The sequence below is a fragment of the Pseudomonas sp. DCB_BI genome (assembly GCF_026240995.1).
GTDB lineage: Bacteria > Pseudomonadota > Gammaproteobacteria > Pseudomonadales > Pseudomonadaceae > Aquipseudomonas.
This window is the reverse complement of the sequence record NZ_JAPFCG010000001.1, coordinates 1-114,385: the sequence shown is the minus strand read 5'-3', so window position 1 is coordinate 114,385 and position 114,385 is coordinate 1. Positions and strand designations below refer to the sequence as shown.

Below are 114,385 nucleotides of genomic sequence, written 5' to 3'. Positions count from 1 at the left end.
CTGCTCACCAGCAAGGCCGCGGCGACCTGGAAACGAAATATCTTCAAGCCGCCAGCCGTAGAGCCTGAGCAGCCACCGACGAACGTCAGGTAAAAGAACAGCATGACGGCGAAGCTACCCCAGAGCGTGTAATCACCCAAGGCGACGCCCGTTGTGGTCACCACCGAGGTCACGTTGACCGCGACGATACGAAACGCATCCCACCATGACAGGTCGCTGTGCCAGCACAGCCAGGTTCCGACCGTAAGCCACACGAAGACGAGGAAACCGATGAAGCCGCGGACTTGATGGTCCTTGAGCAGGATGCCCCGATGGCCACGCAGCGTGGCGACATACAGGGTGAAGGGCAAGCTGCCGAGGATCATGATGACCACGGCCACCCAATGCACCCCCGGCTGCACCCAATGCCCCAGCGAGGCATCCGAGGTTGAAAAGCCGCCGGTTGAAATCAGCGACATCGAATGGTTGATGGCCTCGAACGGGGTCATGCCGACAGCCCACAACGCCAATGCCCCCAGCGTCGTCAGGCCCAGGTAGACCAGCAGGATGACCTTGGCCGCCACATGTGAACGCGGCGTTACCTTGTCGGACCAGTCTGATGACTCGGTCTTGAACAGGCGCATGCCGCCTACGCGCAGCAGGGGCAGGATCGCCACAGCCATGCCGATAAAGCCAATGCCCCCCAGCCAATGCAGCAGCGAACGCCAGATCAGCAGCCCTGGCGATGCACTATCCAGCCCAGTCAGCACTGTCGAGCCGGTGGTGGTGATCCCTGACATGGTCTCGAAGAAAGCGTCCGTGTAACTGATGTGCCGAATGAACACCATCGGCAGGGCCGCGAAGGCGCACACGATGACCCAGCTTGCGGTGGTGAGGAAGTACATGTCCCTGGCCCGCAATTGCGGTGTCTCGGGAATGCCCCGCGCCACCATGACCAGGCCGGCGCACAGGACGATCAGGCTCGACCAGACGAATGCCCCCAGGTCGTCGCTGCGGTCATACAGCACCAGTGTCAGCATCGGGATCACCATGCTGACAGCCAACGTGATCAGGAATACACCGATAATAAAAGCGATGAAACGCAATGCCGGAAGCGTCATCGAGTGGGCTCGTCTGGACAAAGGCGGCAGTATTGCGTGCTCTACGGTAATGTCGAGTAAAAAAGTCGTAAAGTCCTGCGCGTTCGGCCGGTCATGCCCAGTAGCGGCCACATGGGCGGTTGGATGGTTTAACTCACGCTAAAAAAGGGTAATGCCAGGTACAGCTTGATCACGATGACATTGATGATATCGATGAAGAACGCTCCTACCATCGGCACTACCAGGAAGGCGATGTGCGATGCGCCGTAGCGCTGGGTCACTGCTTGCATGTTGGCAATCGCCGTGGGCGTTGCACCCAGGCCGAAGCCACAGTGCCCGGCAGCCAACACCGCCGCATCATAGTTGCGCCCCATCACCCGGAATGTGACGAAGATAGCAAACAATGCCATGACCAGCGTTTGCGCGGCCAGCAACACAAAGAACGGCAATGCCAGTGCTGCCAGGTCCCACAGTTTTAGCGACATCAGGGCAATGGCCAGGAACAACGACAAACTGACGTTGCCCAGTACCGAAACTTCCCGTTCGAACACTCGGTAAACGCCGAACGCCGACAGGCCATTGCGCAGCAACACGCCCACGAACAGCACACAAACAAAGGTAGGCAGCTCGAATGCAGTGCCTTTGAGCGCGCTATTGAGTAACGACCCGGCAAGCAAACTGACTGCAATCAGCGCAAGTGTTTCAACAAATGAAAACGAGGTAATCAGCCGCTCTTTGTCTGGGCGCTCGAAGCCTTTGGGCAGTTGCGGTATTTCTTCTTCGGGGCCTGGTGTTTTTACCCGTTTGATCAACAGCCGGGCCACTGGGCCACCGATCAAGCCTCCGAGCACCAGCCCAAAGGTGGCCGAGGCCATCGCCAGTTCGGAGGCCGAGGCCAGGCCGAATTTTTCGCTGAACGTTGCGCCCCAGGCTGCACCGGTACCGTGGCCACCCGACAAGGTGATGGACCCTGCCAGCAGGCCCATGAGCGGGTCGAGCCCCAATGCCGTGGCCAGCCCGATACCCATGCCGTTCTGCACCAGCAGCAGGCCGGTCACTACCAGCAAGAACACGGTCACTACGCGCCCACCCTTTTTCAGGCTGGCAAAATCGGCGCTCAGACCGATGGTGGCAAAAAATGCCAGCATCAAAGGGGTTTGCAGCGAAGTATCAAACTGCACGTGGACATCGAAACTGCGCAACGCCAGCAGTGCAAGGGCGACTACCAGTCCACCGGCAACAGGTTCCGGAATATTGTAGGCGCGCAAGAAACCAATGCGCGCGACCAGGCTGCGTCCCAGTAACAGGACTAAAGAGGCGGCTACAAGTGTCCCGTAAAAATCGAGTTCAAACATCAGGTGCTCTCGTTATATCCAGTAGCGAACCACTCCCCGCCTTGGGGCGGCCAAGTGGGATGACAGGTGGAATTACACGGTCACCATTCTACGAGGCATAGGTGGGAGAGTATCTTTCACAGGCGTAGGAAAAACCTGAATAGCAACTGGGTTGTTTCCACTTCTATCAGGCTTTGCCGGGTATTCCATATTTACGCAGGCGCTGGGCAATAGCGGTATGCGAAGTTTGCAGGCGCCCGGCCAGTTGCCGGGTCGAGGGGTAGCTGGCATATAACCGTTGCAGCAGCTCACGTTCAAAATCGCCAACGGCTTGCTCCAGGCTGGCCACTTCGCCGTCTTGCCCGCGTGCCACCGAGGTGCCGGCGATGTCCAGGTCGCCGATGTCCACCAGGTTGCCCTCGCAGATGGCCGCTGCGCGGAAAATCACGTTCTGCAGTTGGCGCACATTGCCCGGCCACGGGTTGGCCAGCAGTGCCGAATGGGTGGCCGGGGTCAGGCGGCAGGCTGGGCGCTGGATTTGCGTGCAGGCCTGCTGCATGAAGAAGTGCGCCAGCATCAGGATGTCCTGGCCACGGTCGCGCAGGGGCGGTACCTGCAGGTTGAGCACGTTGAGGCGGTAGAACAGGTCTTCACGGAAGCTGCCTTCGGCTACCATGCGCTCCAGGTCGCGATGGGTGGCACTGATGATGCGCACATCCACCTTCACCTCGCGGTCGCCGCCTACCCGGCGGAAGCTGCCGTCACTGAGAAAACGCAGCAGCTTGGCCTGCAGGTATGGCGACATCTCGCCAATTTCATCGAGGAACACCGTGCCCTGGTTGGCCAGCTCCATCAAGCCGGGTTTGCCACCGCGTTGCGCACCGGTGAAGGCACCGGGGGCATAGCCGAACAGCTCGCTCTCGGCCAGGCTCTCGGGCAGTGCGGCGCAGTTCAGGGCCAGGAACGGTGCCGAGTGGCGGCTGCTGATGGCATGACAGGCGCGGGCCACCAGTTCTTTGCCGGTGCCGGTTTCACCGTGCACCAGCAACGGCGCATCCAGTGCTGCCACCCGCAGGGCGCGGGCCTTGAGCGTGCGGATGGCCGGCGACTCGCCGAGCAACGCATCGAAGCCCTCGGCGTGGTCGTGGTGCAGTGCCGACAGGCGCTCACCCATGCGCGAGGGCGGGTACAGCGTCAGCAGGCCACCGGCATTGGTGATCGGCATGGCGTCCAGCAGCAGGCTCTGGCCGTTCAACTGCATCTCGCGCATCGGCAGGTGGAAGTTGTTGTCCAGTAGCGCCTGCAGCAATACCGGGTCGTCGAACAGCTCCCCCACCGAGCGCCCGGCTGACTCGCGGCCGCACAGCTCGATCAGCGCCGGGTTGGCGAGCAGTACCTTGCCAGCGCTGTCCACCGCCAGTACCGGGTCGCTCATGGCGGCCAGCAGGGCATCGAGCTGCAGGTGACGGCGTTGACCGGGAAGGATGTCGACCACGTCCACCGACTGCACGCCATGAACCTCGAACAGCGCGTCGTGCAGTTCTTCCAGGACTGCGGGGCTGAGGGTGGGTGCGTCGATATAGACGTTCGGTGGGACCATCTCCACGGCGTCCAGGTTGAGGTTGCGGGCACCCAGCAGGGCGAGGACTTCCTGGGTGATGCCGACGCGGTCGATAAAGCTGACGTGGATGCGCATGGGGAGGGGCGAGGTTGTGGCCGGGGAGGGCGGTAGTATGCCTCAACATTGCCGGGGCCGCTTTGCGGCCCCGAAACGCTGAACTCACTCCAGATGTTCAGGCTTGATCGAGTCGCCCGACTTCACATCCAGTTTGGCGCGGATATCTTCGAACATCGCGTCGTAGATCTTGTGTGGCGAGCCGAGGGTTTCGAACTTCTTGGGGGGGGGAAGATGAGCCTGGGCCTTGCGGCTCAGCACCATCAAAAAGCTGGGCAGTACCTGATCCTTGGGCAGAAAGAACGTTTCATCGACCGGCTTGGCCTCGATGGTGCCATGCATGCGGAACTGAATTCCTCGGCCTTCCTTGGGGTCCTTCGTCGTCGCCTCGTACTCGATTTTAAGGTTGTAGCTATGGTCCGCGCTATTCAGCGCAGTGCGCTCAATGTGCACGAAACCGGGTTGAAACTGAGCCATGGCGTAATCCTCCCGGAGGGCTAAACGGCGGGCGCCAGGCACCCGCCAACTGCATTCAACGGTAGCTGATCCCAGGCTTGGCGGTAGAAACCCGCGTGCCGGCAGCACCTTTGACAATGCCTTCAATGTTTTCCAGCGAACTGATCACCGCTACCTTGCCGGTCTTGCGGGCGAATTCACTGGCGGCTTGCACCTTCGGCCCCATGGAGCCTGCGGCGAAGCCAAGCCGCTCGAGTTCGTCCGGATGGCCCTGGGCAATAGCTTTTTGCGTGGGCTTGCCCCAGTCAATGTACGCCGCATCGACGTCGGTGGCGATTATCAGAAGGTCGGCTTCCAGCTGTTCGGCCAGCAACGCCGAGCACAAATCCTTGTCGATCACCGCCTCGACACCTTTTAGCTTGCGGTTTTCATCGTACAGGGTGGGGATGCCGCCACCGCCTGCGCAAATCACGATGCTTTGCTTTTCCAGCAGCCACTTGATCGGGCGGATTTCAAAGATGCGCTTGGGTTTCGGGCTAGCCACCACGCGGCGGTATTTGTCGCCATCGGCCTTTACCACCCAGCCTTTCTCTTTGGCCAGGCGCTCGGCCTCATCCTTGCTGTAAACCGGGCCGATGAACTTGGTCGGGTCCTTGAAGGCAGGGTCGTTGGCGTCCACTTCCACCTGGGTCAGCAGGGTGGCGAACGGCACTTCGAAGTCCAGCAGGTTGCCCAGTTCCTGTTCGATCATGTAGCCGATCATGCCTTCGGTTTCGGCACCCAGCACGTCCAGCGGGTAGGCCTCGTCGGGCTTGTAGGACAGCGCCTGAAGTGACAGCAGGCCGACTTGCGGGCCATTGCCGTGGGCGATGACCAGTTCATTGCCTGGGTGAATCTTGGCGATCTGTTCAGTGGCTGTGCGGATATTGGCACGCTGGTTGTCAGCGGTCATGGGCTCGCCGCGACGCAGCAGGGCGTTGCCGCCCAATGCAACAACGATACGCATGGAGAATGTCCTTTAGCAAAGAAGGGAGGCGCTGCTCTTGACTGGGCTCGCCCGCCCCCTGTGGGAGCGGGTTGCCCGGCCTGTCGATTCGGCCTTTACAGGTCAGCCAGGGTCGACACCAGGATCGCCTTGATCGTGTGCATGCGGTTTTCCGCTTGCTCGAAGGCGATGCAGGCCGGCGACTCGAACACGTCGTCGGTTACTTCGATACCGTTGGCCAGGTCCGGATACTGTTCGGCGATCTGCTTACCGACCTTGGTTTCAGAGTTGTGGAACGCCGGCAGGCAGTGCATGAACTTGGTCCGCGGGTTACCGGTGGACTTCATCAGCTCGGCATTCACCTGATAAGGCTTGAGCTGCTTGATGCGCTCACCCCAGGCATCGATCGGCTCACCCATCGATACCCACACGTCGGTATGGACGAAGTCCACACCCTTGACCGCAGCTTTCGGGTCTTCGGTGAGGGTAATGCGCGCACCGCTTTCTTCAGCGTACTGCTTGCAGCGCTCAACCAGATCGTCATGTGGCCACAGCGCCTTGGGCGCCGCAATGCGCACGTCCATGCCCAGCTTGGCGCCAATCAGCAGCAGCGAGTTGCCCATGTTGTTGCGGGCGTCGCCCAGGTAGGCGTAGCTGATGTCATGCAGCGGCTTGTCGCTGTGCTCACGCATGGTCAGCACGTCGGCGATCATCTGGGTGGGGTGGTATTCGTCGGTCAGGCCGTTGAACACCGGTACCCCGGCGAACTTGGCCAGTTCTTCGACGATTTCCTGCTTGAAGCCACGGTACTCGATGGCGTCGTACATGCGCCCGAGCACGCGGGCGGTGTCCTTCATGCTTTCTTTATGGCCGATCTGTGAGGAATTGGGATCGATGTAGGTGACGTTGGCGCCTTGGTCGTAGGCAGCCACTTCGAAGGCGCAGCGGGTACGGGTAGAGGTTTTTTCGAAGATCAGCGCAATGTTGTTGCCCTTCAGGTGCTGCTGCTCGGTACCAGTGTACTTGGCACGCTTGAGGTCGCGGGACAGGTCCAGCAGGTAGCGCAGCTCGCGGGTGGTGTGGTGTTCCAGGCTGAGCAGGTTGCGGTTGTGAATGTTGAACGCCATGATTGCTTCTCCTTGAGTTCGGTAGTGTCCCGGCCTGCGCTTTGTGAGCGCGGCCGGGTGCAATGGTCGTTAGTAATCGATCGGGTCACGCACAATGGGGCAGGTCATGCAGTGGCCGCCGCCACGGCCCCGGCCCAGTTCGCCGGCGCTGATGGTGATGACCTCGATGCCAGCCTTGCGCAGCAACGTATTGGTGTAGGTGTTGCGGTCGTAGCCGATGACCACGCCCGGCTCGATGGCCACCACGTTGTTCCCGTCATCCCACTGTTCGCGTTCGGCGGCGAAGCTGTTGCCACCGGTCTCGACCACGCGCAGCTTGACGCCAAGCTGTTCGCCCACCACGTCGATGAACGACTTGTCGATGCGGCGCACGTCCATGCCGTACGGCTTGCTTTCGTCCGGGCGGATGATGAACGGCACGATCTCTTTCACCACTTCCGGGAAGACCGTGACCAGGTCGCGATCGCAGAAGCTGAACACGGTGTCCAGGTGCATGGCGGCGCGGGACTTCGGCAGGCCGGCAACGATCACCTCCTTGACCGCGCCTTTGGCGAACAGATTCTGCGCCAGCTGGCCGATGGCCTGGCGCGAGGTACGCTCGCCCATGCCGATCAGCACGATGCCATTGCCGATCGGCATCACGTCACCCCCTTCGAGGGTGGCATTGCCGTGGTCCTTGTCCGGGTCGCCGTACCAGACCTGGAAGTCGGCACCGGTGAACTCCTTGTGGAACTTGTAGATGGCGGTGGTCAGCAAGGTTTCCTGGCGGCGCGCCGGCCAGTACATCGGGTTCAGCGTGACGCCGCCGTAGATCCAGCAGGTGGTGTCGCGGGTGAACTGGGTGTTGGGCAGTGGTGGCAGGATGAAGCTGGAATGGCCCAGGTAGTCGTTGTACATCTTGACCACATCGGCACCTTCGCTCTGTGGCAGGTCCTGGCCAGCCACACCGCCGATCAGGAATTCGGCCAGGTGGCGTGGTTCGAGGCCTTCGAGCCAGCTGCGCACTTCGTTGGTCAGGCCCACGCCGACGGTGTCGGGGGTAATCTTGCGGTCGAGGATCCACTTCAGCGCTTCGGGTTGCTGCACGATGTCGGTCAGCAGGTTGTGCATTTCCAGCACATCCACGCCGCGCTCGCGCATCTTGGTGACGAAGTCGAAGTGGTCACGCTTGGCCTGGTCGACCCAGATCACGTCGTCGAACAGCAGTTCGTCACAGTTGCTTGGTGTCAGGCGCTTGTGCGCCAGGCCCGGGGCGCACACCATCACTTTGCGCAGTTTGCCGGCTTCGGAGTGGACACCGTACTTCTGTTTTTCAGCGGACATGGTTTCATTCCTCCAATTGAACGAAGACGTGGGTCAAAGGGTCAGGAAGCCGTCGTAGAGGCCATAAGCTGCCACCAGGGCGCCAATGACCACGGCTGCGAAGATCAGTTTTTCCACGTTGGTGAAGATGGGTTGGCCGACTTCACGCTTGGCCTTGGCGAACAGAATCGCCCCAGGTGCGTAGAGCAGGGCCGAGAGCAGCAGGTATTTCACGCCGCCGGCGTATAGCAGCCAGATGGCGTACAACAGTGCGATGCCACCGATGACCAGGTCTTTCTTGCGTTCGGCCAGGGCCTGTTCGTAGGTTTCGTTGCGCCATGCCAGCAGGAAGGCGTAGGCCGCCGACCACAGGTAGGGCACCAGAATCATCGAGGTGGCGAGGTAGATCAACGACAGATAGGTGCTGTTGGAGAACAGCGTGATCACCAGGAAGATCTGCACCATGGCGTTGGTCAGCCACAGCGCGTTGGCCGGCACCTGGTTGGCGTTCTCGCGGCGCAGGAACTCCGGCATGGTGTGGTCCTTGGCGGCGGCGAACATGATCTCGGCGCACAACAGCACCCACGACAGCAAGGCACCCAGCAGCGAGATGATCAGGCCGACGCTGATCAGCACCGCCCCCCAGTGACCGACCACATGCTCCAGTACGGCGGCCATCGACGGGTTCTGCAGCTTGGCCAGTTCCGGTTGGGTCATGATCCCCAGCGACAGCACGTTGACCAGTACCAGGAACAGCAGCACGGTAACGAAGCCGATCACGGTGGCCTTGCCCACGTCCGAGCGTTTCTCCGCCCGTGACGAGAAGATGCTCGCGCCCTCGATACCGATGAACACCCACACGGTCACCAGCATCATGTTGCGCACCTGGTTCATCACGCTGCCAAGCTCCGGGGTACCTAAGGCCCAGATGTCAGCGGTGAAGATGTCGAGCTTGAAGGCGAACAGGCAGATCAGGGCGAACAGCACCAGCGGTACGACCTTGGCCACGGTGGTGACCAGGTTGATGAACGCCGCTTCCTTGATGCCGCGCAGTACCAGAAAGTGCACTGCCCACAGCAGGATTGACGCCCCAATGATGGCGGCGGGGGTGTTGCCCTCGCCGAAGATCGGGAAGAAGTACCCCAGGGTACTGAACAGCAGCACGAAGTAGCCGACGTTGCCCAGCCAGGCACTGATCCAGTAGCCCCAGGCCGAGGAGAAGCCCATGTAGTCGCCAAAGCCGGCCTTGGCATAGGCGTACACCCCGCCGTCCAGGTCAGGCTTGCGGTTGGCCAGGGTCTGGAACACGAAGGCCAGGGTCAGCATGCCCACTGCAGTGATGGCCCAGCCAATCAGCACAGCGCCAACCCCCGCGCTGGCCGCCATGTTTTGAGGCAGCGAGAAAATCCCGCCACCAATCATCGAGCCGACTACGAGTGCAACTAACGCGCCGAGCTTAAGTTTTCCGGAAGAATCAGACATTTAACAACTCCTGCCAGGAGAAAGTTGACGACAGAATAAATCTGACGCCTTTGCCAGCCACTGACTTATGTCAGTTTATGGCTACGTGAAGTAGGAAAAATCCTTCACGGGGCTCCCGGAGAGTGCCGACAGCTCAAGCTGCAGGCCTTGCGCGCTGGCACCTCCATGTCTTTCTAGAGCAAACGCTCTGTTCAGCCTGCGATGCTTGAAGCTAGTCGCTTTTGCCGCTTTCGCAAATTTTTCACAAGAATTTCGAGTTTTATCAATTTCTTTTCTAGTTGCTGGGTAGCTGCTAGTTTTTACGAAGGCATTGCATAGACAAAGCTGCTATTACCAAGCGGATCCAAGTGTTCAGCTTCAATATAAGTAACATTACTTATACGGCCTGCTGAGGTGTTTCAATCGCATGACAGCGCGCACAACAATGGGGGATGCATGAGCGAACCGGGACAGAAGCTGCGTCTGGGCGCGCTGATCGCATTGGTGGTCGGCTCGATGATCGGCGGCGGGATCTTCTCGTTGCCGCAGAACATGGCGGCGCGTGCCGATGTGGGTGCGGTGCTGATCGGATGGGGTATCACCGCTGTGGGCATGCTGGCGCTGGCGTTCGTGTTCCAGACCCTGGCCAACCGCAAACCCGAGCTGGACTCGGGGGTGTATGCCTACGCCAAGGCCGGCTTTGGCGAGTACATGGGCTTCTCCTCGGCCTGGGGTTACTGGATCAGCGCCTGGCTGGGCAACGTGGGTTATTTCGTACTGCTGTTCAGCACCCTCGGGTTCTACTTCCCGGTATTCGGCGAAGGCAACACGCCAATCGCCATCGGCTGTGCCTCATTGCTACTGTGGGCGGTGCATTTCCTGGTGCTGCGTGGCATCAAGGAGGCGGCGTTCATCAACCAGGTCACCACCGTGGCCAAGGTGGTACCGTTGCTGATTTTCGTGGTCATTGCCGCGTTCGCCTTCCGCACCGATATCTTTACCCGCGATATCTGGGGATTGAGCAACCCTCAGTTCGGCAGCGTGCTGGAGCAGGTCCGCAACATGATGCTGGTGACCGTGTTCGTGTTCATCGGCATCGAGGGCGCCAGTGTCTATTCCGGACGTGCCCAGCTGCGGTCGGACGTCGGCAAGGCCACGGTCATCGGTTTTCTCGGTGTGCTGGCGTTGCTGGTGCTGGTCAACGTGCTGTCGCTCGGGGTGATGACCCAGCCTGAGCTGGCCGGGTTGCAGAACCCTTCACTGGCTTCGGTGCTGGAGCATATCGTTGGCCCGTGGGGCGCCTTGCTGATCAGCATTGGCCTGGCGGTTTCGCTGCTGGGTGCGCTGCTGTCGTGGGCGCTGCTGTGTGCCGAGATTCTCTATGCCACGGCACGCGACAGGACCATGCCGCGCTTTCTGGCCAGGGAAAACGCCAACCATGTGCCGGCCAATGCCCTGTGGCTGACCAACTGCATGATCCAGGGGTTCCTGCTGATCACGCTGTTTTCGGCCGGTACCTACACCGGCCTGATCTACCTGGCGTCGTCGATGATCCTGGTGCCTTACCTGTGGTCGGCCGCCTATGCGGTGCTGCTGGCTGTGCGTGGCGAGAGCTATGCCGGGCAGCCAGGGCTGCGGCGCAAGGACCTGCTGGTCGCGCTGGTCGCCTTGCTGTACGCCATCTGGTTGTTGTACGCCGGGGGGCTCAAGTACCTGCTGCTTTCGGCTTTGCTGTATGCCCCAGGGGTAATTCTGTTCGCCAGGGCCAAGCACGAGCAGGGGCAAACCCTGTTCACGGCCTGGGAAAAACTGATTTTCGCCGCGGTGCTGGTGGGGGCGGCCCTGGCAGCCTATGCCCTGTATTCAGGGTTGCTGAGCTTGTGACGGTGCAGGGCAGGCGTGCTCCGGGCGCGACCAGATCCACAGGTTGCCCAAGGTCATGCCGGCAATCGCCAGGAACACCGGCCAACGGTGCTCCAGAAAGGTCAGCATCAGGCCCGCACACACCAGCATGCTGATGGTGGCGCTGACCTTGGCCCGGCGCTGGATCACCTTGCCATTGCGCCAGTTGTACAGGATCGGCCCGAACAGCCGGTGGTTTTCCAGCCAGGCGGAAAGGCGGGGCGAACTGCGCGTGGCTGCCCAGGCGGCCAGCAGGATGAACTCGGTAGTCGGCAGGCCAGGGATGACGATTGCAACCAGGCCCACCCCCAGGCTCACGTAAGCCAGTATTCCATACAGCAGGCGTGCGAGTTTCGATCGGGCGGGTCGGGTCATGGTCTCACTGCATAAAACGGTGCGGCCACCGGAGGGGTGGCCGGCTATGGCGTATCAAACCAGCGCGGCATCCGCAGCATAGGCGTGCTTGAGCAGCTCGGTGAAGCGTTCGAAGGCGGCCACTGCGCCGCGCTCGGCGGCCGCTTCTTCTTCGGCCGACAACTCCAGCCCATCCAGGATACGGGTGAACTGCTTCCAGCCTTCGGCACGGCCACCGGCCGGCTCGCCCAGGTGACGGGCACCGAAGCTGTCGGACAGTTCCAGCGCTACGGCACGCTTGATCAGAAACGCAGCGCCCAGTTTGGAGCCTTCGGAGACGAAGATCCAGCCCATTGCCTCGCCCAGGCTCGGATTGGCCACTGCGCCGGGCACGGCGGCCGGGACTTCGGTGTCCAGGTCGGCGAGGTCCAGACGGGCCTGTTCGGCCCTGCAGCGCTCGGCCAGGTCGGGGACGATGGCGATCAGTTGCGGGTCGTTGTAAAGCGCCTGCAGCTCTGACTGGAACAGGTATTGGGCGACGACGAAGCGGGCGAAGCTTTCGCGGCTATCGAACGGTGCGTGGGACTTGACCAGGGCATCCAGCTCGGCGTGAGGGGCGTGGGTGATCTGGTTCAGGCGCTGGGAGCGCAGGGCTGGGCGTTCGGTCATGGGGGCAGTCCTTGGAAAGAGGGGCGTCTAGAGACAAGACGAAACAGCGGGGGCGGGACAGTAAAAAAACCGTTATTTGCGTTGCCAGTGCCGGCCCCTTCGCGGGTAAACCCGCTCCCACAGGCTGCATCACTGGCTCGGGGCCTGCGCAGTTCCTGTGGGAGCGGGTTTACCCGCGAACGGGCCGGCACTAGGGAACACATCTATTGGTAGCAGCTGAGGTCAGATGTCCCACACCACATTGATACCGAAGTTGCGCCCCGGCATGCTGAGGCGGTCGATGTTGGCCGGCTGGGTCACAGCGGCTTCACCTTGGCCGTCGTAGCTGCGTACCGAGTCCCACTGCCAGTATTTCTTGTCGGTGAGGTTGTACAGGCCAGCGTTGATCGTCACGTCGTCGGTCACCTTGTAGTAACCGGTCAGGTCCAGCACGCCATAGCCTGGGGTGCGGAACTTGGTGGTCGATCCGTCTGGCGAGTAGAAGGTGCTGTCGTCAACGCGGGTCTTGCGCTTGACCAGCGTCCAGCTCAGCAGGCCGCCGTAATTCTGCTGCTCGTAACCCAGGCCGAATACGCCTTTCAGCGGGTTTACCGTGTTCAGTGGCTCGCCGGTGTCGTCGTTGCGGCCATAGGTGTATGCAATCGAGCCTTGGGTGTACAGGCCTTGAGGTGCACCGAAGTGGTCGAGGTTCAGGCGGCCTTTGACCTCGGCACCCTTGATGGTGGCGTGCTTGATGTTGTTGGCCTGGAAGGTCTGTTCCAGGTTGGCGCTTTGCACGGCGTCTTCGTCGATGAAGTCGCGGTACTTGTTGTAGAACACTGCCACATCGAAGTTGCCGGCGTCGAAGTTGCCGCGCAGGCCGGTTTCGTAGCTTTTGCTCTTTTCCGGTTCCAGGCCTGGGTTGCCTTCTACGCGGTAGCCTTCCTCGAGGTTGACGAATTTCCCGTACATGGACTTTGCAGTCGGGGTGCGGAAGCCTTCGGCGTACTGGCCATACCAGGTGTAGTTGTCGTTGAAGGCATAGGTCAGGCCGAACTTGGGCGAGACACGGTGCCACTTCTTGTCCGAGTCGTCCTGGGAGGTGGGCGCGGTGCCGCTGGATTCCAGGCCACGCAGGAATTCTTCGGTGAATTTCGGCTCCATGCGCGTGTAGTCGTAGCGGGCGCCGGGCATGAAGGTCCAGTTGTTCCAGCGGATTTCATCCTGCACGAACAAGCTGTAGGTGTTCACGGTCGGGTCCGGGAAATCGCTGACCAAGGCCTGGCCGTCTGCTGCGCGTTCTGCGCCGACGGCGGAGCAACCCGAGCCCACGGCCAGGCAGGTGCCGGTGCCGCTGCGCGAACCGGTGATCTTCTCATGCTTGATGGTGGTGCCGTAGGTCAGCAGGTGGTCAGTGGCGCCGATGCTGAAAGCCTTGTCCAGCTGGGCATCGAATACCCATTGGCGGTCCTTGTAGGTGGTGTCGCGGGTGCGCAGCACCTGCCGGCCAGGGGGCGCGTAGACTTCCTCGGTGTGCTGGTCGGTCTTGGCGATCTGGTAGTTCAGGCTCCACTTCACGTGGTCGGCGACCAGCGAATCCAGGCCGAATTCATGGTTGAGGCCAAAGCGCTCACGCGTAATGGTGTCGTTGCCACTGCGCGCCTTGTAGTAGCCCATGCCTCCAAAGCCGGAAATGTACGGCCCGCCTACTGCACTGAGGATGTTCTGGTCGCGGTCATCCTTGTAGCGCTCGTAGGTGAACCCCAAGCGCGCATCGTCTGCGTAGTTCCAGCCCAGCTTGGCCAGCACGTTGGTGGTGCGCACGTCCATCGGGTTGGCTTCGGTACGGGACAGGCCGCTACCACCCTGGCTGCCATGGGTCTCGGTTTCGTGGCCGTTGCGCTGGCTCAGGTGCAGCAGGCCGTCGAAATCACCTTGGCGGCCGGCGACGGTGGCCGAGGTCAGCCAGCTTTCGTCAGCCGAGCTGTAACCGGTCTTGAGGCGTGCGCCAACGTCCTTGCCTGGCTTGATGATGTCGTCCGGGTCGAGTGTGAAGTAGCTCACCGCGCCGCCGATGGCGTTGCTGCCGTACAGGACCGAGGCCGGCCCGCGGAGGATCTCCACACGCTTGACGATCTCCGGGTCCACATAGTTGCGCTGGGTTTGCGCGTAAGGGCCGTAGAAGAAGCTGTCAGGAATGGATACCCCGTCGACCTGAGTGAGGATCCGCTCGCCGTCGATACCGCGGATGTTGTAACCGTTCAGGCCGCTGCGCTGGCCGGTGCCGGCCACCGATACCCCCGGCTCGTAGCGCACCAGGTCCTGGATGTTGTTGACGTTCTGCCGGTCCAGTTGCTCACGGGTCTGCACGCTGACGGTGCTCGGCACCTGGCTCACGTCCTGGGCGCTGCGGGTGGCGCTGACGGTTACCTGTTGCAGGGCGATCACGTTGCTGCCGGTCTGGCGTTCGAGCACCACATTCCCGTTGCTGATTTTGCGAAAGCTCAAGCCGGTACCGTGCAGCAGGCGCTTGAGCGCAGCATCTGGCGACAGCGAACCTTGTACCCCTGGCGAGGCCACGCCGTCGGCCAGCTCGGCACTGAAGCCAACCTGCCAGCCAGTGACCTGGCTAAAGGCGTTGATCGCTGAAACCAGCGGCTGCTGGCCGATGTTGAAGCGGTAATCGCCCATGCGCGGGCTGCTGGCTTGGGCCGGCTCGGCGGCCAGGGCTGGCAGGCTGCACGCGCCGCTGGCAAGCAGGGCCAAGGTCAGGAGCGACAATTGCCCTGTACGGCGGGGAAGGGTGGACGAGCGGGTAGGACCTGTGGACATCGGAAGCGCTCCCAGACGCGCGGACTGTTATAGGTGATGTCTGTTCTCGTTTTCAAACAAGAATCAGTTGCATTGGCTATAACGAGACGGGCGGGGTAGCGCGACCGCGTAAAAATAATTTCCGGGTCAGTTCAGAATGACCAGTGCCGGGTACTCATGCAGTTGTGCCGAGGTGATGTGGGCCAGCGCGCGCAGGGTTTCCAGTGGCTGGTCGAGGCGGTAGTTGCCGGTGACGGCAACGTCCTCCAGCTGCGCATTGCGGTTGATGATCCAGCCTGGATAGTAGCGCCGCACCTCGGCCAGCACTTGGCTCAACGGGCAGTTTTCGAAAACCAGGCGGCCGTCGACCCACGCCAGGTCCTTGTGCATGTCGGGGCGCTGGCGCTGGCCAAAACCCTGCGGGCCTACGCTGATACTGTCGCCGGCACTCAGGCGAATGCGCTGGTCGCGCGCGCCCTGCAGGTCGACATCGCCGCGCTGCACCCGCAGCTGTGCCTCGCCGTCGAGGTAGCGCACGGCAAAGTCGGTGTCGCGTACTTGCGCGCGCAATGGTCCGGCCTCGACTTCCAGCGGCAACAGTGCGCCTTCGGGCACCTGGAAGTACGCCTCGCCTTGTAGCAGGCGGGCTACCTGGCGGCCGTCGCGGCGGTCACTGGCAAACGCCGAATTGGTGTTGAGCAGCACTTTTGCGCCGTCTTCCAACTGCACGCGCTGGCGTTCGCCGACCACGGTCAGGTGGTCGGCCTGCAGGCGTGTAGGCAGGTTGCCGACGGTAAACAGCCCGACCAGCAGCACGGCCGCCGTGGCCAAAGGTTTCCAGTGGCTGCGCAGGCGCCCGCGCCACGAGCGGCGCTGCTGGCGGTGCATCTGTGTGGCCACCTGGTGCAGCGAACTACCGTTCCACAGCGCTTCTGCCTCCACATAGGCCTCGGCATTTTCCGGTGCTGCGCTCAACCATGCCTCGAACGCCAGGGTGTCCTCGGCGTCGGCGCATTGCAGGCGCACCAGCCAGTCCAGCGCCTCGTCCATGGCACGCGCACGGGCACTGGGCCCGGCAGGTGACGGGCGAGGAGCAGGGCTGTCGGTCACGGTGAATCCTTGAGTGGTTTTTTGCGAATGATCAAGGCTAAGGCGGGGTGTGGCAAGGGCTTTGCGTTACCGCCCCGGCCGGCGGTCGGCTCACTTGAGGCGGTCGGCGACCCCCATGCAGATGGCCATGATCAGTTTCAACTCCTTTTGCACCGTGCTTGGCGAAACGTTCAGTTGTTCGGCGATTTCCAGGTAGGTGGCACCATGCAGGCGGCTGAGGATGAAGATGCGCTGCTGGCGCTCGCTCAACTGGTTGAGGCTGACGCTGAGGTGCTTGAGCAACTGTTCGGCATGGGCAGCATCCTCGCTGCTGCTGGTGGGTGCGGCGACGCTGTGCAGGACCTCATCGGGCACGTCGTCGACCAGCATCCGCGCCTGCACCCGGCGCGCGCGCAAGTGGTCGAGCGCCAGGTTGCGTGCGGTCTGGAACACGAATGGCTCGATATGCTCGATAGGCCGCTCGCCCAGGGCGCGAGACACGCGCAGATAGGTTTCCTGCAACAGGTCCTCGGCCGTGCTGGGGTTGCCGACCATGCGCTGCAATGTGCGCAACAGGGTAAGGCGCTGGACAAGGAAGACGGAGTGGAACCGGGACTGACTCACGGGGGGACCTGGCCGACGAAAGGTTAATGATAATGCTTATCATCTATGCCGAAGGTCAAGTGTGGAAATGTTAGGAAAAGGTAAAGATTGTGAGCCTGCAGGCGCTTGGCGGAGGATTTTCTGTGTATCTTGAAATCGAGCGCCGCCCGGGCGGCGCTCGATTTCACAGCTGCCGAAAATGCCTTGTGATGCTCAACCTGCCCTGCACAACGCCAGGCAGTTATCCAGCATCCGGTTGCTGAACCCCCACTCGTTGTCATACCAGGCCAGCACCTTGAGCATGCGCCCATTGGCCCGGGTATGGTTGGCATCGAAGATCGACGACAGCGGGTTGTGGTTGAAGTCGCAGGAAACCAATGGCAAAGCGTTGTAGCCCAATACCCTGGAATGCTTGCTCGCTTCGAGGAACAACTGGTTCACCTGCTCGGCCGTGGCCTCGCGCTTGAGGTTGACGGTGAGGTCCACCAGCGACACGTTGATCACCGGCACCCGCACCGCCATGCCCGTCAGCTTGCCGGCCAGCTCCGGCAGCACCAGGCCTACAGCCTCGGCAGCGCCGGTCTTGCTCGGGATCATCGACTGGGTCGCCGAGCGAGCCCGGTACGGGTCACTGTGGTACACGTCGGTCAGCACCTGGTCGTTGGTGTAGGCATGGATGGTGGTCATCAACCCCTGCTCGATACCGAACTCGCGGTGCAGCACCTGGGCGATCGGTGCAAGGCAGTTAGTCGTGCAGGAAGCGTTGGAAATGACCTGGTGAGAGGCACGCAGAATGTCATGGTTGACCCCGTACACCACGGTGGCATCAACACCTTTGCCCGGCGCCGAGACAATCACCTTGCCCGCGCCGGCAGCCAGGTGGGCAGCGGCCTTGGCGCGCTCGGTGAACAGCCCGGTGCATTCGAACACCACGTCGATCGATTCGGCCTTCCACGGCAGTTCGGCCGGGTTGCGAATGGCGCTGACCGCGATACGGTCACCGTTGACCGTCAGGCTTTCGTGGTCGGCCTCGACCGTGGCGTCGAAGGTGCCGTGTACGCTGTCGTACTTGAGCAGGTGGGCATTCATGGCGCTGTCGCCCAGGTCGTTGATGGCGACGACCTGCAGGTCTTGGCGGTAGCCTTGGGTATACAGTGCGCGCAGGACGTTGCGCCCGATGCGGCCGAATCCATTTATGGCGATGCGTAGGGTCATGGCAGTACCTCTGGCAGTCCGAGTGAAACCTGTGGCACAAAGGAGCTTCACTGAAACGGTTTTGTTGTTGGAATTACAAGATTATTCACTGGCTGATAGAAAACAAGCCTTTTTAGTGGCAGTATTTTGTTTAAACATACAACGAGTGGTTGGGCGATGTGCCTCCGCCGATGCAGCGGGCTCCTTACCTTGAGCCTAGGCCGCAATCGTTTGGAGGGGAAATGCCCGGTAAACCGCCCTTACAATTAGCCTGGAGTCCAGTACATGCATCCGCGCATCCTTGAGGTCACCCAACGGCTGGTCGAACGCAGCCGTGCCACCCGCGAACGCTACCTGCAGCTGATTCGCGGCGCGGCCAGTGACGGCCCCATGCGTGCCAGCCTGCAGTGCGCCAACTTCGCCCATGGCGTGGCCGGTTGCGGCAGCGACGACAAGCAGACCTTGCGCCTGATGAACGCTGCCAACGTGGCCATCGTCTCGGCCTACAACGACATGCTGTCGGCCCACCAGCCGTACCTGCACTTCCCCGAGCAGATCAAGCAGGCCCTGCGCGAGGTCGGCTCGGTCGGCCAGTTCGCCGGTGGCGTGCCGGCCATGTGCGACGGCGTGACCCAGGGCGAGCCGGGCATGGAGCTGGCCATTGCCAGCCGTGAAGTGATCGCCATGTCCACCGCGGTTGCGCTGTCGCACAACATGTTCGACGCCGCGCTGATGCTGGGCATCTGCGACAAGATCGTCCCGGGCCTGATGATGGGCGCGCTGCGCTTCGGCCACCTGCCGACCATCTTCGTCCCGGGCGGGCCGATGGTTTCGGGCATCTCCAACAAGCAGAAGGCCGACGTGCGCCAGCGCTATGCCGAAGGCAAGGCCAGCCGCGAAGAGCTGCTGGAGTCGGAGATGAAGTCCTACCACAGCCCTGGCACCTGCACCTTCTACGGCACCGCCAACACCAACCAGCTGGTGATGGAAGTCATGGGCCTGCACTTGCCGGGCGCTTCGTTCGTCAACCCATACACCCCGCTGCGCGACGCGCTCACCGCCGAGGCCGCGCAACAGGTCACGCGCATGACCAAAGCCAGCGGCAACTTCATGCCGCTGGGCGAAATCGTCGACGAGAAAGCGCTGGTCAACTCCATCGTTGCCCTGCACGCCACCGGTGGTTCGACCAACCATACCCTGCACATCCCGGCGATTGCCCAGGCGGCGGGTATCCAGCTGACCTGGCAGGACATGGCCGACCTGTCCGAAGTGGTGCCGACCCTGTCGCACGTCTACCCCAATGGCAAGGCTGACATCAACCACTTCCAGGCCGCTGGCGGCATGGCCTTCCTGATCCGTGAACTGCTCGATGCCGGGCTGCTGCACGAAGACGTCAACACCGTGGCCGGCCACGGCCTGCGTCGCTACACCCAGGAGCCCTTCCTGGACAACGGCAAGCTGGTGTGGCGCGAAGGCCCGCAGCACAGCCTGGACGAAAGCATCCTGCGCCCGGTGGCGCGGCCATTCTCGGCCGAAGGCGGCCTGCGGGTGATGGAGGGTAACCTCGGCCGTGGCGTGATGAAGGTGTCGGCTGTCGCCGCCGAGCACCAGGTGGTCGAGGCCCCGGCGCGGGTATTCCACGACCAGCAGTCGCTGGCCGATGCGTTCAAGGCCGGCGAGCTGGAGTGTGACTTCGTTGCCGTGGTGCGCTTCCAGGGGCCGCGCTGCAACGGCATGCCTGAGCTGCACAAGCTCACGCCGTTCCTGGGGGTACTGCAGGACCGTGGCTTCAAAGTAGCGCTGGTAACCGACGGGCGCATGTCCGGCGCCTCGGGCAAGATCCCTGCCGCCATCCACGTTTGCCCGGAGGCGTATGACGGCGGCCCGCTGGCACGGGTACGCGATGGTGATATCGTGCGGGTCGATGGTGTCGAAGGCACGTTGCGGGTGATGGTGTCGGCCGAAGAACTGGCCAGCCGCGACCTGCCGCCCGCGCCCCTGGGCAATGACCTGGGCTGCGGCCGTGAGCTGTTCGGCTTCATGCGCATGGCGTTCAGCCCGGCAGAGCAGGGCGCCAGTGCCTTTACTTCGGCCTTGGAGAACCTTAAATGAAGGACCTGCTGGTTGGCGACATCGGCGGCACCAATGCCCGTTTTGCGTTGTGGCGTGACAACCAGCTGCATGAGGTAAAAGTCTTCGCTACTGCGGACTACACCAGCCCGGAGCAGGCCATCGAGGCGTACCTGCAAGGCCAGGGCATCGCCCGTGGTGGCCTGGCGGCGGTGTGCCTGGCAGTGGCCGGGCCGGTCGATGGCGATGAATTCCGCTTCACCAACAACCACTGGCGCCTGAGCCGCAGCGCATTCTGCAAGACCTTGCAGGTCGAGCGGCTGTTGCTGATCAACGATTTCACCGCCATGGCGCTGGGCATGACCCGCCTGCGTGACGGTGAATTCCGCGAGGTGTGCCCTGGGCAAGCCGACCCGTTGCGGCCGGCGCTGGTGATCGGGCCGGGCACCGGCCTGGGTGTGGGCTCGCTGCTGCGCCTGGGCGACAAGCGCTGGCAGGCCTTGCCCGGGGAGGGCGGGCATGTCGACTTGCCGGTGGGCAATGCCCGCGAAGCGGCGATCTACCAGCAGATCCACGGGCAAATTGGCCATGTCAGTGCCGAGACCGTGCTCAGTGGCGGCGGCCTGGTGCGGTTGTACCAGGCACTCTGCGCGCTGGACGGCGACACACCCCGGCACACTTCCCCGGCGCAGATTACCGATGCCGCGCTGGGCGGCGAGCCACGGGCGCTGGCGGTGATCGAGCAGTTCTGCCGGTTCCTTGGGAGAGTGGCCGGTAACAATGTGCTGACCCTGGGCGCGCGAGGCGGGGTCTATATTGTCGGCGGGGTAATCCCGCGGTTTGCCGAGCTGTTCCTGCGCAGCGGGTTTGCCGCGAGCTTTGCCGACAAGGGCTGCATGAGTGGTTATTTTGCCGGGGTGCCGGTGTGGCTGGTCACGGCGGAGTTTTCCGGGTTGCTAGGGGCTGGGGTGGCCCTGCAACAGGCGCTGGATCACGAGTAAGTGAAATGGGGGCGCTGTGCGCTCCATCGCGGCCCCGATAGCAGGCAACAAAGACCTGCATTCAACAAGAGGAAGGACCACCTTGAGCACTGCCGGCAAATCGATCCTGATGGTCGACGACGACCAGGAAATACGCGAACTGCTGCAAACCTACTTGAGTCGCGCCGGCTTCCAGGTGCATGCCGAAGCCGACGGAGCAGGCTTTCGCCGCGCCCTGCAAAGCACCCCCTGCGACTTGGTCATCCTCGATGTCATGCTGCCGGACGAAGACGGCTTCAGCCTGTGCCGCTGGGTGCGCCAACACCCACGCCAGGCCCGCGTGCCGATCATCATGCTCACCGCCAGTTCCGACGAAGCCGACCGGGTCATTGGCCTGGAACTGGGCGCAGACGACTACCTGGGCAAACCGTTCAGCCCGCGCGAACTGCAGGCGCGAATCAAGGCTTTGTTGCGCCGCGCCGAGTTTGGCCAGGCGGCGCCGGGCAGCGCCGTCCTGGCCTTCGACGACTGGCGCCTGGACACGGTCAGCCACCGCCTGTTCCACCGTGATGGCGAGGAGGTGATCCTCTCCGGTGCCGACTTTGCCCTGCTTAAACTGTTCCTCGATCACCCGCAGCAAATCCTCGACCGCGACACCATCGGCAACGCCACCCGTGGTCGCGAGCCGATGCCCCTGGACCGCATCGTCGACATGGCTGTGAGCCGTCTGCGCCAGCGCCTGCGCGATACCGACAAACCTCCCCGGCTGATCCGCACCGTGCGCGGCAGTGGCTACCTGCTGGCGGCGCATGTCTGCTGTGCGCCCTGAGCGGCGCTGGCGCCTGCTGCCGCGCTCCTTGCTGGGGCGCATGCTGCTGCTGACCTTGCTGGTTGTTCTGCTGGCCCAAGGGTTGTCCAGCATTATCTGGGTTTCCCAGTTGCGCGCCAGCCAGCTTCAGGGGCTGCGTGCCAGCGCCAGCAGCCTGGCCCATTCCATGAGTGCCAGCGTCAGTTACTTCCGCTCGTTGCCGGTGGCCTACCGGCCGCTGGTGCTCGACCAATTGCGCAGCATGGGCGGCACGCGTTTCTTCGTGTCGCTCAACGCCACGCCGCTGGACATGCAGGCCCTGCCCGTCACCCCTCGCAAGCAGGCGGTGATCGATGTGTTCCAGCAGGTGCTGCATGAGCGTCTGGGTTCGCAGATGGAAATTTCCGTGGAGTTTGTCGGGCCTGACGACCTGCGCATCTTCAACAGCGGCCTCAAACTCGACGAACTGCCGCGCTCATGGGCGCATTACTCGCTGACCCTGGAACCGCTGAAACCCCCGGTACTGGTCACGCAGATCCGCTTGGGCGAGGGCGAATGGTTGTACATCGCCTCGCTGTTGCCCGAACCGTACACGGGGCTGGAAGCCGAACGCCTGCCCCGCCAGCAGATCGGCTTCATCGTGCTGACCACGGCCATGCTGTTGCTGTTCATCGGCTTGCTGGTGCATTGGCAAAGCTGGCCCCTGAAGCGCCTGGCGCGGGCCGCCCGAGAGATGTCGCTGGGTGCCGATGTGGCGCCGGTGGCTGAAGCTGGCGGCAGTGAAGTGGTCGAGGTGAGCCGGGCATTCAACAGCATGCGCGAGCGTATCAGCCGTTACCTGACCGAACGCAGCCAGCTGTTCAGCGCCATCTCCCATGACCTGCGCACGCCGATCACCCGCCTGCGCCTGCGCGTTGAGCTGCTGGAAGACGAGCGATTGCAGGCCAAGTTCAGCCAGGACCTCGACGAGCTGGAGCTGCTGGTCAAAGGCGCGCTGCAGTGCGTGAAAGACACTGACATTCACGAGAACATCGAGTCGGTCGACCTCAACCAGGTGCTGGAAATTCTGGCCGAGCCTTACCTCAGAGATGGTCGCATCACCCTCGACGGCCGTGCGCAGGCGCCATATCCCGGCAAGCCGCTGGCGCTGCGTCGTTGCATCGGCAACCTGATCGATAACGCCATCAAATACGGCGAGCGGGCGCGGCTGCGCATCATCGACGGTACAGAGGGCTTTGTGTTGCAAGTGGACGACCAGGGGCCGGGGGTGCCGCAGCAACAGTTGGAGCAGGTGTTCGAGCCGCATTTCCGTCTGGCCGGGCAGCAGCAGGGCTATGGGCTGGGGTTGGGAATTGCACGGAACATCGCCCACAGCCATGGGGGCGAGGTGAGCTTGCTGAACCTGCGTGAGGGCGGGTTGCGGGTGACTCTGTATTTGCCGCGTGGCGTGGACTGAGTCTTGCGTTGGTAGCACTGGGCACACCAATGTCACCGCCCGGTGACAATTCCATTTTCCTTCGTGACATCCCGCGCACGCCCGCTGGCTAGAATTCGCAAAAGCCTGGCAAGGATCAAGCTGGCCCATGAACACCCTCAACCTGCCGCCCACCAGCTGGCTCAACGCCCCGGCCCATAACGCCTGGCGCCTGGCCGAAGCACAGCGCCTGCTGGCATTCGCCAAAGCTGCGAAACTGCCTGACGGGTTTGGCAACCTGGATGCCAAAGGCCAGCTCGCTCCCGGGGCCTGCGCCGAAACCATGAATACCGCGCGAATGACCCACTGCTTCGCCCTGGCCCATCTGCAGGGCATTCCCGGCAGCCTGGCCTACGCCGAACACGGTGTGGCCGCCCTGCGTGGGGCCATGCAGGACGCCAGCTACGGTGGCTGGTTCGCCCGCCCCGGCGGCCAGGAAGACAGTGGCAAGGCCGCCTACCTGCATGCCTTCGTCGCCCTCGCCGCCAGCTCTGCAGTGGTGGCCGGTGTAGCCGATGCCAACCTGTTGCTGGCCGATGCAGCCGAGGTGATCGAAACGCACTTCTGGAGCGAAGCCAAGGGTGCCCTTCGAGAGACCTTCTCGCGCGCATGGCAGCTGCCTGAACCGTACCGTGGCGCCAACAGCAACATGCACGCGACCGAGGCATTCCTGGCCCTGGCGGATGTCACCGGCAACAGCCTTTGGCTGCAACGCGCCTTGCGCATTGCTGAGCGCATTATCCATACCCATGCCGCCGCCAACGGTTATCGGGTCATCGAACATTTCGACGCCCATTGGCAGCCGCTGCCGGATTACAACCGCGAGCACCCCGCCGACCACTTCCGGCCCTATGGCACTACGCCCGGGCATGCCATGGAATGGGCGCGGCTACTGTTGCACCTGGAGGCCAGCCTGCAACGGGCCGGGCTGCTCGCCCCGCAGTGGCTTCCAGACAGTGCCTGCAGATTGTTCGATGCCGCCTGTCAGCAGGCCTGGAATGTCGATGGCGCTGCAGGTTTCGTCTACACCCTGGACTGGGCCAATCGCCCGGTGGTGCATGCACGCCTGCACTGGGTGCACGCCGAAGCTTGCGCCGCAGCAGCGGCCTTGTTGCAGCGCACCGGCGAAGCACAGTACGAGCAGTGGTACCGCAACTGCTGGGGCTTTATCGCCAACCATTTCATCGACCCTGTCGTGGGCAGCTGGCACCACGAACTCGATGCCCGCAACCTGCCGGCGGGAAGCATCTGGCCGGGCAAGCCCGACCTCTACCACGCCTACCAGGCACTGCTGCTGCCAGGCTTGCCGCTGGCACCCAGCCTGGCCAGTAATCTGGCCAGCTCCCGCTATGTAACCAGATGATGACATTCACGCATCGCTTCGTTACCTGACGGGGCGGGCACGCTGTTTAGACTCCATGCTACGCAAGCGTTCGACTTGCACGGCATAACAACAAGAAAGGTGCTCCGATGAATTCCACGCTCCGTCTCGCTGCCGCAATCTCTCTGGCCTCTTTACTGCCTTTGGGGGCTTCAGCCGCCGAGTCCAAAGGCAGTGTCGAGGTCGTGCACTGGTGGACCTCTGGTGGTGAAAAGGCAGCGGTCGATGTGCTCAAGGCGCAGGTCGAGAAAGACGGCTTCACCTGGAAGGACGGCGCCGTTGCCGGTGGTGGTGGTGCCACGGCCATGACCGTGCTGAAGAGCCGCGCTGTCGCAGGCAACCCGCCCGGTGTCGCGCAGATCAAAGGCCCCGACATCCAGGACTGGGCAGCCACCGGTTTGCTCGACGCCGATGTGCTCAAGGATGTGGCCAAGGACGAAAAGTGGGACTCGCTGCTCGACAAGAAAGTAGCCGACACCGTGAAGTACGACGGTGACTATGTTGCCGTACCGGTGAACATCCACCGCATCAACTGGCTGTGGATCAACCCCGAGGTGTTCAAGAAAGCCGGCATCGACAAGGCGCCCACCACCCTCGACGAATTCTACGCCGCCGCAGACAAGCTCAAGGCGGCTGGCTTCATCCCGCTGGCTCATGGTGGCCAGCCGTGGCAGGACAGCACCGTGTTTGAAAGCGTGGTGCTGGCGGTGATGGGCGCCGACGGCTACAAGAAGGCCATGGTCGACCTCGACAGCGCAACGCTGACCGGTCCGCAGATGGTCAAGGCGCTGACCGAGCTGAAGAAGGTCGCCACCTACATGGACCCGGACGGCAAGGGCCAGGACTGGAACCTGGAAGCGGCCAAGGTCATCAACGGCAAGGCCGGCATGCAGATCATGGGTGACTGGGCCAAGAGCGAATGGACCCTGGCGAAGAAAACCGCCGGCAAGGACTACCAATGCGTACCGTTCCCCGGTACCGACAAGGCCTTCCTGTACAACATCGACTCCCTGGTGGTGTTCAAGCAGAACAACGCCGGCACCTCTGCCGGGCAGCAGGACATCGCGCGCAAAGTGCTGGGGGAGGACTTCCAGAAGGTCTTCAGCATCAACAAAGGGTCGATCCCGGTGCGTAACGACATGCTCGCCGACATGGGCAAGCACGGTTTCGATGCCTGCGCGCAAACCTCCGCCAAGGACTTCCTTGCCGATGCCAAGACCGGCGGCCTGCAGCCGAGCATGGCGCACAACATGGCCACCACCCTGGCTGTGCAAGGTGCGTTCTTCGATGTGGTAACCAACTACATCAACGACCCCAAGGCCGACCCGGCCGATGCTGCGAAAAAGCTGGCGGCGGCGATCAAGGCTGCCCAGTAACGGCTGTTCGCGGGCAAGCCCGCTCCCACATGGGCCCTGCTCACCACAGTTCCTGGTCATGACGCCGGACCTGTGAGAGCGGGCTTGCCCGCGAAGCGGTGCGTAGCACCGCCACTACCTCGGGATCCGAGACATGACTACGACCACCGCCCAACTGCGGGCCTCACCCCTGGACGCGCTACAGCGCTGGCTACCCAAGCTGGTGCTGGCCCCGAGCATGTTCATCGTGCTGGTGGGCTTCTACGGCTACATCCTCTGGACCTTTGTGCTGTCCTTCACCACCTCGACCTTCCTGCCCACCTACAAATGGGCCGGCCTGGCGCAATACGCCCGGTTGTTCGATAACGATCGCTGGTGGGTCGCCAGCAAGAACCTGATGGTGTTCGGCGGCCTGTTCATCGCCATCAGCCTGGCCATCGGCGTGCTGCTGGCGGTGTTGCTCGACCAGCGCATCCGTCGCGAGGGCTTCATCCGCACCATCTACCTGTACCCCATGGCACTGTCGATGATCGTCACCGGCACGGCCTGGAAGTGGCTGCTCAACCCCGGCATGGGCCTGGACAAGCTGCTGCGCGACTGGGGGTGGGAGGGTTTTCGCCTGGACTGGCTGATCGACCCTGACCGGGTCGTGTACTGCCTGGTGATCGCCGCCGTGTGGCAAGCCTCGGGCTTTATCATGGCGATGTTCCTCGCCGGCCTGCGCGGCGTTGACCAGTCGATCATCCGCGCCGCACAGATCGATGGTGCCAGCCTGCCGCGCATCTACTGGACCGTAGTGCTGCCCAGCCTGCGCCCGGTGTTCTTCAGCGCGCTGATGATCCTTTCGCACATTGCCATCAAGAGCTTCGACCTGGTCGCGGCGATGACCGCTGGCGGCCCGGGCTACTCGTCTGACCTGCCGGCCATGTTCATGTACTCGTTCACCTTCAGCCGCGGCCAGATGGGCATGGGTTCGGCCAGTGCCATCCTCATGCTCGGGGCGATCCTGGCGATCCTCGTGCCTTACCTGTACTCGGAGCTGCGGAGCAAACGCCATGCATAGCCCTGTCGACAAACCGGCTCTCAGCCCCAGCCGTATCGCCATCCATGCCATATTGCTGATCGCCGTACTGGTGTACCTGGTGCCGTTGGTGGTGATGCTGCTGACCAGCTTCAAGACCCCGGAAGACATCAGCAGCGGCAACCTGCTGAGCTGGCCCGCAGTGATCACCGGCATTGGCTGGGTCAAGGCCTGGAGCACGGTCAGCGGCTACTTCTGGAACTCGATCATGATCACCGTGCCAGCGGTGCTGATCTCCACCGCCATCGGCGCGCTGAACGGCTATGTGCTTTCGATGTGGCGCTTCCGTGGCTCACAGCTGTTCTTCGGCTTGCTGCTGTTCGGCTGCTTCCTGCCGTTCCAGACCGTACTGCTGCCGGCCTCGTTTACCCTGGGCAAACTCGGCCTGGCCAGTACCACCAGCGGCCTGGTGCTGGTGCACGTAGTCTATGGGCTGGCCTTCACCACGCTGTTTTTCCGCAACTTCTACGTGAGCATCCCGGATGCGCTGGTCAAGGCTGCACGCCTGGATGGTGCCGGGTTCTTCACCATCTTCCGCTGCATCATCCTGCCGATGTCCACACCCATCATCATGGTCTGCCTGATCTGGCAGTTCACCCAGATCTGGAACGACTTCCTGTTCGGCGTGGTGTTCTCCAGCGGCGACTCACAACCGATCACCGTGGCCCTGAACAACCTGGTCAACACCAGCACCGGGGCCAAGGAATACAACGTCGACATGGCGGCGGCGATGATCGCCGGCCTGCCAACCCTGCTGGTCTACGTGGTGGCAGGTAAATATTTTGTGCGCGGGCTGACGGCCGGCGCGGTCAAGGGGTAAGTCATGGCAACGCTCGAACTGCGCAATGTGAACAAGACCTACGGCAGCGGCCTGCCAGACACCCTCAAGGACATCCAGCTGTCGATCAGGGACGGGGAGTTCCTCATCCTGGTCGGCCCATCGGGGTGCGGCAAGTCGACCTTGATGAACTGCATTGCCGGCCTGGAACAGATTACTGGCGGGGCCATCCTGATCGACGAACAGGATGTCAGCGGCATGAGCCCCAAGGACCGTGACATCGCCATGGTGTTCCAGTCCTACGCGCTGTACCCGACCATGAGCGTGCGCGAGAACATCGAGTTTGGCCTGAAGATCCGCAAGCTGCCCCAGGCCGCCATCGACGAAGAGGTGGCGCGGGTGGCCAAGCTGCTGCAGATCGAGCACCTGCTGGCGCGCAAGCCGGCGCAGTTGTCCGGTGGCCAGCAACAGCGCGTGGCCATGGGCCGGGCACTGGCGCGGCGGCCGAAGATCTACCTGTTCGACGAGCCGTTGTCCAACCTCGACGCCAAGCTGCGGGTCGAGATGCGCACCGAAATGAAACTGATGCACCAGCGCCTGAAGACTACCACCGTGTACGTCACCCACGACCAGATCGAGGCGATGACCCTGGGTGACAAGGTGGCTGTCATGAAAGACGGCATCATTCAGCAGTTTGGTACCCCGCAGCAGATCTACAACGATCCGGCCAACCAGTTTGTCGCCAGCTTCATTGGTTCGCCGCCGATGAACTTCATTCCGGTACGCCTCAAGCAACAGGATGGCCGCTTGCTGGCACTGCTCGACAGTGGGCAGGCGCGCTGCGAGCTGCCCTTGGGGCTGGCCAGCGATGAGCTGGATGGCCGCGAGATCACGCTTGGCATCCGCCCTGAGCAGATTGCCCTGGGCGCCCCCGAGGGCAACGGCTTGCCGGGCATTCGCGCCGAAGTCCAGGTCACCGAGCCCACCGGGCCGGACCTGCTGGTGTTCGTCACCCTCAACCAGACCAAGGTGTGCTGCCGCTTGGCGCCGGATGTTGCCTGCCAAGTCGGTGACAGCCTCAACCTGCAACTGGACCCGGCTCGGGTGCTGCTGTTCGACGCAAACAGCGGCGAGCGGCTGCACCTGGCCAGCACTGCCGCAACCGCAAAGGACAACGTGGCTCATTTCAAAGGCCGCTAACTCGTCTACACCATCAAATAAGAAAAAAGAGGACGTAAAGGGATGGAACAACGCAAACGCATCAGGACATTGGGTTCGCTGGCCTTGCTTGCCATCGTTGGCAGCAGCGGCGCGCAGGCTGCCGAGGCATTCTCCAGCGAGTCGAAATGGATGACCGGCGATTGGGGCGGCACCCGCACCGAGCTGCTGGACAAGGGCTACGACTTCACCCTTGACTACGTTGGTGAGGTGGCCGGCAACCTGCACGGCGGCTACAACGACGACAAGACTGCCCGCTACAGTGACCAGTTCGCGCTTGGCGCCCACCTGGACCTGCAGAAGATCTTTGGCTGGCACGATGCCGAGTTCAAGCTGGCAATCACCGAGCGCAGTGGGCGCAACCTGTCCAATGACCGTATCAGTGACCCGCGTGCCGGGCAGTTCAGCTCGGTTCAGGAAGTGTGGGGCCGCGGCCAGACCTGGCGCCTGACCCAGATGTGGATCAAGCAGAAGTACTTCGACGGCGCGCTGGACGTGAAATTCGGCCGTTTTGGCGAAGGCGAAGACTTCAATAGCTTCCCTTGCGACTTCCAGAACCTGGCCTTCTGCGGCTCGCAGGTGGGCAACTGGGTGGGCGGTATCTGGTACAACTGGCCCGTCAGCCAGTGGGCGCTGCGGGTGAAGTACAACATTACCCCGGAATTCTTCGTCCAGGTTGGCGCCTTCGAGCAGAACCCGTCCAACCTGGAAACCGGCAACGGCTTCAAGCTCAGCGGCAGTGGCACCAAGGGCGCCATCCTGCCGGTAGAAGCGGTGTGGTCACCCAAGGTCAACGGCCTGCCGGGCGAGTACCGCTTGGGCTACTACTACAGCACGGCCAAGGCCGATGATGTGTTCGACGACGTCAACGGCAACCCGCAGGCGCTGACCGGCGAAGCCTTCAAGTCGCACTCCAGCAAGCACGGCTGGTGGGTGGTGGCGCAGCAGCAGGTCACTGCCCACGGCGGCGACGTCAACCGGGGCCTCAGCCTGTTCGCCAACTTCACCGTGCACGACAAGGCCACCAACGTGGTCGACAACTACCAGCAGGTGGGGTTGGTCTACAAAGGGGCCTTCGACGCCCGGCCCAAGGACGACATTGGCTTCGGCGTGGCGCGTATTCATGTGAATGACGACGTGAAGAAACGTGCCGAGCTGCTCAATGCCCAGAGCGGCATCGATGACTATGACAACCCAGGCTTCGTGCCACTGCAGCGCACCGAGTACAACGCCGAGCTCTACTACGGGTTTCATGTCACCAACTGGCTGACCGTACGGCCCAACCTGCAGTACATCAAGAGCCCTGGGGGCGTGGACCAGGTGGACAACGCGCTGGTCGCGGGATTGAAGATTCAGTCGTCATTCTGAGGGCATTTGTTGTAAATTTACGCCAATCCATTTTCGGTTCCCGGCACCCACTGGCCTGCAGTGGTTGTCGGGGATAGGCCGAGACAGCGCTATCTCAAACAACAAGAGCTCTGAACCATGCCCGAACATCCGCTCCATCGCTTCTTTTCCTCGCAGCGGCCGCGGCCGACATTCGAGTGGGAGCGTTACCAGCAGCGCGATGTGCTGATCATCGATCACCCTCGTTGTCAGGCGGTATTCAGCCGCCAGGGCGCGCAGTTGCTGCACTTTCAACCGGCCGGGGAGCGGCCCTGGCTGTGGTGTGCCGAGCAGTGGCCACAAGTGGGCGCGATCCGTGGGGGTGTGCCGGTGTGCTGGCCGTGGTATGGCCGCCATCCTAGCGAAGACCTTTGGCCGGCTCATGGCTGGGCGCGGCTACTGGACTGGAAGCTGGTGGACAGCCGCGAGGACGAAGAGGGGGTGACCCTGAAGTGGCGGCTGGACCTGTGCGACTGGCAAGTCGACCTGCATGCCCGGCTGGGCAGTCGCATGGAGCTGAGCCTGAGCACCGAGCACCAGGACAGCGAACCCTGCCAGCTGAGCCATGCGCTGCTGGCCTACTGGCGTATCAGTGACGTGTCCGAGATAGCGCTATCCGGGCTTGAGGATATCGAAGGTTACGACCGCATCAGCCGCCAGGCCTGCCGTGAAGACGGTGCGCTGAAGCTCAAGGGTGGCTGCCAGAAGGTCTACCCGGGTACGCCCCGGGTGCAGCTGCAGGACCCGGCCTGGCAGCGCGAGCTGTGCATCGATACCGGTGACAGCGACGACACGGTGGTCTGGCACCCCGGCAACCGCCCGTTGATGGGCGTGACCGGGCGTGAATCGCAACGCTTTGTCTGCGTCGAGGCTGCCAGCGGCAGTGGCGAGGGGCTGAGCCTGGCACCGGGGCAGCGTGCACACCTGCGCTTGCAGGCGCACCGGCTCAGTTGAGTTCGTCGTCCTCGATCGGGTAGCGGCTGGCGTTGAGGCTTTCCTTGATCTTGCGCAGGTGCGGCTGGAAGTCCACGCCCCGGCGCAGGGTCATGCCGGTGGCCAGTACATCAAGCACGGTCAACTGGATGATCCGGGAGGTCATTGGCATGTAGATGTCGGTGTCTTCCGGCAGGGGAATGTGCAGGCTCAGGCTGCAGGCGTTGGCCAGCGGGGACCCGGCGGCGGTCAGGCCCAGCACCGAGGCACCGTTTTCGCGGGCCAGGCGCGCCACCTCGACCAGTTCGCGTGTGCGCCCGGTGTAGGAAATGATCACGAACAGGTCACCGGTGTGGGCCACCGAGGCCAGCATGCGTTGCATCAGCACGTCGGCATGGGCCGATACCGCCAGGTTGAAGCGGAAGAACTTGTGCTGCGCGTCGAGGGCCACCGGGGCTGAGGCGCCGAGGCCGAAGAAGTGGATCTGCCGGGCCTGGATCATCATGTCCACGGCACGGCTGACCTGCGCCGGGTCGAGTTGCTGGCAGGCCCCGTCGAGCGAGGCGATGGCGCTGGCGAAGATCTTCTGGGTGTAGGCCGCCGGGTCGTCGTCGGCCTCGACCGCACGGCTGACATAGGCGGCGCCACTGGCCAGGCTCTGCGCCAGTTGCAGCTTGAGTTCCGGGTAGCCGCTGACGCCGAACGAGCGGCAGAAACGGTTGACGGTCGGCTCGCTGACCTTGGCCGCCTGGGCCAGGGCGGCGATGCTGAAACGGGTGGCTTGTTGTGGGTTGAGCAGGATGACTTCGGCGACTTTGCGTTCGGCCTTGTTCAGCTCGTCGAGGCGTCCCTGGATCTGTTCCAGGAGGTTTCGCACGCGGTCCATGGGTGTGTCCTTGGGTCGGGAAGACAGCCGGCTGTGGGAGCAGCAGGCTTTTTGCACGGTCGTCTATCGTACTGTCGGTGCGGTTGACGTACCACTTGTCTGTAACACTTGTGTGTAATGTTGTGGTTTTTACTACATTATCCCTTGAAAACCGTATGTGAAAGCGGTATTCCTAGACCAACTTTAGGAAAGAACCAACATCATGGCTGCGATCAGTGTCGAACCTTGCACCTTTGCCCTGTTTGGCGCCCTCGGCGATCTGGCATTGCGCAAGTTGTTTCCTGCGCTTTACCAGCTTGACCGGGCCAACTTGTTGCACCCGGACACTCGCCTGCTGGCGTTGGCCCGCGAAGCTGGCAGCGCGCAGGCGCATCTGGACCACATTGAAGCCCACTTGCGCCGACATGTGCCCGAAGCCGATATCGAGCCCGCCGCCCTGGGCCGATTCCTCGCCAGGCTGAGCTACCAGCACCTGGACTTCCTGCAGCCCGAGGGATACCAGGCCTTGGCCGAGCAGCTGCCAGACGAACTGCCGCTGATCGCCTATTTCGCCACAGCGGCTGCGGTGTACGGGGCCATCTGTGAAAACCTCGAAAAGGCCGGGCTGGCCGCGCGCACCCGGGTGGTGCTGGAAAAGCCCATCGGTCATGACCTTGAGTCGTCGCGACGGGTCAACGATGCTGTGGCGCGCTTCTTCCCTGAAAGCCGCGTCTACCGCATCGACCACTATCTGGGCAAGGAAACGGTGCAGAACCTGATTGCCCTGCGCTTCGCCAACAGCCTGTTCGAAACCCAGTGGAACCAGAATTCCATCTCCCATGTGGAGATCACCGTCGCCGAAAAGGTCGGTATCGAAGGCCGTTGGGGCTACTTCGACAAGGCTGGCCAATTGCGCGACATGATCCAGAACCACTTGTTGCAGCTGCTGTGCCTGATTGCCATGGACCCGCCCAGCGAGTTGTCTGCCGATGCCATCCGCGACGAGAAGGTCAAGGTGCTCAAGGCACTGGCACCGATCACCGGCGACGGCCTGAGCACTCGTGTGGTGCGTGGCCAGTACATTGCCGGCTACAGCGACGGCAAGCCGGTGCCGGGTTACCTGGAAGAAGACAACGCAAACGCCCAGAGCGACACCGAAACTTTCGTCGCCTTGCGCGCCGACATTCGCAACTGGCGCTGGTCAGGCGTACCGTTCTACCTGCGGACCGGTAAGCGCATGCCGCAAAAGCTGTCGCAGATCGTCATCCACTTCAAGGAAACCCCGCATTACATCTTCGCCCCGGAACAGCGTTTGCAGATCGGTAACAAGCTGATCATCCGCCTGCAACCGGACGAAGGCATTTCTTTGCGGGTGATGACCAAGGAGCAAGGTCTGGACAAGGGCATGCAACTGCGCAGCGGCCCGTTACAGCTGAATTTTTCCGATACCTGGCGCAGTGCGCGGATTCCTGATGCCTACGAGCGCTTGTTGCTCGAAGTGATGCGCGGCAACCAGAACCTGTTCGTGCGCAAGGACGAAATCGAGTATGCCTGGAAGTGGTGCGACCAGTTGATTGCCGGTTGGCGCAACGCAGGTGATGCGCCCAAGCCTTACGCGGCCGGCTCCTGGGGGCCGATGAGCTCGATTGCACTGATAACGCGCGATGGGAGGGCGTGGTATGGGGATATCTGAACTGAAACTGCCGGCAACTGTGAAGGCGCATAGCCTGGCAGATGCCAAGTCACTGGCTGCCACATTGGCACACGACGTGGCCGAGCGCCTGCGTGCGGCCATCGCGGCCAAGGGCCAGGCCTGCGTGGTGCTTTCCGGTGGCCGCAGCCCGGTACCGTTTCTGGAAAAACTGGCCAGCGAAAACCTGGATTGGGCCAACGTCACTGTCAGCCTGGCCGATGAGCGCTGGGTGCCGGTGGAACACGCCGACAGCAATGCCGGCCTGCTGGCCCGCCACCTGCTCAAGGGCGCGGCGGGCAAGGCCCGCTTCGTTGGCCTGTATCAGCAGGCAGATAACCTGGATGCCGCTGCACTCAAGGCCGACCAGGCCTTGGCCGGCCTGCCGCCGATCGACGTGCTGGTGCTGGGCATGGGTGACGATGGTCATACCGCCTCGCTGTTCCCCGGCAGCCCCAACCTGGGCGCTGGCCTGGACCTGGCCAGCCCGCGCCGCTGCCTGCCGTTGCTGGCGCCGAGCGTGCCGCACCAGCGCCTGTCGCTGACCCGTTCGCTGCTGGCCAGTGCTGCCTTTACCGCGCTGTCCGTGCAAGGCCAGGGCAAACTCGCTACCCTGCGCGCCGCGCTGGCTGGCAACGACCTTAACGAAATGCCGATTCGCGCTTTTCTTCACGCCCCCCTGGACATCTACTGGTGCCCATGAGCCAAGGATCCACAGTCATGACCACCCTCGAACGCCCACAGTCCAAGCTCTCGATGGCCGACAAAGCCGCGCGGATCGACGCCATTTGCGAGAAGGCGCGCATCCTGCCGGTGATCACCATCGCCCGTGAGGAAGACATCCTACCGCTGGCCGATGCCTTGGCCGCGGGCGGCATCCGCACTCTGGAAGTTACGTTGCGCTCACAGCATGGCCTGAAGGCCATCCAGGTGCTGCGCGAACAGCGCCCGGAGCTATGCGTCGGCGCCGGTACCGTGCTTGATCGCGGCATGTTCGCTGCCGTTGAAGCTGCGGGTGCGCAATTCGTCGTTACCCCGGGTATTACCCAGGATATTCTCGAAGCCGGTGTAGAAAGCGAGATACCTCTGCTGCCGGGCATCAGCACACCGTCCGAAATCATGATGGGTTACGCGCTGGGCTATCGCCGCTTCAAGCTGTTCCCGGCAGAAATCAGCGGCGGCGTGGCCGCGATCAAGGCCTTTGGCGGCCCGTTCGGCGATATACGCTTTTGCCCGACTGGCGGCGTGAACCCGGCCAATGTACGTAACTACATGGCGTTGCCCAATGTAATGTGCGTGGGCGGCACCTGGATGCTCGACAGCAGCTGGATCAAGAACGGCGACTGGGCGCGCATCGAAGCGTGCAGTGCCGAGGCGATGGCGCTGCTGGACGCCAACTGAATTTGTTGTGTGCTTTACGGCTTATGGGGCGCTTGGTCGGCGCCCTTTTTTTATGGGCCGCGCCTGCGGCTAGCCGGTGCATGAAGCCTTCCCGAGAGACTCGGGCGAAAAAAAACCGCATCCCAGGATGCGGTTTTTTTGTTGGGTAGAACTATCAGGCAGCTTGGGCTTCCTGTTGGCTCAGCGAACGGTTCAGGGCACTGAACAGGGCCTTGAAGCTGGCCGTGGTGATGTTTTCATCGATACCCACACCATGGACAGGGCGACCGCCGGCCACGCGCAGCTCGATGTAGGCTGCTGCCTTGGCGTTGGTGCCAGCGCCAATCGCATGCTCGTTGTAGTCCATGATCTCCACCGCAACCGGCAGGCCGGCTACCAGGGCTTCCAGGGCGCCGTTGCCCTTGCCGCGCCAGTGCAGGGTGGTTTCACCTTCACCGGCAACTTCCACTTCCACGGCACTGTGGCCGTTTTCTTCCTGCAGGCGGTGGCTCACCAGCGCGTACGGCGCGTTCGCCTGGAGGTATTCCTTGTGCAGCAGGCTGTAGATTTGCTGGGCAGTCATTTCCAGGCCCAGACGGTCGGTTTCACCCTGTACCACCTGGCTGAATTCGATCTGCATGCGGCGTGGCAGGCTGATGCCGTATTCCTGCTCGAGCAGGTAGGTGATGCCGCCTTTGCCCGACTGGCTGTTGACGCGGATCACTGCCTCGTAGCTGCGGCCGATGTCGGCCGGGTCGATCGGCAGGTACGGCACTTCCCACAGCTCGCCTTCTTGCTGTTTGGCGAAGCCCTTGCGAATGGCGTCCTGGTGCGAGCCGGAGAACGCGGTGTGAACCAGGTCGCCCACGTACGGGTGACGCGGGTGCACCGGCAGCTGGTTGCACTCTTCGACCACCTTGCGTACCCCGTCGATGTCGGAGAAGTCCAGCAGCGGGTCGATGCCCTGGGTGTAGAGGTTCAGTGCCAGGGTCACCAGGTCGACGTTACCGGTACGCTCGCCGTTGCCGAACAGGCAGCCTTCAGCGCGGTCGGCACCGGCCATGAGGCCCAGTTCGGTGGCAGCGATGCCGGTGCCACGGTCGTTGTGGCAGTGCAGGCTGATGATCACGCTGTCGCGGCGGCTGACATTGCGGCAGAACCACTCGATCTGGTCGGCATAGATGTTCGGCGTCGACACTTCGACCGTGGCCGGCAGGTTGAGGATGATCTTGTGCTCGGGCGTCGGGTTCCACACCTCGATGACCGCGTCGCAGACTTCCTTGGCGAATTCCATTTCGGTAGCGCTGAAGGTTTCTGGCGAGTACTGGAAGGTCCAGTGGGTTTCCGGCTGCTGGGCAGCGTACTTGACGAACAGCTTGGCCGCGTTCACCGCGATGTCCTTCACGCCTTGCTTGTCTTGGTTGAAGACAATGCGGCGGAACGACGGGCTGGTGGCGTTGTACAGGTGGACGATGGCCTTTTTCGCCCCGCGCAGCGACTCGAAAGTACGCGCGATCAGGTCTTCACGCGCCTGGGTGAGCACCTGGATGGTGGTGTCGTCCGGGATGTGGCCGTCCTGGATCAAGGTACGCACGAAGTCGAAGTCGGTTTGCGAGGCGGACGGGAACGACGCTTCGATTTCCTTCACGCCAACCTGCACCAAGGTCTTCCAGAAGCGCAGTTTCTTCTCCGAGTCCATCGGCTCGATCAGCGACTGGTTGCCATCACGCAGGTCGGAACTGCACCAGATAGGGGCAGCGGTGATGGTCTTCGACGGCCAGGTACGATCGGGCAGGTCGATGGTCGGGAAGGCGCGGTACTTCTTCGAAGGGTCTTTGAGCATGGACATGGAAGCAATCCTTTTGTGTGCGGCCGAGATCGGGCCTGCCGAGCAATAACGAGATGAAGAGGCGAGGCGACGCGAATCAGCCTGGTAGTCGGGCGCTGACCAGGCAGAGGCTGCGATGTTGTCGGAGCAGGATGAGGGTGCTGAAGGTTTTCATGCCTTCAAACTTAACCAGTGGGGTGGGGGATGGCAAGCGTTCGGGAAAAATTGAGAGAAATGCTTAAAAAAAGTGATTAGGCGAGATTTTATGGCTTGGATCTGCTGGGCGCTTATTGATGTTTGCGCAGTATTTTTCAATGACGCAACGCGGTTGAACTGCTTTCGACTGTGCTGGCCGCTTCGCGGGCATGCCCGCTCCCACAAGTATTGTGCTGTGTCTGAAGGCTTCGCCGTACCTGTGGGAGCGGGCGCGCCCGCGAAGCAGGCGGCGCAATTTCAGGGCTGGAATGCGCCAATGAAAATCGCTGGATCCACCCGTGCATCGTTCAGGCTGACATTCCAGTGCATGTGCGGTCCGGTAGCCCGCCCGGTCGAGCCCACCCGCCCGACCACCTCGCCACGGCGCAGTTGCTGGCCGACCTGCACATCGATTTTCGACATGTGGCAGAACATGCTGATGAAGCCCTGGCCATGGTCGACAAACACCGTGCGGCCATTGAAAAAGTAGTCACCCACCAGAATCACCTTGCCATTGGCCGGGGTCTTGATCGGCGTACCCGCCGGCACGGCGAAGTCCAGCCCGGCATGCGGGTTGCGCTCTTCGCCATTGAAGAAGCGGCGCACGCCGAACTTGCTCGACAGCGGGCCACTGACCGGCTTGTCGAGGATCAGGTTGCTCGGCAGGTTCGGGCTGAAGCTGCGGTAGGCCTTGATCTGCTCGGCCAGCTCACGGTCGATGCGCTTGAGGTCGGCCGGGTTAGGGTTGACCTGGCGGGTGTTCTTCAAGGTGATGCGCTGTTCAGGGTATTTCTTGCTGCCGACCGAAAAGGGCAGGGTACGCCCGCCTTGGCTCAGCACGGCGGTGCCGGGTTTCTGGGTCAGCGGGATGCCAACGATGGCCAGCCAGTTGTCCTGTTCCTTCACCACCAGCACCGGTTTGCCGTCAAAGCGGGCGCTTGGCGCGCTGGCGGCGGGGCCGAGGTCGATCACCGCCACGCCGCCCGGCACTGGCTTGTTCAACGCGCGGGTGATGTAGCTGGCCTGGGCACCGCCGGCCAGCAGCAACAGAAAAAGGGCGAGCAGGGGCGCGAGCAGGCGGGGCATGTGTCAGTCCAGTAGTGAAAGGGTGACCGGGGTCAGGTGGTTGTCTTCGACCCGCACCAGCAGCTCGCCTTCGTTCAGGCGGGCAGTCAGGCGTTGGCCATTGCGGGTCTGTTCGGCGCTGCGAATGGCCTGGCCTTGTTCATCCAGCAAAATGCTGTAGCCGCGGGCCAAGGTGGCCAGCGGACTGACCACTTGCAGTGTCTGCAACTGGGCCTGGAACCGCTGGCGGCGGTCCTTGAGCACCTCACGCATGGCCCGTGGCAGGCGCTCGGCCAGGCTGTCCAGGCGCTGGTTCAGCAGTTTCAGGTTACGGCCCGGATGCTGCGCGGCCAGGCGGGCGTCCAGGCGTGCCAGGCGTTCGCGGCGCTGGTTGAGGTTGAGCATGAACGCGCGACGCAGGCGCATGTCCAGGTCGTCCAGGCGTTGAGCCTGCTGGCGCAAACGCTCGCCTGGGTGACGCAGCCGGCGGGTGAGTGACTCCAGGCGCAGGCGGTCGTGGGTCAGGCGGTTCTGCATGCGCAACAGCAGGCGCCGTTGCAGGCCATCCAGGCGTTGCCGAAGGCCGCTGTTGTCAGGGGCCAGCAGCTCGGCGGCAGCCGACGGGGTGGGCGCGCGCACGTCAGCCACGAAGTCGCTGATCGACACGTCGGTTTCATGGCCCACGGCGCTGACAATGGGCGTGACGCAGGCGGCCACGGCACGTGCCACGGCTTCCTCGTTGAAACACCAGAGGTCTTCCAGCGAACCACCACCCCGCGCCAGAATCAGCGCATCGAAGCCGAGGCTGTCGGCCAGGCGGATGGCGCGTACGATCTGCGCGATGGCTTCGCGGCCTTGTACCGCCGTTGGGATCAGGTTCAGCTCCACCTGCGGGGCACGGCGGCCGAACACACTGATGATGTCGCGGATCACCGCGCCGGTGGGCGAGGTGATGATGCCGATGCGCTGCGGGTGAGCCGGCAGTGGCTTCTTTCGTTCGGTGCTGAACAGCCCCTCGGCACCGAGCTTTTCCTTCAGGGCCTCGAAAGCCAAGCGCAGCGCGCCATCACCGGCTGGCTCGACAGTGTCGAGAATCAGCTGGTAGTCGCCACGTCCCTCGAACAGCGAAACCTTGCCGCGCACCCGCACCGCCAGGCCGTCTCGCAGCGCCTGGCGTACCCGCGTGGCGTTCTGCCGGAACAACGCGCAACGCACCTGGGCGCCGCTGTCCTTGAGGGTGAAGTACATGTGGCCGGACGCCGGGCGGGCGAGGTTGGAGATTTCGCCTTCCACCCACACGCTGCGGAAAACGTCTTCCAGCAGCACGCGGGCGCGGCCGTTGAGTTGGCTGACGGTAAGGACCTCGCGGTCCAGCCCGAGTCGTTCGAAAGGGTCTTTGATCATGGCAGGCATCATAAATGACATCGGCCCCGGTTGTCTGTCTTGCCCCTACTGTCAGCCTTGACCCAATCCTTGTGGGAGCGGCCTTGCGTCGCGAAAGGGCCGCAACGCGGCCCCGGCACTTCATGCGGCGAAGCTGAAAACCTGGGGCCGCATCGCGGCCCTTTCGCGACGCGAGGCCGCTCCCACAAGACCGCAACCGGTGCCTTCAGCCCTGCATCGTCGCCACGAACTGCCGCACCAGTTGCCCCGCATCACGGCGACAGGCCAGTGCCACTGTGCTCTGGCAATCACCCTCCAGCGCTAAGAAGCTGACTGAAGCCGGGGCAATCTCGCACATGCACCGCGGCAACAACGCCACCCCAAACCCCGCCTGTATCAGCTGCAACTGCGTAGTCTTGCGCGACAGTACCTGCGCCGCCTGCGGGAAGAACCCTGCCCCCATGCACAACGAGGCCGACAGGTAGCTCAAGCCACCGCGATCCCGGTGCGGGATGGAAATGAAGCGTTCTTCCTTCAATTGCTCCAGTTGCACGTGCCGAGTACCCGCCAAGGGGTGCCCAGCGGCGACCGCTAGCAACAAGGGTTCGTCGAACAGTTCATGCAGCACCACGCCTTCATGCTGGCGCAGCACCGGCAAGCGCAACAGGCCGATATCCAGCCGTCCGGCAGCAATGTCTTCCAGTTGTGCCTCCGACGACTGCTGCGCAATCTCCAGCGAAACCCCTGGGTTGTGCTTCAGGTAGTTCCCCAGGCGAGCCAGAAGCCCGCCGGTCAGCGGCACGGTGCTGGAATGGTTCAGGCGCAAGCTGCCTTGCAACCCTTGGCCAATGTCACGGGTAACCCGCTCCGCCTGTGCAAGGTCAGCCAGCAAGCGTCGCGCCCGTTCAAGAAAGGCCTGACCGGCCAGCGTCAGGCGAGGCAGGCGCGCCGTGCGTTCGAACAGCGGCGTGCCCAGTTGCTGCTCCAGCTCCTTGATCTGCCGGCTAAGGGCCGACTGGGCGACGTACAGTCGCTCGGCTGCACTGCTGAAGCTGCCACACTCGGCGATTTCCACGAAGTAACGCAACTGTCGGATCGACGTCATGTCATGCCTTTTCGAGATGGCTTTTGGGATAAAGGCATATTAGTCGGCATGGCTCATGGCTGGCTAACCTTTGCCTGTCTTCCCAGGAACTGCTGCCATGCTTGCCCAACTGTCGTTTTCCGGCCTTGACTGGCTGCCGATCCTGCTCGGCATCGCTGCGGCCTACATCGTCTTCGGCATTGCCGGCTTCGGTACTGCACTCGTGGCGGGGCCGGTGCTGATTCACTTCATGCCGTTGTCACGCATCATCCCGTTGCTGGTGCTGCTGGATTTTGTGGCCGCGTTCGGCAACCTGCTGCCGTCGCGCCGGGATGTGGTACGCAGTGAATTGCTGCGGCTGCTGCCCTTCATGGCCTTGGGTTGTACGTTGGGCGTGGTGTTCCTGCTGCAACTGAAGTCCGACCTGTTGCTGCTGTTGATGGGGGTATTCGTGACTGCCTATGCACTTTACGGGCTGGCAGTGAAAGTGAGGCCAGCCAGCCTGTCCGGCTTCTGGGCGGTGCCAATGGGCACGGCAGGCGGGTTGTTCGGGGCTTTGTTCGGCAGCGGCGGGTTTCTTTATGCCCTTTACCTGAGCGCACGTCTGGAGGTGAAGGAACAGGTACGCGCCACCCAGAGCGCGCTGATCAGCTGCAGTACGATAGTGCGTCTGTCGCTGTTCCTGATCGCCGGTGTCTATGCCGACCAAAGCCTGCTGCTGCTCGCCGCCTGCCTGCTGCCTGTCATGTTCATTGGCCTGTGGGTAGGGCGTCGGTTGACCCACCGGTTATCCCGTGAAGCCTTCGTACGGCTGGTGACCTGGCTGGTGCTGGCCAGCGGCCTGGCGCTGATCGGTCGCTACCTCAGCGCCTGAGCGGTAGAATTGCGCCATTACCGCAGTTTTGCAGGCCAGTCCCGTTCATGAACACCCAGAGCATCATCGTTCCCAAGCTGTCTACCGTGCCGGTGCACGAAGCCCGGGCCCGCGCCATCCTGCGCTGGCTGGTGCGCGAAAAGGTCGTCGAGGAACAGCTGACCACCTGTGGCCGCACCGGCAACCGCATGGGCCATGCCCTGGCGGCAGGGGCGCGCAAAGTGGCCCTGCACCCGGAAAAACTGCCCTTCGGCGAGCCAGTCAACGGCCTGGAAGTGATGCTCAAGCGCTGCATCTATACACCCACCGACGGTTTTCTCGAAGAAGCCGGTTGCCCGGAGTGCCGGCGCGAGGTGGGCGAGCCATTGTTCGAAAGCCTGGAAGAGTGGATGCCGGCGGTGAGCGACAACTTCACCTGCCCGCTGTGCGGCTTCGAAGATGACATCAATGGCTTCATTTACCTGCAGCCATGTGCCTTTTCCAATCTGGGGTTCATCTTCAACAACTGGGGCGAGGCCGGGTTTACCCAGGCCTTTCTCGACAGCTTCGCCGACTGGCTCGACCAGCCGGTGACCGTGGTGCAGGTAAAACTGCCACAAGGCTGACCGAAGGCCCTTATTTTGCATTGAGCGGCGCGCCGTGCATGAGTATAATGGCGCGCTTCCATTTTTCCCGCCCGGGAGCCCCCGCGATGCTGCGTATCAGCCAAGAAGCCCTGACCTTCGACGATATCCTCCTTGTACCTGGCTATTCCGAGGTACTGCCCAATGAAGTCAGTCTCAAGACCCGTTTGACTCGTGGCATCGAGCTGAACATTCCGCTGGTTTCCGCCGCCATGGATACCGTGACCGAAGCGCGCCTGGCCATTGCGATGGCTCAGGAAGGCGGCATCGGCATCATCCACAAGAACATGACCATCGAGCAGCAGGCCGGCGAAGTACGCAAGGTCAAGAAGTTCGAGGCTGGCGTGGTCAAGGACCCGATCACCATCGACGCCGACGCTACCGTGCGCGACTTGTTCGAGCTGACCCGCCTGAACAACATTTCTGGTGTTCCGGTGCTGGCCAACGGCGACCTGGTCGGTATCGTCACTTCCCGTGACGTGCGCTTCGAAAACCGCCTGGACGCCAAGGTTCGCGACGTGATGACGCCAAAAGAGCGCCTGGTCACCGTCCGCGAAGGCGCCGACAAGAACGAAGTCCGCGAACTGCTGCACAAGCACCGCCTGGAAAAAGTCCTGATCGTTGACGACAAGTTCAACCTCAAGGGCATGATGACCGTCAAGGACATCGAAAAGGCCAAGGCCTACCCGCTGGCGAGCAAGGACGACCAAGGCCGCCTGCGCGTTGGCGCTGCCGTCGGCACCGGCAAGGACACCGGCGAGCGCGTTGCTGCCCTGGTGGCGGCTGGCGTTGATGTCGTCGTCGTCGACACTGCCCACGGCCACTCCAAAGGCGTGATCGACCGCGTGCGCTGGGTGAAAGAAACCTACCCGCAAGTGCAGGTGATCGGCGGCAACATCGCCACCGGCGCTGCCGCCAAGGCCCTGGCCGAAGCAGGCGCTGACGCCGTCAAGGTCGGTATCGGCCCAGGCTCTATTTGCACCACCCGTATCGTTGCCGGTGTCGGCGTGCCGCAAATCAGCGCCATCGCCAACGTCGCCGCAGCACTGGAAGGCACTGGCGTGCCACTGATCGCCGACGGCGGCATCCGCTTCTCCGGTGACCTGTCCAAGGCCATCGTTGCCGGTGCTTCCTGCGTGATGATGGGTTCGATGTTCGCCGGTACCGAAGAGGCCCCGGGCGAAGTCGAACTGTTCCAGGGCCGTTCCTACAAGGCCTATCGTGGCATGGGCTCGCTGGGTGCCATGGCACAGGCGCAAGGCTCGTCTGACCGTTACTTCCAGGACTCCTCGGCCGGTGCCGAGAAGCTGGTACCGGAAGGTATCGAAGGTCGCGTTCCCTACAAGGGCGCACTGGCCGCGATCATCCACCAGCTGATGGGCGGCCTGCGTTCGTCCATGGGCTACACCGGCAGCGCAACCATCGAAGAAATGCGCACCAAGCCGGAGTTTGTACGCATCACCGGCGCCGGCATGGCCGAGTCCCACGTGCATGACGTGCAGATCACCAAAGAAGCCCCTAACTACCGCGTAGGCTGAGGCTTCCAGCAACATTTACAAGCGGGGCTGTCACGACAGCCCCGCGTCGTTTCCGATTTCCACTGACGAGATTGAGTCATGGCCCTCGATATTCACGCTCACCGTATCCTGATCCTCGATTTCGGTTCCCAGTACACCCAGCTGATCGCCCGCCGCGTGCGCGAAATCGGCGTTTACTGCGAACTGCACCCGTTCGACATGGCCGATGAAGCGATCCGCGAGTTCAACCCGCGCGGCATCATTCTCGCCGGCGGCCCCGAGTCGGTCCACGAAGCCGATAGCCCGCGCGCCCCTCAGGCCGTGTTCGACCTGAACGTGCCGGTGCTGGGCATCTGCTACGGCATGCAGACCATGGCCGAGCAGATGGGCGGCAAGGTCGAAGGTTCCGACCTGCGTGAATTCGGTTATGCCCGCGTGGACGTGGTCGGCAAGAGCCGCCTGCTCGACGGCATCGAAGACCATGTCGACGACGACGGCGTACTGGGCCTGGACGTGTGGATGAGCCACGGCGACAAGGTCACCCAGATGCCAGGCAACTTCCACGTGCTGGCCAGCACCCCAAGCTGCCCGATCGCCGGCATGTTCGACGACAGCCGCGGCTACTATGGCGTGCAGTTCCACCCGGAAGTGACCCACACCAAGCAGGGCGGTCGCATCCTGTCCCGTTTCGTGCAGGACATCTGCGGCTGTGAAGCCCTGTGGACCCCGTCCAACATCGTCGAAGACGCCATCGCCCAGGTGCGTGAGCAAGTCGGTTCGGCCAACGTCCTGCTGGGCCTGTCCGGCGGCGTCGACAGCTCGGTAGTTGCCGCGCTGCTCCACCGCGCCATTGGCGACCAACTGACCTGCGTATTCGTCGACAACGGCCTGCTGCGCCTGCACGAAGGCGACCAGGTAATGGCCATGTTCAAGGAGAACATGGGCGTCAAGGTCATCCGCGCCGATGCTGAAAAGCAATTCCTCGACAACCTGGAAGGCGAAGCCGACCCGGAGAAGAAGCGCAAGATCATCGGCCGCACCTTCATCGATATCTTCGATGCCGAAGCCAGCAAGCTGGAGAACATCCAGTTCCTTGCCCAGGGCACCATCTACCCTGACGTGATCGAGTCGGCTGGCGCCAAGAGCGGCAAGGCCCACGTGATCAAGTCGCACCACAACGTCGGTGGCCTGCCGGAGGAAATGAACCTCAAGCTGGTCGAGCCGCTGCGTGAACTGTTCAAGGACGAAGTGCGCAAGATCGGCCTGGAGCTGGGCCTGCCGTACGACATGGTCTACCGCCACCCGTTCCCGGGCCCTGGCCTGGGCGTGCGTATCCTGGGTGAAGTGAAGAAGGAATACGCCGACATCCTGCGTCGCGCTGACCACATCTTCATCGAAGAGCTGCGCAAGGCCGACTGGTACCACAAGACCAGCCAGGCATTCGTGGTGTTCCAGCCGGTCAAGTCGGTTGGCGTCGTTGGCGACGGTCGTCGCTACGCCTGGGTTGTCGCCCTGCGTGCCGTCGAGACCGTGGACTTCATGACCGCGCGTTGGGCACACCTGCCATACGAGCTGCTGGAAACCGTCAGCGGCCGTATCATCAACGAAATCGACGGTATCTCGCGCGTTACCTACGACGTGTCGAGCAAGCCGCCGGCCACGATCGAGTGGGAATAAGCTGAGCCACAAGGGCGCCGCAAGGCGCCCTTGTCGTATCTGCGCCTTGCCTGGCTCAAGGGGCAATGTGTTGCATGCCGCGTAATCTCAGTCGGGCATGAAGTTCGGCAAGGTTTTGAAAGCGACGTTCATGAATGGCCGGCCAGTCGGGGCGCTCCACGTAGTAAAACCGCCCATCGCGCTTGATCAGCGTGCGTCGCAAGGTCGAATCCCGGCTGCGGTTGATCAGGTATTCCTGGCCATTGGTACGTTCGATCGCGTATTCGCCAGGCCTTACCAGCAGGCTTTCGAAATCCGGTGATGGCGGGCGGGTGGTCAACACTCCGGCGCGTAGCCGCAGGTCGCTTTGCACATGCCTTACCGTGCCACCTTCGTCCCGGGCATCCACACCGGGGTCTGTGCTGTAAGCGTCAGGTTCGTCGATCGGGCGGTCTTCGACACGCAGTCCGATCGCGCCTTCTGTTTCAGCCAGGCCGGTGACGCCATGGAAGGTGTTGGCGTGGGTGCTGCCGACCAGCGCAATCCATTTTCCCGAGCCGCGCGCAGCTTGGTCTGCCTGGATAATCAAGTGTGCATGGAAGTTCATCATGCGCTGGCGTGCCACATCGGAAACGGGGGTCGCCCACGCCTGGCGGTAACTGGCCATGCAGTCGATGGACTGTATGCGTATGCCGTTTTTCTGCGCGCTGACCAGTACCTGCCGAAAGGTGTAGCGGCCTTCGGCGTCGGTGCGGTGGCCGACATCCTGGCTTTCCACATAGTGATCCAGCTCCTGCGGCATCACGCCTGTGCGGTTGAAGGCATCGATGTCTGCTTGCTGAAAGTCGGTGGTGAAGTGCTCCATGTACAGCGTCTTTACCTTCAGCTTGCGTAGCAGGCGCATGTTGTCGATCAGCAATCGCTTGCTGCCAAGACCACTGTGCGCTTCGCCAATCACCAAGCCGTTACTGTTCTGGTACAGGGTTTTGAAAACGGGTTTGGATGAAGCGTTGGCGGGGATTTCGGGTATCTGTGGACGTGGCGGTGTTTGCACCGTGGTCATGAACGCATCGGCATCGGCCGCCAATTGATCTCGTAGCTGGCGGAATCGGCCGATGGCAGCCTGTCGATCCGGGGCATCGAGGAATACTCGCGTACCTGTAATCTCATCATCGGAAACATCCTTCAGTGAGGCGCGCAGGTCGGCTGGTATTTCATAAGGGGTGCCGGGCATGGGCGGCACGTTTGCGCTTGCTGTCGGGCGGCCCCAGATTTTCAGGCTCGAAAGCATGCCCCCGTTGAGGCCAAGGCGCTCCACCGGGCGCCACTGGCCTGCGGCATCCAGGCGGATCGGCAAGCTTTTGTAAAAAGAGAACGGGTTGTCAGGGGCGACAATGGTCCAGGATTTCAGTTCGGGTACAAAACGCACTTGGTAAGGCATGTCGTCGATCAGTGCGTAAAACTGCCCATCCTGCAGATGGATACCTTCAAGAAACCCAGTGCCAGGTTTGCTGCCAAGCACTACATTCGTCTCGAATGGGCGCAGGGCGTCCCAACTGCCGGTTGGCCGGAAGGGCTGGGGTATCCAGGTTTCAATTGCGTCTGCCACCTCTGAAGCACTTGCCTCATCGGGCTCCCCGCTGTGTTCCTGCGCTGATTCTTCCGCCGGTGCCGGGGGGGGGCCTTCCTCGGTCGCAGCGCCTGCTTCCGCCGCTTCTGCGAAATCAGTAAGGGGCTTGCCGGGTGCACTGAGCAGAAAGGTCGCATTGAACAGTGTCTCGATGGCGGCGAAAATCGCGCCGGTAACACCTGCCTTGCGTTCACGCGTCGTGTGCCCGTGAATCGCCTGGTAAATGTTCAAACCCATGTCAGCAATGCCAGCCCCCACCAGCGCCAACGCCACTGGCCAACTCACTGCCGCCATAGGGCCGAACACCTGCAGGCCTGCCTTCAAGTAGCCGATCCACAATTGTCTGCGCAGGTCTGCGTTGGAACGCAGAGAGAAATGCGCATCATCGATCATTCGCTGGCGGGCTTTGTTGCGCAGCCAGTCGAAGGCATCCTCCTCAATGGCCAGGTCGAGGGTGTTGAGGCCGCTGTAATCATGGTTGCCCCAGCCATGAAACAGCAGGTCGATCAGGTTGTTCAGCCCGACTTTGCCGTCAGCTTCCTCGCGGTCGTCAAGGGAAAAATGTGCCAGGAAACGGGTTCGGTTTTCGACATAGGTGCAATTTGTGAGCACCCACCAGAACAGTGCCTGGTTACTCGGGAAATAATGCAGACCGTCGACATCACCCGGCAGGTAAATCAGCTGGCTGCCGTTGGCCAATTGCAGGCGAAGGATGTCCGTCGCCACATATCCGCCAATGTCGAGCGCGCAGACGCGCGTAGCACCACCCGGTAATACCCTTTGTTGCAGTGCCTCCAGCGACGGCGGCCAGGTTGTCTCGCCCACCAGGGCATCAGCGATATCCTGCGCGTGACGGGCTAGCGCTGATGAGGGGTGTTCTGCGCAAACTTCCAGTAATTTGCTCATGAAGTTGGCTTTGGCCAACGTGCGGAAGTTCTCTGAATGCTCGGCCCAGAAAGACGTCATCCGCGTTTTGAATGCCGTGGCAAAATCAATGCTCCAGAAATAATCCAGAACCTCCTTGGCTTCGAGTCGAACTTCATTGCGCTCGTCATACACGTCTTTGCCTGGCCCATCGCTGTAGAAGCCAACGAGATAACTGAGCACGTCGGCGTTGTCCTGGGCCTGGGCATCGAAGCGGTGCATGACCAATTGGGGCAGAGTCAGGGATTCATAGGGCTGATCCAGGTGTTGCCAACCGTTGAAGGTTCGAGGGCTGCTGACGGCGGTGTGAAAACGGTGCAGGTAGACATTGTCGGGCTCCAGCGCCTTCAGATCATGGCGCTCGAGGAGTTGTTGCGCGACTTCACGCGCCATCTCGCGCATGTCAGGGCAGTCTTCAGTGAGGTGTGCAGCGAGGGTCATCAGCTTTCGCTGGTCGCCGGGGAGGGTGTCGGCAAGCATCACGGTGGTCCAATTGAAGTGAAAGGGTGCCAGTTTCAAACCGCCGTGAGCCAGGGAGGTGGTGCTTATTGCTTGTCAGGTTGCTTCGGGACGCCGGGTTTTCACTTAATATTTCCCATTTGCAGGTGTATCGTATTCGCCCTTCATCGCCAGCCCACTGCTGGCAGCTTGATTGCGCAGAACATGAGGTACCCGCACCGATGTCCTTCACCCGTCGACAAATGCTCAAGGGCCTGACCGGCCTGGTTGTAGTTGGCCTGGGCGCCGGTGGCGCGGCGCGTTACTGGCTGGGCAAGGTCGAAGATGACAATGCTGGGCATGATTACGAGCTGATCGCCGCGCCGCTGGATGTCGAGCTGGTGCCAGGCTTCAAGACCGAGGCCTGGGCCTTCGGGCCGTCGGCACCGGGCACCGAGCTGCGCGTGCGCCAAGGCACTTGGTTGCGGGTGCGCTTCATCAACCACCTGCCGGTGGAAACCACCATTCACTGGCACGGCATCCGCCTGCCGCTGGAAATGGACGGCGTGCCTTATGTGTCGCAATTGCCGGTCAAGCCGGGTGAATACTTCGACTACAAGTTCCGCGTGCCGGATGCAGGCAGCTACTGGTATCACCCGCATGTCAGTAGCTCCGAGGAGCTGGGGCGCGGCCTGGTCGGCCCGCTGATCGTCGAGGAGCGCGAGCCGACCGGCTTCCAGCATGAGCGTACGCTGAGCCTGAAGAACTGGCACGTGGACGAGCAGGGCGCATGGCTGCCTTTCAGCATCCCGCGCGAGGCCGCGCGCAACGGCACTGCCGGGCGGTTGATCACCATCAACGGCCAGGCCGACTCGATCACCGAGCTGCCGACCGGCCAGGTGGTGCGGGTGCGCCTGCTGAACCTGGACAACACCTGGACCTACCGGATCAACCTCAAGGGCAACTGCGAGGCGAAAATCTATGCCCTCGATGGCAACCCGGTGACCCCGCGTACACTGGAAGACGAGTACTGGCTGGGCCCTGGCATGCGCATCTGCCTGGCTATCCGGATACCCAAGGCCGGTGAAGAGATCTCCCTGCGCGACGGTTTCGTGCGCCTGGGCACCCTGCGTTCGGTGGCCAGCACCGAAGCACCGGGCGAGTGGCCGCCGGCCCTGCCACCCAACCCGATCGCCGAGCCAGACCTGGAGAATGCTGAAAAGCTGAACTTCAATTTCGAGTGGGCGGCCAGCGTCTCTGTCACCCCTGATCCGGCCAAACCGTCGAGCATGTGGCAGATCAACGGCCAGGCCTGGGATATTACCGACAAGACCTGCGCCGATCGCCCCATCGCCACGTTGAAGAAAGGCAAGAGCTACATCTTCGAGCTGAAGAACATGACCCAGTACCAGCACCCGATCCACCTGCATGGCATGAGCTTCAAGGTGATTGCCTCGAACCGCCACGACATCAAGGAACCATGGTTCACCGACACCTACCTGCTGGGCAAGAACGAGCGCGCCCAGGTGGCATTGGTGGCGGATAATCCCGGCACCTGGATGTTCCACTGCCACGTCATCGACCACATGGAAACCGGCCTGATGGCCGCGATTGCGGTGGTCTGATGCGCCCGCAAATCATCGATCGCAGCCGCGATCAGGAATTCATGCGTCAGGCCCTGGCCCTGGCTGCCGAGGGCGCAGCGCTGGGCGAGGTGCCGGTGGGGGCGTTACTGGTGCAGCATGGGCAGGTGATCGGGCAGGGTTTCAACCGGCCGATCCTGGACAGCGACCCCAGTGCACATGCCGAGATGGTGGCGATCCGTGCGGCGGCCAGGTCGGCCAGTAATTATCGACTGCCCGGCAGCACCCTGTACGTGACCCTGGAGCCCTGCAGCATGTGCGCGGGGCTGATCGTACATTCGCGGGTGATGCGTGTGGTGTTCGGGGCACTGGAACCCAAGGCGGGGATCGTGCAGAGCCAGGGGCAGTTCTTTGCCCAGGGTTTCCTCAACCACCGGGTAATGGCGGAGGGGGGCGTACTGGCGGAGGAGTGCGGGCGGATCCTTAGCGACTTTTTCAAGGCCCGTCGGGCAAAAGCCTGAAACAGGCATCTTTGCGGGCTTACATCGGCGGGGCCTGATCCGCCGGCTTGTCCTTGTTCACCCCGGGCACATGCAGGTTGCCCTCGGCCACCTGGCCTTCGAGCTGTGGCTGTGTCACCCAGGTGAGGATGTCGTAGTAGCGGCGAATGTTGGCCACGAAGTGCACCGGCTCGCCGCCACGCGCATAACCATACTTGGTCTGCCTATACCACTGTTTCTGTGACAGCCGCGGCAGCATCTTCTTCACGTCCAGCCACTTGTTCGGGTTGAGCTTTTCGCGCTTGGCCAGAGTACGGGCGTCTTCCAGATGGCCGCTGCCGACGTTGTAGGCCGCCAGGGCAAACCAGGTGCGGTCCGGTTCCTGAATGCTGTCGTCGAGCTCCGCCTTGATCTTCATGAAGTACTTGGCACCGCCCTGGATGCTCTGCTTGGGGTCCAGCCGGTTCGACACGCCCATGGCTTGGGCGGTGCGCTGGGTCAGCATCATCAGGCCGCGCACGCCGGTCTTGGAGGTGACTTCCGGCTGCCACATCGATTCCTGGTAGCCGATCGCTGCCAACAGGCGCCAGTCGACCTGTTCAACCTTGGCGTAGCTCTTGAAGTGTTTCTCGTACTTGGGCAGGCGCTGTTGCAGGTGCTGGGCAAAGGTATAGGCACCGACGTAGCCGAGCACGTCGACATGGCCGTAGTAGCGGTCCTTCAGCCGTTGCAGGGTGCCGTTCTTCTGCGCCTTGTCGAGGAATTCGTTGATCTCGTTGAGCAGGCTGTTGTCTTCGCCCGCAGCTACAGCCCAACGCTGGTCACGGGAGTCGCCCACGTCAAAGGCAACCCTTACGTTGGGGAAGTACACCTGGTTCATCGCCAGTTCGTTGGAGTCGACCAGGGTCAGGTCGATCTGCCCTTCGTCGACCATGCGCAGCAAGTCGACCACCTCGACCGCATCGGATTCTTCGTACTCCAGACCCGGGTTCTGCTTTTTCAGCTCGGCCAGCAGGTCGGCATGGCTGCTGCCTTTGAGCACCATGATCTTCTTGCCGACCAGGCCCTTGGCGTTGGTAGGGCGCGGGCGGCCGTTGCGATAGACGACCTGCGGGGTCACTTCCAGATAAGGATGTGAATACTTTACCTGGGCCTTGCGCCGTTCGCTGCTGACCAGGCCGGCGGCGGCCAGCACCGGGCCAGAGGGCTTGCCGAGCGAATCGTAGAGTTCGTCCAGGTTGTCGGCGGTCTCGATCTGCAGCTTTACGCCGAGATCGTCGGCGAAATGCTGCACCAGCTCGTATTCGAAGCCGGTTTCACCGTTTCGGTCCTGGAAGTAGGTGGCTGGGCTGTTGCGGGTGATTACGCGCAGCACGCCGTCCTCCTTCACGCGCTCCAGGGTGCTGGGTTTTTCAACGCAGGCACCGAGCAGCAGAAAGAGTCCGGTTGCGAGGAGCCATTTGGCGCAACGCTGGCGCAAAGCAGTGTGGGCGAACATAGGTTGCAGTATACGCAAAGGACCGGCCCAACCATATCTCGACAACTGTTAGCTTGTCTGGTAGCGCTTGATGTGCTCTGTGGCTTGACTTAAGAGGTTCAGCGTCCGGGAGATCGAGCGCCGCCCGCGCGGCGCATCGCGAGCTACGCTCGCTCCTACGCTTGTTTCGGGCCAGTATCCCTGTGGCAGACGCGCGCGACCGCCTTGTTTGTACGGCGCGATATCGAGTCATGCACCCCAGGCGTTCGCGCGCCAATCCCGCAGAAATAACTGGCCCGAAACGGACGTAGGAGCGAGCGCAGCTCGCGATGCGCCGCGCGGGCGGCGCTCGATCTCTCCGGCGACGAACATCTTGAGTCGAGCATGCGAAATTCTGACCCGAAAGTCCGGTTACGCCGCCCGGCAGCCGTGGCTTAGAGCGGGTGCCGAAAGCCATCGAATTAGGCTAGAATGCACGGCCTCTAAGCACACCCCTTCCTGAGGCTGTCCCGACGATGTTGATCCTGCGCGGCGCTCCTGCCCTTTCTGCCTTTCGCCACGGTAAATTACTCGAGCAACTGAGCCAGAAAGTCCCCGCTGTTACTGGTTTGTATGCCGAATTTGCCCACTTCGCTGATGTTGAAGGCGAGCTGACCGCCGACCAGCAGCAGGTGCTGGGCCGTCTGCTCAAGTACGGCCCGAGCGTGCCGGTACAGGAGCCGACCGGCCGCCTGTTCCTGGTCGTCCCGCGCCTGGGCACCATTTCGCCTTGGGCCAGCAAGGCCAGCGACATCGCCCACAACTGCGGCCTGCAGTCGATCCAGCGCCTGGAGCGCGGTATCGCCTACTACGTGGCCGGCACCCTGAGCGACGCTGACGCCGCCCTGATCGCCGCCGAACTGCACGACCGGATGACCCAGCGGGTGCTCGGCCAGCTGGAGCAGGCCGCTGACTTGTTCAGCCACGCGCAGCCCAAGCCAATGACCTCGGTCGACATTCTGGCCGGCGGCCGTGATGCCCTGGCCAAGGCCAACATCGACCTGGGCCTGGCCCTGGCCGAAGACGAGATCGACTACCTGGTCAATGCCTTCCAGGGCCTCAAGCGCAACCCGAACGACATCGAACTGATGATGTTCGCCCAGGCCAACTCCGAGCACTGCCGCCACAAGATCTTCAACGCCAGTTGGGACATCGACGGCCAGGCTCAGGAAAAGAGCCTGTTCGGCATGATCAAGAACACCTACCAGATGCACAACGAAGGTGTGCTGTCTGCGTACAAGGACAACGCCTCGGTGATCGTCGGCAACGTTGCCGGCCGCTTCTTCCCGAACCCTGAAACCCGCCAGTACGGCGCGGTGCAGGAGCCGGTGCACATCCTGATGAAGGTCGAAACGCACAACCACCCGACCGCCATCGCCCCGTTCTCGGGTGCTTCCACCGGCTCTGGTGGCGAAATCCGCGACGAAGGTGCTACCGGCCGTGGCGCCAAGCCCAAGGCTGGCCTGACCGGCTTTACCGTTTCCAACCTGCGTATCCCGGGCTTCGAACAGCCGTGGGAACAGGCTTACGGCAAGCCAGAGCGCATCGTTGACGCCCTCGATATCATGATCGAAGGCCCGCTGGGCGGTGCTGCGTTCAACAACGAATTCGGTCGCCCGGCGCTGACCGGTTATTTCCGTACCTTCGAGCAGGCCATCGACACCCCGCACGGTGAAGAAGTGCGCGGCTACCACAAGCCGATCATGCTCGCTGGCGGTATGGGCAACATCCGTGAAGACCACGTGCAGAAGGGCGAGATCACGGTCGGCGCCAAGCTGATCGTGCTCGGCGGCCCGGCCATGCTGATCGGCCTGGGCGGCGGTGCCGCTTCGTCGGTGGCGACCGGTGCCAGCTCGGCAGACCTGGACTTCGCTTCGGTACAGCGCGAAAACCCGGAAATGGAGCGCCGTTGCCAGGAGGTCATCGACCGTTGCTGGCAGCTGGGCGACGCCAACCCCATCGCCTTCATCCACGATGTCGGTGCCGGCGGTATCTCCAACGCCTTCCCTGAGCTGGTCAACGACGGTGGCCGTGGTGGCCGCTTCGAGCTGCGCAACGTGCCCAACGACGAGCCGGGCATGGCCCCGCACGAAATCTGGAGCAACGAATCGCAAGAGCGTTACGTGCTGGCCGTCAGCGCGGTCGATTTCGAGCGCTTCAAGGCCATCTGCGAGCGCGAGCGTTGCCCGTTTGCCGTGGTTGGTGAAGCGACTGAAGAACCGCACCTGACCGTAAGCGACAGCCACTTCGGCAACACCCCGGTGGACATGCCGCTGGACGTGCTGTTGGGCAAGCCGCCGCGCATGCACCGTTCGGTTACCCGCGAAGCCGAGTTGGGCGATGATTTCGACCCAAGCCAGCTGGACCTGGACAGCGCCGTCCAGCGCGTGCTGAACCACCCGGCCGTGGCCAGCAAGAGCTTCCTGATCACCATTGGCGACCGCACCATCACCGGCCTGGTTGCCCGCGACCAAATGGTCGGCCCGTGGCAGGTCCCGGTAGCCGACTGCGCCGTTACCGCCACCAGCTTCGACGTCTACACCGGTGAAGCGATGGCCATGGGCGAACGTACTCCGCTGGCACTGCTGGACGCCCCGGCATCCGGGCGCATGGCCATCGGCGAAACCCTGACCAACCTGGCTGCCGCACGCATCGAAAAGCTGTCCGACATCAAATTGTCGGCCAACTGGATGTCCGCTGCCGGCCACCCGGGTGAAGACGCGCGCCTGTACGACACCGTCAAGGCTGTCGGCATGGAGCTGTGCCCGGAACTGGGCATTACCATTCCGGTCGGCAAAGACTCCATGTCGATGAAGACCAAGTGGAGCGAAGAGGGCGTCGAGAAGAGCGTTACCTCGCCGATGTCGCTGATCATCACCGGCTTCGCCCCGGTCACCGACATCCGCCAGACCCTGACCCCGCAACTGCGCATGGACAAGGGCGAGACCGACCTGATCCTGATCGACCTGGGCCGCGGCAAGAACCGCATGGGCGCCTCGATCCTGGCCCAGACCTACGGCAAGATCGCCGCCCAGGCACCGGACGTCGACGACGCCGAAGACCTCAAGGCATTCTTCGCCGTGATTCAGGGCCTGAACGCCGACGGCCACCTGCTGGCCTACCACGACCGTTCCGACGGCGGCCTGATGACCACCGTGCTGGAAATGGCCTTCGCCGGCCACTGTGGCCTCGACCTGCAACTCGACCCGCTGACCGACAGCAAGGGCGAAGTGCCGGCCATCCTCTTCAACGAAGAGCTGGGTGCGGTGATCCAGGTTCGCCAGGATGCTACCCCGGACGTGCTGGCACAGTTCAGCGCTGCTGGCCTGGGTGAAGAATGCGTCGCGGTGATCGGCAAGCCAGTCAACAACGCTGAAGTGACCATCAGCCTGAACGGCGAAGTGCTGTTCGACGATGACCGTCGCATGCTGCAGCGTCAGTGGGCTGAAACCAGCTACCAGATCCAGCGCCTGCGCGACAACGCCGATTGCGCTGACCAGGAATTCGACCTGCTGCTCGAGGAAGACAACCCGGGCCTGTCGGTCAAGCTGGGCTTCGACGTCAACGACGACATCGCCGCACCGTACATCAAGAAGGGCGTGCGCCCGCAAGTGGCCATCCTGCGTGAGCAGGGCGTCAACGGCCAGGTCGAGATGGCTGCTGCCTTCGACCGCGCCGGCTTCGCCGCCATCGACGTGCACATGAGCGATATCCTCGCTGGCCGTGTCGACTTCGAAGCGTTCAAGGGCTTGGTCGCCTGCGGCGGCTTCTCGTACGGTGACGTGCTGGGCGCTGGCGAAGGCTGGGCCAAGTCGGCGCTGTTCAACGCCCGTGCCCGTGACGCCTTCCAGGCCTTCTTCGCGCGTACCGACAGCTTTGCCTTGGGCGTGTGCAACGGTTGCCAGATGATGTCCAACCTGCACGAGCTGATCCCTGGCACCGAGCACTGGCCGCACTTCGTGCGCAACCGCTCGGAGCAATTCGAGGCGCGCGTGGCCATGGTCGAGGTACAGAAGTCCAACTCGATCTTCCTGCAGGGCATGGCCGGTTCGCGCATGCCGATCGCCATCGCCCACGGCGAAGGCCATGCCGAGTTCGCCAGCGAAGAGGCACTGCTGGCCGCTGACGTGTCCGGTTGCGTGGCCCTGCGCTACGTCGACAACCACGGCAAGGTCACCGAAGCCTACCCGGCCAACCCGAACGGCTCGCCCCGTGGCATCACCGGCCTGACCAGCCGTGATGGCCGTGTGACCATCATGATGCCGCACCCAGAGCGTATGTTCCGCGCCGTGCAGAACTCCTGGCGCCCTGACGAGTGGCAGGAAGATGCCGCGCTGATGCGTATGTTCCGCAACGCGCGCGTGTGGGTGAACTAAGGCGTGTACAAGCTCGCCTTCTTCGTTCCCGGCAGCCACCTCGAAGTGGTCAAGGCCGCTGTCTTCGCCGCGGGCGGCGGGCGCATCGGTGACTATGACCACTGCGCCTGGCAAACCCTTGGCCAAGGCCAGTTCCGCCCGTTGGACGGCAGCCAGCCGTTCCTCGGGCAAGCGGGCCAGGTCGAGGTGGTTGAGGAATGGAAGGTGGAGCTGGTGGTGGCTGACGAGCTGATTGTCCAGATCGTCGCGGCGCTCAAGCAGAGCCACCCGTACGAGACGCCAGCCTATGAAGTCTGGCGGCTCGCCGAGTTCTAGAACGCATTACGGCTATTCGCGGGTGAACCCGCTCCCACAGGTACTCCACAGGTCTTGAACCTTGCGAGATCCCTGTGGGAGCGGGTTCACCCGCGAAGGGGCCCTATGATCCAGCCACAATCTCCTTGGTCTGCCCAGGCCGCTTCAACCAGGCGCAAGCCAGCAACCCCACCTCGAACAGCACCCACATCGGCACTGCCAGCATCGTCTGCGAAAACACATCCGGCGGCGTCAGGATCATCCCCACCACAAAGCACCCGACGACCACGTAGGGCCTGCTGCGCCGTAATGTGGCCACATCGGCCAACCCCACCCAGACCACGATGAACGTCGCCACCGGGATCTCGAAGGCCAACCCGAACGCCAGAAACAGCGCCAGGATAAAGTCCAGGTACTGGCTGATATCGGTCATCATCGCGACGCCGTCCGGCGTCACGCTGGCAAAGAAGCCGAACATCATCGGGAACACCAGAAAGAACGCGAAGGCCATGCCGGCATAGAACAGCACGATGCTCGACACCAGCAGCGGCAAGGCAATGCGCCGTTCACGGCGGTACAGCCCCGGCGCCAGAAAGCCCCAGGCCTGGTGCAGCAGCAGCGGCATGGCAACGAACACGGCGCACATCGCGGTCAGCTTGAACGGTGTCAGGAACGGCGAGGTGACGCTGGTGGCGATCATGCTCGCGCCTTCGGGCAAGAAGCGCCGCAGCGGCTCGGAGATGAGCGTGTACAGCGTCTGGGCAAACGGGAACAGGCCGGCGAACACCAATGCCACCAACCCCAGGCAACGCACCAGGCGCTTGCGCAGGTCGCGCAGGTGTTCGGTCAGCGGCATGCGCGCTGCCGGGTCCATGGCAATACTCATGAAGCGTTTTCCTTGGGTACTGCGACAGTGGCTGCATCATTGGCCGGTTCCGTCTTCGGGCGGATGCCCTGGCGGATTTCCTGCTCCAGACGCTGCAACGGGGCACTGTCGAGGTCGGGTAGCTCGATTTCGCGCTCCACCTGCGTGCGCAGCGCGTGCATGGCCCGGCGCGCCTGGCCCAGGCCGCGGCCAAGAGTACGTGCAGCCACGGGCAGGCGTTCGGGGCCTAGTACCAGCAGGGCGACGATGCCGACCACCAGCAGCTCGCTGAAGCCTATTTCGAACATCAGGCCTGACGGTCCGTCTGCGATTGCTGTGCAGCCTGGCCATTCAGTGGGCATGGTTGCTGCAGTTGCGAGTGCCCAGGAGTAGTGGCGTCATTGTCGCCACCCATCGACTTGCGAAACCCCTGGATTGCCTCACCCACATCGCTACCCAAGCCCTTGAGCCGTTTGGTACCAAACAGCAGGAATACGATCAGCAGTACGATCACCAGTTGCCAGATTCCAATGCCACCCATTGCGACCACTCCTGTAAGGCCATGAAAAGGAAGGGCAATCCTGCCGCGCCCAGATGACGTGCAGATGACGACGGGGACATTGCCATTTACCTGCAACATGCCGCGTGTTGACTGGCGTCTTTATTTCGCGAGCGAGGCACGCCCGGATGGTTGGCAAGCAACAGCAGGGCGCGGCCCTGCTGATGGTGATGGTGGTGCTGGCAATGCTGGCAGCGGGCATGGCCTGGCTGGTGGAAGATGGCCGGCGCCAGGTTGATGAAGTGCGCCTGTTGCACCAGCGGGTGCAAACCCGGGCCATGGAGCAAGCCGGCCTGGCCTATGCCGAGCAGGCCCTGCGTGATCCTGCCTGGCGGCTAAGCCCGCTGTTCTGGCAAGCCTTGCGCGGGCAGCCGCTGACTTACGACTTTGGCGCTGGCCAGGCGCAGTTGCGGGTACGCGACCAGCACACCTGCTTCAACGTCAACGCGTTACTGGGTGCCGATGGCGGACGCGCCGAGCGCCAGTTGCGCTACTTGCTGGGCAATGACATGGCGGCCGAACGCCTGGTCGATGCCCTGGCGGACTGGCTCGATGCCGACAGCGATGCCCGCCTGCAAGGCGCCGAGAGCGCCCAGTACCTGCGTCAGCAACCGCCACGGCTGGCGGCCAATCAGCCGATGCTCGAGACCAGTGAGCTGAACCTGTTGCTGGAGCCGGACGCCACCCGCCAGGCGCGTTACCCGATGCTGTGCGCCTTGCCCCAGGTCACTGGTTGGCGTCTTAACGCCAATGCGCTGGGGCTGGAGCACCTTCCGTTGCTGGAAGCGCTGTATGAAGGGCGTTACCCGCGGTCGCTGCTCAGCCGCATCATCAGTGGTCGGCCGGCGTCGGGGTACGTGGATGCGGCCGCATTGCGCCAGGCGCTGGGGGCGGTGGATGACGAAACGTTCGAACGGCTGAGTGAAGGCCTGCTGCTCAACAGCGGGTACTTTCTGCTGCAGTTGTCGTTCGAGGAAGAGGGGCGGGTGATGCGCAGCGAATTCCAGGTGGAGGCGCTGGGGGTGGTGCAATGGCATGCCCGGGTGCCAGCACAGCAAGTGCGAGTGCGTAGCCGGGAGCCGATAGCCTGGTAACGTTCACTGGCTTCTTTGAAGCCAGTGAGATGCCTGTGGGGGGGCTTGCCCGCGAAGGGGCCGGTACAGCCAGCAAAAATTGGCTGACCGGCACTGGATCAAACGGTCCCGATCTCGCCGCCATCAATACGCTGGATCACTACGGTGGAAGCCCGCGGCCGTACCGTAGTCCCCGCCGGAGTGATATCGGTCGCGTTGTCGGTAGACGGCCAGTTCTCCGGGTGCTGAATGTTGACGAACAGCGTCTTGTTGTCCGGGGTAAAGGTAATCCCGGTCACCTCGCAACCATTGGGCCCGACGAAGAAGCGTCGCAGGTCGACCTGGTTCTGTGCGTTCACCGGGACCTGCTTGCCACTGGCATCCACCAGGTCGGTAGGGATCACCGCCAGCAACTGGTCGTTGGTGTAATCGGTCAAGGTGCTTTCGCCGTTGTCGGTCTCGAACCACAGCACGCCGCGGCTATCGAAGCTCATGCCGTCGGGGCTGGCGAACTGGTTCAGCTCGGTCAGGCCGGAGCGGTTGATGTCGGCGGTGCCGGCAGCGTTGGCGCCGAACACGAAGATGTCCCAGGTAAAGCTCAACTGGTCGTCGCTGTCGTGCCAGCGAATGATGTGGCCATGGCGGTTCGGGCCGCGCGGGTTGGCTGCATCGACCTTTTCCGGGGTGCGCGCACTGTTGTTGGTCAGGGTCAGGTACACATCGCCGTTCAGCGGGTTGACCGTGGTCCATTCCGGCCGGTCCATCGGCGTTGCGCCCACGGCATCGCCGGCACCCCGTGTGTTGAGGATGATGCCCGGCAGGTCGCCGTACAGCGCGCCCAGCGTGCTGCCACCCGTGGTGGCGGTGGCCACGTCCAGCAGCAGCCAGACGCCGGTGCCATCGGCGTTGAAGCGGGCCACGTACAGTTTGCCCTGGTCCAGGTACTTGGCACCCGTGGCCAGGCGGTCGGCCGGGTTGGCGTCAGCGGCATCCCATACGGCAGTGGATACCCACTTGTACAGGTACTCATTGTTCGAGTCGTCACCCATGTACCACACCAGCGGCTTGCCAGCGACCGGCAGGCCAGGTGCGCAGCCTTCGTGGCGGAAGCGGCCCAGTGCGGTGCGCTTGGTTGCCAGGGTGCTGCTGTTGTACGGGTCGATCTCGACGATGTAGCCATAGGTGCTGGCTTCGTTGCGGTAGTCGTCGGTGGCGCTGGCGCCTTTCACGGTCACGTCGAAACGGGCGAACTCGTCGGCTACTTCGCTGGCGTCACCGGCAGCGCTTTCCCACTTGTACTGGCCGCTGGAGGTACCCACGCCGATGCGGCGCTGGTCTTCGGGGCGGGTGCCTTTGTTGACGAAGATGCCCGGCCAGTTCTCTTCGCAGGTCAGGTAAGTGCCCCACGGCGTGTAGCCGTTGCCGCAGTTGTTGTTGGTGCCGCGGCAGTGGGTGCCGGCGGTGGAGTACTTGGTCTTGACGTGGTCGGTGCCACGCAGTGGTCCGGTGATTTCCATGCGCGAAGCGGTAGTGAAACGGCGGTTCAGCGGGTCGTTGTCGACCACCTGCCAGCGGCCGTTGATTTTCTGCAGGCGCACCACGCCAGCGCCATGCGCGTTGATTTCCTTGCGCACTTCTTCGACCGGGCGCTTGCCGTTGACATCGGTGGTCGGGCCGGCCGGGTGAAGGGCGACGGTGTCGATGTACTCGAAGTTGATCGCCAGCAGGCCGTCTTCCGAGCTGCCGTTGATCGGGAAGAAATGCATGCCGTCATGGTGCATGCCCATGGCGTTGGCCTGGTCGGTCGAGGTATTGCTGCCGTCGGACTTCCACGGGTTGCCGTTGCTGTTAAGGGGCGTGCCCCAGGGGGCCAGCACGTAGGCGCTGTAGCCGGCGGCGATCACGCAGGCATCAGTGCGCGACCCCGGGATGGACTGGAAGCCCAATGCCAGTTTCGGCACTTCCGGCTCGGTGACTGGCGGCTCGGTAACCGGATCATCGTCATCTGAACCGCCCCCGTCGAAGCAGCCTGTCAGGCCGGTACCGGCGATCATGGCGATGGCGGCGCCCAGGCTGCCGCGCATCACGCTACGACGGCTCAGGTAGGCGTCCATGACAGTGGCCATCGGCAGGTTACCGCTTTGGTTCCGGTCCAGGTTGTCGCCGGTATCTCGACTCATCAGGGTGTCCTTGTATTGGCTGAGTTGGAGGAAACCGCGACTTTAAGGCGCAAGTGTGATGATTAATTGGCAGAAATGTTAACGAGCTTTTAAAACTGCCGGTTCTTAGATTTGTGGTCGACAGATCAATTTGGAATTTCTGTCGGATTTCTGCCATCAAACTGTAATGCCAACGCCGCAACATCCGGGGCCCTGAATGAACGCAGATAAGGATGGCGGGTGCGATGGCGAGCAGTGTGCACAGGCGCGAAGTGATTGGCTGGATGGGCGTTGGGGCTTTGGCACCGCTGCTCGGCGCCTGCTCCGCATTCCCTGGCCAGCAAGGCGGCAATGCCAGCCTCGACCTGCTGTACGTGGCCGACACCCTGGATGCCCGTCAGCCTGGCTTGGCGGTAGTGCCGGCTACACGCCTGGGGCCGGTCAGCCACCTGGGCCGCGCACCCTGGATGACCGGTAGCAGTGCCAGTACCGCCTACCCCCAGTTGGCGCCACTGCTCGATGCCAGTCAGGCAGCGTCTGCCCAGCTGGGCGGTTACGCGGTGTTGGCTGCATTATTGGAACAACTGCGCAGCGAGGCCGGCGCCGGTAACAGCCTGACCCTGGAAAACGGCCAGGGCTGGAACGGCAGTGGCCTGGCCTACCTGACCCAAGGCGAAAGCGGTGTTCAGGGCAGCCAACTGCTGGGCACCGAAGCGCGGGTCAGCAGTGACGAGCGTGTGCTGTGGCCGCAACGCAGCCCGGGGCTCTACCGTCAGGCCAGCGCCATTACCCTTGGTGCCGGTCTGGCGGACCAGCAGCGCCAGGCCTTGGGCCTTGAAGCCATGCGCATCTACGAGCGCGGTGGTGCGCGAATTGCGGTCGTCGGCGTGACCGATCCCTATGCGCAAGATCAGAAAGCCTCCCTCAAGCAGTGGTACCAGTCGCTGCAGCCGGTGTTCGAACAGGCCCGCCGCGAAGCCGACCTTGTGGTCGCCATGGCCGATGTCGGCACGGGGCCCGGCCTGTGGCTGGCGGAACGGGTGTCGCAAATCGATGTGCTGTTGTGCGCCCGTGGCCAGGACCTGTGGCCGGCCCCGGTCGAGGTCACCCAGGCCAGCGGCCGCAGCGTACCGGTACTGTTTGCCGGTTGCCGGGGCAGTGGTGCATTCCGCCTGCGCTGCCAGCGCGTGGCCGGGCTGTGGCGGTTCGACGGGCGTTTCTTCCCAGCCTTCGAGCAGCAACTGGCGCCTGCCGCGCAGCAGCGTGTCGCGCCACTGCAGGCGCAACTGCGCCAGCAACGTGCCGGCCACGCCGCCTGGCTTGACCAGCCGCTGGCCCGCGCCCCCCAGGCTTTATGGCGCCGCGATACGCGGGGCAGCAGTTGGGACCGCCTGCTGCATCAAGCCTTGGCCGATGACAGCGGCATGCCCGTGCTGTTGCCAGGCCTACGCTATGACTACCCGCTACCGGCAGGGGCGCCCATTACCCGCGAGCACCTGATCAGCCTGACCGGAGGGTACCCGGCGCCGGTGGTCGAAGCCCCGGCCCGACAGGTCGAACAAGTGCTGGAGAACGCTGCCGAGCAACTGTTCGGCGACCCTCTGTTGCTGGACAACAGCCAGGACCTGCCGCGCTGGCAGGGCCAGGTCTGGCGCGTCAGCTATAGCCCGCAGGGCAAGCGGATCACCGGCCTGGAGCCGGGGCAGGGCCTGTGCCGCACCTTTGGCCTGCAATTCGAAACCCAGGCGGGTGAGCCGCTGTGGCAGCGGGTGGAAGCCTGGCTTGGCCGGCAAGGGGCCGACTGGCAACTGCCGCCGCTGCAACTGCCCGAAGTGCGCTACGTGCAGGGGCACCCCGGCTGGCACCCTCGGCAGTTGGCGTCATGACACTCGCCTCGCGCCTGTCCACTGGCGCTTGTCTGACCCTGATCGGCTGGCTGGCTGCCCAATGCCTGCTGCAGGCGAGCCGCCAGCCACAACCGGCCACGGCGCCAGCGATTGCCGAAAGCCCTCTGCCCGGGCTGATGGTCGGCCACTGGCAAGCACCCATCGACGATGGCGCCATCGCCATCACGCGCCTGCCGCTGCAATACCTCGGCGGCCTCAAGGCCCAGCCGCTGGCCTCCAGCGTGGTGGTGCTGCGCTATGGCGAACAGGTGCGCACCCTGGCCCGTGGCCAACGCCTGGCGCCCGGGATCGTGCTGCAGGACATCGACAGCGATGGCCTGATTTTCAACAACCAGGGGCGGCGTGAGCGCCTGCCCTGGCCGCCACGCCCCGCCGTGACCGGCTTCAAGCGCCAAGGATGAACGATGCCTGTTAGATATTGCGTGGCGGCCGCGCTGAGCCTGGCCTTGTCCATGGCCTGCGCCGAAGAGCCGGTGTTCGATGACAACGGTACGCCGATGTACGAGGTGAATTTCGTCGACACCGAACTGGGTGAGTTCATCGACAGTGTGTCGCGCATCACCGGTACCAGCTTCATCGTCGACCCGCGGGTCAAGGGCAAGGTCACCGTGCGCACCGTCGACCTGCACGACGCCGACGCCATCTACGATATCTTCCTGGCCCAGCTGCGCGCCCAGGGCTATGCCGCTGTAGACCTGCCCAATGGCAGTGTGAAGATCGTCCCCGACCAGGCTGCGCGCCTGGAGCCGGTGCCGGTGGAAACTACCGGCCAGCGGGGCGAGGGCAGCGACAGCGTGGCCACCCGGGTATTCAATGTGCGCAATGCTGCCAGCGAGCAGGTCCTGAGCATACTCAAGCCGCTGGTCGACCCGCGCGTGGGCGTGATCACGCCCTATCCGGCAGCGCACCAGCTGGTCGTCACCGACTGGCGAAGCAATCTTGAGCGTATCGCCAGCCTGCTACGCCAGCTGGAGCGCCCCAGCGAGGCCGCCGGCAGCAGTACCCAGGTCATCTACTTGCGTCACGCCAATGCTGGCGAAGTGGTGAAAGTGCTGCGCGGCCTCAGTCAGGAGGGTGCGGTGCCCAGCGAAGGCGCGGCGAATGCGGGTGCCGAAGGCCAGGGCAAAGAGCAGGCGCTGCCGGTTGCCAGTGATTCCGGTATCCGCCTGGAGTATGAAGAGGGCACCAACGCGGTAGTCATGGTCGGGCCCGACAGCGAGCTGGCGGCCTACCGCGCCATCGTCGAGCAGTTGGACATCCGTCGTGCCCAGGTGGTGGTGGAGGCGATCATTGCCGAGGTGTCGGACAGCAGCGCCCAGGAGCTGGGCGTGCAGTGGCTGTTCGCCGACGAGAAGTTCGGTGCCGGCATCGTCAACTTTGGCAGCAATGGGGTGAACATCGCCAACATTGCCGGGGCGGCTGCCAGCGGTGATAGCGAGGCGCTAGGCGACCTGCTGTCTAGCACCGCAGGCGCTACTGCAGGGATCGGCCATTTCGGCGGTGGTTTCAACTTCGCCATGCTGGTGAACGCCCTGAAGGGCAAAAGCGGCTTCAACCTGCTGTCCACGCCCACCTTGCTGACCCTGGACAATGCCGAGGCATCGATCCTGGTTGGCCAGGAAGTGCCCTTCGTCACCGGTTCCGTGACGCAGAACAACGCCAACCCGTACCAGACCATCGAACGCAAGGAAGTCGGGGTGAAGTTGCGCATCAAGCCGCAGATCAACGTCGATAACAGCGTGCGTCTGGATATCGTCCAGGAAGTGTCGTCGATTGCCGAATCCAGCGCTGCCAGCGACGTGATTACCAACAAGCGCGAGATCAAGACCAAAGTCATGGTCGAGGATAACGGCCTGGTCATCCTCGGTGGCCTGATCAGCGATGAGCTCAGCACCAGCAACCAGCGCGTGCCGTTGCTCGGCGATATCCCGTACCTGGGCCGGCTGTTCCGCTCCGACGCCAGCAAGAACACCAAGCAGAACCTGATGGTGTTCATCCGCCCGCGCATCCTGCGTGATGGGCCAAGCCTGGCTGGGCTCAGCGAAGACAAGTACCGTACCTTGCAGCAGACCACGCCGCTGCAACTGCCGGACCTGGCCGACGGCAAGCGGTTGCTGCAGGTGTTTCCTTCGAGCCGGGCGCGCCTGGAAGGCGGTAACTGGTGATGCTGGCTTATCGTTTGGCCCGCCAGAGCGGGGTGGCCATGGCCCCGGCTGCGCAGGGCTGGCAGCTGTGGCTGCGCCCCGACGCCGACAGTGCTCAGTTGCAGGAGCTGCTGCGTGTGCATGGCCAGCCGAGTGTCCTGGAATACCTGGAACCTGGGGTGTTCGACGAGCGCCTCGGCCAGCTGTACCAGGCCGGTGATGCCGCCACCGAAGCGCTGATCGAAGGCATCGGCGACCAGGTCGACCTGGATAGCCTGATGAGCGAGATGCCGCGCATCGAAGACCTGCTTGAAAGCGACGACGAAGCCCCGGTGATCCGCCTGATAAACGGCCTGTTCGGCCAGGCCCTGCGCCTGCGCGCCTCGGACATTCATATCGAAACCTTCGAGCAGAGCCTGGTGGTGCGCCTGCGGGTCGATGGCCACCTGCGCGAAGTGTTGCGCCCGCCGCGGGCGCTGTCAGCCATGCTGGTTTCGCGGATCAAGGTCATGGCGCGCCTGGATATCGCTGAAAAACGCCAACCGCAGGATGGCCGCATCACCTTGCGTGCGGCAGGCCGTGAAGTGGACGTGCGGGTCTCGACCCTGCCCGGCATTCATGGCGAGCGGGTGGTGATGCGCGTGCTCGACAAACAGGCCAGCCTGCTGACGTTGGCCAACCTGGGTATGCCGGCAGCGGTGTTGCAGGGCCTGCGCGGTTGCCTGGCACGCCCCAACGGCATCGTGCTGTCCACCGGCCCGACCGGTTCGGGCAAGACCACGACCTTGTATGCCAGCCTCAACAGCCTCAACGATGGCAGCCGCAACATCCTCACTGTCGAGGACCCAGTGGAGTACGCCATCGCTGGCATTGGCCAGACCGCCATCAACCCCCGCGCCGGGCTGACCTTCGCCAGCGGCCTGCGCGCCATCCTGCGGCAGGACCCGGACGTGATCATGCTCGGTGAAATCCGCGACCAGGAAACTGCACAGATTGCCGTGCAGGCCAGCCTCACCGGCCACCTGGTGCTGTCTACCTTGCACACCAACAGCGCCGTGGGCGCGGTGACCCGCCTGCGCGACATGGGCATCGAACCGTTCCTGATCGCCTCGTGCCTGCGCGGCGTGCTGGCCCAGCGCCTGGTACGACGCTTGTGCAGGTGTGCCGTGGCGCAGCCGTTGCAACCTGCCGAGCGGCAGCTGTGGCCCGAACTGGCGGCGCTGGGTAGCAGCTACCATGCCGTCGGCTGCGAACAGTGCCAGGGCAGCGGTTACGCTGGGCGCCTGGGCCTTTACGAGTTCATCGAACTGGATGCCGGCTTGATCGGCCTGCTGTACGACGGCGCCAGCGAGTTGGCCATGCAAGACCACCTGGCCGGGCGCAGGCAGAGCCTGGTGGCGATGGCCAGCGATTGCCTGGCGCGTGGCGAGACCAGCCTGGCCGAAGTGCTGCGCGTGGTGCAGGGCTAAGCCATGCCGACCTATCGCTACCAGGCTGTCGACCTCGCCGGCAAGCCCCACAAGGCCAGCCTGCAGGCCGACAGCGAACGCCATGCCCGCCAGCTGTTGCGCGAACAGGGCCTGTTCGCCCGCCAGCTGCAGCGCCACGAAGCCGGCAGCCGCCAGCCCCGTCGCCAGCGCCTGAGCCGTGCCCAGCTGTGCGAACTGACCCGCCAACTGGCCACCCTGACCGGGGCCGGCATCCCCTTGGTGGATGCCCTCGCCACCCTTGAGCGTCAGCTGCGTGAGCCTGCCTTGCACAGTGTGCTGGTGGCCCTGCGCGGCTCACTGGGCGAAGGCCTCGGCCTGGCTCGCAGCCTGGCCCGCCAGGGCGCACCGTTCAGTGGCCTGTACTGCGCGCTGGTCGAAGCCGGCGAGCGTTCCGGGCGCCTCGCCCAGGTGTTGACCCGCCTGGCCGATCACCTGGAGCAGGTGCAACGCCAACAACACAAGGCCCGCACCGCGCTGATCTACCCCACTGTGCTGATGGGCGTATCGCTGGCAGTGGTGATTGGCCTGATGACGTTCGTCGTGCCCAAACTCACCGAGCAATTCGCCCACGCCGGGCAAAGCCTGCCGCTGATCACCTCGTTGCTGATCGGCCTGAGCCAGGGGCTGGTGCACGCCGGGCCCTGGTTGCTGGGGTTGGTGTTGTTGCTCGGCGTACTGGGCGGCTGGCTGCTGCGCAAGCCGCACTGGTGCCTGCGCCGCGACCAGTGGCTGCTGCGCCTGCCGCGCATTGGCAGCCTGCTGCAGGTGCTTGAAAGCGCGCGCCTGGCGCGCAGCCTGGCGATTCTGAGCGGCAGCGGCGTGGCGCTGCTCGAAGCCTTGCAGGTGGCCACTGAAACCGTGGGTAACCGGCGTATCCGTCAGGCCATGGAGCAGGTGCGTCAGCAGGTGCAGGGCGGTACCAGCCTGCACCGTGCACTGGATGCCAGCCAGCAATTCCCGCCGCTGCTGGTGAACATGGTCGGCAGTGGCGAGGCCAGCGGCACCCTGGCCGACATGCTCGAGCGCGTGGCCGACGACCAGGAGCGTGGCTTTGCCCGCCAGGTGGATACCGCCATGGCGCTTTTCGAACCCCTGATGATCCTGGTGATGGGCGCCGTGGTGCTGTTCATCGTGCTGGCGGTGCTGTTGCCCATCATGCAACTCAACCAGGGCCTGCAACTGTGAAGACAAGGAGTATTGCCATGCAGCATCGACGCAACCGCCAGCGCGGTTTCACCCTCATGGAAATCATGGTGGTGATCTTCATCATCGGCCTGCTGATCGCCGTGGTCGCGCCCAGCGTGCTGGGCAACCAGGACAAGGCCATGAAGCAGAAGGTGATGGCCGACCTGGCCACGTTGGAGCAGGCGCTGGACATGTACCGCCTGGACAACCTGCGCTTCCCCAGCAGCGAACAGGGCCTGGCCGCGCTGGTGAAAAAACCTGCGCAGGAGCCGCTGCCACGGGCCTGGCGCAGCGACGGCTACGTGCGCCGCCTGCCGCAAGACCCGTGGGGTACCCCGTACCAGTACCGCATGCCCGGTGAGCATGGCCGGGTCGATGTGTACTCGCTGGGTGCCGATGGCCTGCCGGGTGGTGAAGGCCAGGATGCCGACCTGGGTAACTGGGAGCTGTAACGGTGCATCGTCAGCGTGGTTTCAGCCTGATCGAACTGCTGGTGGTACTGGCCATTGCCGGGCTGATGACCGGGCTGGCGGTGGCCGGCCTCGGCAACGGCCAGGCCAGTGTCGAACAGGCCCTGCAACGGCTGGCGGCCGAGGTCCGCGGGCAGGCCGCGCTGGCCCGGCATGCCGGGCAATTGCGCGGGCTGCGCTGGAATGGCCAACGCCCGGAGTTCGTCCGCCGCGAGGGCAATGCCTGGGTGGTCGAAGCGGTCCCGCTCGGCGATTGGCCCAAGGGCCTGCACCCGGACTGGCCGGCCAGCCCTCAACCGCGCGTGCTGTTCACACCGCATGGCTGGGCGCAGGCGGGTAGCGTGCGCTGGCACTGGGCCGATGGCAGCCAGCAATGGGCCTGGAACCGCGCCGATGGCATGCGGGTGGTGCCATGAAGCAAGCACAGCGTGGCTTCACTCTGCTGGAGGTGACCGTAGCCTTGGCCATCGCTGCCGTGCTGGCGGTGATCACCAGCCAGGTGCTGCGCCAGCGCCTGGCCGTGCAGGGCAATTTGCAACAGCATCGCCTTGGCCTGCTGTGCGCGCGCGAACTGCAAACCCGCTTTGCCGTCGAGCAGTACTGGCCGGCTCAAAACCAAACAGCTGGTGAGCTCAGCCAGGGCGGCCAGTTGTGCCACTGGCAGCTGCAACTGCGCCGTACCGGCGTACGCGACTTGCGCCGTGGCGAACTGCTGTTGTTCGCCGACCGCGACCAGCGCTTGCCGCTGGGCCAGTACACCGTGTTTCTGGAGCGCCCATGATTCACAGAATTCATGAAGCCTTCAGCGTCCCTATGGGCGCGGGCACGCCCGCTTCCGCAGAGGTCCATTTCCATCAGCAGCGCAGATGCCAGCCCACCAAACACCGCCAGACCGGCCTGACCCTGATCGAACTGATGGTTGCCCTGGCCCTGACCGCCATACTCGGCATCATGCTCGCCGCGCTGGTCAATGGCTGGCTCAAGGTCCGCGAGCGCCTGCAAGCCACCCCCCAGCACACTTCGGTACTGGACTTTTGCCTGGCCCTGGAGCGCCGCCTCGACAGCCCGGTACTGCGCCGCATCTACGACCAGCGCCTGCCGCTGACCAGCCACTGGCTGGACTGGCAACCCGCCAGCAACCAGTTGCTGTGGGTCGCCAGCACCGGCCTGCCAGACGCCGAAGGTGGCGCGCGCCTGCAACGCCAGCGTCTGCGTTTCGAGGCCCGCGAGCAGCGCCTGATGCTGGAAAGCTCGGCCGACCTGTACGCCGCCGCTGCCCCCCGTTGGGTACTGCGCGAACGGCTCGACCGGGTCAGCGCCATGAATGTCCTGTATTACCAGGGTGGCCGCTGGCTGGCCTGGCCTTCCGACCAACCAGCGCACCCGGGGCGTGGCGTGCGCCTGGAGCTGCAGCGTGATGGAGCACCCTATGTCTGCACTTTCGCCCTCCCGTGGGGGCGCTCATGAAGTTTGAATGGCGGCGACGTACGCCAGCACTTCCGTGGCTGTTGCTGCGCCCGGGCCCGGTCTGGCAGTGGGCGCTGGTCGGCGGTGGCATTGTGCAAGACGAGGGCCAGGGCCAGCCGCCGGCCAACCTGCTGGCGCGTGGTGCATTGATCCTGCCTGCCGAAGCCTGCAGCCATTTCCGTGTGCAGGCCCCGCCCGGGCTCAAGCGCGAGGAGTGGCCGTTGTTGCTCGAAGACCGTTTGTTACAGCCCATCAACGAAGTGGCTTGCGCCTGCCTGGCGCGTGAACCTGGCCACCTTCGGCTATTGGTGGTGGGCCATGAGCAACTGGCAGCATGGCACGCGCAATGTGCCGCATGGGACGTGCAGGTCGAGCGTTGTTGGGCGGAGCTGCAGCTGCTGCCTGCGCCATCGGCGGGCAGTGCCTGGCATTGGCAGCGCCCGCCCGCCATGACCCTGTTCAAAGGCGTGCTCGAGGATGGGCAGGAGCACTGGCTGGCCTGGCCGGTGGCGCTGGGTAGCGTACTGCCGCAACCCTTGGCAGCGTTGACAAAGCTGCCGTTGAGCGGCGGCTGGCCAAGTACCTTGGCAGCACTCGACTCAATGCCAGGTCTGTTCGAGCGCGCCCGCAACAGGCGCACGTTGCCGGTGGTCTCCCGGCAGCATCAACGCCTGCTCGCAGTCTGCCTGGCGCTGGCTACGGTATGGGGCGGTGTGTGGTTGAGCCAGCAATGGCGCCAGGCGCATCTGTGGCGTAGCCAGGTCATTGCCGTGACCGGCGAGCAGGCCAGCCCACGGCATGCCGCACAGGTTCTCAAGCGCTTGCGCGAAAGCGAACTGCAACAGCAATTGCGCACGCGTCAACTGGAGGATCTGCAAACCCGCTTGCAGGCCTGGCTGCGTGACAACCCCGGCTGGCAGCTGCAAGCGGTGCGGTTTGATGGCCAACGTTGGCATTTGCGCCTTGAAGGCGAGGGCAGCACGCCGCCATGGCAGGACATGGCGACTGCGGCAGGCGCCACGGTGCAGGTTCAAGCGGGCCAAGTGATCTTCGACCTGGGGGCCGCTTCATGAACCGCGATGCATTACAGCGCCACCGCCTGACGCTCGCCTGGGCAATCATTGCCCTGTTGCTGGCCCTCCTGGCCCTGCGCGCAGGCCTCACCCAATGGCGCGAGCTCAGCCAATGGCGCGTGCTTGCCGAACAGGCCGCCAGCCTGCAAGGCGGTCCGGGGCTGAATCTGGAGCGCCTACGCCAGTCGGCCCAGGCGCGGCAGATCGAACTGGACGAAGTCGATGCGCAGGGCAAGGCTTGGCAACTGCGTGGACAGGTGGCCGATGAGCACGTGCTGCAAGGTTGGTTGCAGAGCCTGCGTGGAGAAGGGGCGAAGCCGTTGGAATGGGGGCTGGAGCAGGGTGGCAAGGGCTTGCGCTTCGATCTGGTGGTGCAGCCATGAGCCGCCGGGGGATGGCGTGGAGTGTGCTGGTATTCGTGCTGACGCTGCTGGTCGAGCTTCCGGCCGATTGGGTGGCACGTGCGTTCGGCCTGCCAGCGCGCGATGTCATTGGCAGCCTTTGGCAAGGCCAGGCGCAACAGTTGGGGCCCGTGGGGCCATTGCGTTGGACGCTGCAGCCTTGGCGCTTACAGGCAAATGGGCAGCTGGGCTTTCAGGGCCAGGCCTGGCAGTTGCAAGCCGAAGGCTGGCCATGGCGTTGGCGGCTGGAGGCCTCAGCCGTGGGCGCTCAGGCGACAGTACTGACGGACTACCGGCTGGCGGGGCAGTGGCAAGGGACACTGCGGGTACAGGGGGTAGGGCGTGAATGCCGCTCCAGTGAAGGCCGTGTCACGGTAACCGACCTGGCCCTGAGCAAGCCCTGGTCACTTGGCCTGGGGCAGGGCTGGTTGGAAATGGACTGCCACAACGGCTGGCGCCTGCGCGGGCAACTGGTGCAGCAGGGCCAGCATCAACTGGCCCTGGATGCCGACCTGCCACGGCACCGGGCACAGGTGGCGTTTGCGCTGCAGCCGGAGGCAGCGCTGACACCATTGCTGCGCGGGGTGCAGTGGCTTGGGCCGCAAGCGCTGACCGGGCAACGAGACCTTCGCTGGTAGGCAAGGGCGCTCCTGCTGGGACGCGGCGTCTGGATCAGTCCTTTCTCTTACTCACACTCGACGCCCACTGCTCGCTACGGCTATGCCCGCTGGTCCTCAAGAACCCCAGGTCCAGCGCATTTTCCCCGTCTGCCGCACCTTTGCCCTTGGCCATTTCGGCAATAGCGGTGCCCAGGTCTACCGGTGAATTGGACGCATCGAGCGACACGTCCCGACGATAGTCATTGCCGCTTAGGGTTTCCTGGGCCACCGAGTGGGCGTCGAGCGCCACGTTACCCTTGGCAGACTGCAAGCGCGCGGCCAGCAGATGGGCGCTACCACCGACTTGCAGGTCGATTCCGTCGCTGCCTTTCAAGGTGGCTTGCCGGCCTACGCTATCGCGCTGTACGTGCGATACGTCGAGGCTGAAGGTTGGCGACAACCCGGGGTCTGCCTTGCCCAGGGCGGAGCCCGCCTTTTGCTCGACCTTGTTCCCCAAGGGGCGGGCCACTGCGGTGGCCGCGTTGATGTAGCCCTGTGGGTTTTTCTCCTGGCTCAGCCGGGCATCGCCTTTCACGCTCAGGCTATCGACGCTGTCCTTGAGGCTGGCGATGCGCAGGTCGCCATCGATCGTACCGCCAATATGCCCGGCTTCGAGGGTGGCACCTTCAATGAGGGTATCGCCGCGGCTTTGCAGGTCGATGCTGTCGGCGCGCAGGTTGCTGGCGTTCCAGGTAAGGTTGTCGCGTTTGTCGAGCTCCACCTTGAGGCGGCCATGCAGGCCGCGAGTGTCGAGGGCTCCCTTGGCCATGTCGAAACCGGCCCCGGCGCTGATGTCGAGGTTGTCGCGACGTTCCTGGTTGGAGGAAGCCTTCACCAGCATCCCCCCGCTTGTCGCGTCCAGGGCTATCTGTTCGGCGGAGGCCTGCAGGCCTTCGAGGTGCAGGGCGATATCCTCCCGGGCGCTGCTGCTCAAGGTGAGCTTGCCAGTGCTGGCAAACTGGGCATCTAACGACTGGCGGGTATCTTCGTCCTGCTTGCCGTTGCTGAAGTGGCCGCCAATGGCACCGCCCTTGGTACTGCCGGCCTTGGCCGCCAGCTCCAGGCCGCCGCCCAGGCTCGCACCCGTGGCTTGCTGGGTGTTGCTGGCCGGCTTGACCAGCAGCCGGCCGCCGCTTTGCACCTGGATTTCGGCGACTTTCTCCTGGAGGCTGCCAATGCGGGTGCCTTCTAGTGACAGGTCGCCTCCGCTGGTCAATTGTACCTGGCCCTTGGCGTCGATCTGGGCCACCTGGGCGTTGCTCTGCCTGCTCTGCTTCTGGTCGTGGTCGAGATAGCCACGGCCGTCGACCCCAGTGCTGCCCGGGCGGTTGCCGACTTTAACCCAGGCATTGCCCTCAAGCTGCCCCGACTGCTGTCCGGCATGATCGGTTGCCTGTGGTAACGCCAGCGAACCGGCGCTGTGCATGACCACGCTACCGTCGCCGCCATTGATGCGCGCCCCTTCGTAACGCCCATCGCTGCCCAGTTGTACCTGGATGCCCTGTTGCCCGTACAGGCTACCGGGTACGGCGGTGCTGGCGTTGTCCTGTTTGTTCAGCGAGCCGCCTTTGCCGGCAGCGCGTACATTCAGGTCCTCGCCGGTGCTGGTATCCAGGCGCGCGTCGCCACCATAGGCCAGGCGTTGCAGGGTACTTTCCTGGGTATTCGCGGCGGCCTGCATCTGGTGTCGCTGCGCCGCGACCTGCAAGGTCCCGGCGCTGGCCCGCCAGGCCGTACCTTGGTCGGCAATGGTGTCTGCCTTGACCTCGACCGAGGCCCCGGACAACTCACTGACCTGGGCAAAACCACGGCGCTGGTTTTCCAGGCGCTTGAGATGCTCCACGGTCATGTCGGCACCCACGCTGGGCGGCGCCATGGCGTCTTCAGGTGAGGCTTGCTGGAAGCGTGGGGCTTCTTCGCCCAGTACCAGGCGTTCGATGGGGCGGGTCAGGTCACGGTACTCGACACTGGCGCCCAGGCTGCCAGCCCAGTCGTTACGCTGTTGTTCATGTTCCCGGGTATCCAGCACGGCGCGGTTGTCGATGCTTTTGGCGGTCAATTGCAGGGCGTTGCCGGCTTTTACGCGCGCCGCTTCGGTCACCAGGTGTTCGCTCTGCAGCTTGAGGTTGCCGCTAGCCTGCAATTCGCTGCGCTGCACGTTGCTGTCGCGTTCGTGTGCCAGCTCGCGGTTGTGGTGGCCTTCGAACAGGCTACCAAGCCGGTCGATGCCGCCCGTCACGGTCAGCCCGCCACCACTCTGGGTGGTACTGGTGCTGGCGTCGCGGTCGTTACGGGTAGCGCCCAGCGTCACCTGCTGCGCCTGCACGTCCAAATCGCCTGCGCTGGCCTTCACCGAGGAGCCGTTGACCTGTAACCGAGCCCCGCTGCTCAGGCCCACCGATGCGCCCTTGAGCTCACTGGCGACCTGGCTGGTGGTCCGTTGCTCGGCAGTGCTGGTGGCCACCTCATACGCCACGCCGGCCGCATACTGGCGTGACTCAGGCTTACCATCTTCGGCTTCCTGGGTTTGCCTGGCACTGGCGGTGAAGCCGCGCTGCTGTTCGCTGGTTTCGCGTGCTTCGACCACTTGCGTGCTGGCAATCTGCAGGTCGCCCTTGGCCTCGACCTGCAGATGCCCGCCAGCCGCGACCTTGGCACCCTGGATGCGCATTTCTTCGGCGCTGGCCAAACGCAGGTTGCTGGCCGAGCTGACGTCGCTGACCAGCACCTGCTGTTCGCGGTCCGTACTTTCGCGTTGCTTGCCGATCAGGCCGAATAACTTGCTGTCACTCGTGCGCTCGGTGGAGGTGCTGCTGCCGTGGTCTGCCTCGATGGCCAGCGACCCTTTCGTGCTGTAGAGCACCGCGTCCCGCTGGCCGTGCAAGGTACTGCCTTTGATGGCGACCTGATCGGCTGTGACGCTGAGCTTGCCAACGCTGGTGACACTGCTGCCGGAGACAGTTTGGCCATCGGTGTCGTTGCCCTTGCGGTCGCCGAAGAAGGTGCCGGATACCAGGTCGCCACGGTAGTTGCGCCGGGTGGCCTTCTCTTGCAAGGCGGTAGTGCCGATGTCTGCCTGCTTGGCATCGATGGTCAGGTCGCCGCGACTGTGCAGGGTGCTGCCTTGTACGTTGAGGGTGGCATTGGTCTTGACGACCATCTCCTGGGCGTCGAGTCGGCTGCCTTGTGCCGTCTCCTTGTACTGTTCGCTATCGCTGTCCCCGCGCCACAAGTTCTTGCGGTGGCGTATCTGCTCTTCGATGCGTTGGTTGTCTATGCCCGCGACAATGTCCAGGTTGGCGCCGCTGTCGAGTGTCAGCGTACCCTCGGTCTTGATCTCGGCCGCCTTGAGCTGCATGTCGGCACCTGCTTGCAGCCGAATATCACCGGTGCCCTGCAAATGCGTGCCGCGTTGTTGGCGCTCGGTGGTCGTGCGGTCGCGGCTGTAGGTTTCGTTGGTGATGAACAGGAACTTCTTGCTCCAGCTGTCCCGCTCCTGTGCGATGTGCTCGCGGGTATCGGCGTCCAGGGTCAGCTTCTTGCCGGCTTTGACGGTGATGCTTGGGGCCTTGCCATCGACGGTGTCGAGCGTCAGCTCATCGGCTGCTGTGAGGGTCAGTGCACCGCTTTCGCTGCGCAATTCGGCGGGGTTGTCGACCTTGCCGCTGACATGCAGGGCCCCGGCAGACTGGATGTCGATGCCTTCGGTGCCCAGCACCTGTGAAGCCCTGACGCGCACGCCGGCACCTTCGCCAGTGCTTACTACACGGATACGCCCGGCGCGCATTGCGCCGAACAGGCTCGCGTCGATGCTCGAAGGAGTGCCGGGCAAGGGTTCGACAATTTCGTCGCTGGAGCGGTCGATGCGGTTGCGGCCGACGGTGATGTCGAGTGCCTTGCCGGCCATGAGCAGGCCTTTGCTGTCCACACGCGGCGCGATCAGCTCAAGGGCTCCCTGGGTATTGTTCTGGCCGCGCTCCAGTACCTGCAGGGTGCCGCTGGCATTGAGCGTGTCGAGGTACTTGAGTTGCTGCGCTTCCAACTCTGGGGTGCCCACCACGAAGCCGGCGCGGGTGGTGTTGATGAAGCTGCCGCCGTTGAGGGTGATGCCGTTGGGGTTGGCCAGGATGTAGTCTGCCGGTCGGCCGAAGATTTCTTGCGGCCCTTCGATCAGCGAGGCGTTGCGGCTAATCACCTCGTTGAGGATGGTCGAGGCGGCCTGCCCCTGGAACTGCGGGTTGGCGGCCAGGGCACCGGCCAGTTCAGACTGCCCGGCCTGGGTGGCATTGTTCAGCACCACGCCGGGCCTGCCGACGTTGTAGTCGAGGAACTGGTTGTGCGACAGCCCGCTGGCGTTGGGTGGCACGATGTCGATCACGGGTACCCCATGGCCGTTGTTGATGATGGGCGTGCCGCCTGGGCCGCTGGTGGCTTCCAGGCCGCCTTGGGCGATTGCGGCGCTGGACCCCAGCAGGGCGAGGAAGATGGCCCAGCGCAAGGTATCCGGGCGGATGGACGGTGACTGCGAGAGTGTCTGCATGTTCTCGTTCTCTTTGTTGTGGGTGAATCAAATGCTCAGGGTCCACTCCATTACCCAGAAGCCGGGCTCCAGCTGCGGGCGGGGCAGGTCACTGGTGTACAGGGCGCGTTGGTAATCGAGGCGCAGGCGGCTACCGGGCAGGCTCAATTCGACCCCGGCAGCGGCCCCGGCCAAGCGCTGCGATGGCTTGCCTTGGGCAGTGCGGGTCCAGCCCAGGTCAAGGCCAACGTAGGGGCGTACCTGCAACAGTTGATTCCAGGTCGGAGGTAGCGGCTGGCTAAGGGTGTTGCGCCACACGGCGCTGCTGGCGCCGGAGTAGGTGCGCAGGCGAAAACCACGCACGGTCGAATCGTCACTGACCAGCAATTGCTCGACGGCCGGCAGCGGGTCGCTGCTGTACTGCAGGCCCAGTTCGCTCTGCCAGCGCCAAGGGGCAGGGGCCGGGCCCTGGCGTAGGTGCAGCAGGTTGGCGCGGTACTTGCGAAAGTCCGGGCGCAGGCGTTCTGCCCCCAGAGGCGAGCGGTCGGCGCCGAAAGCGTCGACGCCTTGGGCGACGCCGAAGTAGCCATTCCATAAGCCGCCGTCGAGCCACAGCAGGTTGATACCGGCTTCCACCGAGGCCAGGGTCGGGCTCTGCTGGACCACGACGGCACCCGCGCTGCGGTTGATCAGTTGCTTGCGGTCCAGCCGCACGCTGGCGCTGAGCATGCCTTGCTGGTTGCGCCAGAGTACCCGCTCGACGCTCAGGCCCTGGTAGCTGCTGGTGCCGTCGGCGGCCTTGTCGCTGTGGGGCAGGGGTGCCTGGTAGCGCAGCTGGCTGGCGCTGAGGGCGAAGGTCCAGGCACCGTAGGGGATGCTGTAGTACAGCGAGAGACCTTGGCTTTGGCCGGGGGCGTCGAACACGGTGCTGGTCAGCGACAGGCGCAAGTCATCGTTCAGCGCCAGTGGGCTGTCCAGGCCGAGGCCCAGGGTCAGGCGATGGCGACCGGTCAGTTCGCTGCCGCGGTTGTCGAGGCGGCTGTCGAGGTGCCAGCGTGACGCCACCTTACGCGGCTGCAGCACGACCCGGGTGCCGCCCTGCAGCTCGCCTGGCGCCAGGTCGGCGCCGAGGTCGTAGGCGCGCAGGCGGTTGAGCTGGTCGAGGCCTTGTTCCAGGTCTGGCAGGTACAGCGGTTGCCCGAGTAGGCCGGGAAATGCGCCGGACAGTGACAGAGGCAGGTCGGGGCCTGCCAGTTCGATGGATTCGACGAAGCCTTCGACCACGGTGATGTCCAGCGGCGCACCATCCTGTGGCGGTTGCCGCAGGTACGGCCGGCTCGTGGGGTAGCCCGCTTGCACGTAATACTGGGTAATGGCCTTGAGCAGCTGGTTGATGTCGGTGATGCCCACGCAGGCAGGGGATAGCTTGCGCAGGAGGGGCGCCAGCACCGGGGTCGCAAGCTGGTGGTTGCCTGCCACGCGCACGCCGTCGATGGCCCAGCAGCGGGCGTCGGGCGCAGTGGGGGCGGCGATGTCGTCGCTTTCGGTTGGGGAGGGTTCGCGCTGCCAGCGCTCCAGCCGTTGCTGCTGCTCCAGTTGCCGCAGGTCTTGCTGTTGATCGCGCAGTTGCTGGCTGGCCGGGTCGGCAGCCTGCGCCGGGAGAATGGGCTGTATCCCCGGCAGGCAGCAGGCCAACAGCCAACCGGCGATGTGGCGTATCGGGTACGGCATGAAGCACCCCGCAAATAGGTACGGATTACGTACTTGTCTGCGTGGATGCTAAAAAAACAGGCACTCCCCTGGATGCAGGATCCGGCTTAAGCGGCTGTCAGGCGGGTTCTCGCAATGGCGAGGGACGTTTCCTACAAAGTCTGTTGCAACGCTCTATATCAAGGCCGAATCTCGATCAGTGTCCCGTCCCGCACCAGGTCCCACACTTCCTGCATGTCGCGGTTGCGCATGGCAATGCACCCGTCCGTCCAGTCCAGGGTATGGAAGTACCACTCCGGGTATTCATCGTTGATCGGCGTGCCGTGGATCATGATCATGCTGCCGGCACTCACGCCTTCCCGGGTAGCCCGGGCCGCATCGCTGATGTTGGGGTAGTTGATGTGCATGGCCAGGTTGAAACGGTCGCTCTGTTTGCGCCAGTCGAGCCAGTACAACCCCTCTGGGGTCTTCTTGTCGCCCTCGCGCTCCTTGGCGCCCTTGGGCTGCTTGCCCAGCGAGATACGGTAGGTTTTCAGTGGCTCGCCACGGCTGATCAGCTGCAGGCGGCGCTCGGACTTGATCACCAGTACCTTGTCGATCAACGGCTGCATAGCCTGCTGTGAAGGCGACTGGGTTTGCGCTGCCGGCACGGGCTTGCGGACGATGGTCTCGGTGAAGGCCGCCTGGGACACCGAGGTAACGCAAAGGCAGAAAAGGGCTAGCAACCAGCGCATGTAACGGTATCCCTGAAGGCTTTTAGGTGTTGGGCGAAACGGTCATCGGCGGCAGGTATTCATGGCCTATGGGGTAGTGCTGCCCGATGCGGTCGCGATAGTAGCATTCTAGTGTGCGCGCGACCGTGCGGAAAGCCAGCTCGCCCCACGGTATCTCATGTTCCTCGAACAATCGCACTTCCAGGCTTTCGATACCCACGGCGAAGTCCAGGTCCGCCAGTTCGGCGCGGAAGAACACGTGCACCTGGTTGATGTGCGGCAGATCGAACAGCTGGTACAGGCTGGCTTGCCCGACACGGGCGCAGGCTTCCTCGACGGTTTCGCGACGGGCTGCCTGGTCGAGCGTTTCGCCGTTCTCCATGAACCCGGCGGGCAGTGTCCAGAAACCGCGGCGTGGCTCGATGGCGCGGCGGCACAGCAGCACCTGGCTACCCCAGGTAGGCAGCACACCGGCGACGATGTTGGGGTTCTGGTAGTGAATGGTCTGGCAAGACTCGCAAACATACCGCAGGCGGCTGTCGCCTTCGGGGATCCGCTGGGTGACCGGCTGGCCGCACGCGCTGCAGAATTTCATGTGGCGCTCCTTTTGTTCAGGGCTATCTTGGCGCGGCCGCAGGGTTGCCGCAAGCGCAGGGGCTTGGGTGCTTGGCGGCTTTGGTGCATCATGCAAGGCAGGCCTTGGATACGAGCGTGCGCAATGCTGGACGAGCTACTTCGCCGAATGAGCAATCACCAACCCGCGTCACTGGAAACCGACCGACGGTTCCCTGAAGCGGCGGTCCTCTTGCCCATTACCCGCAGCGAAGCGCCCGAACTGGTGTTGACCTTGCGTGCCAAAGGGCTGTCCACCCACGGTGGCGAAGTGGCTTTTCCCGGTGGTCGCCGTGACCCGGAAGACCCGGACCTGATATTCACTGCCCTGCGCGAGGCCGAGGAGGAAATCGGCCTGCCGCCTGGCCTGGTCGAGGTGATCGGCCCGCTCAGCCCACTCATTTCGCTGCATGGCCTGAAAGTGACGCCATTCGTCGGGGTTATCCCCGACTTCGTCGAATACCGCGCCAACGACGCCGAAATCGCGGCAGTATTCACCGTGCCGCTGGAATTCTTCCGCCAGGACCCGCGTGATCATACCCATCGTATCGATTACCAGGGGCGCAGTTGGTATGTGCCCAGTTATCGCTATGGCGAATACAAGATCTGGGGGTTGTCGGCGATCATGATCGTTGAGTTGGTCAACCTGCTGTTCGATGCTGGCATCAGCCTGCACCAACCCCCTGAGCGTTACATCGAGAAATGAGCGGGGCCAACCCCGCCTTCTGCGTCGCAGCCTGAGGAGCAAGCATGAAATACCGCCTGGGCGACCTGCGGGTCGAGAGCCACCCCACCAGTTGGGCCGCACCGAACGCCACACTGATCGGCAATGTGCGCCTGCAGGCCAATGCCAGCGTGTGGTTTGGCGCGGTGCTGCGCGGGGACAATGAGCTGATCGACATCGGCGAAGGCAGCAACGTGCAGGATGGCACGGTCATGCATACCGACATGGGCTCGCCGCTGACCCTGGGCAAGGGGGTAACGGTAGGTCACAACGCCATGTTGCATGGCTGCGAGGTGGGCGACTACAGCCTGGTTGGTATCAATGCGGTGATCCTCAATGGCGCGCGTATCGGCAAGCACTGCATCATCGGCGCCAACGCGCTGATTGCCGAAGGCAAGGAAATCCCCGACGGTTCGCTGGTGATGGGCTCGCCCGGCAAGGTGGTGCGCGAGCTGACCGAGCAGCAGAAACGCATGCTGGAAGCCAGCGCTGCACATTACGTGCACAATGCCCAGCGTTATGCCCAAGAGTTGGTAGTTGATGATGAGTGATGTAGCAGAACGGCCGGTGGCATCGCCATGCGTGAGCATTTGCGCGCTGGACGAGCAGGATATCTGCACCGGCTGCCAGCGTACCGTGGCCGAGATTGGCCGCTGGGGGCGGATGGACAACGATGAGCGCCGGGCGGTGCTCAAGCGTTGCCATCAACGGGCAGTAGAGGCCGGCCTGATCCTTTAGGCCGGGTTGTACCCTGTGGGAGCGGGTTTACCCGCGAACGGCCCAGCGGTAATCTGTACGGCTTGCCCACAGACTACCCGCCATGTTCTATCTGATTGCCTATATCAGCAGCGTAGTGCTGATCAACTACGCCTTTTCCAGCGCCCCGCACCTGGACATCATCTGGTCCGCCTGGGGCGGCCTGGTGTTCATCCTGCGTGACATGGTGCAAACCCGCTTCGGTCACGGTGCGCTGGTGGCCATGCTGGCGGCACTGGTGTTGTCCTATGTCACCTCGGAGCCGGCCATCGCCCTGGCCAGTGCCACCGCGTTCTTCATTTCCGAGCTTATAGACTGGCTGGTGTTCAGCATTACCCGCCGGCCGCTGCGCGATCGCCTGTGGCTGAGCTCGGCGCTGAGCATTCCGGTGGATACCTTCATCTTCTTTGGCATGATCGGCGCACTGACCCCGGCAGTGATCGGCACCGCCATGGCCTCGAAGTTTGCAGGCGTTACCGCCGTGTGGCTGGCCATGGCATTTCGCGCCCGGCGGGCCGCCGTGGCCGGTTGATGGTGTAGAATAGCGGTCCTTTTTCAGCGGGCCGCGCCAAGCCTGGCGCGGCCCCGGATGCCTTCGAGGACCTGAAATGACCCGTATCGGAACCCCCTTGTCGCCCAGCGCGACCCGTGTACTGCTGTGCGGCTGTGGCGAGCTGGGCAAGGAAGTGGTGATCGAGCTGCAGCGCTTGGGCGTCGAGGTGATCGCCGTTGACCGCTACGCCAATGCCCCGGCCATGCAGGTTGCGCACCGCAGCCACGTGGTCAACATGCTCGATGGCGTGGCCCTGCGTGCCGTGATCGAGGCCGAGAAGCCGCACTATATCGTTCCGGAAATCGAAGCCATCGCCACGGCCACCTTGGTCGAGCTGGAAAACGAAGGCTTCAACGTGGTACCGACTGCCCGCGCCACTCAGCTGACCATGAACCGCGAAGGCATCCGCCGTCTGGCCGCCGAGGAGCTTGAGCTACCAACCTCGCCCTACCACTTTGCCGACACTTACGAAGACTTCGCCAAGGGCGTGGCCGATGTCGGCTACCCGTGTGTGGTCAAGCCGGTAATGAGCTCGTCGGGCAAAGGCCAGAGCCTGCTGCGCAGCGATGCCGACCTGCAGAAGGCGTGGGACTATGCCCAGGAAGGCGGCCGCGCCGGCAAGGGCCGGGTGATCGTCGAGGGTTTCATCGACTTCGAGTACGAAATCACCCTGCTGACTGTGCGTCACGTCGGCGGCACCACGTTCCTCGAGCCGGTTGGCCACCGCCAGGAAAAGGGCGACTATCAGGAGTCGTGGCAGCCACAGGCCATGAGCCCGAAAGCGCTGGCCGAGTCGCAGCGCGTGGCCAAGGCGGTGACCGATGCCTTGGGCGGTCGCGGTCTGTTTGGCGTGGAGTTGTTCGTCAAGGGCGACCAGGTGTGGTTCAGCGAAGTGTCGCCGCGCCCGCATGACACAGGCCTGGTGACCCTGATTTCCCAGGACCTGTCGCAGTTTGCCCTGCATGCCCGCGCCATTCTTGGCCTGCCGATCCCGGTGGTGCGCCAGTTTGGGCCGTCCGCTTCGGCCGTGATCTTGCCAGAAGGGCAGTCGCAGCAGACCAGCTTCGCCAACCTCGGTGCGGCGCTGAGCGAGCCGGATACTGCCATCCGCCTGTTCGGCAAGCCGGAAATCAACGGTACCCGCCGCATGGGCGTGTGCCTGGCGCGTGACGAGTCGGTCGAACTGGCACGGGCCAAGGCGACCCGCGCTTCGCAGGCGGTAAAGGTCGAGTTCTGATCTGAAACCGCGGGGGGCCGCGTTGCGGCCCATTCGCGGGGCAAGCCCGCTCCCACAGGCCTGAAGCCTGTGATATTCCTGTGGGAGCGGGCTTGCCCAGCGAATGGGCTGCAAAGCAGCCCCAGTTCACTCAAAGTGCGGTATTACGGGTTTCTTTCAGGCACAACACGGCAATCAGGCTGATCACCGCCGCCGCCGACACATAACCCCCCACCCAGCTCAACCCGCCCATGCTCACCAGCTTCTGGGCAAAGAACGGTGCTGCCGAGGCGCCAACGATGCCGCCCAGGTTATACGCCGCCGAGGCCCCGGTGTAACGCACGTGAGTCGGGAACAGCTCGGGCAGCAATGCCCCCATCGGCGCGAAAGTCACGCCCATCAGGAACAGCTCGATGGCCAGGAACAGCGCCACGCCAGCGGTCGAGCCCGAGGTCAGCAGCGGCTCCATGGTGAAGCCTGAAGCCACCGCCAGCAGCCCACCGACGATCAGCACCGGTTTGCGCCCGTAACGGTCGCTGAGCCAGGCCGACAGCGGCGTGGCCAAGGCCATGAACACCACCGCGAAGCACAGCAGGCCAAGGAACGTCTCGCGGCTGTAGCCGAGTGTGGTCACGCCGTAACTCAGTGAGAATACCGTCGAGATGTAGAACAGCGCATAGCACACCACCATCGCCGCAGCGCCCAGCAGGGTAGGGCGCCAATGCTTGGCGAACAGGTCAACCACCGGCATTTTCACCCGTTCCTGGCGGGCGACCGCCTTGGCGAACACCGGGCTTTCTTCAAGTTTCAGGCGCACATACAGCCCCACCAGTACCAGCGCAGCACTGAGCAGGAACGGAATACGCCAGCCCCAGTCGCGGAACTGCTCGTCGCTCAATGTCATCGCTAAGGTCAGGAACAGGCCGTTGGCCGCCAAGAAGCCAATCGAAGGGCCTAGTTGCGGGAACATGCCGAACCAGGCGCGCTTGCCTTCCGGCGCGTTTTCGGTGGCCAGCAGCGCCGCGCCACCCCACTCGCCGCCCAGGCCCAGGCCTTGGCCGAAGCGCAACAGGCAAAGAATGATCGGGGCCCATACGCCAATGCTCTCATAGCCCGGCAGTACGCCAATGGCGGTGGTGGACACGCCCATCAGCAGCAGCGAAGCGACAAGGGTCGACTTGCGACCGATACGGTCGCCAAAGTGGCCGAACAACGCCGAGCCCAGCGGCCGGGCGAGGAAGGCGATACCAAAGGTAAGGAAGGCCGCTAGCATCTGTGCGGTGCCCGACCCGGACGGGAAGAACACCGGGCCGATCACCAGGGCGGCGGCCGTGGCGTAGACGTAGAAATCGTAGAACTCGATGGCGGTGCCGATGAAGCTGGCAGTGGCTACCCGGGCAGGTGAGTTCACCGGCGCGGCAGGCGCCTCGGCATAGGTACTGCTTGTCATTAAGTAGGTCCCTGACAGTCTGGTCCGGCCCCATGGGCTTGGCCTGCGAAGGCATGCATGCAACAGGGCAGGCACGGCTGCGCGGGCGCCGGAGCGTTTTGTTGTTGTGTGCGCCTGACTGACGATAGCCCAAGGGGGGTAGGGGCAGGGCGGGGGACTGTTCGGGGTGTTGAAGCAGGACCGCGGGGCGTGTCAGTGAAGCGGACTGGCCGTGGAACGCCGGGTGCGGGTAGCAGGCGTGACGACGGGGCTGGGTAAGCGTGACCCGAGTATAGCTAGCGGGTCACAGTCCACACCAGTACCTTGCTGGCACAATTGTCCTCGGTTTCGAGGATTTCCAGTCGATAGCGGCCGATCTTCAGGCAAACGGCGCTTTCCGGGATGCTTTCCAGTGCTTCGGTAACCAGCCCGTTGAGGGTTTTCGGCCCGCCGTCGCAGGGCAGGTGCCAGCCCAGGGTACGGTTGATTTCGCGCAGCGACGCAGTGCCATCGATGACGAAGGTGCCATCGGGCTGCGGGTGCACGTGGGGGTTTTGCAGGCTTTGCTCGTCCTCGAACTCGCCGACGATCTCTTCGAGGATGTCTTCCAGGGTGACGATCCCCAGCACCTCGCCGTACTCGTCCACCACCACGCCCAGGCGGCGCTGCTGCTTGTGGAAGTTCAGCAGCTGCATTTGCAGCGGCGTGCTTTCCGGTACGAAGTAGGGCTCGTAGCAGGCACCGTGCAGCGCTTCCAGGGTCAGCTCGGCCTTGGGCAGCAGATGGCTGATCAGCTTGGTGTTGAGGATCGCTTCGACCTGGTTGATATCGTTGTGGTAAACCGGCAGGCGGGTGTGGCGGCTGACGATCAGCTGCTCGATGATGCGCTCGATGGGCTCGTCGAGGTTGATGCCGTCCACCTCGTTGCGTGGCACCAGAATGTCGTTGACGGTGATCTTGTCCAGCGATTGCAGGCCATCGAGCAGGCCGTGGCGTGGCAGTTCGTGCTCTTCGTCTTCGTCCTGGTCGTCATCCTCCTGCGGGTGCAGGGCGACTGCCGTAGGCTGTGCGCGGAACGGGCGCAGGATCAGCCTGGCGCAACCGTCGAGCAGGAAGGCGACGGGTTGCAGGAGTGTCAGCGGCACTTTCAGCAGGCTCACGCCCAGGCTTACCAGTGCCTGCGGGTTGCGTCGGGCCAGGCGGCGCGGCAGGTATTCGGCGAAAACGAGCAACGCCAACGCGGCCCCCACGCCGGCCAGCCAGAAACCGTGTTCACCGTTGTAGCGCTGCCCGATCAGGCAGGCCAGGCCAAGCACCAGCAGCTTGCCGAGGCTGGCGCAAAGCACCAGCGCCTGGGCGGGCAGCACTGGCTGCCCGTCATCGCCATTGCGCAGCGAGCCATTGAGTTGCAGGCGGGCCACATCCACGGCAGTGAACAGCGCTGCCCAGAGCAGCGCCAATGCCAGGGTGACTGATAGCGGTGCGTACGGCAGGGTGTCCATAGGCGGCCGTCAGATGTGCAGGATGAATTCGCGAACCAGCTTGCTGCCGAAATAGGCCAGCATCAGCAGGCAGAAACCGGCCAGCGTCCACCGGATGGCCTTGTGGCCACGCCAGCCCAGGCGTGTACGGCCCCACAGCAGCACGCTGAACACCACCCAGGCAACGCAGGCCAGCAGGGTCTTGTGCACCAGGTGTTGGGCGAACAGGTTGTCGAGGAACAGCCAGCCGGAGATCAGCGACAGCGACAGCAGGCACCAACCGGCCCACAGGAAGCCGAACAGCAGGCTTTCCATGGTTTGCAGGGGCGGGAAGTTGCGGATCAGCCCGGACGGGTGCTTGTTCTTGAGCTGGTGGTCCTGAAGCAGCAACAGCAGCGACTGGAACACCGCAATGGTGAACAGCCCGTAGGCCAGGATCGACAGCAGGATGTGCGCGAGGATGCCCGGTTCTTCGTTGATCAGCGGGACTGTGCCGGGTGGCGCGAACTGCGCCAGCAGCGCTGTTACCGCGCCCAGCGGGAACAGCAGCACCAGCAGGTTTTCTACCGGTATGCGCAGGCAGGCCAGCAAGGTCAGGGTAATGACCGCAACGGCGATCAGGCTGGCGGCGCTGAAGAAGTCCAGGCTCAGCCCCAGCGGGGTGATCAGCTGGAAGAACAGTGCGCCGGCCTGGGCCAGCACCGCGAACGCACCCAGCAGGCCAAGCAGGCGTTTGTCGGCCTTGCGGCCCTGGGCCAGGTGAGAGCCCTGGTAGATGGCCGCTGCTATATAAAGGCCGGCGGCGATCAGGTTGGGGATGAGGCTGGGAGAGGAGACCATAAGTCCTGGTTGGCGAGCCTTAAAGAGACGGAGTTTGGCATAGATTCCGCTGCTCAAGGAAGACTGAAGGCTTGTGTCAGGGCATTCGCGGGCTCGCCCGCGAAGCGGCCAGCACAACCACCGAATATCTCCCAAGGTGTGCGGCGGGGCCGCACTTCGCTATAATCGCCGCCTTGCTGTGCCCGGCAGGTGTGCATTTCCCTGCGGGCGCCTGACAAACCTCGGCTTTTACTGGGCCTGAAAGGATCACCATGTTCGAAAACCTGACCGACCGCCTGTCACAGACGCTGCGCCATGTCACCGGCAAGGCCAAGCTGACCGAAGACAACATCAAGGACACGCTGCGCGAAGTGCGCATGGCCCTGCTCGAGGCCGACGTTGCCCTGCCGGTGGTCAAGGATTTCGTCAACAGCGTCAAGGACCGTGCGGTCGGTACCGAGGTGTCGCGCAGCCTCACCCCGGGCCAGGCGTTCGTGAAGATCGTCCAGGCCGAGCTGGAAAGCCTGATGGGCGCGGCCAACGAAGACCTCGCGCTGAACGCCGCCCCACCTGCCGTGGTGCTGATGGCGGGCCTGCAGGGCGCCGGTAAGACCACCACGGCCGGCAAACTTGCGCGCTTCCTTAAAGAGCGCAAGAAAAAGAGCGTGATGGTGGTGTCTGCCGACGTCTACCGCCCGGCGGCGATCAAGCAGCTGGAAACCCTGGCCAACGACATCGGCGTCACCTTCTTCCCGTCCGACATCAGCCAGAAGCCGGTGGCCATTGCCGAAGCGGCCATCCGCGAAGCCAAGCTGAAGTTCATCGACGTGGTCATCGTCGACACCGCCGGCCGTCTGCACATCGACGCCGACATGATGGACGAGATCAAGGCACTGCACGCCGCCGTCAAGCCGATCGAGACCCTGTTCGTGGTCGACGCCATGACCGGCCAGGACGCCGCCAACACCGCCAAGGCCTTTGGCGAAGCGCTGCCGCTGACCGGCGTGGTGCTGACCAAGGTCGACGGTGACGCCCGTGGCGGTGCCGCGCTGTCGGTACGCGCCATCACCGGCAAGCCGATCAAGTTCATCGGTATGGGTGAGAAGACCGAGGCGCTCGAGCCGTTCCACCCCGACCGCGTCGCTTCGCGCATTCTCGGCATGGGTGACGTGCTCAGCCTGATCGAGCAGGCCGAGCAGACCATCGACAAGGCCAAGGCCGACAAGCTGGCCAAGAAGCTGAAGAAGGGCAAGGGCTTCGACCTCGAAGACTTCCGTGACCAGCTGCAACAAATGAAGAACATGGGCGGCCTCGGCGGCCTGATGGACAAGCTGCCGAGCATCGGCGGGGTCAACCTGTCGCAGATGGGCAATGCCCAGGGCGCGGCCGAGAAGCAGTTCAAGCAGATGGAAGCGATCATCAACTCCATGACCCCGGCCGAGCGCCGCGACCCTGACCTGATCAGCGGTTCGCGCAAGCGCCGTATTGCCTTGGGTTCCGGTACCCAGGTGCAGGACATCGGCCGGCTGATCAAGCAGCACAAGCAGATGCAGAAGATGATGAAGAAGTTTTCTGCCAAGGGCGGCATGGCCAAGATGATGCGCGGCCTGGGCGGGATGCTGCCAGGCGGCGGCATGCCGAAGCTGTAACCCTATTCCGGGCGCCTGCCGTTTGTCCGGCAAGTGCCCAGAACCCCCGCTGTAGCGGGGCAACGGCCGCGAATTACGCGGCGCAACCGGCAAATCTGGACGGTGGGGCAAGGCCTTGCCGAAAAAGTCATTTGCAAATGTCCGTGTATTCCCCGAGAATATGCGGCCTTTTGGGCACCCGTGTGCCTATTTGGCATTCAGATTTGCAGTACCAGCTGCTGTATCAACTGCAGCACCGACTATAGGAACGATGTTCACATGGTAACCATTCGTCTGGCCCGTGGCGGCTCGAAAAAGCGCCCATTCTACCACCTGACCGTGACCAACTCGCGTAACGCCCGTGACGGCCGTTTCGTTGAGCGCGTAGGTTTCTTCAACCCGATCGCTGCTGGCGCCGAAGTCAAGCTGTCGGTCAACCAAGAGCGCGTCACCTACTGGCTGAGCCAGGGTGCACAGCCGTCTGAGCGCGTTGCTCAGCTGCTGAAGGAAGCTGCCAAGGCCGCTGCCTGAATAGTATGAACGCGACGCCAGAAAAGGCTGACGACCTCATCGTCGTTGGCAAGATTTTTTCGGTTCACGGCGTTCGCGGCGAGGTGAAGGTGTATTCCTTTACCGATCCGATTGAAAACCTGTTGGATTATCCGCGCTGGACGCTTCGGCACGAAGGCAAGGTAAAGCAGGTCGAGCTGGTTAGCGGTCGTGGCTCCCAAAAGGGCCTGGTCGTGAAGCTGAAAGGCCTCGATGATCGCGATGAAGCCCGTCTTCTGAGCGGTTACGAAATCTGCATTGCGCGGAGCCTTTTGCCCAACCTGGCTGCCGACGAGTACTACTGGTACCAGTTGGTAGGTCTGAAGGTCATCAACCAGGACGAACATCTGTTCGGCAAGGTCGATCACCTGTTGGAGACCGGTGCGAACGATGTAATGGTGGTCAAACCCTGCGCAGGCAGCCTGGATGATCGCGAGCGTCTGTTGCCCTATACGGAGCAATGCGTGCTGGCAATCGACCTGGAAGCAGGCACGATGCGGGTTGAGTGGGACGCGGACTTCTAAACGATGGGTAACCTTCGCGTAGACGTCATCACGTTGTTCCCCGAGATGTTCTCGGCCATCACGGAGTACGGCATTACCAGCCGCGCGGTGAAACAGGGGTTGCTTCAGGTGACTTGCTGGAACCCGCGGGACTACACCACAGATCGTCACCACACGGTAGATGATCGGCCGTTTGGCGGTGGTCCGGGCATGGTGATGAAAATCAAGCCTCTGGAAGATGCACTGGTTAGCGCCAGGCAAGCGACCGGAGCAGCGGCGAAGGTGATCTACCTTTCGCCACAAGGCCGCAAGCTGACTCAGCAGGCGGTCAAAGGCCTGGCCGAACAGGAATCGTTGATCCTGATCGCCGGTCGTTATGAAGGCATCGACGAGCGCTTTATCGAGGCTCATGTCGATGAGGAGTGGTCGATTGGTGACTATGTGCTTTCCGGTGGCGAGCTGCCGGCCATGGTACTGATCGATGCGGTTACGCGGCTGCTGCCCGGAGCTTTAGGGCATGTGGACTCGGCGGAAGAAGATTCCTTCACCGACGGTCTGCTCGATTGCCCGCACTACACCCGGCCTGAGGTGTATGCGGATCAGCGCGTTCCCGACGTGTTGCTAAGTGGCAACCATGCACATATCCGGCGTTGGAGGATGAAGCAGTCCCTTGGTAGGACCTTCGAACGACGCGCCGATCTTCTGGAAAGTCGCTCGCTTTCTGGAGAAGAGAAGAAGCTGCTCGAGGAATATCTCCGCGAGCGGGACGATAGTTAAACGTATCGATGGTGGATCGCGTATCCATCTTAGGAGCACAGCATGACCAACAAGATCATCCAGCAGCTCGAAGCCGAGCAGATGAGCAAGGAAATCCCGACCTTCGCACCAGGCGACACCGTTGTCGTCCAGGTTAAAGTGAAGGAAGGTGAGCGTTCCCGTCTGCAGGCGTTCGAAGGCGTTGTCATCGCCAAGCGTAACCGCGGTCTGAACAGCGCCTTCACCGTGCGCAAGATCTCCAGCGGCGTTGGCGTAGAGCGTACCTTCCAGACCTACAGCCCGCAAATCGACAGCCTGGCCGTGAAACGTCGTGGTGACGTGCGTAAAGCCAAGCTGTACTACCTGCGCGACCTGTCCGGCAAAGCCGCTCGCATCAAGGAAAAACTGTCCTGAGGACAGTTTGCCCGGTGGCCGAGGCCGCCTAGCGAGAAAAAAGCAGCCTTCGGGCTGCTTTTTTGCTTTTTGTAACCTCGAAAATGTGATTGCCATGACTACCCGAGACCAGGAAATCCAGCGCCGTACCGAACTGTCGGTAACCCGCGTGACCAAGGCGGTGTTCCCCAATACCACCAACCACCACAACACCCTGTTCGGCGGCACTGCCCTGGCCTGGATGGACGAAGTGTCGTTCATCGCCGCCACGCGCTTCTGTCGGCTGCCGCTGGTGACAGTCTCCACCGACCGCATCGACTTCAAACACCCCATCCCGGCGGGCTCTATCGTCGAACTGGTGGGCTCCGTGATCAAGGTCGGTAATACCAGCTTGCAGGTGCAGGTGGATGTGTTTGTCGAGAACATGTACCTGGATGGCCGTGAGCGGGCCATCCACGGGGTGTTCAGCTTCGTCGCCATTGACGAGGACAAGCGCCCGGTGCCCGTATTGCCCGGCAACTGATGGCTACGAGGCGCCCAGCGTTTTTTCTGCCTCTGCCAGCGGCGCTTGTGGCTGTGGATCGATCAATGACAGCAGCGTCCAGCCGGCCGTGGGCTGCAAGGGTGTGTCCGGACAGGCGACATGAACCCAGCCATGGTTGTCTCGGGCGAACAGCAAAGTGGCACGTTCACCATGCAGTGCCTGGTACTGCGGCCAACCGAAGGCTTCGGTGAGTGTCGTGCTGAACAACTCGCTGCCCTGATGCAGGCGGGTGGCCAATTGCACGTAGGTCATCGGCTTTGAGCCCAGCAACTGGCCGCGGTGTTCTTCGCTGGCTCGATGCTTGTCGCTGCGCTGGTTTTCCAGGCCGCTGGCCAACACGAACAGCCGCTTGTGGCCAAAATCATGGCGAAACCGTGCGCAGGCCAGCGCGTTGATTTCGCCGGCGGGCGAAACGCCCAGCAGGTGCCCCAGGCCCACCAGGTCCAGATGTGCGTCGGCATGCTGCGAAGCCGGGTTACCGAAATAGGTGGGCAGGCCATCCATGCGCGCGGCGCGGATGTTTTCCCAGCTTGAGTCTGTCAGCAGGACGCGGCAACCGAGTTGCTGCAATGCTTTGGCCAGCGTGCGCGCAGGCGGGTTGGCGCCCACCAGCAGAAAGCCACTGGGGGCAGGTTCGGCAACCTTGAGCAGCCGCGCCAGCGGGCGGGCAGTAGCGCTTTGCAGCACTACCGTGCCGATGATCACGGCGAAGGTCAGCGGCACCAGCAACAAGGCTGAGGCGTGGCCCGCCTGGTCCAGGCGGATGGCGAATACCGCTGAAACCGCCGCCGCAACGATCCCGCGTGGTGCAATCCAGGCCAGCAAGGCGCGTTCGCGCCAGTTCAGCGAAGACCCGGCGGTGGAAACCAGTACGTTCAACGGCCTTGCCAGCAACTGGATCACCAGCAGCAGGGCCAGAACTGCTGGGCCGAGGGATAGCAGGGCCTGCAGGTCCAGGCGCGCGGCCAGCAGGATGAACAGGCCTGAAATCAGCAGGACGCTGAGGTTTTCCTTGAAGTGCAGAATCTGCCGCACATCCACGCCGCGCATGTTGGCCAGCCACATGCCCATGACCGTCACGGCCAGCAGCCCGGACTCGTGGACGATCTGGTTGGCGGCAATGAAGATACCCAGCACGGCGGCCAGGGATGCCAGGTTATGCAGGTATTCCGGCAGCCACTGCTCGCGCATGACTTGCCCCAGCAGCCAGCCCCCGGCTGCGCCCAGTGCGCAGCCGCACAGAATGACCCCGGCAAAGGTGAACAGGCTCTGGCTCAGGCCGTCACCACTGGCAATGATGAAGCTGTAGACCACGACCGCAAGCAGGGCGCCGATCGGGTCGATGACGATGCCCTCCCAGCGCAGGATATTGCCGATCGTCGCGTTAGGCCGTACCACCCGCAGCATGGGTACGATCACTGTGGGCCCGGTCACCAGGGTGAGGGCGCCGAACAGGATTGCCAGCGGCCATTCGAAGCCCAGCAGCCAGTGGGTGGCCAGGGCGATCACCAGCCAGGTGGTCAGTGCCCCGATGGTTACCAGGCGGTGCACCACGCTGCCGATCTCCCGCCATTGCGAGACGTGCAGGGTCAGGCTGCCTTCGAACAAGATCAACGCCACGGCCAGTGAAACCAGAGGCATCAGCAGCGGGCCGAACAGTGCTTCGGGGGACAGCCAGCCAAGCAGTGGGCCGGCCACGATGCCGCACAGCAGCAGGAACAGGATGGCTGGCAGCTTCAGTCGCCAGGCCAGCCACTGGCAAGCGAGCGCAGCGGCACCGATGCCACCCACACTCAGAAGGATCTGCTGTTCGCTCATGCGGGCTCCCTATGCCAGCGTTGTTATGAAAGACTAAGCGCCATTTCGTCGTTTGCCACCGAGATTTCATGCCAGCCCTAGACCACCCCCTGATCGACCAGTTCCTGGATGCCCTGTGGCTGGAAAAAGGCTTGTCCGACAACACCCGCGTTTCCTATCGCAGCGACCTCGCATTGTTCAATGGCTGGTTGCAGGAACACTCGGTGTCGCTGCCCGACGCCGGTCGAGCGCTGATCCTCGACCACCTGGCCTGGCGCCTTGACCAAGGCTACAAACCACGCTCGACGGCGCGTTTCCTGTCCGGCCTGCGCGGCTTCTTCCGTTATTTGCTGCGGGAAAAGCTGGTGGACATTGACCCGACCCTGCAAGTCGAAATGCCGCAACTGGGCAAACCATTGCCCAAGTCGCTGTCCGAAGCGGATGTCGAGGCCTTGCTGCAAGCCCCGGACCTGGGCGAGGCCATCGGCCAGCGCGACCGTGCCATGCTCGAAGTGCTGTATGCCTGCGGCCTGCGCGTCACCGAACTGGTCAGCCTGGCCCTCGACCAGGTCAACCTGCGCCAAGGTGTACTGCGGGTAATGGGCAAGGGCAGCAAGGAACGCCTGGTGCCCATGGGCGAAGAAGCGGTGGTGTGGCTGGAGCGCTACTTGCGCGATGGCCGCGCCGAACTGCTCAACGGCCGCCCCAGCGATGTGCTGTTCCCCAGCCTGCGCGGCGAGCAGATGACACGGCAGACCTTCTGGCACCGCATCAAGCACCATGCCCGCGTGGCCGGCATCGACAAGCCGCTGTCACCGCACACCTTGCGTCATGCCTTCGCCACCCACCTGCTCAACCATGGCGCCGACCTGCGTGTGGTGCAGATGCTGCTGGGCCACAGCGACCTTTCGACCACGCAGATCTACACCCACGTGGCCAAGGCCCGGCTGCAGCAACTGCACGCTCAGCATCATCCCCGTGGATGAATGTTTTTCATGTTCCGCCGACCGGTCCTTGCAAGCCCCTTCACCGGCAGTGTGATGTGGTAGGCTTGGGCGGTTTGCACCAAGGGCCGCATGTTCACCGCGTATTTTCCGCAGGTGACGTCCCCCGGCCCCTGTCCGCCTTCAGGAGTTCCCATGCGCGTGACCCAGTTTTTCGCCGCCGCCGCGTTGGCGCTGGCCAGTACCTTTGCCGTTGCCGCGACCACCGACAGCAATGCCGGTGCCGAGCAGGCCATCCGTAAATCATTGCAAAACCTTGAGCTCGAAGTGCCCGTGGAAAGCGTGGCCAGCAGCCCGCTGAATGGCCTGTACGAAGTCAAGCTGCAGGGCGGTCGCGTGCTGTACGCCAGTGCCGATGGCCAGTTCGTGATGCAGGGTTACCTGTTCCAGATCCAGGACGGTAAGCCGGTCAACCTCACCGAAAAGACCGAACGCCAGGGCATCGCCAAGCTCATCAACGGCATTCCAGCCGCCGAGATGGTGGTTTATCCTGCCAAGGGTGAAACCAAGTCGCATATCACCGTGTTCACCGACACCACCTGCCCTTATTGCCACAAGCTGCACGCCGAAGTGCCTGAGCTGAACCGCCGCGGTATCGAAGTGCGCTATGTCGCCTTCCCGCGCCAGGGCCTCGGTTCGCCGGGTGACCAGCAGTTGCAGGCGGTGTGGTGCTCCAGTGACCGCCGTGCGGCGATGGACAAGATGGTCGAAGGCGAAGAAATCAAGGCTGCCAAGTGTGCCAACCCGGTCGGCAAGCAGTTCCAGCTGGGCCAGTCGATCGGTGTCAACGGCACGCCGGCCATCGTGCTTGAAAGCGGCCAGGTCATTCCGGGCTACCAGCCGGCACCGCAGGTTGCCAAGCTGGCGCTGGCCAAGTAATCCAATTCAGTACGCCGTCGTCATGGGGTGACGGCATGTTTCACGGTCGGCAAAGGTGCCGGCCGTTCAATGGGGAGTTCACAGTGAAACCGGTCAAAGTAGGCATCTGTGGGTTGGGGACCGTCGGTGGCGGAACCTTCAATGTACTTCAGCGCAACGCCGAGGAGATTGCCCGCCGTGCCGGGCGCGGTATTGAAGTGGCACAGATCGCCATGCGCTCGCAGAACCCGAACTGCCAGATTACCGGTACCCCCATTACCGCTGACGTGTTCGAAGTTGCGAGCAACCCGGAGATCGACATTGTCATCGAGCTGATCGGTGGCTATACCATCGCCCGCGACCTGGTGCTCAAGGCCATCGAAAACGGCAAGCACGTGGTCACCGCCAACAAGGCGCTGATCGCCGTGCACGGTAACGAAATTTTCGCCAAGGCCCGCGAGAAGGGTGTGATCGTCGCCTTCGAAGCAGCCGTGGCCGGTGGCATCCCGGTGATCAAGGCCATCCGCGAAGGCCTGTCGGCCAACCGCATCAACTGGCTGGCCGGGATCATCAACGGCACTGGCAACTTCATCCTCACCGAAATGCGCGAAAAGGGCCGTGCCTTCCCGGACGTGCTGGCCGAAGCGCAGGCGCTGGGCTATGCCGAAGCCGACCCCACCTTCGACGTCGAGGGCATCGATGCTGCGCACAAGCTGACCATCCTGGCATCCATTGCCTTTGGTATCCCGCTGCAGTTCGACAAGGCCTACACCGAGGGCATCACCCAGCTGACCACCGCTGACGTGAACTACGCCGAAGCGCTGGGCTACCGCATCAAGCACCTGGGCGTGGCCCGCCGCACCGCCGAGGGCATCGAGTTGCGCGTGCACCCGACGCTGATCCCGGCCGACCGCCTGATCGCCAACGTCAACGGCGTCATGAACGCCGTCATGGTCAACGGCGACGCTGCCGGTTCAACCCTGTACTACGGTGCTGGCGCCGGCATGGAGCCTACCGCTTCGTCGGTGGTCGGCGACCTGGTCGACGTGGTCCGTGCCATGACCTCCGACCCGGAAAACCGCGTGCCGCACCTGGCCTTCCAGCCGGATTCGCTGTCGGCTCACCCGATCCTGCCGATCGAAGCCTGCGAAAGCGCCTACTACCTGCGCATCCAGGCCAAGGATCACCCGGGCGTCCTGGCCCAGGTGGCCAGCATCCTCTCGGAGCGTGGCATCAACATCGAGTCGATCATGCAGAAGGAAGCCGAGGAGCAGGACGGCCTGGTGCCGATGATCCTGCTGACCCACCGCGTGGTCGAGCAGCGCATCAATGATGCCATCGTCGCCCTGGAAGCCCTGCAGGACGTGGTCGGCAAGGTTGTGCGTATCCGCGTCGAACAGCTCAATTAATTTTGTTCTCGGGCCGCCGGTGCGGCCCGGGCCTCAGCATCGAAGGTTTGCACCCATGCGCTATATCAGTACCCGCGGCCAGGCACCGGCCCTGAATTTTGAAGACGTGCTGCTGGCTGGCCTGGCCAGTGACGGCGGCTTGTACGTGCCGGAAAACCTGCCACGTTTCACCCAGGAAGAAATCGCCTCGTGGGCTGGCCTGCCGTACCACGAACTGGCCTTCCGGGTCATGCGCCCGTTCGTCGAAGGCAGCATTGCCGATGCCGACTTCAAGAAAATCCTCGAAGAAACCTACGGTGAGTTCGCCCATGCAGCGGTGGCCCCGCTGCGCCAGCTGAACAGCAACGAATGGGTGCTGGAACTGTTCCACGGCCCGACCCTGGCGTTCAAGGACTTTGCCCTGCAACTGCTCGGCCGCCTGCTCGACCACGTACTGGCCAAGCGCAACGAGCGCGTGGTCATTGTCGGTGCCACCAGTGGCGACACGGGTTCCGCCGCCATCGAAGGCTGCCGCCGTTGCGACAACGTCGACATCTTCATCCTGCACCCGCACCAGCGTGTGTCGGAAGTGCAGCGCCGGCAGATGACCACCATCTTCGGTGACAACATCCACAACATCGCCATCGAAGGCAACTTCGATGACTGCCAGGAAATGGTCAAGGCCAGTTTCGCCGACCAGTCGTTCCTCAAGGGCACCCGCCTGGTGGCGGTCAACTCGATCAACTGGGCGCGGATCATGGCCCAGATCGTCTACTACTTCCATGCAGCCCTGCAGTTGGGTGGCCCGGCGCGTTCGGTGGCATTCTCGGTGCCAACCGGCAACTTCGGCGACATCTTCGCCGGTTACCTGGCTCGCAACATGGGCCTGCCGGTCAGCCAGCTGATCGTCGCCACCAACCGTAACGACATCCTGCACCGCTTCATGAGCGGCAATCAGTACGTCAAGGAAACCCTGCATGCGACCCTGTCGCCGTCGATGGACATCATGGTTTCGTCCAACTTCGAGCGCCTGCTGTTCGACCTGCACGGCCGCAACGGTGGCGCGATTGCCGAGCTGATGGACAACTTCAAACAAGGTGGCGGCTTCAGCGTCGAGCAAGACCGCTGGACCGAAGCGCGCAAGCTGTTCGACTCGCTGGCCGTCAGCGACGAGCAAACCTGCGAGACCATCGCCGAAGTGTTTGCCGCAACCGGCGAAGTGCTTGACCCGCACACTGCGATTGGCGTCAAGGCCGCTCGCGAGTGCCGCCGCAGCCTGGACACGCCGATGGTGGTGCTGGGTACCGCGCACCCGGTCAAGTTCCCCGAAGCGGTGGAGAAGGCCGGTGTGGGCAAGGCACTGGAACTGCCAGCGCACCTCAGCGACCTGTTCAGCCGTGAAGAGCGTTGCACGGTGCTGGCCAATGACCTGAAGGCGGTACAGGGCTTTGTCAGCCAGCACGGCAACCGCGGCAAACCGTTGTAATCGCGTTGGTCCCTGGGGTCGCGAAGCGGCCCCAGGTTCTCGGTCTTTTCCTACAGCGCTATCAGAAACGCCCTATGTAGGTCGCCAAGCGCAGCGCCTAACTTAGTCGGTCCTGCTACCAGGAGCGGCTCATGCACCAGACCTCCGTACTCATCCACCAGGCGCGCCCATCTCACCAGATCCTCCTGCACCAGGCCCTGAATGCCCAGGGCGTCTTCGACGTGCGCATCAGTGCCAGCACCACCGACCTCGATGCCTGTATCGTCGCTGAGCGTCGTCCCGACCTTGTGATCCTCGACCATGCCATGCCCACCAGGGCCGGCCTTGCCTTGCTGGCCCGGCAGCCCCTTGCACGTGCGCTGCTGTTCGTCGGCCAGGCCGTTCCCAAGTGCCATGACCTTGCTCAAGAGGCGAGAAACAGAGGCCTTTGGGTACTCGCGGAGCTGCCCTGGCCGCTGTCGATGCCGCGCCTGCAGCACGCCCTGCAAACCTTGCAGGTGCGCCCAGGGCGGCGTATTCAAACTGTCATGTCAGCCCCGCATGCTCACTGAACAACGCGCGGCATGACGAACTTTCCGCTGCGTCTGTTGGTCAGTTCCTTTATATCCCACCACGCAGCGAGTGATCCGGATGGAAAGAATCTGCAGCCTGCTCAACGACGCCCTGAGCCCCTACCAGACCGACCTTGGCATCGCAGATGCCAGCGGTAACCGCCAACTGACCGTTCACGACCCCCTCGCCGGCATCACCTTGCAGCGCACCGTCAGTGAGCGGCAGTTGCAGGAGCAACGCCTGTTGATCGATCTGGTGGATGGTCTGCACCGTGACCTGCAGATCGCCGAGGGGCGATTGCAACCTTGTGTGATTGCAGCACTCCAGCAGCGCCAGCAACCGCAGGGAACCTTTGCCTGAGTGGCTTATCAGACACTGTAGGGGCAGCCAGCCAGCGCTTTGCTCCGGCGCTGGCAAGGCTGTCACGGGAAGTCCCCAAGGACTTTCGCTTGGCCCCGGGCGTCTTCCCCAGCGCCCGGGGTTTCTTTTTATGCAAACTGCGCGCTTATGTGGGTGTTACCGGTCCTCGAAGAAGCGCTTGCTTTCTTGCAGATAGCCTTCATGCAACCCCGCGTCCAGCCAGCGCGCATACAGCCCCGGCAACACATCCCGGCGCAGTGCAGGTAACAGCTGATCGATATGCGCGATCGCTTCGCGCCCCAAAGGGCTGTCCGAGCAACCCACGTGCAGAAACTGGTAACGGTCCACCCCCTGCACCGGATGAAACTGGTAATCAGCCAGTACCCCGCCTTGTTGCTGGATCAGGTAGCGGACCTCGGGCCAGTAGCCGAGCACCATGCGCAGGCGCCCCAGTTTTTGCATTTGCAGCAGGTTGGCAGTGGCGTCGTTGCCATAGTGGCGGCTGAGCGACGTATCGGGCAGCTGACGCAGGATGCTGTCGATCTGCGTGCCATAGCTGCGCTCGGCAACAATTCCAAGCTTCAGCGGTGTCTCGCTCAGCAGCCCATGCAGGTTTACTTCCTGGCCGTCGAGGTAGGGCGCCACCAGCGCCTGGTTCTCCTTGCGCAGCACCAGGCCGCCGCTGAGCACGCCCAGCGATGGCATGGAAAAGCGCACGTACTTGGCACGCTCCGGGGTCCATAGCAGGGTCGGGTCGCAAGTGAAGTTGCTGCGGTCTTGCAGCATCTGGATGCCACGGGCGCGGTTGACACGCACAATGCTGTGGTCGTACTCGGGCATCTGCCCGATCAGCAGTGGCAACAGCTGGTCCACCACCCCTTGACCTTTTTCCGGGCCGTCGAAAATGGTGAACGGCGGCAGGTCGCGCACCAGCCAGAAGATGCGCTCCTTGGCACAGGCAGGGGGTAGTGCCAACGCGGGCAGCAGCCCGCACAGCAGGAGCAGGTGACGTAACCAGCGGACAGCGCGCATGGGGCCGGGCAGCGCCAGAGTCAGACCGTGCCTGCTGCGCGCAGGTTGGCGATGGCCGCCGCGTCGTACCCAAGGCTGCCAAGCAGCGCGTCGGTATGTTCGCCCAACGCCGGGCCAACCCACTCGGTTGAACCGGGTGTGTCCGACAATTTGGGTACGATGCCAGGCATCTTGAACGGCTTGCCATCCGGCAGCCTGGCCTGCAGGAACATTTCCCGCGCCAGGTATTGTGGGTCGTTGAACATGTCCTCGGCTGAATAAATGCGGCTGGCGGGTACCTCGGCGGTGGTCAGCACCTGCATCAACTGCTCGAGCGGCAGGCTGTTGGCCCAGCGATCGATCACCCCGTACAGCTCGTCGCGGCGCAGGTCGCGGCCATCGTTGGTGGCCAAAGTCGGGTCATTGGCCAGGTCGTCGCGGCCAATGGCCTGCATGAAGCGCTTGAAAATCGCATCGCCGTTGGCGCCGATCTGCACGTGCTTGCCGTCCGCGCTGGTGTGGATCGAGGAGGGGGTAATGCCGGGCATGATGTTGCCGGTGCGTTCGCGGATGAAACCGAACACGTCGAACTCCGGGACCATGCTTTCCATCATGGCGAAGATTGCCTCGTAAAGCGCCACGTCCACTACCTGACCCTGGCCACCATTGACCTCCCGATGGCGCAGCGCCATCAGCGCGCCGATCACCCCCCACAGGGCGGCAATCGAATCACCGATGGAAATGCCCGTGCGTACCGGTGGGCGGTCGTCGAAGCCGGTGATGTAGCGCAGGCCGCCCATCGACTCGCCTACCGCGCCAAAGCCTGGCTGGTCTTTCATCGGCCCGGTCTGGCCAAAGCCCGACAGGCGCACCATCACCAGGCGTGGATTCAGGGCATGCAGCACGTCCCAGCCCAGGCCGAGCTTTTCCAGCACGCCTGGGCGGAAGTTCTCGATCAGGATGTCGGCTTCGGCCAGCAGCTTCTTCAGCACCTCGCGACCTTCGGGGTGCTTGAGGTTGAGGGTCAGTGACTGCTTGTTGCGGGCCTGCACGAACCACCACAGCGAGGTGCCCTCGTACAGCTTGCGCCACTTGCGCAGCGGGTCGCCGCCATCGGGCGATTCGACCTTGACCACCTCGGCACCGAACTCGGCGCAAATTCGCGAAGCGAACGGCCCGGCGATCAGGGTGCCGAGTTCGACAACTTTGAGACCGGCGAGGGGTTTGCTGGGCGTCGACATGGGGCATCCGTGGCAGTTGGGCAGAGCCGTGGTTTTATCACACGTCGGTTTCGCCGGGTACTGCTGCGGCGCAAGGAAAGTGTGGATGAGTTAGACTGTGCCACTTTTCTTTTGCACGAAGCCCGTCGACCATGGCCCAGCCGTCCACCACCTACAAGTTCGAATTGAATCTCACCGACCTTGATCGCAACGTCTACGAAAGCGTCAAACAGACTATCGCTCGGCACCCTTCGGAAACCGAAGAGCGTATGGCCGTTCGTCTGTTGGCGTACGCGCTCTGGTACAACGAGAACTTGTCGTTTGGCCGCGGTCTGTCGGATGTCGATGAGCCGGCGCTGTGGGAAAAGAGCCTGGACGATCGCGTGCTGCACTGGATTGAAGTTGGCCAGCCCGATGCCGATCGCCTGACCTGGTGTTCGCGTCGCACCGAACGCACCAGCTTGCTGGCTTACGGCAGCCTGCGAGTGTGGGAGGGTAAAGTGGTGAGCGCGGTCAAGAACCTGAAGAACCTGAGCATTGCCGCTGTGCCGCAAGAGGTGCTGGAAACCCTGGCGACCGACATGCCGCGTAGCATCAAGTGGGACGTGATGATCAGTGAAGGTACGGTATTCGTGACTGACGACCGTGGCCAGCATGAAGTACAACTGCAGTGGCTGCTCGGCGAGCGTGGTTGAAGCAACCCATGCGTATCGAACCCCGCCCGCTGCCGCCGACCCTGCCATTTCTGGGTAACCTGCCACCCTTGCTGACCCGCCTGTACGCCGCGCGTGGCGTGCAGAGCGAGGCTGAACTGGACAAAAGCCTGGCGCGCCTGCTGCCATACCAGCAGCTCAAGGGCATCGAGGCCGGTGTGGACCTGCTGGTCGAAGCCATCGAACAGCGCCAGCGCATCCTCATCGTCGGTGACTTCGATGCCGACGGAGCTACCGCCAGCACTGTCGGGGTACTGGGTCTGCGCCTGCTGGGTGCGGCCCATGTCGATTACCTGGTGCCCAATCGCTTCGAGTACGGTTACGGCCTGACCCCGGAAATTGTCGAGGTGGCACTGCAGCGTCGGCCGCAATTGCTGATTACCGTGGACAACGGCATTTCCAGTGTCGATGGGGTGGCCGCCGCCAAGGCTGCCGGGCTCAAGGTGCTGGTGACCGACCACCACCTGCCGGGCGAACAGCTGCCCGAGGCCGATGCCATCATCAACCCCAACCAGCCGGGCTGCAGCTTCCCGAGCAAGTCGCTGGCCGGGGTAGGGGTGATCTTCTACGTTCTGATGGCCCTGCGTGCACGCTTTCGCAGTCTCGGCCGTTACGAATCGCAGCCGCAGCCGAACATCGGGGAACTGCTCGACCTGGTGGCACTGGGCAGTGTTGCCGACGTGGTGCCGCTGGATGCCAACAACCGCATCCTGGTGCATCAGGGCCTGGAGCGCATCCGCGCCGGCCGGGCCCGGCCAGGGCTCAAGGCCATCCTTGAAGTGGCGCGTCGTGATCACCGACGCATCACTTCGACCGACCTTGGCTTCATCCTCGGCCCACGGCTGAACGCCGCCGGGCGTCTGGACGACATGAGCCTGGGTATCGAATGCCTGCTGTGTGAAGACGCTGCGCTGGCCCAGGACATGGCCCAGCAGTTGGATGACCTGAACCAGGACCGCAAGTCCATCGAGCAGGGTATGCAGCGCGAAGCCTTGGCCCAGCTCAAGGACCTGCCGGTGGAGTCGATGCCGTATGGTTTGTGCCTGTTCGATGCGGACTGGCATCAGGGCGTGATCGGTATCCTGGCTTCGCGCCTGAAGGAGCGTTACCACCGGCCGACCATCGCTTTTGCCGATGCCGGTGAAGGCATGCTCAAAGGTTCGGCGCGCTCGGTACCGGGCTTCCATATTCGCGATGCGCTGGATGCCGTGGCGGCGCGCTACCCGCAACTGATCAGCAAGTTCGGCGGCCACGCCATGGCTGCCGGGTTATCGTTGCCAGAGGCTAACTTCCCGGCGTTTGCCGAAGCGTTCGACGAAGAGGTGCGGCGTCAACTGCGCGAAGAAGACCTGACTGGCCGGCTGTTGTCCGACGGCAGCCTGGCGGTAGAGGAGTTCCACCTCGACCTGGCCAAGGCCCTGCGCCATGCCGGCCCATGGGGCCAGCACTTCCCTGAGCCGCTGTTCCATGGTGTGTTCCAGTTGGTGGAGCAGCGCGTGGTCGGAGAGCGGCACCTGAAGGTGGTGCTCAAGAGCGAATGTGGCTCGGTACGGCTGGATGGCATTGCCTTCGGCATCGACCGCGAAGTGTGGCCGAACCCGACTGTGCGTTGGGTCGAGTTGGCTTACAAACTGGATGTGAACGAGTTTCGCGGTAATGAAAGTGTGCAGTTGATGATTGCCCACATGGAGCCGCGCTGACGGCAAATAGAGGGCTGTATTGCAGCCGATCGCCGGCAAGCCAAGCGCGACTCCTGTGGGAGCGAGCATGTCCAGGCGTCGAACCGCCGCGAACACCGGCAAAGCCGGTGCCATCCACCAAGTTGGCTGCTTGGCGGGTAAAACCGCACAGATACAATTGCTATTGGCTGATCTCGGATTGCATTTTGCGCTTCCGGTTTTGCCAGTGCATTACGCCTGCTGCGATAAATGAAACCAGGCTCAGCAATGAGAAAAACACAATTCCCTCCAAAAGACTGCGGTTGTATTTTTCGATCACATACTCCTTGAGCGCTGGCTCGTACAGGACTCCGCTTCCGGTCGATAGCCGCCTGATAATAGGCCCAGTCAAAGCATCTTCGATCTCGGCAAAGAGCGGTGTCTTCTTGTTCATGTTGGCAGCGTCATAACGTGCTTTATGTGTATATACCCGACGTTGGATGACTTGTCCGCTTGGCTCTTTGTATGCAATACGAAAAGTGTAAAGCGACCTGTCGTAATCCCAGGTTTCAGGTGCGGATGCAAACGCTGCCCTAACACTTACCCAAGGAGCGGTTACAGGCTCTGGTGCTTCTTTCCACACTGTAAGGTGTGCGAGTGCAAGACAGGCAAAAAAAGTGCCTACGAATAACAGGGAGGTCACCCGTTTAGCCGGCTCCAAAGCATGCATCATTTGGAGCCACGACGACCAAGTCAGCATCGGAAAAAATCCATCGGTTCGCTTTGGTTAACGGTATTTATCTTGCTGCGGAGCGGAGCAACAGGCATATTTGTCTTGGCCTCCACCTATTGTAGTGGTGATCGAGGGGATTGGTCCTGTCGGTACTTGCCCATTAACGCTTTCGATTCCTATTGTTATCGAAGCTCCCCCTCCATTTGCAGGAGGGTTAGGGGGTGTAATAGGTGAGTTGACACCTCCCGGCTGTATTATTGGCTGATTGATAGTGAAGGATTCTAAAGTTCTGGTGTCCAGTTTGATCTCCAACGTGTCCGGGTTCCACGTGATAACTTGTATTAGTCCCCCAAAATGCTCATGTATAGATTGTGGGTCTGTTATTGTCAGATTCGGCGCCAGTATCGGATTTGCGGTCTCTTTCGTTATGTCGTGTTTAATGAGTGCGTCGATTATAGGAGTGATTGTTGTTTGGATTTTTTCTGCCAGTGCCGAATTGTAAGTTCCAATTAAGCTGGCTCCCAGTGATATGGCGGTGAGAGTGCCTGCGACCCAAGGTGCGGCTATTAGTATTGCGAAACCCGCTACGACGCCTGCTACATTACCTACAAGGCTGACGTAGTCCCCTATATTCGGCTCGTCGTCAGGCTGGTACTCGGCAACAATTTTCAGAAAGGTTACCGTGCCCGCCAGGGTGTTGGTGACGATATTTATAAACGGAACTGCGCCTGCAGTCATTTGCGTAACTGACAGTACAGAAGCAATTGCGCTGGTTGTCTGGGCACCCTGTACCACAAGTGTGAAACCCTGCTTGTCAGTGTTGAACTGATCGTGAACTGCGGCAGCTGCGCCTGCTTGGAATCCAGGCCTCCCCACCCTATCCACCAGGGCGACGAATATCTCGACCCGTTTAGTCATATTTTAAAATCCCTGTTTATTGTCTTGAAAGCAATGGTGGTGCGCAGACGATCGCAGTCTATGGTTGGTGATTTAGCTCGGTGCGGCATTTCACCGTCGAAGATTGCAATGCGTCTTGGTTTGGGTGACGCCGCAGCGATAACGTCAGTCTTGGCGTTATTGCAGAATAAAAGCTCACCTCCCCATGTCGTTGCCCAATAGTCGTTACAGAAAAGGACTGCGGTATGCCCCGGCTCGCTTTGCAGGTTGTCTCGGTGAATTGGACTGTCCTGTCCAGCGGTCTGGCCGTTTGCATATACGCCGATGAGTTTAGAGTTTTCCATGTGTTCAGCACATAGACGTTTCCAGATGTTGATGAGGAATCCCCAGCGCTCGCTTGCAGCCAGTTCTTGTTCACAACATTCCAGTGATTCACGCTTGCTCCCTGCAATGAAGAAATGCCAGCAGGGGCGAGCGAAGGGCGTAGAGTTAACTGGCCAGTCATATCGCCAAAGGGTATGTGAGAAGGCGTTGTTAAGTTTGACTTGTTCCTCGTGTGTAATGGCGTTGTCTAGTATGCATATGTCACTTGATGCGAAATCTTTTAGCATTGGCTGCGTCTCAAGTCTTGTGCATTGCCTTAACCGTTGTTGGCCAGGTAATGGTGGTTGGCAAGGAGACATTAGCCATTTGGTGTCGTGAGTTCGATAGGATAGGGTAGTTGCTGATTGAGAAGATTTTCCGAAGCTCATGTGGCTCTTAGGGCAATTGGCTGTGGGAAACCTTCCGTTGCCTCGGTGTGCCGGGGCAAGATGCGATAGGTGGGGAGGTCAACCATTAGTGTATGGAGCAATTACTAGCTTTAGCGGTTAACAGTGACACCAAACTCAACGCGACATGCCTAACTCGGCATCATCCATCAGCGCCTTGGCCAACGCACTTAGGTAGTGCGCAGCCCAGATCATCATGGGTTTCTCATCCATCAGTCCGACGATGGTCAGCTCCCGCACATAGCCCATCAATTCGGATGCCTGGTCACGGGCGTCCCGGCACGGAATGCCTGCTTCGATGCGAAACAGTGGATGGGTCTGGTTTTCACCTTGGAAGAACGTGGTTTTGCCGACGGTGAATTGGGTGTCTTCAGTAGTCATCGTTATCGCAATTCCTTGAAGGCTAAAGGAGTTGCCACCGCCGTTTCCACACGAAGGGCGGCAACTGTATGCAGGGTGGAAAACCGGTCTTCAAGGACCCGGTAGGCCAAAAGGCCTCCCGCATACAGCTGCCATTACAACAGGCACTTGAAGATTGACCGGGTTTCCACACCCGCATCGCTACATTTCAGCGACCCGGAAAGACTAAGTGGCAGTGTTTCCAGGAACAATCAGACGCCAGTCGACAGGACTTGTAGGGTATTTCCTCGGGCTGGGAATCACCATATCCGGGTTGTAGGGAATATCTGAAATGCTTGTCAGAGTGTTTGGCTGTGACGGCGGCTTGGGCTGCCGGGTACCTGCCTTGATAGCGATGTCGTTTGTAAGATCAAGCGCCGAGCGGGCGGCGCTCGATCTCCTGGGCGACATCACTTTCGAGCCTGAAACCGGCCCCCCCCACCCCAAATCCCATGGAACCTCCCCCCCACCCATTCTGGTCTAGTCTGAAGTTATGACCGGACCTGGGCCAGGGACGTGCAATTGAGTGTCCGGGCCGGATCACCATTGGAGTCCTTGGGAGGTGCCCTCATGAGCCTGCTGCTCGAGCCTTACACCCTGCGTCAGTTGACCCTGCCCAACCGCATCGCCGTGTCGCCGATGTGCCAGTATTCCGCCGTCGATGGCTTGGCCAACGACTGGCACCTTGTTCATCTTGGCAGCCGCGCCGTAGGTGGCGCGGGCCTGGTGATCACCGAAGCTGTGGCGGTTACCGCCGATGGCCGCATCACCGCCGAAGACCTTGGCCTGTGGGACGACGCGCAGATCGCCCCGTTACAACGCATCACCCGCTTCATCACCGCCCAGGGCGCCGTGGCTGGCATCCAGCTGGCCCACGCCGGGCGCAAGGCCAGCACCTATCGCCCATGGCTGGGCAAACCAGGTAGCGTCAAACTGGAAGAGGGCGGCTGGCAGCCGGTGGGGCCGTCGAAAATCGCCTTCGACCCTCAACACACCGCGCCGCGTGAGTTGAGCCAGGACGAGATTCAGGATGTGATTGGCGCCTTCGTCGCCTCGACCGAGCGCGCCTTGAAGGCCGGTTTCAAGGTGGTGGAGATCCACGCCGCGCACGGCTACCTGCTGCACCAGTTCCTATCACCCCTGAGCAACCAACGCCGCGATGAGTACGGTAGCAGCTTTGAAAACCGCATCCGCCTGACCCTGCAGGTGGTCGAGGCAGTGCGCAAGGTTTGGCCCGCGGAGTTGCCACTGTTCGTGCGTGTATCGGCAACCGACTGGGTGGAAGATGGTTGGAACCCTGATGAAACCGTCGAACTGGCCCGGCGCCTGCGCGGGTTGGGTGTGGACCTGATCGATGTGTCCTCTGGCGGCACCTCAGTAAACGCCGAAATCCCCACCGGCCCCGGCTACCAGACCCGTTTCGCCGAGCGCGTGCGCAAGGAATCGGAAATCGCCACTGGCACTGTGGGCATGATCACCGAACCGGCCCAGGCCGAGCACATCCTGCGCACCGGGCAGGCCGATATCATCTTCCTGGCCCGCGAACTGCTGCGCGACCCGTACTGGCCGCTGCATGCCGACGACGATCTGGGCGGCAACAAAGCCACCTGGCCGGCGCAGTACCAACGCGCCACGAGCAGGGCCAACCCGATTCACGAGTCTGATTTGCGGGACTAGGGGCGTCGAGTTTGCCGGGGGTTGGCGAGGATTTTGTTTGGGGCTCAGATCGAGCGCCGCGCGGGCGGCGCTCGATCTCGTTGGCGTTACAAATCTACCGACGTACCCCTGTGCCTCCTCAATGCTTGATCATCACATGCCGCACACAGGTGTAGTCCTCCAGCCCATACATCGACATGTCCTTCCCATACCCGGAATGCTTCTGCCCGCCGTGGGGCATTTCGCTGACCAGCATGAAATGGGTATTCACCCAGGTGCAGCCATACTGCAAGCGCGCCGCCAGGCGGTGGGCGCGGCCGGTGTCGCGGGTCCACACCGATGAGGCCAGGCCGTAGTTGGAGTCGTTGGCCCATTCCAGCGCCTGCGCTTCGTCTGTGAAGCGGGTGACCGACACCACCGGGCCGAACACTTCGTTGCGCACGATTTCGTCGTCCTGCAGGGCGTCGGCCAGCACGGTCGGCTCGAAGTAGAAACCCTCGCCATCAATCGCCTTGCCACCCGTCACCAGGCGAATGTGTGGCTGGGCAATGGCCCGCTGCACCAGCCCGGCGACCTTGTCGCGATGCTGGGCACTGATCAATGGCCCCAGCTCGGTGTCCTCGGCCTCCTGCAGGCCAGGTTTCAGGCTCGCTACTGCTGCACCCAGGCGCTCGACAAAGCGCTCGTAGATCCCGTCCTGTACGTACAGGCGACAGGCTGCGGTGCAGTCCTGGCCGGCGTTGTAGAAGCCGAAGGTGCGGATGCCGTCGATGGCGGCGTCGATATCGGCATCGTCGAACACCAGCACAGGCGCCTTGCCGCCCAGCTCCATGTGCATGCGTTTCACGCTGTCGGCGGTGGCGCTGATGATGTGCACGCCCGTGGGGATCGAGCCGGTCAGCGACACCATGCGCACCTTGGGGTGGCTGACCAGCGGGTTGCCGACGGTCTGGCCCCGGCCGAAAAGAATGTTCAGCACGCCTGGCGGCAGCAGGTCCTGGGCCAGTTCACCCAGCCGCAGGGCGGTCAGCGGGGTCAGTTCGGAGGGTTTGATCACCACCGTGTTGCCGGCTGCCAGGGCCGGGGCGATCTTCCAGGCCAGCATCATCAACGGGTAGTTCCACGGTGCGATGGAGGCCACCACCCCCAACGGGTCGCGACGGATCATCGAGGTGTGGCCCGGCAGGTATTCGCCTGCCGCCGAACCGCCCAGGCAACGTGCCGCACCGGCAAAGTAGCGGAAGACGTCGGCAATCGCCGGGATCTCGTCATTGAGCGCGGCGCTGAGCGGCTTGCCGCAGTTCTGCGATTCCAGCCGGGCCAGTTCATCGCCATGCCCTTCAATGGCGTCGGCCAAGGCCAGCAAGGCCTGCGCGCGCTCCTTGGGGCTGGTCTGCGACCAGCTGTCAAAGGCCTGGTCGGCGGCGCGCACGGCGCTGTCCACCTGCGCCTCGGTGGCCTCGTTGATCTGTGCCAGGGCGGTGCCCAGCGCCGGGTTGAGCACGGTCCAGGCAGGGCCTTGGCCAGCGACCAGTTGGCCATTGATCAGCATCTGCGTTTGCATCGGGGACTCCTCCAGGATCATTTGCCACTGCCCGCAACGCTTTCGCCGCCACGGGTCAGGTAATAGGCGCCAAGAATTGGCAGCATGGTTACCAGCATCACCAACATGGCCACCACGTTGGTCACGGGTACGTCGCGGGGTCGGCTGAGCTGGTTGAGCAGCCAGATCGGCAGGGTGCGTTCGTGGCCGGCGGTAAAGGTGGTGACGATGATTTCATCGAACGACAGGGCAAAGGCCAGCATGCCGCCGGCGAGCAGTGCCGAGCCGAGGTTGGGCAGGACGATGTAGCGGAAGGTTTGCCAGCCATCGGCGCCAAGGTCCATCGAGGCTTCGATCAGGCTCTGCGAAGTACGCCGCAGGCGGGCGATGACGTTGTTGTAGACGATCACCACGCAGAAAGTGGCGTGGCCGACCACGATGGTGAATACCCCGGGCTCGATACCCAAGGCTTTGAACGCCGAGAGCAGGGCGATGCCGGTGATGATGCCGGGCAGGGCGATGGGCAGGATCAGCATCAACGAAATGCCCTCCTTGCCGAAAAAGCTGCGCCGGTACAGCGCTGCCGAGGCCAGGGTGCCGAGCACCAGGGCGATCAGCGTGGCCAGGCAGGCTACCTGCAGCGACAGCTTGATCGCCTCCAGCACATCGGGGCGGGAGAAGGCCACGGCAAACCACTTCAGGGTAAAGCCCTTGGGCGGGAAGCTGAACGCCGCGTCTTCGGTATTGAAGGCATACAGGAAGATGATCAGGATCGGGAAGTGCAGAAACAGCAGCCCGCCCCAGGCTGCCAGGCGAAGCCCCGTGGAGGCTTTTTCAGAGTGCATCGAAAGCCCCCAGGCGCTTGACGATGGACAGGTACACGGCAATCAGCACGATCGGCACCAGGGTGAACGCGGCAGCCATCGGCATGTTGCCGATCGCCCCTTGCTGGGCATAGACCATGCTGCCGATGAAGTAGCCGGGCGGGCCGACCAGCTGCGGCACGATGAAGTCGCCCAGGGTGAGCGAGAAGGTGAAGATGGAGCCGGCGGCGATGCCGGGGATCGACAATGGCAGAATCACCTGCAAGAAGGTTTGCCCGGGCCGTGCGCCGAGGTCCGCCGAGGCTTGCAGCAGTGACGGCGGCAAGCGCTCCAGCGACGCCTGGATCGGCAGGATCATGAACGGCAGCCAGATGTACACGAACACCATGAACCGCCCCAGGTGCGAGGTCGACAGCGTGCTGCCGCCCACGCCCGGCACCGTCAGCACTGCTTGCAGCAGGGCATCCAGGTGCAGTTGCTGGACGAACCACTGGGCCACCCCACCCTTGGCCAGCAACAGGGTCCAGGCATAGGTCTTGACGATGTAGCTGGCCCACATCGGCATCATCACTGCGATGTAGAAAAACGCCTTGGTCTTGCCGCTGGTGAAGCGCGCCATGTAGTAGGCGATGGGGAAAGCCAGTACCGCACTGGCCAGCGATACAGCTACAGCCATGCCCAGGGTGCGCAGGATGATGTCGAAGTTCGACGGGTTGAACAGCGCGGCGAAGTTGCCCAGGGTGAGGTCCGGGGTCACTGCCATGGTGAAGTCGTCGAAGGTATAGAACCCCTGCCACAACAGGTTCAGCAGCGAGCCGAGGTAGATCGCGCCGAACCAGGTCAGCGGGGGGATCAACAGCAGTGCCAAATACAGGTTGGGGCGCCGGTACAGCAGGTTGGACAGGCCGCGCAAAGTGCTCATGTCAGCGGCCCTCGGTTTCCTGCAACAGCGTCATCGCTTCGCGTGGCCAGTGCGCCTGCACCCGTTGCCCCGGCTGCCAGCCCTGGGCCTGCGCCTGCCAGCGGTCGTTGGCCTGGCTTACCGCCAGCAACTGGCCGCTGTCCAGCTGCAATTCGTAGCGGGTAGCACTGCCCTGGTACTGGACATCGCGCAGCAGCCCGCTGACCTGCACTTCATGGCTGGTTACCACAGGGTCGCCCAAGCGGATATGTTCGGGCCGGATGGAGAAGGGCGCCGGGCTGCCGTTGAGTGCCAGGGCCAGCTCGCCACGCACCACGTTAGAGGTGCCGACGAACTCGGCGACGAACGTGGTGGCGGGCTTCATGTACAGGTTGCGCGGGGTGTCGACCTGCTCGATGCGGCCGCGGTTGAACACTGCCACGCGGTCGGACATCGACAGCGCCTCAGTCTGGTCATGGGTGACGAAGACGAAGGTGATACCCAGTTGGCGCTGGAGTTTTTTCAGTTCGCCCTGCATCTGCTCGCGCAGTTTCAGGTCCAGCGCGCCAAGCGGTTCGTCCAGCAGCAGCACCCGTGGCCGGTTGACCAGCGCCCGGGCCAGGGCCACGCGCTGGCGCTGGCCGCCAGACAGCTGCGCCGGCTTGCGCGCGCCGTAGCCGGCCAGGGCTACCATCGCCAGGGCTTCTTCGGCACGGCGGTGGCGTTCGGCCTTGGCTACGCCTTTTACCTTCAGGCCATAGGCGATGTTGTCGAGCACGTTCATGTGCGGGAACAGCGCATAGTCCTGGAACACGGTGTTGACGTCACGCTGATAGGGCGGCACGCCAGCGGCCTCCACGCCATGGATGCGGATCGAGCCGCTGCTGGGTTGTTCGAAGCCGGCGATCAGGCGCAGGCAGGTGGTCTTGCCCGAGCCGGAAGGGCCCAACATGGAGAAGAACTCGCCATCGATAATGTCGATGCTGACCTGGTCGACGGCCTTGACCTCGCCGAAGGTGCGGGAAACCTGGGTGAACTGGACGGCTAGGGGCATGCGTGGGCTCCGGACAACAAGGGTTCTCCTGTGCCGGCCTCTTCGCGAGCAAGCCCGCTCTTACAGGAGAAGCGCCACCCTTGCAGGCGGTTAAGAACCTGTGGGAGCGGGCTTGCCCGCGAAAAGGTCAGTACAGGCATTCAGGCAACCTCAGCGCCCACCCATGATGGCGATGTAATCCTGGGTCCAGCGGCTATACGGCACGAACTTGCCCCCTTGGGCCTGCGGGGTTTTCCAGAAGGCGATTTTGTCGAAGTTATCGAAACCATTGGTCTTGCAGCCCTCGGCGCCCAGCAGTTCGCTGCCGGTACACGCCGCCGGCACTGCCGGCAACGAGCCGAACCAGGCTGCCACGTCTCCCTGCACCTTGGGCTGCAGCGACCAGTCCATCCATTTGTAGGCGCAGTTGGGGTGCTTGGCCTCGGCGTGCAGCATGGTGGTGTCGGCCCAGCCGGTTGCACCCTCTTTGGGGATGGTCGAGGCCACTGGCTGGTTCTCTGCCTTCAGGCCATTGACCATGTAGCCCCAGGAACTGGAGGCGACCACGCCTTCGTTCTTCACGTCGCTCATCTGCACCGTGGCGTCATGCCAGTACCGGTGAATCAGCGGCTGCTGCTGACGCAGCAGTTCCAGCACGGCCTTGTACTGTTCTTCGTTCAGTTCGTACGGGTCCTTGATGCCCAGTTCGGGCTTGGCCGACTTCAGGTAGAGCGCGGCGTCGGCGATGTAGATCGGCCCGTCGTAGGCCTGTACACGGCCCTTGTTCGGCTTGCCATCGGGCAGGTCCTGCGGCACGAACACCACGCCCCAGCTGGTCGGCGCCTGTTTGAAGGTGTTGGTGTTGTACAGCAGCACATTCGGCCCCCACTGGTACGGGGTGCCATAGACCTGCTTGTCGACCACGTACCAGCCGCCGTTCTGCAGGCGCGGGTCGATGGTCTTCCAATTGGGGATCAGTGCGGTGTTGATCGGCTGTACGCGCTTGCCGGCGATCAGTCGCAGCGACGCATCGCCCGAGGCGGTGACCAGGTCGTAGCCGCCCTTGGTCATCAGGCTGACCATCTCGTCCGAGGTGGCAGCGGTTTTCACGCTGACCTTGCAGCCGGTTTCCTTTTCGAAGCCGGTCACCCAGTCGTAGGCCTTGTCGCTTTCACCGCGCTCGATGTAGCCGGGCCAGGCGACGATGTCCAGGCGCCCTTCGCCGGCACCCAGGGCCTTGGGCGGTTCGGCGGCCTGCAGGCTGGCGCTGGCCAGTACGGCGCAGGTGGCGGCGCCGAGCAATGCGGTCTTGTGCACTGACATGGTGTTCCCTCTTCTTGGAGATTTTGGTCGCGGCAGTGGTCGAGTCTAGTTGGCTTTTTGCCAGCCAATGCAACATCCAGAAGCAAATCCGTGCATAGCCCATGGGCAGGCAGGCTTTACTCTGGCGGCTGACTTCCTTCACCTGGAGAGCTGCACATGAACACCCGTGGCCTGCTGGATCAACTGCTGAAATCTGGCCAGGAGTTGCTGAACAAACAATCGGCTTCCGGCAAACCTGCGGCGGGCGCGAGCGGGCTTGGCGGCCTGCTTTCTGGGGCCGGCGGTGGCCTTTTGGGTGGTGGCGCGCTGGGTTTGCTGCTGGGCAGCAAGAAGGCGCGTAAATATGGCGGCAAAGCCCTTACCTACGGCGGCCTGGCTGCGCTCGGCGTCTTGGCTTACAAGGCTTACGGCAACTGGCAGGCGCGTCAGCAGGTTACGGCCGGCGAACCGCAGACCGTCGACCGCCTGCCGCCGGCTCAGGTCGAGCAGCACAGCCAGGCGGTGTTGCGGGCGCTGGTGGCAGCGGCCAAGTCCGATGGCCACATCGATGAGCGCGAGCGGGCGCTGATCGAGGGCGAGTTCACCCGACTGGACAGCGACCGCGAACTGCAGCACTGGCTGCATACCGAGCTGAACAAGCCGCTGGACCCAGCGGAGGTGGCGCGTGCGGCGCAAACGCCGGAGATGGCTGCCGAGATGTACCTGGCCAGCGTGATGATGGTCGACCAGGAAAACTTCATGGAGCGGGCTTACCTGGACGAACTGGCCCGTCAGTTGCGGCTGGACCCGGGTTTGCGTCAGGAGCTGGAAAGCCAGGTACGCCAGGCGGTGGCTCAGTAATAGGCCTGTCTGGAAATAGTCGGCGTCGGTGAGATCGAGCGCCGCCCGCGCGGCGCATCGCGAGCTGCGCTCGCTCCTTGTATGTTGTGTCTGACCTGGCCAGAGAGGTTATTCTCGTCAGGTTCAAGAAGCACTTCCGGGGAGACCGATCGCTCCT

101 protein-coding genes (1 of these 101 cut by a window edge) are annotated in these 114,385 nt (G+C 63.0%); 57 read left to right on the top strand and 44 right to left on the bottom strand.

Annotated features, from left to right (window positions below; translation table 11 throughout):
- The 8 genes from OO258_RS00505 to arcD (OO258_RS00470) all read right to left on the bottom strand — a co-directional run.
- Nucleotides 1-1,100, bottom strand: partial view of a TrkH family potassium uptake protein gene (locus OO258_RS00505; RefSeq protein WP_266028719.1) — the 5' portion only. Its footprint begins 355 nt before the window's first position; the window shows 1,100 of its 1,455 coding nt (coding positions 1-1,100); its start codon is at nt 1,098-1,100; its stop codon lies off the left edge, out of view.
- Nucleotides 1,101-1,228: 128 nt separating this feature from the next.
- Nucleotides 1,229-2,434 (bottom strand): sodium/glutamate symporter, encoded by a 1,206-nt coding sequence (gltS, locus tag OO258_RS00500; RefSeq protein WP_266028425.1) that lies wholly within the window; start codon nt 2,432-2,434, stop codon nt 1,229-1,231.
- Between the two features lie 166 nt (nt 2,435-2,600).
- A complete protein-coding gene (locus OO258_RS00495; RefSeq protein WP_110745752.1) occupies nt 2,601-4,109 on the bottom strand; it encodes a sigma-54-dependent transcriptional regulator in 1,509 nt (502 codons plus the stop codon).
- An 84-nt stretch (nt 4,110-4,193) separates the two neighbouring features.
- Nucleotides 4,194-4,565, bottom strand: coding sequence for a DUF5064 family protein (locus OO258_RS00490; RefSeq protein WP_110745751.1), 372 nt, complete (start codon nt 4,563-4,565; stop codon nt 4,194-4,196).
- Nucleotides 4,566-4,620: 55 nt separating this feature from the next.
- The gene (gene arcC, locus OO258_RS00485) at nt 4,621-5,550 is read right to left on the bottom strand and encodes a carbamate kinase (protein WP_266028423.1); all 930 of its coding nucleotides are present in this window, start codon (nt 5,548-5,550) and stop codon (nt 4,621-4,623) included.
- Nucleotides 5,551-5,645: 95 nt separating this feature from the next.
- Nucleotides 5,646-6,656: an ornithine carbamoyltransferase gene (locus tag OO258_RS00480; RefSeq protein ID WP_110745749.1), complete on the bottom strand. Its 1,011-nt coding sequence runs from the start codon at nt 6,654-6,656 to the stop codon at nt 5,646-5,648.
- Between the two features lie 69 nt (nt 6,657-6,725).
- On the bottom strand, nt 6,726-7,979 hold the full coding sequence (gene arcA / locus OO258_RS00475) for an arginine deiminase (protein ID WP_110745748.1): 1,254 nt from the start codon (nt 7,977-7,979) through the stop codon (nt 6,726-6,728).
- 33 nt (nt 7,980-8,012) lie between these two features.
- A complete protein-coding gene (gene arcD / locus OO258_RS00470) occupies nt 8,013-9,440 on the bottom strand; it encodes an arginine-ornithine antiporter (RefSeq protein ID WP_266028420.1) in 1,428 nt (475 codons plus the stop codon).
- 435 nt (nt 9,441-9,875) lie between these two features.
- Here arcD (OO258_RS00470) and arcD (OO258_RS00465) point away from each other — a divergent pair, with 435 nt between their 5' ends.
- Nucleotides 9,876-11,303, top strand: coding sequence for an arginine-ornithine antiporter (gene arcD, locus OO258_RS00465; protein ID WP_266028419.1), 1,428 nt, complete (start codon nt 9,876-9,878; stop codon nt 11,301-11,303).
- On the opposite strand, the gene OO258_RS00460 is transcribed toward arcD (OO258_RS00465), so the two are convergent.
- The 6 genes from OO258_RS00460 to gap all read right to left on the bottom strand — a co-directional run bounded on the left by OO258_RS00460 (nt 11,283) and on the right by gap (nt 18,041).
- Nucleotides 11,283-11,696 (bottom strand): YbaN family protein, encoded by a 414-nt coding sequence (locus OO258_RS00460; protein WP_266028417.1) that lies wholly within the window; start codon nt 11,694-11,696, stop codon nt 11,283-11,285. The two genes, arcD (OO258_RS00465) and OO258_RS00460, sit on opposite strands and share 21 nt — an antisense overlap.
- 54 nt (nt 11,697-11,750) lie before the next feature.
- Complete coding sequence (locus OO258_RS00455) at nt 11,751-12,344, bottom strand: biliverdin-producing heme oxygenase (protein ID WP_266028416.1); 594 nt, start codon at nt 12,342-12,344, stop codon at nt 11,751-11,753.
- A 222-nt stretch (nt 12,345-12,566) separates the two neighbouring features.
- The gene (locus tag OO258_RS00450; RefSeq protein ID WP_266028414.1) at nt 12,567-15,155 is read right to left on the bottom strand and encodes a TonB-dependent receptor; all 2,589 of its coding nucleotides are present in this window, start codon (nt 15,153-15,155) and stop codon (nt 12,567-12,569) included.
- A 126-nt stretch (nt 15,156-15,281) separates the two neighbouring features.
- Nucleotides 15,282-16,244, bottom strand: coding sequence for a FecR family protein (locus tag OO258_RS00445; RefSeq protein WP_266028412.1), 963 nt, complete (start codon nt 16,242-16,244; stop codon nt 15,282-15,284).
- A 90-nt stretch (nt 16,245-16,334) separates the two neighbouring features.
- Complete coding sequence (locus OO258_RS00440) at nt 16,335-16,847, bottom strand: RNA polymerase sigma factor (RefSeq protein ID WP_266028410.1); 513 nt, start codon at nt 16,845-16,847, stop codon at nt 16,335-16,337.
- A gap of 192 nt (nt 16,848-17,039) precedes the next feature.
- Nucleotides 17,040-18,041, bottom strand: a complete 1,002-nt coding sequence (gap, locus tag OO258_RS00435; protein WP_110745740.1) for a type I glyceraldehyde-3-phosphate dehydrogenase — start codon at nt 18,039-18,041, stop codon at nt 17,040-17,042.
- 264 nt (nt 18,042-18,305) lie between these two features.
- On the opposite strand from gap, the gene edd reads away from it, so the two are divergent.
- The 11 genes from edd to OO258_RS00380 all read left to right on the top strand — a co-directional run bounded on the left by edd (nt 18,306) and on the right by OO258_RS00380 (nt 31,505).
- On the top strand, nt 18,306-20,132 hold the full coding sequence (gene edd, locus OO258_RS00430) for a phosphogluconate dehydratase (protein ID WP_266028409.1): 1,827 nt from the start codon (nt 18,306-18,308) through the stop codon (nt 20,130-20,132).
- Entirely contained in the window at nt 20,129-21,091 is a 963-nt protein-coding gene (locus OO258_RS00425) for a glucokinase (protein ID WP_110745738.1), read from the top strand. The genes edd and OO258_RS00425 overlap by 4 nt, the downstream gene beginning before the upstream one ends.
- An 82-nt stretch (nt 21,092-21,173) precedes the next feature.
- A complete protein-coding gene (gene gltR, locus OO258_RS00420; protein ID WP_110745737.1) occupies nt 21,174-21,899 on the top strand; it encodes a two-component system response regulator GltR in 726 nt (241 codons plus the stop codon).
- Complete coding sequence (locus tag OO258_RS00415; protein WP_110745736.1) at nt 21,880-23,334, top strand: ATP-binding protein; 1,455 nt, start codon at nt 21,880-21,882, stop codon at nt 23,332-23,334. The genes gltR and OO258_RS00415 overlap by 20 nt, the downstream gene beginning before the upstream one ends.
- Before the next feature lie 127 nt (nt 23,335-23,461).
- Complete coding sequence (locus OO258_RS00410; RefSeq protein ID WP_266028407.1) at nt 23,462-24,715, top strand: AGE family epimerase/isomerase; 1,254 nt, start codon at nt 23,462-23,464, stop codon at nt 24,713-24,715.
- 107 nt (nt 24,716-24,822) lie between these two features.
- Complete coding sequence (locus OO258_RS00405; RefSeq protein WP_266028406.1) at nt 24,823-26,109, top strand: ABC transporter substrate-binding protein; 1,287 nt, start codon at nt 24,823-24,825, stop codon at nt 26,107-26,109.
- A gap of 133 nt (nt 26,110-26,242) precedes the next feature.
- A complete protein-coding gene (locus OO258_RS00400) occupies nt 26,243-27,151 on the top strand; it encodes a carbohydrate ABC transporter permease (protein WP_266028405.1) in 909 nt (302 codons plus the stop codon).
- On the top strand, nt 27,144-27,989 hold the full coding sequence (locus OO258_RS00395; protein ID WP_266028403.1) for a carbohydrate ABC transporter permease: 846 nt from the start codon (nt 27,144-27,146) through the stop codon (nt 27,987-27,989). The genes OO258_RS00400 and OO258_RS00395 overlap by 8 nt, the downstream gene beginning before the upstream one ends.
- Nucleotides 27,990-27,992: 3 nt before the next feature.
- The gene (locus tag OO258_RS00390) at nt 27,993-29,147 is read left to right on the top strand and encodes an ABC transporter ATP-binding protein (RefSeq protein ID WP_110745731.1); all 1,155 of its coding nucleotides are present in this window, start codon (nt 27,993-27,995) and stop codon (nt 29,145-29,147) included.
- Between the two features lie 42 nt (nt 29,148-29,189).
- The gene (locus OO258_RS00385; protein ID WP_266028401.1) at nt 29,190-30,533 is read left to right on the top strand and encodes a carbohydrate porin; all 1,344 of its coding nucleotides are present in this window, start codon (nt 29,190-29,192) and stop codon (nt 30,531-30,533) included.
- Nucleotides 30,534-30,650: 117 nt separating this feature from the next.
- Nucleotides 30,651-31,505, top strand: coding sequence for a D-hexose-6-phosphate mutarotase (locus OO258_RS00380; RefSeq protein WP_110745729.1), 855 nt, complete (start codon nt 30,651-30,653; stop codon nt 31,503-31,505).
- Here OO258_RS00380 and hexR read toward each other — a convergent pair.
- Nucleotides 31,498-32,361: a DNA-binding transcriptional regulator HexR gene (hexR, locus tag OO258_RS00375; RefSeq protein ID WP_177410761.1), complete on the bottom strand. Its 864-nt coding sequence runs from the start codon at nt 32,359-32,361 to the stop codon at nt 31,498-31,500. The genes OO258_RS00380 and hexR overlap by 8 nt on opposite strands.
- A gap of 211 nt (nt 32,362-32,572) precedes the next feature.
- On the opposite strand from hexR, the gene zwf reads away from it, so the two are divergent.
- The 3 genes from zwf to OO258_RS00360 are packed head-to-tail and all read left to right on the top strand — an operon-like array spanning nt 32,573 to nt 35,440.
- On the top strand, nt 32,573-34,042 hold the full coding sequence (gene zwf, locus OO258_RS00370; protein ID WP_110745727.1) for a glucose-6-phosphate dehydrogenase: 1,470 nt from the start codon (nt 32,573-32,575) through the stop codon (nt 34,040-34,042).
- Nucleotides 34,029-34,742, top strand: a complete 714-nt coding sequence (gene pgl / locus OO258_RS00365) for a 6-phosphogluconolactonase (RefSeq protein WP_266028400.1) — start codon at nt 34,029-34,031, stop codon at nt 34,740-34,742. Before zwf ends, pgl begins: the two co-directional genes overlap by 14 nt.
- A 17-nt stretch (nt 34,743-34,759) precedes the next feature.
- Nucleotides 34,760-35,440, top strand: a complete 681-nt coding sequence (locus tag OO258_RS00360) for a bifunctional 4-hydroxy-2-oxoglutarate aldolase/2-dehydro-3-deoxy-phosphogluconate aldolase (protein WP_110745725.1) — start codon at nt 34,760-34,762, stop codon at nt 35,438-35,440.
- Between the two features lie 154 nt (nt 35,441-35,594).
- Here OO258_RS00360 and leuA read toward each other — a convergent pair whose 3' ends face one another.
- The 4 genes from leuA to OO258_RS00340 form a co-directional block, all read right to left on the bottom strand.
- Nucleotides 35,595-37,268 carry a 2-isopropylmalate synthase gene (leuA, locus tag OO258_RS00355; RefSeq protein ID WP_266028398.1) on the bottom strand — a complete coding sequence of 558 codons (1,674 nt, stop codon included), beginning with the start codon at nt 37,266-37,268 and terminating at the stop codon, nt 35,595-35,597.
- Nucleotides 37,269-37,700: 432 nt separating this feature from the next.
- Complete coding sequence (locus OO258_RS00350) at nt 37,701-38,528, bottom strand: M23 family metallopeptidase (protein WP_266028397.1); 828 nt, start codon at nt 38,526-38,528, stop codon at nt 37,701-37,703.
- Nucleotides 38,529-38,531: 3 nt separating this feature from the next.
- The gene (xseA, locus tag OO258_RS00345; RefSeq protein WP_004575640.1) at nt 38,532-39,911 is read right to left on the bottom strand and encodes an exodeoxyribonuclease VII large subunit; all 1,380 of its coding nucleotides are present in this window, start codon (nt 39,909-39,911) and stop codon (nt 38,532-38,534) included.
- Nucleotides 39,912-40,116: 205 nt separating this feature from the next.
- Entirely contained in the window at nt 40,117-40,995 is an 879-nt protein-coding gene (locus OO258_RS00340) for a LysR family transcriptional regulator (RefSeq protein WP_266028395.1), read from the bottom strand.
- Between the two features lie 97 nt (nt 40,996-41,092).
- Between OO258_RS00340 and OO258_RS00335 the strand changes: the two genes are divergently transcribed.
- The 4 genes from OO258_RS00335 (at nt 41,093) to guaA (ending at nt 45,665) form a co-directional block, all read left to right on the top strand.
- On the top strand, nt 41,093-41,848 hold the full coding sequence (locus OO258_RS00335) for a sulfite exporter TauE/SafE family protein (protein ID WP_266028393.1): 756 nt from the start codon (nt 41,093-41,095) through the stop codon (nt 41,846-41,848).
- Between the two features lie 47 nt (nt 41,849-41,895).
- Nucleotides 41,896-42,453, top strand: a complete 558-nt coding sequence (locus OO258_RS00330; RefSeq protein ID WP_110745721.1) for a sugar ABC transporter ATPase — start codon at nt 41,896-41,898, stop codon at nt 42,451-42,453.
- Between the two features lie 86 nt (nt 42,454-42,539).
- Nucleotides 42,540-44,009, top strand: coding sequence for an IMP dehydrogenase (gene guaB / locus OO258_RS00325; RefSeq protein ID WP_003255025.1), 1,470 nt, complete (start codon nt 42,540-42,542; stop codon nt 44,007-44,009).
- A 78-nt stretch (nt 44,010-44,087) separates the two neighbouring features.
- On the top strand, nt 44,088-45,665 hold the full coding sequence (guaA, locus tag OO258_RS00320) for a glutamine-hydrolyzing GMP synthase (RefSeq protein ID WP_110745720.1): 1,578 nt from the start codon (nt 44,088-44,090) through the stop codon (nt 45,663-45,665).
- A 55-nt stretch (nt 45,666-45,720) separates the two neighbouring features.
- Here the strand turns inward: guaA and OO258_RS00315 are convergent, their stop codons facing one another.
- A complete protein-coding gene (locus OO258_RS00315; protein WP_266028390.1) occupies nt 45,721-48,678 on the bottom strand; it encodes a membrane-targeted effector domain-containing toxin in 2,958 nt (985 codons plus the stop codon).
- Nucleotides 48,679-48,878: 200 nt separating this feature from the next.
- On the opposite strand from OO258_RS00315, the gene OO258_RS00310 reads away from it, so the two are divergent.
- Nucleotides 48,879-50,261 carry a multicopper oxidase family protein gene (locus tag OO258_RS00310; protein ID WP_266028389.1) on the top strand — a complete coding sequence of 461 codons (1,383 nt, stop codon included), beginning with the start codon at nt 48,879-48,881 and terminating at the stop codon, nt 50,259-50,261.
- Nucleotides 50,261-50,740 carry a tRNA adenosine(34) deaminase TadA gene (gene tadA / locus OO258_RS00305; protein WP_266028387.1) on the top strand — a complete coding sequence of 160 codons (480 nt, stop codon included), beginning with the start codon at nt 50,261-50,263 and terminating at the stop codon, nt 50,738-50,740. Before OO258_RS00310 ends, tadA begins: the two co-directional genes overlap by 1 nt.
- 19 nt (nt 50,741-50,759) lie before the next feature.
- On the opposite strand, the gene mltF is transcribed toward tadA, so the two are convergent.
- Entirely contained in the window at nt 50,760-52,217 is a 1,458-nt protein-coding gene (gene mltF, locus OO258_RS00300) for a membrane-bound lytic murein transglycosylase MltF (RefSeq protein WP_266028385.1), read from the bottom strand.
- Between the two features lie 494 nt (nt 52,218-52,711).
- Here mltF and purL point away from each other — a divergent pair, with 494 nt between their 5' ends.
- Complete coding sequence (gene purL, locus OO258_RS00295) at nt 52,712-56,611, top strand: phosphoribosylformylglycinamidine synthase (protein WP_266028384.1); 3,900 nt, start codon at nt 52,712-52,714, stop codon at nt 56,609-56,611.
- A 3-nt stretch (nt 56,612-56,614) separates the two neighbouring features.
- On the top strand, nt 56,615-56,926 hold the full coding sequence (locus OO258_RS00290) for an NGG1p interacting factor NIF3 (RefSeq protein WP_266028382.1): 312 nt from the start codon (nt 56,615-56,617) through the stop codon (nt 56,924-56,926).
- A gap of 103 nt (nt 56,927-57,029) precedes the next feature.
- On the opposite strand, the gene tatC is transcribed toward OO258_RS00290, so the two are convergent.
- Genes tatC through tatA form a run of 3 tightly spaced genes read right to left on the bottom strand, consistent with a single transcriptional unit; the run spans nt 57,030 to nt 58,311 of the window.
- A complete protein-coding gene (gene tatC, locus OO258_RS00285; protein WP_266028380.1) occupies nt 57,030-57,791 on the bottom strand; it encodes a twin-arginine translocase subunit TatC in 762 nt (253 codons plus the stop codon).
- The gene (gene tatB, locus OO258_RS00280) at nt 57,788-58,078 is read right to left on the bottom strand and encodes a Sec-independent protein translocase protein TatB (protein ID WP_266028379.1); all 291 of its coding nucleotides are present in this window, start codon (nt 58,076-58,078) and stop codon (nt 57,788-57,790) included. The genes tatC and tatB overlap by 4 nt, the downstream gene beginning before the upstream one ends.
- Nucleotides 58,078-58,311 (bottom strand): twin-arginine translocase TatA/TatE family subunit, encoded by a 234-nt coding sequence (tatA, locus tag OO258_RS00275; protein WP_266028378.1) that lies wholly within the window; start codon nt 58,309-58,311, stop codon nt 58,078-58,080. Before tatA ends, tatB begins: the two co-directional genes overlap by 1 nt.
- A 146-nt stretch (nt 58,312-58,457) precedes the next feature.
- On the opposite strand from tatA, the gene gspK reads away from it, so the two are divergent.
- Nucleotides 58,458-59,423: a type II secretion system minor pseudopilin GspK gene (gspK, locus tag OO258_RS00270; protein ID WP_266028377.1), complete on the top strand. Its 966-nt coding sequence runs from the start codon at nt 58,458-58,460 to the stop codon at nt 59,421-59,423.
- Nucleotides 59,424-59,521: 98 nt separating this feature from the next.
- Here gspK and OO258_RS00265 read toward each other — a convergent pair whose 3' ends face one another.
- Nucleotides 59,522-61,582: a PhoX family protein gene (locus OO258_RS00265; protein WP_266028376.1), complete on the bottom strand. Its 2,061-nt coding sequence runs from the start codon at nt 61,580-61,582 to the stop codon at nt 59,522-59,524.
- A 224-nt stretch (nt 61,583-61,806) separates the two neighbouring features.
- On the opposite strand from OO258_RS00265, the gene OO258_RS00260 reads away from it, so the two are divergent.
- Genes OO258_RS00260 through OO258_RS00205 form a run of 12 tightly spaced genes read left to right on the top strand, consistent with a single transcriptional unit; the run spans nt 61,807 to nt 72,336 of the window.
- Nucleotides 61,807-63,447: a lipoprotein UxpA gene (locus tag OO258_RS00260; protein WP_266028375.1), complete on the top strand. Its 1,641-nt coding sequence runs from the start codon at nt 61,807-61,809 to the stop codon at nt 63,445-63,447.
- Nucleotides 63,444-63,869 carry a pilus assembly protein PilZ gene (locus OO258_RS00255; RefSeq protein ID WP_266028374.1) on the top strand — a complete coding sequence of 142 codons (426 nt, stop codon included), beginning with the start codon at nt 63,444-63,446 and terminating at the stop codon, nt 63,867-63,869. The genes OO258_RS00260 and OO258_RS00255 overlap by 4 nt, the downstream gene beginning before the upstream one ends.
- 3 nt (nt 63,870-63,872) lie before the next feature.
- Nucleotides 63,873-65,633 carry a type II secretion system secretin GspD gene (gene gspD, locus OO258_RS00250; protein WP_266028373.1) on the top strand — a complete coding sequence of 587 codons (1,761 nt, stop codon included), beginning with the start codon at nt 63,873-63,875 and terminating at the stop codon, nt 65,631-65,633.
- Nucleotides 65,633-67,081, top strand: a complete 1,449-nt coding sequence (locus OO258_RS00245) for a GspE/PulE family protein (protein ID WP_266028372.1) — start codon at nt 65,633-65,635, stop codon at nt 67,079-67,081. Before gspD ends, OO258_RS00245 begins: the two co-directional genes overlap by 1 nt.
- 3 nt (nt 67,082-67,084) lie before the next feature.
- Nucleotides 67,085-68,287 (top strand): type II secretion system inner membrane protein GspF, encoded by a 1,203-nt coding sequence (gspF, locus tag OO258_RS00240; RefSeq protein WP_266028371.1) that lies wholly within the window; start codon nt 67,085-67,087, stop codon nt 68,285-68,287.
- Between the two features lie 17 nt (nt 68,288-68,304).
- Nucleotides 68,305-68,739 (top strand): type II secretion system major pseudopilin GspG, encoded by a 435-nt coding sequence (gene gspG, locus OO258_RS00235; RefSeq protein ID WP_110745703.1) that lies wholly within the window; start codon nt 68,305-68,307, stop codon nt 68,737-68,739.
- A gap of 2 nt (nt 68,740-68,741) precedes the next feature.
- Complete coding sequence (gspH, locus tag OO258_RS00230; RefSeq protein WP_266028370.1) at nt 68,742-69,173, top strand: type II secretion system minor pseudopilin GspH; 432 nt, start codon at nt 68,742-68,744, stop codon at nt 69,171-69,173.
- The gene (locus OO258_RS00225; RefSeq protein ID WP_266028369.1) at nt 69,170-69,538 is read left to right on the top strand and encodes a type II secretion system protein GspI; all 369 of its coding nucleotides are present in this window, start codon (nt 69,170-69,172) and stop codon (nt 69,536-69,538) included. Before gspH ends, OO258_RS00225 begins: the two co-directional genes overlap by 4 nt.
- Nucleotides 69,535-70,224: a prepilin-type N-terminal cleavage/methylation domain-containing protein gene (locus OO258_RS00220; protein WP_416309177.1), complete on the top strand. Its 690-nt coding sequence runs from the start codon at nt 69,535-69,537 to the stop codon at nt 70,222-70,224. The genes OO258_RS00225 and OO258_RS00220 overlap by 4 nt, the downstream gene beginning before the upstream one ends.
- On the top strand, nt 70,221-71,297 hold the full coding sequence (locus OO258_RS00215; RefSeq protein ID WP_266028368.1) for a GspL/Epsl periplasmic domain-containing protein: 1,077 nt from the start codon (nt 70,221-70,223) through the stop codon (nt 71,295-71,297). The genes OO258_RS00220 and OO258_RS00215 overlap by 4 nt, the downstream gene beginning before the upstream one ends.
- The gene (gspM, locus tag OO258_RS00210) at nt 71,294-71,680 is read left to right on the top strand and encodes a type II secretion system protein GspM (RefSeq protein WP_266028366.1); all 387 of its coding nucleotides are present in this window, start codon (nt 71,294-71,296) and stop codon (nt 71,678-71,680) included. Before OO258_RS00215 ends, gspM begins: the two co-directional genes overlap by 4 nt.
- On the top strand, nt 71,677-72,336 hold the full coding sequence (locus OO258_RS00205; RefSeq protein ID WP_266028365.1) for a general secretion pathway protein GspN: 660 nt from the start codon (nt 71,677-71,679) through the stop codon (nt 72,334-72,336). The genes gspM and OO258_RS00205 overlap by 4 nt, the downstream gene beginning before the upstream one ends.
- Before the next feature lie 34 nt (nt 72,337-72,370).
- On the opposite strand, the gene OO258_RS00200 is transcribed toward OO258_RS00205, so the two are convergent.
- From OO258_RS00200 to OO258_RS00185, 4 genes are all read right to left on the bottom strand, one after another.
- Nucleotides 72,371-76,897, bottom strand: coding sequence for a hemagglutinin repeat-containing protein (locus tag OO258_RS00200; protein ID WP_266028364.1), 4,527 nt, complete (start codon nt 76,895-76,897; stop codon nt 72,371-72,373).
- A 27-nt stretch (nt 76,898-76,924) separates the two neighbouring features.
- On the bottom strand, nt 76,925-78,607 hold the full coding sequence (locus tag OO258_RS00195) for a ShlB/FhaC/HecB family hemolysin secretion/activation protein (protein ID WP_266028362.1): 1,683 nt from the start codon (nt 78,605-78,607) through the stop codon (nt 76,925-76,927).
- A 158-nt stretch (nt 78,608-78,765) separates the two neighbouring features.
- Nucleotides 78,766-79,320, bottom strand: coding sequence for a L,D-transpeptidase family protein (locus tag OO258_RS00190; RefSeq protein ID WP_110745696.1), 555 nt, complete (start codon nt 79,318-79,320; stop codon nt 78,766-78,768).
- Nucleotides 79,321-79,342: 22 nt separating this feature from the next.
- Nucleotides 79,343-79,894, bottom strand: coding sequence for an NUDIX hydrolase (locus OO258_RS00185; protein ID WP_110745695.1), 552 nt, complete (start codon nt 79,892-79,894; stop codon nt 79,343-79,345).
- A 123-nt stretch (nt 79,895-80,017) separates the two neighbouring features.
- On the opposite strand from OO258_RS00185, the gene OO258_RS00180 reads away from it, so the two are divergent.
- The 5 genes from OO258_RS00180 (at nt 80,018) to purT (ending at nt 83,181) form a co-directional block, all read left to right on the top strand.
- On the top strand, nt 80,018-80,617 hold the full coding sequence (locus OO258_RS00180) for a CoA pyrophosphatase (protein WP_110745694.1): 600 nt from the start codon (nt 80,018-80,020) through the stop codon (nt 80,615-80,617).
- Nucleotides 80,618-80,661: 44 nt separating this feature from the next.
- Complete coding sequence (locus tag OO258_RS00175) at nt 80,662-81,186, top strand: gamma carbonic anhydrase family protein (protein ID WP_110745693.1); 525 nt, start codon at nt 80,662-80,664, stop codon at nt 81,184-81,186.
- Nucleotides 81,176-81,373, top strand: coding sequence for a DUF1289 domain-containing protein (locus OO258_RS00170; RefSeq protein ID WP_266028358.1), 198 nt, complete (start codon nt 81,176-81,178; stop codon nt 81,371-81,373). Before OO258_RS00175 ends, OO258_RS00170 begins: the two co-directional genes overlap by 11 nt.
- 82 nt (nt 81,374-81,455) lie before the next feature.
- Nucleotides 81,456-81,923, top strand: a complete 468-nt coding sequence (locus tag OO258_RS00165) for a VUT family protein (protein ID WP_003252131.1) — start codon at nt 81,456-81,458, stop codon at nt 81,921-81,923.
- A 76-nt stretch (nt 81,924-81,999) separates the two neighbouring features.
- Nucleotides 82,000-83,181 carry a formate-dependent phosphoribosylglycinamide formyltransferase gene (purT, locus tag OO258_RS00160; RefSeq protein ID WP_266028357.1) on the top strand — a complete coding sequence of 394 codons (1,182 nt, stop codon included), beginning with the start codon at nt 82,000-82,002 and terminating at the stop codon, nt 83,179-83,181.
- Between the two features lie 130 nt (nt 83,182-83,311).
- Here the strand turns inward: purT and OO258_RS00155 are convergent, their stop codons facing one another.
- From OO258_RS00155 to OO258_RS00145, 3 genes are all read right to left on the bottom strand, one after another.
- The gene (locus tag OO258_RS00155; protein ID WP_266028356.1) at nt 83,312-84,610 is read right to left on the bottom strand and encodes an MFS transporter; all 1,299 of its coding nucleotides are present in this window, start codon (nt 84,608-84,610) and stop codon (nt 83,312-83,314) included.
- 275 nt (nt 84,611-84,885) lie between these two features.
- A complete protein-coding gene (locus OO258_RS00150; protein ID WP_266028354.1) occupies nt 84,886-86,091 on the bottom strand; it encodes a transporter associated domain-containing protein in 1,206 nt (401 codons plus the stop codon).
- 9 nt (nt 86,092-86,100) lie between these two features.
- A complete protein-coding gene (locus tag OO258_RS00145; RefSeq protein WP_110748000.1) occupies nt 86,101-86,910 on the bottom strand; it encodes a cytochrome C assembly family protein in 810 nt (269 codons plus the stop codon).
- A 251-nt stretch (nt 86,911-87,161) separates the two neighbouring features.
- Here OO258_RS00145 and ffh point away from each other — a divergent pair, with 251 nt between their 5' ends.
- The 6 genes from ffh to OO258_RS00115 all read left to right on the top strand — a co-directional run bounded on the left by ffh (nt 87,162) and on the right by OO258_RS00115 (nt 91,241).
- On the top strand, nt 87,162-88,538 hold the full coding sequence (ffh, locus tag OO258_RS00140; protein WP_003252139.1) for a signal recognition particle protein: 1,377 nt from the start codon (nt 87,162-87,164) through the stop codon (nt 88,536-88,538).
- A 258-nt stretch (nt 88,539-88,796) separates the two neighbouring features.
- Entirely contained in the window at nt 88,797-89,048 is a 252-nt protein-coding gene (gene rpsP, locus OO258_RS00135) for a 30S ribosomal protein S16 (protein WP_003252142.1), read from the top strand.
- 5 nt (nt 89,049-89,053) lie between these two features.
- A complete protein-coding gene (gene rimM, locus OO258_RS00130) occupies nt 89,054-89,590 on the top strand; it encodes a ribosome maturation factor RimM (RefSeq protein ID WP_009683442.1) in 537 nt (178 codons plus the stop codon).
- Nucleotides 89,591-89,593: 3 nt separating this feature from the next.
- Nucleotides 89,594-90,346 carry a tRNA (guanosine(37)-N1)-methyltransferase TrmD gene (gene trmD / locus OO258_RS00125; RefSeq protein WP_003252146.1) on the top strand — a complete coding sequence of 251 codons (753 nt, stop codon included), beginning with the start codon at nt 89,594-89,596 and terminating at the stop codon, nt 90,344-90,346.
- A 42-nt stretch (nt 90,347-90,388) separates the two neighbouring features.
- Nucleotides 90,389-90,739 carry a 50S ribosomal protein L19 gene (rplS, locus tag OO258_RS00120; RefSeq protein ID WP_003252148.1) on the top strand — a complete coding sequence of 117 codons (351 nt, stop codon included), beginning with the start codon at nt 90,389-90,391 and terminating at the stop codon, nt 90,737-90,739.
- Nucleotides 90,740-90,833: 94 nt separating this feature from the next.
- Entirely contained in the window at nt 90,834-91,241 is a 408-nt protein-coding gene (locus OO258_RS00115) for an acyl-CoA thioesterase (protein ID WP_266028352.1), read from the top strand.
- 3 nt (nt 91,242-91,244) lie between these two features.
- Here OO258_RS00115 and OO258_RS00110 read toward each other — a convergent pair whose 3' ends face one another.
- Nucleotides 91,245-93,080, bottom strand: coding sequence for a cation:proton antiporter (locus tag OO258_RS00110; RefSeq protein ID WP_110748011.1), 1,836 nt, complete (start codon nt 93,078-93,080; stop codon nt 91,245-91,247).
- A 68-nt stretch (nt 93,081-93,148) separates the two neighbouring features.
- Here OO258_RS00110 and xerD point away from each other — a divergent pair, with 68 nt between their 5' ends.
- The 6 genes from xerD (at nt 93,149) to OO258_RS00080 (ending at nt 98,707) form a co-directional block, all read left to right on the top strand.
- Nucleotides 93,149-94,045, top strand: a complete 897-nt coding sequence (xerD, locus tag OO258_RS00105; RefSeq protein WP_110748015.1) for a site-specific tyrosine recombinase XerD — start codon at nt 93,149-93,151, stop codon at nt 94,043-94,045.
- A 153-nt stretch (nt 94,046-94,198) separates the two neighbouring features.
- Complete coding sequence (locus OO258_RS00100) at nt 94,199-94,942, top strand: DsbC family protein (protein ID WP_110748018.1); 744 nt, start codon at nt 94,199-94,201, stop codon at nt 94,940-94,942.
- A gap of 83 nt (nt 94,943-95,025) precedes the next feature.
- Complete coding sequence (locus OO258_RS00095) at nt 95,026-96,330, top strand: homoserine dehydrogenase (protein ID WP_110748022.1); 1,305 nt, start codon at nt 95,026-95,028, stop codon at nt 96,328-96,330.
- Nucleotides 96,331-96,385: 55 nt separating this feature from the next.
- The gene (thrC, locus tag OO258_RS00090; RefSeq protein WP_266028349.1) at nt 96,386-97,795 is read left to right on the top strand and encodes a threonine synthase; all 1,410 of its coding nucleotides are present in this window, start codon (nt 96,386-96,388) and stop codon (nt 97,793-97,795) included.
- A 131-nt stretch (nt 97,796-97,926) separates the two neighbouring features.
- Entirely contained in the window at nt 97,927-98,346 is a 420-nt protein-coding gene (locus OO258_RS00085; RefSeq protein WP_266028347.1) for a histidine kinase, read from the top strand.
- A gap of 79 nt (nt 98,347-98,425) precedes the next feature.
- Nucleotides 98,426-98,707: a DUF3509 domain-containing protein gene (locus OO258_RS00080; protein WP_266028346.1), complete on the top strand. Its 282-nt coding sequence runs from the start codon at nt 98,426-98,428 to the stop codon at nt 98,705-98,707.
- A gap of 156 nt (nt 98,708-98,863) precedes the next feature.
- On the opposite strand, the gene OO258_RS00075 is transcribed toward OO258_RS00080, so the two are convergent.
- Nucleotides 98,864-99,739, bottom strand: coding sequence for a TIGR02285 family protein (locus OO258_RS00075; RefSeq protein ID WP_266028345.1), 876 nt, complete (start codon nt 99,737-99,739; stop codon nt 98,864-98,866).
- 20 nt (nt 99,740-99,759) lie between these two features.
- The gene (locus OO258_RS00070) at nt 99,760-100,959 is read right to left on the bottom strand and encodes a CaiB/BaiF CoA transferase family protein (RefSeq protein WP_266028343.1); all 1,200 of its coding nucleotides are present in this window, start codon (nt 100,957-100,959) and stop codon (nt 99,760-99,762) included.
- A 131-nt stretch (nt 100,960-101,090) separates the two neighbouring features.
- Between OO258_RS00070 and OO258_RS00065 the strand changes: the two genes are divergently transcribed.
- Both OO258_RS00065 and recJ read left to right on the top strand, forming a co-directional pair.
- Nucleotides 101,091-101,633 carry a YaeQ family protein gene (locus OO258_RS00065; RefSeq protein ID WP_003252169.1) on the top strand — a complete coding sequence of 181 codons (543 nt, stop codon included), beginning with the start codon at nt 101,091-101,093 and terminating at the stop codon, nt 101,631-101,633.
- Between the two features lie 8 nt (nt 101,634-101,641).
- Nucleotides 101,642-103,351: a single-stranded-DNA-specific exonuclease RecJ gene (gene recJ, locus OO258_RS00060; protein ID WP_266028342.1), complete on the top strand. Its 1,710-nt coding sequence runs from the start codon at nt 101,642-101,644 to the stop codon at nt 103,349-103,351.
- A gap of 160 nt (nt 103,352-103,511) precedes the next feature.
- Here recJ and OO258_RS00055 read toward each other — a convergent pair whose 3' ends face one another.
- From OO258_RS00055 to OO258_RS00040, 4 genes are all read right to left on the bottom strand, one after another.
- Nucleotides 103,512-104,069, bottom strand: coding sequence for a hypothetical protein (locus OO258_RS00055; RefSeq protein WP_266028340.1), 558 nt, complete (start codon nt 104,067-104,069; stop codon nt 103,512-103,514).
- Nucleotides 104,070-104,096: 27 nt separating this feature from the next.
- Nucleotides 104,097-104,960: a hypothetical protein gene (locus tag OO258_RS00050; RefSeq protein ID WP_266028339.1), complete on the bottom strand. Its 864-nt coding sequence runs from the start codon at nt 104,958-104,960 to the stop codon at nt 104,097-104,099.
- Nucleotides 104,957-105,550, bottom strand: a complete 594-nt coding sequence (locus OO258_RS00045) for a 2OG-Fe(II) oxygenase (RefSeq protein ID WP_266028337.1) — start codon at nt 105,548-105,550, stop codon at nt 104,957-104,959. The genes OO258_RS00050 and OO258_RS00045 overlap by 4 nt, the downstream gene beginning before the upstream one ends.
- Before the next feature lie 276 nt (nt 105,551-105,826).
- Nucleotides 105,827-106,090: a DUF3077 domain-containing protein gene (locus OO258_RS00040; RefSeq protein ID WP_266028336.1), complete on the bottom strand. Its 264-nt coding sequence runs from the start codon at nt 106,088-106,090 to the stop codon at nt 105,827-105,829.
- A gap of 588 nt (nt 106,091-106,678) precedes the next feature.
- On the opposite strand from OO258_RS00040, the gene OO258_RS00035 reads away from it, so the two are divergent.
- On the top strand, nt 106,679-107,785 hold the full coding sequence (locus OO258_RS00035; protein ID WP_266028335.1) for an NADH:flavin oxidoreductase/NADH oxidase: 1,107 nt from the start codon (nt 106,679-106,681) through the stop codon (nt 107,783-107,785).
- Between the two features lie 118 nt (nt 107,786-107,903).
- Here OO258_RS00035 and OO258_RS00030 read toward each other — a convergent pair whose 3' ends face one another.
- The 5 genes from OO258_RS00030 to ydcS all read right to left on the bottom strand — a co-directional run bounded on the left by OO258_RS00030 (nt 107,904) and on the right by ydcS (nt 113,388).
- A complete protein-coding gene (locus OO258_RS00030) occupies nt 107,904-109,328 on the bottom strand; it encodes a gamma-aminobutyraldehyde dehydrogenase (protein ID WP_266028334.1) in 1,425 nt (474 codons plus the stop codon).
- Between the two features lie 17 nt (nt 109,329-109,345).
- A complete protein-coding gene (locus tag OO258_RS00025; protein ID WP_266028332.1) occupies nt 109,346-110,152 on the bottom strand; it encodes an ABC transporter permease in 807 nt (268 codons plus the stop codon).
- Nucleotides 110,142-111,053, bottom strand: coding sequence for an ABC transporter permease (locus tag OO258_RS00020; protein WP_266028330.1), 912 nt, complete (start codon nt 111,051-111,053; stop codon nt 110,142-110,144). The genes OO258_RS00025 and OO258_RS00020 overlap by 11 nt, the downstream gene beginning before the upstream one ends.
- A 1-nt stretch (nt 111,054) precedes the next feature.
- A complete protein-coding gene (locus OO258_RS00015; protein WP_266028329.1) occupies nt 111,055-112,086 on the bottom strand; it encodes an ABC transporter ATP-binding protein in 1,032 nt (343 codons plus the stop codon).
- 150 nt (nt 112,087-112,236) lie between these two features.
- Nucleotides 112,237-113,388: a putative ABC transporter substrate-binding protein YdcS gene (gene ydcS / locus OO258_RS00010; protein WP_266028328.1), complete on the bottom strand. Its 1,152-nt coding sequence runs from the start codon at nt 113,386-113,388 to the stop codon at nt 112,237-112,239.
- A gap of 156 nt (nt 113,389-113,544) precedes the next feature.
- Here ydcS and OO258_RS00005 point away from each other — a divergent pair, with 156 nt between their 5' ends.
- The gene (locus OO258_RS00005; RefSeq protein WP_266028327.1) at nt 113,545-114,228 is read left to right on the top strand and encodes a tellurite resistance TerB family protein; all 684 of its coding nucleotides are present in this window, start codon (nt 113,545-113,547) and stop codon (nt 114,226-114,228) included.
- The last annotated feature ends 157 nt before the right edge of the window (nt 114,229-114,385 follow it).

Bases quoted from the DNA above. Each gene is read 5' to 3' on its own strand.
- gltS (WP_266028425.1), bottom strand. From the start codon at position 2,434: ATGTTTGAACTCGATTTTTACGGGACACTTGTAGCCGCCTCTTTAGTC.
- OO258_RS00495 (WP_110745752.1), bottom strand. From the start codon at position 4,109: ATGCGCATCCACGTCAGCTTTATCGACCGCGTCGGCATCACCCAGGAA.
- OO258_RS00490 (WP_110745751.1), bottom strand. From the start codon at position 4,565: ATGGCTCAGTTTCAACCCGGTTTCGTGCACATTGAGCGCACTGCGCTG.
- arcC (WP_266028423.1), bottom strand. From the start codon at position 5,550: ATGCGTATCGTTGTTGCATTGGGCGGCAACGCCCTGCTGCGTCGCGGC.
- OO258_RS00480 (WP_110745749.1), bottom strand. From the start codon at position 6,656: ATGGCGTTCAACATTCACAACCGCAACCTGCTCAGCCTGGAACACCAC.
- arcA (WP_110745748.1), bottom strand. From the start codon at position 7,979: ATGTCCGCTGAAAAACAGAAGTACGGTGTCCACTCCGAAGCCGGCAAA.
- arcD (WP_266028420.1), bottom strand. From the start codon at position 9,440: ATGTCTGATTCTTCCGGAAAACTTAAGCTCGGCGCGTTAGTTGCACTC.
- arcD (WP_266028419.1), top strand. From the start codon at position 9,876: ATGAGCGAACCGGGACAGAAGCTGCGTCTGGGCGCGCTGATCGCATTG.
- OO258_RS00460 (WP_266028417.1), bottom strand. From the start codon at position 11,696: ATGACCCGACCCGCCCGATCGAAACTCGCACGCCTGCTGTATGGAATA.
- OO258_RS00455 (WP_266028416.1), bottom strand. From the start codon at position 12,344: ATGACCGAACGCCCAGCCCTGCGCTCCCAGCGCCTGAACCAGATCACC.
- OO258_RS00450 (WP_266028414.1), bottom strand. From the start codon at position 15,155: ATGTCCACAGGTCCTACCCGCTCGTCCACCCTTCCCCGCCGTACAGGG.
- gap (WP_110745740.1), bottom strand. From the start codon at position 18,041: ATGACCCTACGCATCGCCATAAATGGATTCGGCCGCATCGGGCGCAAC.
- edd (WP_266028409.1), top strand. From the start codon at position 18,306: ATGCATCCGCGCATCCTTGAGGTCACCCAACGGCTGGTCGAACGCAGC.
- OO258_RS00425 (WP_110745738.1), top strand. From the start codon at position 20,129: ATGAAGGACCTGCTGGTTGGCGACATCGGCGGCACCAATGCCCGTTTT.
- OO258_RS00415 (WP_110745736.1), top strand. From the start codon at position 21,880: ATGTCTGCTGTGCGCCCTGAGCGGCGCTGGCGCCTGCTGCCGCGCTCC.
- OO258_RS00410 (WP_266028407.1), top strand. From the start codon at position 23,462: ATGAACACCCTCAACCTGCCGCCCACCAGCTGGCTCAACGCCCCGGCC.
- OO258_RS00405 (WP_266028406.1), top strand. From the start codon at position 24,823: ATGAATTCCACGCTCCGTCTCGCTGCCGCAATCTCTCTGGCCTCTTTA.
- OO258_RS00400 (WP_266028405.1), top strand. From the start codon at position 26,243: ATGACTACGACCACCGCCCAACTGCGGGCCTCACCCCTGGACGCGCTA.
- OO258_RS00395 (WP_266028403.1), top strand. From the start codon at position 27,144: ATGCATAGCCCTGTCGACAAACCGGCTCTCAGCCCCAGCCGTATCGCC.
- OO258_RS00390 (WP_110745731.1), top strand. From the start codon at position 27,993: ATGGCAACGCTCGAACTGCGCAATGTGAACAAGACCTACGGCAGCGGC.
- OO258_RS00385 (WP_266028401.1), top strand. From the start codon at position 29,190: ATGGAACAACGCAAACGCATCAGGACATTGGGTTCGCTGGCCTTGCTT.
- OO258_RS00380 (WP_110745729.1), top strand. From the start codon at position 30,651: ATGCCCGAACATCCGCTCCATCGCTTCTTTTCCTCGCAGCGGCCGCGG.
- zwf (WP_110745727.1), top strand. From the start codon at position 32,573: ATGGCTGCGATCAGTGTCGAACCTTGCACCTTTGCCCTGTTTGGCGCC.
- pgl (WP_266028400.1), top strand. From the start codon at position 34,029: ATGGGGATATCTGAACTGAAACTGCCGGCAACTGTGAAGGCGCATAGC.
- OO258_RS00360 (WP_110745725.1), top strand. From the start codon at position 34,760: ATGACCACCCTCGAACGCCCACAGTCCAAGCTCTCGATGGCCGACAAA.
- leuA (WP_266028398.1), bottom strand. From the start codon at position 37,268: ATGTCCATGCTCAAAGACCCTTCGAAGAAGTACCGCGCCTTCCCGACC.
- OO258_RS00350 (WP_266028397.1), bottom strand. From the start codon at position 38,528: ATGCCCCGCCTGCTCGCGCCCCTGCTCGCCCTTTTTCTGTTGCTGCTG.
- xseA (WP_004575640.1), bottom strand. From the start codon at position 39,911: ATGATCAAAGACCCTTTCGAACGACTCGGGCTGGACCGCGAGGTCCTT.
- OO258_RS00340 (WP_266028395.1), bottom strand. From the start codon at position 40,995: ATGACGTCGATCCGACAGTTGCGTTACTTCGTGGAAATCGCCGAGTGT.
- OO258_RS00335 (WP_266028393.1), top strand. From the start codon at position 41,093: ATGCTTGCCCAACTGTCGTTTTCCGGCCTTGACTGGCTGCCGATCCTG.
- OO258_RS00330 (WP_110745721.1), top strand. From the start codon at position 41,896: ATGAACACCCAGAGCATCATCGTTCCCAAGCTGTCTACCGTGCCGGTG.
- guaB (WP_003255025.1), top strand. From the start codon at position 42,540: ATGCTGCGTATCAGCCAAGAAGCCCTGACCTTCGACGATATCCTCCTT.
- guaA (WP_110745720.1), top strand. From the start codon at position 44,088: ATGGCCCTCGATATTCACGCTCACCGTATCCTGATCCTCGATTTCGGT.
- OO258_RS00315 (WP_266028390.1), bottom strand. From the start codon at position 48,678: ATGCTTGCCGACACCCTCCCCGGCGACCAGCGAAAGCTGATGACCCTC.
- OO258_RS00310 (WP_266028389.1), top strand. From the start codon at position 48,879: ATGTCCTTCACCCGTCGACAAATGCTCAAGGGCCTGACCGGCCTGGTT.
- tadA (WP_266028387.1), top strand. From the start codon at position 50,261: ATGCGCCCGCAAATCATCGATCGCAGCCGCGATCAGGAATTCATGCGT.
- mltF (WP_266028385.1), bottom strand. From the start codon at position 52,217: ATGTTCGCCCACACTGCTTTGCGCCAGCGTTGCGCCAAATGGCTCCTC.
- purL (WP_266028384.1), top strand. From the start codon at position 52,712: ATGTTGATCCTGCGCGGCGCTCCTGCCCTTTCTGCCTTTCGCCACGGT.
- tatC (WP_266028380.1), bottom strand. From the start codon at position 57,791: ATGAGTATTGCCATGGACCCGGCAGCGCGCATGCCGCTGACCGAACAC.
- tatB (WP_266028379.1), bottom strand. From the start codon at position 58,078: ATGTTCGAAATAGGCTTCAGCGAGCTGCTGGTGGTCGGCATCGTCGCC.
- tatA (WP_266028378.1), bottom strand. From the start codon at position 58,311: ATGGGTGGCATTGGAATCTGGCAACTGGTGATCGTACTGCTGATCGTA.
- gspK (WP_266028377.1), top strand. From the start codon at position 58,458: ATGGTTGGCAAGCAACAGCAGGGCGCGGCCCTGCTGATGGTGATGGTG.
- OO258_RS00265 (WP_266028376.1), bottom strand. From the start codon at position 61,582: ATGAGTCGAGATACCGGCGACAACCTGGACCGGAACCAAAGCGGTAAC.
- OO258_RS00260 (WP_266028375.1), top strand. From the start codon at position 61,807: ATGGCGAGCAGTGTGCACAGGCGCGAAGTGATTGGCTGGATGGGCGTT.
- OO258_RS00255 (WP_266028374.1), top strand. From the start codon at position 63,444: ATGACACTCGCCTCGCGCCTGTCCACTGGCGCTTGTCTGACCCTGATC.
- gspD (WP_266028373.1), top strand. From the start codon at position 63,873: ATGCCTGTTAGATATTGCGTGGCGGCCGCGCTGAGCCTGGCCTTGTCC.
- OO258_RS00245 (WP_266028372.1), top strand. From the start codon at position 65,633: ATGCTGGCTTATCGTTTGGCCCGCCAGAGCGGGGTGGCCATGGCCCCG.
- gspF (WP_266028371.1), top strand. From the start codon at position 67,085: ATGCCGACCTATCGCTACCAGGCTGTCGACCTCGCCGGCAAGCCCCAC.
- gspG (WP_110745703.1), top strand. From the start codon at position 68,305: ATGCAGCATCGACGCAACCGCCAGCGCGGTTTCACCCTCATGGAAATC.
- OO258_RS00225 (WP_266028369.1), top strand. From the start codon at position 69,170: ATGAAGCAAGCACAGCGTGGCTTCACTCTGCTGGAGGTGACCGTAGCC.
- OO258_RS00220 (WP_416309177.1), top strand. From the start codon at position 69,535: ATGATTCACAGAATTCATGAAGCCTTCAGCGTCCCTATGGGCGCGGGC.
- OO258_RS00215 (WP_266028368.1), top strand. From the start codon at position 70,221: ATGAAGTTTGAATGGCGGCGACGTACGCCAGCACTTCCGTGGCTGTTG.
- gspM (WP_266028366.1), top strand. From the start codon at position 71,294: ATGAACCGCGATGCATTACAGCGCCACCGCCTGACGCTCGCCTGGGCA.
- OO258_RS00205 (WP_266028365.1), top strand. From the start codon at position 71,677: ATGAGCCGCCGGGGGATGGCGTGGAGTGTGCTGGTATTCGTGCTGACG.
- OO258_RS00200 (WP_266028364.1), bottom strand. From the start codon at position 76,897: ATGCAGACACTCTCGCAGTCACCGTCCATCCGCCCGGATACCTTGCGC.
- OO258_RS00195 (WP_266028362.1), bottom strand. From the start codon at position 78,607: ATGCCGTACCCGATACGCCACATCGCCGGTTGGCTGTTGGCCTGCTGC.
- OO258_RS00190 (WP_110745696.1), bottom strand. From the start codon at position 79,320: ATGCGCTGGTTGCTAGCCCTTTTCTGCCTTTGCGTTACCTCGGTGTCC.
- OO258_RS00185 (WP_110745695.1), bottom strand. From the start codon at position 79,894: ATGAAATTCTGCAGCGCGTGCGGCCAGCCGGTCACCCAGCGGATCCCC.
- OO258_RS00180 (WP_110745694.1), top strand. From the start codon at position 80,018: ATGCTGGACGAGCTACTTCGCCGAATGAGCAATCACCAACCCGCGTCA.
- OO258_RS00175 (WP_110745693.1), top strand. From the start codon at position 80,662: ATGAAATACCGCCTGGGCGACCTGCGGGTCGAGAGCCACCCCACCAGT.
- OO258_RS00170 (WP_266028358.1), top strand. From the start codon at position 81,176: ATGATGAGTGATGTAGCAGAACGGCCGGTGGCATCGCCATGCGTGAGC.
- OO258_RS00165 (WP_003252131.1), top strand. From the start codon at position 81,456: ATGTTCTATCTGATTGCCTATATCAGCAGCGTAGTGCTGATCAACTAC.
- purT (WP_266028357.1), top strand. From the start codon at position 82,000: ATGACCCGTATCGGAACCCCCTTGTCGCCCAGCGCGACCCGTGTACTG.
- OO258_RS00155 (WP_266028356.1), bottom strand. From the start codon at position 84,610: ATGACAAGCAGTACCTATGCCGAGGCGCCTGCCGCGCCGGTGAACTCA.
- OO258_RS00150 (WP_266028354.1), bottom strand. From the start codon at position 86,091: ATGGACACCCTGCCGTACGCACCGCTATCAGTCACCCTGGCATTGGCG.
- OO258_RS00145 (WP_110748000.1), bottom strand. From the start codon at position 86,910: ATGGTCTCCTCTCCCAGCCTCATCCCCAACCTGATCGCCGCCGGCCTT.
- ffh (WP_003252139.1), top strand. From the start codon at position 87,162: ATGTTCGAAAACCTGACCGACCGCCTGTCACAGACGCTGCGCCATGTC.
- rpsP (WP_003252142.1), top strand. From the start codon at position 88,797: ATGGTAACCATTCGTCTGGCCCGTGGCGGCTCGAAAAAGCGCCCATTC.
- rimM (WP_009683442.1), top strand. From the start codon at position 89,054: ATGAACGCGACGCCAGAAAAGGCTGACGACCTCATCGTCGTTGGCAAG.
- trmD (WP_003252146.1), top strand. From the start codon at position 89,594: ATGGGTAACCTTCGCGTAGACGTCATCACGTTGTTCCCCGAGATGTTC.
- rplS (WP_003252148.1), top strand. From the start codon at position 90,389: ATGACCAACAAGATCATCCAGCAGCTCGAAGCCGAGCAGATGAGCAAG.
- OO258_RS00115 (WP_266028352.1), top strand. From the start codon at position 90,834: ATGACTACCCGAGACCAGGAAATCCAGCGCCGTACCGAACTGTCGGTA.
- OO258_RS00110 (WP_110748011.1), bottom strand. From the start codon at position 93,080: ATGAGCGAACAGCAGATCCTTCTGAGTGTGGGTGGCATCGGTGCCGCT.
- xerD (WP_110748015.1), top strand. From the start codon at position 93,149: ATGCCAGCCCTAGACCACCCCCTGATCGACCAGTTCCTGGATGCCCTG.
- OO258_RS00100 (WP_110748018.1), top strand. From the start codon at position 94,199: ATGCGCGTGACCCAGTTTTTCGCCGCCGCCGCGTTGGCGCTGGCCAGT.
- thrC (WP_266028349.1), top strand. From the start codon at position 96,386: ATGCGCTATATCAGTACCCGCGGCCAGGCACCGGCCCTGAATTTTGAA.
- OO258_RS00085 (WP_266028347.1), top strand. From the start codon at position 97,927: ATGCACCAGACCTCCGTACTCATCCACCAGGCGCGCCCATCTCACCAG.
- OO258_RS00080 (WP_266028346.1), top strand. From the start codon at position 98,426: ATGGAAAGAATCTGCAGCCTGCTCAACGACGCCCTGAGCCCCTACCAG.
- OO258_RS00075 (WP_266028345.1), bottom strand. From the start codon at position 99,739: ATGCGCGCTGTCCGCTGGTTACGTCACCTGCTCCTGCTGTGCGGGCTG.
- OO258_RS00070 (WP_266028343.1), bottom strand. From the start codon at position 100,959: ATGTCGACGCCCAGCAAACCCCTCGCCGGTCTCAAAGTTGTCGAACTC.
- OO258_RS00065 (WP_003252169.1), top strand. From the start codon at position 101,091: ATGGCCCAGCCGTCCACCACCTACAAGTTCGAATTGAATCTCACCGAC.
- recJ (WP_266028342.1), top strand. From the start codon at position 101,642: ATGCGTATCGAACCCCGCCCGCTGCCGCCGACCCTGCCATTTCTGGGT.
- OO258_RS00055 (WP_266028340.1), bottom strand. From the start codon at position 104,069: ATGCTGACTTGGTCGTCGTGGCTCCAAATGATGCATGCTTTGGAGCCG.
- OO258_RS00050 (WP_266028339.1), bottom strand. From the start codon at position 104,960: ATGACTAAACGGGTCGAGATATTCGTCGCCCTGGTGGATAGGGTGGGG.
- OO258_RS00045 (WP_266028337.1), bottom strand. From the start codon at position 105,550: ATGCTAAAAGATTTCGCATCAAGTGACATATGCATACTAGACAACGCC.
- OO258_RS00040 (WP_266028336.1), bottom strand. From the start codon at position 106,090: ATGACTACTGAAGACACCCAATTCACCGTCGGCAAAACCACGTTCTTC.
- OO258_RS00035 (WP_266028335.1), top strand. From the start codon at position 106,679: ATGAGCCTGCTGCTCGAGCCTTACACCCTGCGTCAGTTGACCCTGCCC.
- OO258_RS00030 (WP_266028334.1), bottom strand. From the start codon at position 109,328: ATGCAAACGCAGATGCTGATCAATGGCCAACTGGTCGCTGGCCAAGGC.
- OO258_RS00025 (WP_266028332.1), bottom strand. From the start codon at position 110,152: ATGCACTCTGAAAAAGCCTCCACGGGGCTTCGCCTGGCAGCCTGGGGC.
- OO258_RS00020 (WP_266028330.1), bottom strand. From the start codon at position 111,053: ATGAGCACTTTGCGCGGCCTGTCCAACCTGCTGTACCGGCGCCCCAAC.
- OO258_RS00015 (WP_266028329.1), bottom strand. From the start codon at position 112,086: ATGCCCCTAGCCGTCCAGTTCACCCAGGTTTCCCGCACCTTCGGCGAG.
- ydcS (WP_266028328.1), bottom strand. From the start codon at position 113,388: ATGTCAGTGCACAAGACCGCATTGCTCGGCGCCGCCACCTGCGCCGTA.
- OO258_RS00005 (WP_266028327.1), top strand. From the start codon at position 113,545: ATGAACACCCGTGGCCTGCTGGATCAACTGCTGAAATCTGGCCAGGAG.